This is a genomic window from Burkholderia sp. Bmkn7 (genome assembly GCF_041103175.1).
In the GTDB taxonomy this organism is placed as follows: Bacteria; Pseudomonadota; Gammaproteobacteria; order Burkholderiales; family Burkholderiaceae; genus Burkholderia; species Burkholderia cepacia.
Window position 1 is genome coordinate 1,587,590 of the sequence record NZ_JBGCUH010000002.1, and the last position, 114,293, is coordinate 1,701,882.

General features: G+C 68.5%; 100 protein-coding genes (1 of these 100 cut by a window edge). 57 read left to right on the forward strand and 43 right to left on the reverse strand.

Going from position 1 to position 114,293, the window contains the following annotated elements:
• On the reverse strand, positions 1–810 hold the 5' portion of the coding sequence (locus AB3K92_RS13110; protein ID WP_059495066.1) for a LysR family transcriptional regulator. 186 nt of this gene lie to the left of the window's left edge; the window shows 810 of its 996 coding nt (coding positions 1–810); its start codon is at positions 808–810; its stop codon lies off the left edge, out of view.
• A 133-nt stretch (positions 811–943) separates the two neighbouring features.
• On the opposite strand from AB3K92_RS13110, the gene AB3K92_RS13115 reads away from it, so the two are divergent.
• The 3 genes from AB3K92_RS13115 (at position 944) to AB3K92_RS13125 (ending at position 3,377) form a co-directional block, all read left to right on the forward strand.
• Positions 944–1,660, forward strand: coding sequence for an SDR family oxidoreductase (locus tag AB3K92_RS13115; RefSeq protein WP_369465217.1), 717 nt, complete (start codon positions 944–946; stop codon positions 1,658–1,660).
• A 227-nt stretch (positions 1,661–1,887) separates the two neighbouring features.
• Positions 1,888–2,220 carry a putative quinol monooxygenase gene (locus tag AB3K92_RS13120; protein ID WP_021162884.1) on the forward strand — a complete coding sequence of 111 codons (333 nt, stop codon included), beginning with the start codon at positions 1,888–1,890 and terminating at the stop codon, positions 2,218–2,220.
• The gene (locus tag AB3K92_RS13125) at positions 2,220–3,377 is read left to right on the forward strand and encodes an iron-containing alcohol dehydrogenase (RefSeq protein WP_021162885.1); all 1,158 of its coding nucleotides are present in this window, start codon (positions 2,220–2,222) and stop codon (positions 3,375–3,377) included. The genes AB3K92_RS13120 and AB3K92_RS13125 overlap by 1 nt, the downstream gene beginning before the upstream one ends.
• A 96-nt stretch (positions 3,378–3,473) precedes the next feature.
• Here the strand turns inward: AB3K92_RS13125 and AB3K92_RS13130 are convergent, their stop codons facing one another.
• Complete coding sequence (locus tag AB3K92_RS13130; protein ID WP_369465218.1) at positions 3,474–5,654, reverse strand: ornithine decarboxylase; 2,181 nt, start codon at positions 5,652–5,654, stop codon at positions 3,474–3,476.
• Positions 5,655–6,170: 516 nt separating this feature from the next.
• On the opposite strand from AB3K92_RS13130, the gene AB3K92_RS13135 reads away from it, so the two are divergent.
• The gene (locus AB3K92_RS13135; protein ID WP_369465219.1) at positions 6,171–8,471 is read left to right on the forward strand and encodes an Orn/Lys/Arg decarboxylase N-terminal domain-containing protein; all 2,301 of its coding nucleotides are present in this window, start codon (positions 6,171–6,173) and stop codon (positions 8,469–8,471) included.
• Between the two features lie 94 nt (positions 8,472–8,565).
• Entirely contained in the window at positions 8,566–9,951 is a 1,386-nt protein-coding gene (gene potE, locus AB3K92_RS13140; RefSeq protein ID WP_021162888.1) for a putrescine-ornithine antiporter, read from the forward strand.
• Positions 9,952–9,966: 15 nt separating this feature from the next.
• Here the strand turns inward: potE and AB3K92_RS13145 are convergent, their stop codons facing one another.
• On the reverse strand, positions 9,967–10,875 hold the full coding sequence (locus tag AB3K92_RS13145) for a LysR family transcriptional regulator (protein ID WP_060309606.1): 909 nt from the start codon (positions 10,873–10,875) through the stop codon (positions 9,967–9,969).
• 174 nt (positions 10,876–11,049) lie between these two features.
• On the opposite strand from AB3K92_RS13145, the gene AB3K92_RS13150 reads away from it, so the two are divergent.
• Positions 11,050–11,634 (forward strand): putative glycolipid-binding domain-containing protein, encoded by a 585-nt coding sequence (locus tag AB3K92_RS13150; protein WP_021162890.1) that lies wholly within the window; start codon positions 11,050–11,052, stop codon positions 11,632–11,634.
• Positions 11,635–11,680: 46 nt separating this feature from the next.
• On the opposite strand, the gene AB3K92_RS13155 is transcribed toward AB3K92_RS13150, so the two are convergent.
• Positions 11,681–12,673, reverse strand: a complete 993-nt coding sequence (locus AB3K92_RS13155; RefSeq protein WP_021162891.1) for a sulfonate ABC transporter substrate-binding protein — start codon at positions 12,671–12,673, stop codon at positions 11,681–11,683.
• A 384-nt stretch (positions 12,674–13,057) separates the two neighbouring features.
• On the reverse strand, positions 13,058–13,465 hold the full coding sequence (locus tag AB3K92_RS13160; protein ID WP_369465220.1) for a DUF427 domain-containing protein: 408 nt from the start codon (positions 13,463–13,465) through the stop codon (positions 13,058–13,060).
• 265 nt (positions 13,466–13,730) lie between these two features.
• Here AB3K92_RS13160 and AB3K92_RS13165 point away from each other — a divergent pair, with 265 nt between their 5' ends.
• Complete coding sequence (locus tag AB3K92_RS13165; protein WP_059495054.1) at positions 13,731–15,392, forward strand: ABC transporter substrate-binding protein; 1,662 nt, start codon at positions 13,731–13,733, stop codon at positions 15,390–15,392.
• Positions 15,393–15,501: 109 nt separating this feature from the next.
• Here the strand turns inward: AB3K92_RS13165 and AB3K92_RS13170 are convergent, their stop codons facing one another.
• From AB3K92_RS13170 to AB3K92_RS13195, 6 genes are all read right to left on the reverse strand, one after another.
• Positions 15,502–16,449 (reverse strand): TauD/TfdA dioxygenase family protein, encoded by a 948-nt coding sequence (locus AB3K92_RS13170; RefSeq protein ID WP_369465221.1) that lies wholly within the window; start codon positions 16,447–16,449, stop codon positions 15,502–15,504.
• Positions 16,450–16,605: 156 nt separating this feature from the next.
• Positions 16,606–17,559, reverse strand: a complete 954-nt coding sequence (locus AB3K92_RS13175) for a TauD/TfdA family dioxygenase (protein WP_059649050.1) — start codon at positions 17,557–17,559, stop codon at positions 16,606–16,608.
• 148 nt (positions 17,560–17,707) lie between these two features.
• Positions 17,708–18,553 (reverse strand): ABC transporter ATP-binding protein, encoded by an 846-nt coding sequence (locus AB3K92_RS13180; protein WP_048026480.1) that lies wholly within the window; start codon positions 18,551–18,553, stop codon positions 17,708–17,710.
• Between the two features lie 33 nt (positions 18,554–18,586).
• On the reverse strand, positions 18,587–19,414 hold the full coding sequence (locus tag AB3K92_RS13185; protein ID WP_369465222.1) for an ABC transporter permease: 828 nt from the start codon (positions 19,412–19,414) through the stop codon (positions 18,587–18,589).
• A gap of 48 nt (positions 19,415–19,462) precedes the next feature.
• Positions 19,463–20,314, reverse strand: a complete 852-nt coding sequence (locus tag AB3K92_RS13190; protein ID WP_059552944.1) for an ABC transporter permease — start codon at positions 20,312–20,314, stop codon at positions 19,463–19,465.
• A 14-nt stretch (positions 20,315–20,328) separates the two neighbouring features.
• Complete coding sequence (locus AB3K92_RS13195) at positions 20,329–21,396, reverse strand: ABC transporter substrate-binding protein (protein WP_059484247.1); 1,068 nt, start codon at positions 21,394–21,396, stop codon at positions 20,329–20,331.
• 99 nt (positions 21,397–21,495) lie between these two features.
• Here AB3K92_RS13195 and AB3K92_RS13200 point away from each other — a divergent pair, with 99 nt between their 5' ends.
• The 13 genes from AB3K92_RS13200 to AB3K92_RS13260 all read left to right on the forward strand — a co-directional run bounded on the left by AB3K92_RS13200 (position 21,496) and on the right by AB3K92_RS13260 (position 32,779).
• Complete coding sequence (locus tag AB3K92_RS13200) at positions 21,496–21,915, forward strand: hypothetical protein (protein ID WP_369465223.1); 420 nt, start codon at positions 21,496–21,498, stop codon at positions 21,913–21,915.
• A 344-nt stretch (positions 21,916–22,259) separates the two neighbouring features.
• Complete coding sequence (locus tag AB3K92_RS13205) at positions 22,260–22,442, forward strand: Flp family type IVb pilin (protein ID WP_021162901.1); 183 nt, start codon at positions 22,260–22,262, stop codon at positions 22,440–22,442.
• Positions 22,443–22,532: 90 nt separating this feature from the next.
• The gene (locus AB3K92_RS13210) at positions 22,533–23,006 is read left to right on the forward strand and encodes a prepilin peptidase (protein WP_369465224.1); all 474 of its coding nucleotides are present in this window, start codon (positions 22,533–22,535) and stop codon (positions 23,004–23,006) included.
• A gap of 20 nt (positions 23,007–23,026) precedes the next feature.
• Positions 23,027–24,055, forward strand: a complete 1,029-nt coding sequence (cpaB, locus tag AB3K92_RS13215; RefSeq protein ID WP_369465225.1) for a Flp pilus assembly protein CpaB — start codon at positions 23,027–23,029, stop codon at positions 24,053–24,055.
• 46 nt (positions 24,056–24,101) lie between these two features.
• Positions 24,102–25,484 carry a type II and III secretion system protein family protein gene (locus tag AB3K92_RS13220; protein WP_369465226.1) on the forward strand — a complete coding sequence of 461 codons (1,383 nt, stop codon included), beginning with the start codon at positions 24,102–24,104 and terminating at the stop codon, positions 25,482–25,484.
• A gap of 15 nt (positions 25,485–25,499) precedes the next feature.
• Entirely contained in the window at positions 25,500–25,880 is a 381-nt protein-coding gene (locus tag AB3K92_RS13225) for a CpaD family pilus assembly lipoprotein (RefSeq protein WP_369465227.1), read from the forward strand.
• Between the two features lie 21 nt (positions 25,881–25,901).
• Entirely contained in the window at positions 25,902–27,125 is a 1,224-nt protein-coding gene (locus tag AB3K92_RS13230) for an AAA family ATPase (RefSeq protein ID WP_042978295.1), read from the forward strand.
• On the forward strand, positions 27,122–28,534 hold the full coding sequence (locus AB3K92_RS13235; protein ID WP_048026503.1) for a CpaF family protein: 1,413 nt from the start codon (positions 27,122–27,124) through the stop codon (positions 28,532–28,534). The genes AB3K92_RS13230 and AB3K92_RS13235 overlap by 4 nt, the downstream gene beginning before the upstream one ends.
• A complete protein-coding gene (locus AB3K92_RS13240; protein WP_059484242.1) occupies positions 28,531–29,508 on the forward strand; it encodes a type II secretion system F family protein in 978 nt (325 codons plus the stop codon). The genes AB3K92_RS13235 and AB3K92_RS13240 overlap by 4 nt, the downstream gene beginning before the upstream one ends.
• On the forward strand, positions 29,505–30,449 hold the full coding sequence (locus tag AB3K92_RS13245; RefSeq protein WP_369465228.1) for a type II secretion system F family protein: 945 nt from the start codon (positions 29,505–29,507) through the stop codon (positions 30,447–30,449). The genes AB3K92_RS13240 and AB3K92_RS13245 overlap by 4 nt, the downstream gene beginning before the upstream one ends.
• Positions 30,446–31,321 (forward strand): lipopolysaccharide assembly protein LapB, encoded by an 876-nt coding sequence (locus AB3K92_RS13250; protein ID WP_060127310.1) that lies wholly within the window; start codon positions 30,446–30,448, stop codon positions 31,319–31,321. The genes AB3K92_RS13245 and AB3K92_RS13250 overlap by 4 nt, the downstream gene beginning before the upstream one ends.
• Complete coding sequence (locus tag AB3K92_RS13255; RefSeq protein WP_059649041.1) at positions 31,318–31,746, forward strand: TadE/TadG family type IV pilus assembly protein; 429 nt, start codon at positions 31,318–31,320, stop codon at positions 31,744–31,746. Before AB3K92_RS13250 ends, AB3K92_RS13255 begins: the two co-directional genes overlap by 4 nt.
• The gene (locus AB3K92_RS13260; protein WP_369465229.1) at positions 31,739–32,779 is read left to right on the forward strand and encodes a TadG family pilus assembly protein; all 1,041 of its coding nucleotides are present in this window, start codon (positions 31,739–31,741) and stop codon (positions 32,777–32,779) included. The genes AB3K92_RS13255 and AB3K92_RS13260 overlap by 8 nt, the downstream gene beginning before the upstream one ends.
• On the opposite strand, the gene AB3K92_RS13265 is transcribed toward AB3K92_RS13260, so the two are convergent.
• From AB3K92_RS13265 to AB3K92_RS13280, 4 genes are all read right to left on the reverse strand, one after another.
• Positions 32,752–34,005: a glycosyltransferase family 87 protein gene (locus AB3K92_RS13265; protein ID WP_369465230.1), complete on the reverse strand. Its 1,254-nt coding sequence runs from the start codon at positions 34,003–34,005 to the stop codon at positions 32,752–32,754. The two genes, AB3K92_RS13260 and AB3K92_RS13265, sit on opposite strands and share 28 nt — an antisense overlap.
• A gap of 15 nt (positions 34,006–34,020) precedes the next feature.
• A complete protein-coding gene (locus AB3K92_RS13270; protein WP_369465231.1) occupies positions 34,021–35,100 on the reverse strand; it encodes a glycosyltransferase family 2 protein in 1,080 nt (359 codons plus the stop codon).
• Between the two features lie 259 nt (positions 35,101–35,359).
• On the reverse strand, positions 35,360–36,622 hold the full coding sequence (locus AB3K92_RS13275) for a glycosyltransferase family 87 protein (protein WP_060331960.1): 1,263 nt from the start codon (positions 36,620–36,622) through the stop codon (positions 35,360–35,362).
• A 6-nt stretch (positions 36,623–36,628) separates the two neighbouring features.
• Positions 36,629–37,726 (reverse strand): glycosyltransferase family 2 protein, encoded by a 1,098-nt coding sequence (locus tag AB3K92_RS13280; protein ID WP_059856835.1) that lies wholly within the window; start codon positions 37,724–37,726, stop codon positions 36,629–36,631.
• Between the two features lie 315 nt (positions 37,727–38,041).
• Here AB3K92_RS13280 and AB3K92_RS13285 point away from each other — a divergent pair, with 315 nt between their 5' ends.
• On the forward strand, positions 38,042–38,416 hold the full coding sequence (locus AB3K92_RS13285) for a phage protein NinX family protein (RefSeq protein ID WP_059484271.1): 375 nt from the start codon (positions 38,042–38,044) through the stop codon (positions 38,414–38,416).
• A 29-nt stretch (positions 38,417–38,445) separates the two neighbouring features.
• Here the strand turns inward: AB3K92_RS13285 and AB3K92_RS13290 are convergent, their stop codons facing one another.
• From AB3K92_RS13290 to AB3K92_RS13300, 3 genes are read right to left on the reverse strand one after another with little or no spacing between them, the layout of a single operon-like run.
• Positions 38,446–39,432 (reverse strand): ABC transporter substrate-binding protein, encoded by a 987-nt coding sequence (locus AB3K92_RS13290; RefSeq protein ID WP_027791218.1) that lies wholly within the window; start codon positions 39,430–39,432, stop codon positions 38,446–38,448.
• A gap of 17 nt (positions 39,433–39,449) precedes the next feature.
• Positions 39,450–39,647 carry a hypothetical protein gene (locus AB3K92_RS13295; protein ID WP_369465232.1) on the reverse strand — a complete coding sequence of 66 codons (198 nt, stop codon included), beginning with the start codon at positions 39,645–39,647 and terminating at the stop codon, positions 39,450–39,452.
• A complete protein-coding gene (locus AB3K92_RS13300) occupies positions 39,644–40,534 on the reverse strand; it encodes a LysR family transcriptional regulator (protein WP_059495034.1) in 891 nt (296 codons plus the stop codon). The genes AB3K92_RS13295 and AB3K92_RS13300 overlap by 4 nt, the downstream gene beginning before the upstream one ends.
• Before the next feature lie 100 nt (positions 40,535–40,634).
• Between AB3K92_RS13300 and AB3K92_RS13305 the strand changes: the two genes are divergently transcribed.
• A complete protein-coding gene (locus AB3K92_RS13305) occupies positions 40,635–42,206 on the forward strand; it encodes an MFS transporter (RefSeq protein ID WP_369465233.1) in 1,572 nt (523 codons plus the stop codon).
• 51 nt (positions 42,207–42,257) lie between these two features.
• Here AB3K92_RS13305 and AB3K92_RS13310 read toward each other — a convergent pair whose 3' ends face one another.
• From AB3K92_RS13310 to AB3K92_RS13325, 4 genes are all read right to left on the reverse strand, one after another.
• Entirely contained in the window at positions 42,258–43,526 is a 1,269-nt protein-coding gene (locus AB3K92_RS13310) for a LysR family transcriptional regulator (RefSeq protein ID WP_369465234.1), read from the reverse strand.
• A 61-nt stretch (positions 43,527–43,587) separates the two neighbouring features.
• Positions 43,588–44,316: an aspartate/glutamate racemase family protein gene (locus AB3K92_RS13315; protein WP_369465235.1), complete on the reverse strand. Its 729-nt coding sequence runs from the start codon at positions 44,314–44,316 to the stop codon at positions 43,588–43,590.
• Positions 44,317–44,338: 22 nt separating this feature from the next.
• Complete coding sequence (locus AB3K92_RS13320) at positions 44,339–45,889, reverse strand: NCS1 family nucleobase:cation symporter-1 (protein ID WP_369465236.1); 1,551 nt, start codon at positions 45,887–45,889, stop codon at positions 44,339–44,341.
• A 238-nt stretch (positions 45,890–46,127) separates the two neighbouring features.
• Complete coding sequence (locus tag AB3K92_RS13325; protein WP_225723311.1) at positions 46,128–46,400, reverse strand: hypothetical protein; 273 nt, start codon at positions 46,398–46,400, stop codon at positions 46,128–46,130.
• A gap of 175 nt (positions 46,401–46,575) precedes the next feature.
• On the opposite strand from AB3K92_RS13325, the gene AB3K92_RS13330 reads away from it, so the two are divergent.
• On the forward strand, positions 46,576–47,133 hold the full coding sequence (locus AB3K92_RS13330) for a DUF3005 domain-containing protein (RefSeq protein ID WP_021164411.1): 558 nt from the start codon (positions 46,576–46,578) through the stop codon (positions 47,131–47,133).
• A 106-nt stretch (positions 47,134–47,239) separates the two neighbouring features.
• On the opposite strand, the gene AB3K92_RS13335 is transcribed toward AB3K92_RS13330, so the two are convergent.
• On the reverse strand, positions 47,240–48,004 hold the full coding sequence (locus AB3K92_RS13335) for a DUF4397 domain-containing protein (RefSeq protein WP_048025767.1): 765 nt from the start codon (positions 48,002–48,004) through the stop codon (positions 47,240–47,242).
• Positions 48,005–48,512: 508 nt separating this feature from the next.
• Here AB3K92_RS13335 and AB3K92_RS13340 point away from each other — a divergent pair.
• Positions 48,513–48,845, forward strand: coding sequence for a hypothetical protein (locus AB3K92_RS13340; RefSeq protein WP_042978286.1), 333 nt, complete (start codon positions 48,513–48,515; stop codon positions 48,843–48,845).
• A 118-nt stretch (positions 48,846–48,963) separates the two neighbouring features.
• Here AB3K92_RS13340 and mmsB read toward each other — a convergent pair whose 3' ends face one another.
• The 3 genes from mmsB to AB3K92_RS13355 all read right to left on the reverse strand — a co-directional run bounded on the left by mmsB (position 48,964) and on the right by AB3K92_RS13355 (position 52,830).
• Positions 48,964–49,854, reverse strand: a complete 891-nt coding sequence (mmsB, locus tag AB3K92_RS13345) for a 3-hydroxyisobutyrate dehydrogenase (RefSeq protein WP_060127325.1) — start codon at positions 49,852–49,854, stop codon at positions 48,964–48,966.
• Between the two features lie 14 nt (positions 49,855–49,868).
• Positions 49,869–51,395 carry a CoA-acylating methylmalonate-semialdehyde dehydrogenase gene (locus tag AB3K92_RS13350; protein WP_059674896.1) on the reverse strand — a complete coding sequence of 509 codons (1,527 nt, stop codon included), beginning with the start codon at positions 51,393–51,395 and terminating at the stop codon, positions 49,869–49,871.
• A 115-nt stretch (positions 51,396–51,510) separates the two neighbouring features.
• Complete coding sequence (locus tag AB3K92_RS13355) at positions 51,511–52,830, reverse strand: MFS transporter (RefSeq protein WP_021163346.1); 1,320 nt, start codon at positions 52,828–52,830, stop codon at positions 51,511–51,513.
• 157 nt (positions 52,831–52,987) lie between these two features.
• On the opposite strand from AB3K92_RS13355, the gene AB3K92_RS13360 reads away from it, so the two are divergent.
• The 3 genes from AB3K92_RS13360 to AB3K92_RS13370 all read left to right on the forward strand — a co-directional run bounded on the left by AB3K92_RS13360 (position 52,988) and on the right by AB3K92_RS13370 (position 55,386).
• Positions 52,988–53,947, forward strand: a complete 960-nt coding sequence (locus AB3K92_RS13360; RefSeq protein WP_021163344.1) for a LysR family transcriptional regulator — start codon at positions 52,988–52,990, stop codon at positions 53,945–53,947.
• Positions 53,948–54,037: 90 nt separating this feature from the next.
• Positions 54,038–54,829 carry a uracil permease gene (locus AB3K92_RS13365; RefSeq protein ID WP_175895608.1) on the forward strand — a complete coding sequence of 264 codons (792 nt, stop codon included), beginning with the start codon at positions 54,038–54,040 and terminating at the stop codon, positions 54,827–54,829.
• Positions 54,830–54,888: 59 nt separating this feature from the next.
• Complete coding sequence (locus AB3K92_RS13370; protein ID WP_021163341.1) at positions 54,889–55,386, forward strand: SRPBCC family protein; 498 nt, start codon at positions 54,889–54,891, stop codon at positions 55,384–55,386.
• Here AB3K92_RS13370 and AB3K92_RS13375 read toward each other — a convergent pair.
• A complete protein-coding gene (locus AB3K92_RS13375) occupies positions 55,383–56,393 on the reverse strand; it encodes a hypothetical protein (protein ID WP_369465237.1) in 1,011 nt (336 codons plus the stop codon). The genes AB3K92_RS13370 and AB3K92_RS13375 overlap by 4 nt on opposite strands.
• 55 nt (positions 56,394–56,448) lie before the next feature.
• A complete protein-coding gene (locus AB3K92_RS13380; RefSeq protein ID WP_060331965.1) occupies positions 56,449–57,171 on the reverse strand; it encodes a haloacid dehalogenase type II in 723 nt (240 codons plus the stop codon).
• Positions 57,172–57,767: 596 nt separating this feature from the next.
• Between AB3K92_RS13380 and AB3K92_RS13385 the strand changes: the two genes are divergently transcribed.
• A complete protein-coding gene (locus AB3K92_RS13385) occupies positions 57,768–60,017 on the forward strand; it encodes a putative bifunctional diguanylate cyclase/phosphodiesterase (RefSeq protein WP_369465238.1) in 2,250 nt (749 codons plus the stop codon).
• A 62-nt stretch (positions 60,018–60,079) separates the two neighbouring features.
• On the opposite strand, the gene AB3K92_RS13390 is transcribed toward AB3K92_RS13385, so the two are convergent.
• Both AB3K92_RS13390 and AB3K92_RS13395 read right to left on the reverse strand, forming a co-directional pair.
• The gene (locus AB3K92_RS13390; protein WP_042977849.1) at positions 60,080–61,147 is read right to left on the reverse strand and encodes a PleD family two-component system response regulator; all 1,068 of its coding nucleotides are present in this window, start codon (positions 61,145–61,147) and stop codon (positions 60,080–60,082) included.
• Between the two features lie 55 nt (positions 61,148–61,202).
• On the reverse strand, positions 61,203–62,207 hold the full coding sequence (locus tag AB3K92_RS13395; RefSeq protein WP_369465239.1) for a chemotaxis response regulator protein-glutamate methylesterase: 1,005 nt from the start codon (positions 62,205–62,207) through the stop codon (positions 61,203–61,205).
• Positions 62,208–62,545: 338 nt separating this feature from the next.
• Here AB3K92_RS13395 and AB3K92_RS13400 point away from each other — a divergent pair, with 338 nt between their 5' ends.
• Entirely contained in the window at positions 62,546–62,974 is a 429-nt protein-coding gene (locus AB3K92_RS13400) for a hypothetical protein (protein WP_059484224.1), read from the forward strand.
• Between the two features lie 57 nt (positions 62,975–63,031).
• Here the strand turns inward: AB3K92_RS13400 and AB3K92_RS13405 are convergent, their stop codons facing one another.
• Positions 63,032–63,256 (reverse strand): hypothetical protein, encoded by a 225-nt coding sequence (locus tag AB3K92_RS13405; protein WP_021157619.1) that lies wholly within the window; start codon positions 63,254–63,256, stop codon positions 63,032–63,034.
• Between the two features lie 334 nt (positions 63,257–63,590).
• On the opposite strand from AB3K92_RS13405, the gene AB3K92_RS13410 reads away from it, so the two are divergent.
• The 4 genes from AB3K92_RS13410 to AB3K92_RS13425 all read left to right on the forward strand — a co-directional run bounded on the left by AB3K92_RS13410 (position 63,591) and on the right by AB3K92_RS13425 (position 66,709).
• Positions 63,591–64,280 carry a DUF969 domain-containing protein gene (locus tag AB3K92_RS13410; RefSeq protein WP_021157620.1) on the forward strand — a complete coding sequence of 230 codons (690 nt, stop codon included), beginning with the start codon at positions 63,591–63,593 and terminating at the stop codon, positions 64,278–64,280.
• A complete protein-coding gene (locus AB3K92_RS13415) occupies positions 64,277–65,227 on the forward strand; it encodes a DUF979 domain-containing protein (RefSeq protein WP_318827971.1) in 951 nt (316 codons plus the stop codon). Before AB3K92_RS13410 ends, AB3K92_RS13415 begins: the two co-directional genes overlap by 4 nt.
• Before the next feature lie 19 nt (positions 65,228–65,246).
• A complete protein-coding gene (locus AB3K92_RS13420; protein WP_369465240.1) occupies positions 65,247–66,269 on the forward strand; it encodes a DUF2891 domain-containing protein in 1,023 nt (340 codons plus the stop codon).
• Positions 66,270–66,385: 116 nt separating this feature from the next.
• Positions 66,386–66,709, forward strand: coding sequence for a hypothetical protein (locus AB3K92_RS13425; protein WP_124843977.1), 324 nt, complete (start codon positions 66,386–66,388; stop codon positions 66,707–66,709).
• Between the two features lie 127 nt (positions 66,710–66,836).
• Here the strand turns inward: AB3K92_RS13425 and AB3K92_RS13430 are convergent, their stop codons facing one another.
• Entirely contained in the window at positions 66,837–67,661 is an 825-nt protein-coding gene (locus tag AB3K92_RS13430) for an IclR family transcriptional regulator (RefSeq protein WP_059495011.1), read from the reverse strand.
• 189 nt (positions 67,662–67,850) lie between these two features.
• Here AB3K92_RS13430 and AB3K92_RS13435 point away from each other — a divergent pair, with 189 nt between their 5' ends.
• The 7 genes from AB3K92_RS13435 to AB3K92_RS13465 all read left to right on the forward strand — a co-directional run bounded on the left by AB3K92_RS13435 (position 67,851) and on the right by AB3K92_RS13465 (position 79,376).
• Positions 67,851–69,506 (forward strand): GMC family oxidoreductase, encoded by a 1,656-nt coding sequence (locus tag AB3K92_RS13435; RefSeq protein WP_059622039.1) that lies wholly within the window; start codon positions 67,851–67,853, stop codon positions 69,504–69,506.
• Positions 69,507–69,634: 128 nt separating this feature from the next.
• Complete coding sequence (locus tag AB3K92_RS13440) at positions 69,635–70,939, forward strand: MFS transporter (protein ID WP_059591864.1); 1,305 nt, start codon at positions 69,635–69,637, stop codon at positions 70,937–70,939.
• Positions 70,940–71,438: 499 nt separating this feature from the next.
• Entirely contained in the window at positions 71,439–72,854 is a 1,416-nt protein-coding gene (locus AB3K92_RS13445) for an FAD-binding oxidoreductase (RefSeq protein ID WP_021157628.1), read from the forward strand.
• 189 nt (positions 72,855–73,043) lie between these two features.
• A complete protein-coding gene (locus AB3K92_RS13450) occupies positions 73,044–74,468 on the forward strand; it encodes an amino acid permease (protein WP_059484219.1) in 1,425 nt (474 codons plus the stop codon).
• Between the two features lie 223 nt (positions 74,469–74,691).
• Entirely contained in the window at positions 74,692–77,628 is a 2,937-nt protein-coding gene (locus AB3K92_RS13455; protein ID WP_369465241.1) for a molybdopterin-dependent oxidoreductase, read from the forward strand.
• Between the two features lie 16 nt (positions 77,629–77,644).
• On the forward strand, positions 77,645–78,391 hold the full coding sequence (locus AB3K92_RS13460) for a 4Fe-4S dicluster domain-containing protein (RefSeq protein WP_369465242.1): 747 nt from the start codon (positions 77,645–77,647) through the stop codon (positions 78,389–78,391).
• A 37-nt stretch (positions 78,392–78,428) separates the two neighbouring features.
• Positions 78,429–79,376, forward strand: a complete 948-nt coding sequence (locus AB3K92_RS13465; protein WP_369465243.1) for a dimethyl sulfoxide reductase anchor subunit family protein — start codon at positions 78,429–78,431, stop codon at positions 79,374–79,376.
• 26 nt (positions 79,377–79,402) lie between these two features.
• On the opposite strand, the gene AB3K92_RS13470 is transcribed toward AB3K92_RS13465, so the two are convergent.
• Positions 79,403–80,155, reverse strand: a complete 753-nt coding sequence (locus AB3K92_RS13470) for an IclR family transcriptional regulator (RefSeq protein WP_059484216.1) — start codon at positions 80,153–80,155, stop codon at positions 79,403–79,405.
• A 211-nt stretch (positions 80,156–80,366) separates the two neighbouring features.
• Between AB3K92_RS13470 and AB3K92_RS13475 the strand changes: the two genes are divergently transcribed.
• On the forward strand, positions 80,367–81,359 hold the full coding sequence (locus AB3K92_RS13475) for an AAA family ATPase (RefSeq protein WP_059622049.1): 993 nt from the start codon (positions 80,367–80,369) through the stop codon (positions 81,357–81,359).
• Positions 81,356–83,077, forward strand: coding sequence for a cobalt chelatase (locus AB3K92_RS13480; protein WP_369465244.1), 1,722 nt, complete (start codon positions 81,356–81,358; stop codon positions 83,075–83,077). Before AB3K92_RS13475 ends, AB3K92_RS13480 begins: the two co-directional genes overlap by 4 nt.
• 76 nt (positions 83,078–83,153) lie before the next feature.
• Here the strand turns inward: AB3K92_RS13480 and AB3K92_RS13485 are convergent, their stop codons facing one another.
• The 6 genes from AB3K92_RS13485 to AB3K92_RS13510 all read right to left on the reverse strand — a co-directional run bounded on the left by AB3K92_RS13485 (position 83,154) and on the right by AB3K92_RS13510 (position 92,799).
• Positions 83,154–83,921, reverse strand: a complete 768-nt coding sequence (locus AB3K92_RS13485; RefSeq protein WP_059484213.1) for a sulfite exporter TauE/SafE family protein — start codon at positions 83,919–83,921, stop codon at positions 83,154–83,156.
• Positions 83,918–84,952, reverse strand: coding sequence for a phosphate acetyltransferase (gene pta, locus AB3K92_RS13490; RefSeq protein ID WP_104767526.1), 1,035 nt, complete (start codon positions 84,950–84,952; stop codon positions 83,918–83,920). The genes AB3K92_RS13485 and pta overlap by 4 nt, the downstream gene beginning before the upstream one ends.
• A gap of 137 nt (positions 84,953–85,089) precedes the next feature.
• Positions 85,090–86,907, reverse strand: coding sequence for a sulfoacetaldehyde acetyltransferase (xsc, locus tag AB3K92_RS13495; protein ID WP_059494990.1), 1,818 nt, complete (start codon positions 86,905–86,907; stop codon positions 85,090–85,092).
• A gap of 161 nt (positions 86,908–87,068) precedes the next feature.
• On the reverse strand, positions 87,069–87,467 hold the full coding sequence (locus AB3K92_RS13500; protein WP_021157640.1) for a nuclear transport factor 2 family protein: 399 nt from the start codon (positions 87,465–87,467) through the stop codon (positions 87,069–87,071).
• A 401-nt stretch (positions 87,468–87,868) separates the two neighbouring features.
• Positions 87,869–90,763, reverse strand: coding sequence for a GH92 family glycosyl hydrolase (locus AB3K92_RS13505; RefSeq protein ID WP_369465245.1), 2,895 nt, complete (start codon positions 90,761–90,763; stop codon positions 87,869–87,871).
• Between the two features lie 509 nt (positions 90,764–91,272).
• On the reverse strand, positions 91,273–92,799 hold the full coding sequence (locus tag AB3K92_RS13510) for a PLP-dependent aminotransferase family protein (protein WP_059649018.1): 1,527 nt from the start codon (positions 92,797–92,799) through the stop codon (positions 91,273–91,275).
• A 269-nt stretch (positions 92,800–93,068) separates the two neighbouring features.
• Here AB3K92_RS13510 and AB3K92_RS13515 point away from each other — a divergent pair, with 269 nt between their 5' ends.
• A complete protein-coding gene (locus AB3K92_RS13515; RefSeq protein ID WP_021157646.1) occupies positions 93,069–93,410 on the forward strand; it encodes a GNAT family N-acetyltransferase in 342 nt (113 codons plus the stop codon).
• A gap of 58 nt (positions 93,411–93,468) precedes the next feature.
• Complete coding sequence (phnY, locus tag AB3K92_RS13520) at positions 93,469–94,923, forward strand: phosphonoacetaldehyde dehydrogenase (RefSeq protein ID WP_226281446.1); 1,455 nt, start codon at positions 93,469–93,471, stop codon at positions 94,921–94,923.
• Positions 94,924–94,968: 45 nt separating this feature from the next.
• Here phnY and AB3K92_RS13525 read toward each other — a convergent pair whose 3' ends face one another.
• Positions 94,969–97,209, reverse strand: coding sequence for a TonB-dependent receptor (locus AB3K92_RS13525; RefSeq protein ID WP_369465246.1), 2,241 nt, complete (start codon positions 97,207–97,209; stop codon positions 94,969–94,971).
• A 322-nt stretch (positions 97,210–97,531) separates the two neighbouring features.
• Here AB3K92_RS13525 and AB3K92_RS13530 point away from each other — a divergent pair, with 322 nt between their 5' ends.
• Complete coding sequence (locus tag AB3K92_RS13530; RefSeq protein ID WP_369465247.1) at positions 97,532–98,596, forward strand: asparaginase; 1,065 nt, start codon at positions 97,532–97,534, stop codon at positions 98,594–98,596.
• A 101-nt stretch (positions 98,597–98,697) separates the two neighbouring features.
• Here the strand turns inward: AB3K92_RS13530 and AB3K92_RS13535 are convergent, their stop codons facing one another.
• Positions 98,698–99,672 (reverse strand): LysR family transcriptional regulator, encoded by a 975-nt coding sequence (locus AB3K92_RS13535; protein ID WP_027791264.1) that lies wholly within the window; start codon positions 99,670–99,672, stop codon positions 98,698–98,700.
• 141 nt (positions 99,673–99,813) lie between these two features.
• On the opposite strand from AB3K92_RS13535, the gene AB3K92_RS13540 reads away from it, so the two are divergent.
• Entirely contained in the window at positions 99,814–101,220 is a 1,407-nt protein-coding gene (locus AB3K92_RS13540; protein ID WP_021161379.1) for an aspartate ammonia-lyase, read from the forward strand.
• Positions 101,221–101,326: 106 nt separating this feature from the next.
• Positions 101,327–102,838, forward strand: a complete 1,512-nt coding sequence (locus tag AB3K92_RS13545) for an amino acid permease (protein ID WP_060230504.1) — start codon at positions 101,327–101,329, stop codon at positions 102,836–102,838.
• 50 nt (positions 102,839–102,888) lie between these two features.
• Here AB3K92_RS13545 and AB3K92_RS13550 read toward each other — a convergent pair whose 3' ends face one another.
• The gene (locus tag AB3K92_RS13550) at positions 102,889–103,572 is read right to left on the reverse strand and encodes an alpha/beta hydrolase (protein ID WP_060275106.1); all 684 of its coding nucleotides are present in this window, start codon (positions 103,570–103,572) and stop codon (positions 102,889–102,891) included.
• Positions 103,573–103,844: 272 nt separating this feature from the next.
• Between AB3K92_RS13550 and AB3K92_RS13555 the strand changes: the two genes are divergently transcribed.
• The 7 genes from AB3K92_RS13555 to AB3K92_RS13585 all read left to right on the forward strand — a co-directional run bounded on the left by AB3K92_RS13555 (position 103,845) and on the right by AB3K92_RS13585 (position 111,427).
• Positions 103,845–104,153, forward strand: a complete 309-nt coding sequence (locus AB3K92_RS13555; protein ID WP_059485128.1) for a DUF485 domain-containing protein — start codon at positions 103,845–103,847, stop codon at positions 104,151–104,153.
• Positions 104,150–105,880, forward strand: a complete 1,731-nt coding sequence (locus AB3K92_RS13560) for a cation acetate symporter (protein WP_069254391.1) — start codon at positions 104,150–104,152, stop codon at positions 105,878–105,880. Before AB3K92_RS13555 ends, AB3K92_RS13560 begins: the two co-directional genes overlap by 4 nt.
• A gap of 452 nt (positions 105,881–106,332) precedes the next feature.
• On the forward strand, positions 106,333–108,705 hold the full coding sequence (locus AB3K92_RS13565) for an MCP four helix bundle domain-containing protein (protein WP_369465248.1): 2,373 nt from the start codon (positions 106,333–106,335) through the stop codon (positions 108,703–108,705).
• Positions 108,706–108,727: 22 nt separating this feature from the next.
• Entirely contained in the window at positions 108,728–109,456 is a 729-nt protein-coding gene (locus AB3K92_RS13570; protein WP_369465790.1) for a methyl-accepting chemotaxis protein, read from the forward strand.
• A complete protein-coding gene (locus tag AB3K92_RS13575) occupies positions 109,453–110,034 on the forward strand; it encodes a hypothetical protein (protein ID WP_059591446.1) in 582 nt (193 codons plus the stop codon). The genes AB3K92_RS13570 and AB3K92_RS13575 overlap by 4 nt, the downstream gene beginning before the upstream one ends.
• Positions 110,035–110,066: 32 nt before the next feature.
• Positions 110,067–111,026, forward strand: coding sequence for a chemotaxis protein CheX (locus AB3K92_RS13580; RefSeq protein ID WP_059623307.1), 960 nt, complete (start codon positions 110,067–110,069; stop codon positions 111,024–111,026).
• A 35-nt stretch (positions 111,027–111,061) separates the two neighbouring features.
• Complete coding sequence (locus tag AB3K92_RS13585) at positions 111,062–111,427, forward strand: response regulator (protein ID WP_011355572.1); 366 nt, start codon at positions 111,062–111,064, stop codon at positions 111,425–111,427.
• Between the two features lie 40 nt (positions 111,428–111,467).
• On the opposite strand, the gene AB3K92_RS13590 is transcribed toward AB3K92_RS13585, so the two are convergent.
• Entirely contained in the window at positions 111,468–111,998 is a 531-nt protein-coding gene (locus AB3K92_RS13590) for a DMT family transporter (RefSeq protein ID WP_042976274.1), read from the reverse strand.
• Between the two features lie 90 nt (positions 111,999–112,088).
• Here AB3K92_RS13590 and AB3K92_RS13595 point away from each other — a divergent pair, with 90 nt between their 5' ends.
• The 3 genes from AB3K92_RS13595 (at position 112,089) to AB3K92_RS13605 (ending at position 114,178) form a co-directional block, all read left to right on the forward strand.
• A complete protein-coding gene (locus tag AB3K92_RS13595) occupies positions 112,089–112,994 on the forward strand; it encodes a LysR family transcriptional regulator (RefSeq protein WP_060052919.1) in 906 nt (301 codons plus the stop codon).
• 139 nt (positions 112,995–113,133) lie between these two features.
• Positions 113,134–113,721 carry a hypothetical protein gene (locus AB3K92_RS13600; protein WP_021161367.1) on the forward strand — a complete coding sequence of 196 codons (588 nt, stop codon included), beginning with the start codon at positions 113,134–113,136 and terminating at the stop codon, positions 113,719–113,721.
• A gap of 13 nt (positions 113,722–113,734) precedes the next feature.
• Positions 113,735–114,178 (forward strand): DUF3592 domain-containing protein, encoded by a 444-nt coding sequence (locus AB3K92_RS13605; protein WP_369465249.1) that lies wholly within the window; start codon positions 113,735–113,737, stop codon positions 114,176–114,178.
• Positions 114,179–114,293: the final 115 nt, after the last annotated feature.

The following is a 114,293-nucleotide window of genomic DNA, read 5'->3' on the forward strand; positions in this document are numbered from 1 at the left end:
CACCGGGATCTCGAAGCTGCGCAGCCCGAGGGCGTCCGTAAGCCCAGGCGAGAACGCGTTGCCGAGGCTCGAGCGCGGCACGAGCGCGATCAGGTCGGTACTGGCCGCGACACGCATCGCATCGGGGTAGCCCGGTACGACGACGCGCACGGTGTCGCCCTGGCCGGCCCCGCCGGCCGGGTCGTCGGCCGGCCCGCCGAAATCGCCGAGCTGCGACGCGATCACGTGACGGCAGGCCGCATAACGCGCGGGCGTGATCCTGCCCGATGCGAACAGCGGATGCCCGGCGCGTGCCACCGCGACGTGCCAGTCGTGAAACAGCATGCGTGTGTGCAGTTCGGGGGCATCGTCGCCGCGTTTGCCGATTTCCAGATCGACGGCGCCGTCACGCAGCGCTTGCGGATCGCGGTCGGGTTTCGGGACGAAGCGGATGCGCACCTGCGGCGCGATTTCGCCGAGTGCGGCGACCACCGGGCCGGACAGCATTTCCATGAACGATGCGGCCGCGCGGATGGTGAACGTGGACGCGTGCGTCGCCAGATCCACGTCGGCCGTCGCCGGCCGCAGCACCGCGCGCGCATCGGTTGCGATCGCGTGCACGCGGTCGCGCAACGCGGCTGCGTGCGGCGTCGGCACGAGCTTGCGCCCGGCGCGCACGAGCAGCTGATCGCCGGTGGACACCCGCAGCCGCGTGAGCGTGCGGCTCATCGCGGACGTGCTCAGGCCGAGCCGGCGCGCGGCGCCGGTCACGCTGCCTTCCGACAGCAGCACGTCGAGCGCGGTGACGAGGTTCAGGTCGATGTCTTCCATGGCGACAGGATACGCCACCGGACGATGTGACATGGCGTTCGGTGCAACTATGGTTTGAGTCGGGTGCGTCTGGTGCCTGTCGTGATGCGCACCTATAGTGGCTGCATGACGCAACCCGGCAAAGGCGGACACCATGCAATCGACTGTATCGAGTAAAAACGCACCGACGATCCTGCTCGTCGCGGCCTCGCGCGGCCTCGGGCTCGCGATGGCGAAGCAATTCCTGGGCAAGGGCTGGAGCGTCACGGGCACCGTGCGCGAAGGATCGGGGCGCACGCGGCTGCACGACCTCGCCGACCGGTTCGACGGCCGGCTCGACATCGAGACGCTCGACATCTGCGAGCCGGCGCAACTGGCTGCGCTGCGCGAGCGGCTGTCGGGCCGGCGCTTCGACATGCTGTTCGTGAATGCGGGAACGACGAACGAGCCGACCGAAACGATCGGCGAAGTGACGACCGACGAGTTCGTGCGCGTGATGGTCACGAATGCGCTGGCGCCGATGCGCGTGATCGAGACGCTGCAGGATTGCGTGACCGCGGACGGCCTGATCGGTGCGATGTCGTCGGGGCAGGGCAGCGTCGCGAACAACGTCAGCGGGATGCGCGAGGTCTATCGCGGCAGCAAGGCCGCGCTGAACCAGTTCATGCGCAGCTTCGCGGCGCGCCAGGCCGATACGCGGCGTGCGATGGTGCTGATGGCACCCGGCTGGGTCCGCACGGAGCTGGGCGGGCCGGATGCGCGCCTGACGATCGAGGAAAGCGTGCCGAGCCTCGTCGACGTGCTGGTCGCCAAGCGGGCGCGCCCGGGGCTCGAGTATCTCGACTATCTGGGGCGCACGGTGCCGTGGTAATCGTCGCGGCGGGCTCCCCGCTGCGATCCGCCGCGCCGTGAAAGGGGCACGGGTTTCGCCGGGCCTTTTGCGGCCCGATGCCGGCTCTGCGAAGACCGTGCGGATTCAATACAATGCGACGACAAGCCAGTGACACGGCGTTGCGCCGTCGCGTTCGAATCCCCCGGTTCGCCGCGCATCGTGTGCGTCCCCGTCGTGACGGCCCCCAGTCGAACACGGAGCGCAACATGAACGAACCCTACCTGCAGGTCATCGCGCATTTCTTCGCCAAACCCGGCAACGGCGACCGCGTGCTCGAACTGCTCGCGGAACTCGCGCCGGCGACGCGCACCGAGCCGCAGAACCTCGACTACGCGTATTTCCGGTCGGCGGAGGACCCCGACCACATCGTGATCCTCGAACGCTACCGCCACGCGGACGGCCTCGACGTGCATCGGGATACGCCGCATTTCCAGCGGATCGGTGTCGGCGCGATCTTTCCGTTGCTCGATCGCCGCGACGTGTTGCGCTTCATGGTGCAGCCGGACACCGGCACGGCGACGTCGCCGGGAGGCGCCTGATGAACCCGTTTCAATTCCGTACCGTGCCGACGCAGGTCGTCGAATTCGGCGCCGCGCGCCGGCTCGGCGCGTTGTTGCGTGAACGCTTTCCGGCGCTCGTGCGGCTGTGCGTCGTTACCGATGCGTTCCTGCATCGCAGCGGCGTGCTCGCGCCGGCGCTGGAGAGCCTCGCCGCGCACGGCTGGCAGGTCACCGTGATCGACGACGTGATCGCCGATCCGCCCGAGCACGTGGTGCTGGACGCGACCGAGCGGGCCGTCGCGGCCGATGCCGAGATCGTGCTCGGCCTGGGCGGCGGATCGTCGATGGACGTCGCGAAGCTGATCGCGGTGCTCGTGCCCGGGCAGCAGGCGCTGGCCGACATGTACGGTGTCGACAAGGTCACGAGCGCGCGGCTGCCGCTCGTGCAGATGCCGACGACGGCCGGCACGGGTTCCGAAGTGACGGCCGTGTCGATCGTCACGGTCGGCGAGGCGCGCAAGATGGGCGTCGTGTCGCCGCACCTGTTCGCCGATGTCGCGATCCTCGACGCCGAGCTGACGCTCGGCCTGCCGCGCGCGGCGACGGCCGCGACGGGCATCGACGCGATGGTGCATGCGATCGAGGCCTACACGTCCGCGCGGCTGAAGAACCCGGTGTCCGACATGCTGGCCGTGCACGCGCTGACGCTGCTGTCGCGCAACCTGCTCGCGGCGTGCGACGACGGCCACGACCGCCACGCGCGCGAGGCGATGCTGGTCGGCGCGATGTTCGCGGGGCAGGCGTTCGCGAATGCGCCGGTCGCGGCCGTGCATGCGCTGGCCTATCCGGTCGGCGGGATCTTCCACGTGCCGCACGGGCTGTCGAATGCGCTCGTGCTGCCGCACGTGCTGCGTTTCAACGCACCGGCCGCCGCACCGCTGTATGCGGAACTCGCGGCGATCGTCGCGCCGTCGGCGACGGGCAGCGACGAAGCGCGTACGCACGCGCTGATCGGCGAGATCGACCGGCTGATCGCCGCGACGGGCATTCCGCGCACGCTGCGCGAGGTCGGTATCGGCGAGGCAGACCTGCCGAGGATGGCGTCGGACGCGATGCTGCAGACGCGCCTGCTCGTGAACAACCCGCGCGAGGTGACGGAAGCAGACGCGCTGGAGATTTACCGGCAGGCGTGGTGACGGGGCGGGCGCGGCGCGCCGCCCGCCACGCATTCACGTCACGATGCCCGCGCCGTCCGGCAGTCCCGAAGCACAGCTGCCGCACTGCCCGCCGGGTTATGCACTCGACGCGTCGGCGCCGGCCGCCACCACATACGCCGACGCCTGTTTCGTGCCGTCCGGCTGCGTTTGCAGATAGACGCCCTGGATTTCCGGCTCGAAACCCGGCAGCGCGTTGATCCCGGCTTCGAGCGCGCGGAAGTAGTCGAGTGCCGGGCCGCCCCAGACTTCGCCGGGCACCACGCAGAAGATGCCGGGCGGATAGGGCAACGCGCCTTCCGTCGCGATCCGGCCTTCGATGCGATCGAGCGTGACGAGTTCGACGTTGTTGCGGATCAGCTCGGCGTTCGCGGCCTGCGGCAGCATCGCCTGCTTCGGAAATCGTGCGCGCCGGAACATCAGCTTCTGCAGACGCTTCATGTCGTGGCTGCGGTAGAAGTCGTGCATCCGCTGGCACAGCTGCCGCAGGCGCATGTTGCCGTACAGCTCCGGATACGCTTCGCACAGCGACGGAATCGCTTCGCGCAGCGGCGTGTCCTGGTCGAGATGCCGTTCGAACTGCGCGAGGTGCGCGACCAGGTGCTGCAGCTTGCCGAAGCTTTCCGACGGCGTGAGCAGGAACAGGATCGTGTACAGGTCGGCCTTCTCGGGCACGACGCCGTGCTCGCGCAGGTAGCGCGCGAGGATCGGCGCCGGCGCGCCGAACGGCGCGTACTCGTGCGTATCGCGATCGATGCCGGGTGTCGTCAGCAGCAGCTTGCACGGGTCGACGAAATACTGGTCGTCCGCATAACCCTCGAAGCCGTGCCAGGTGTCGGCCGGGTGGAAGCGGAAGAAGCGCAGGTCGTCGACGATCTGCTCGGTCGGGTAGTCGGCCCACGGGCGGCCGTCGACGTTCTGCGGCACGAACGGACGGATCTGGCGGCAGGTCTTGAGCAGCAGCTTGCGCGCGTCGACGCCGTGCGCGACGCAGTCGCGCCACAGGCGCTTGCCGGCCGGGCCCGCGTGCATCTGCGCGTTAACGTCGAGCGCCGCGAACATCGGGTAGAACGGGCTCGTCGACGCATGGATCATGTACGCGTTGTTGAAGCGCCGGTGATCGCAGAAGCGTTTCTGGCCTTCGATGTGGCTGTCCTTCTTGTGGATCTGCGACGTCTGCGAGAAGCCGGCCTGCTGCTTGTGCACCGACTGCGTGACGAAGATGCCGGGATCGTCGGGGCCGAGCGCGAGCATCAGCGGCGAGCAGTCCTGCATCATCGGGATGAACTGCTCGTAGCCGACCCACGCCGAATCGAACAGGATGTAGTCGCACAGATGCCCGATCCGGTCGACGATCTCGCGCGCGTTGTAGATCGTGCCGTCGTAGGTGCCGAGCTGGATCACCGCGAGTCGGAACGGGCGCGGGCGGTCGGCGCGCTCCGGCGCGACGTCGCGGATCGCGTCGCGAATGCGCGACTCGTCGAGCGCCGCGCGGTCGACGCCGCCGATGAGGCCCCACGCGTTGCGCGCGGTTTCGAGGTAGACCGGGCGCGCGCCCGACAGCACGAGCGCGCCGAGATGCACCGACTTGTGGTTGTTGCGGTCGAACAGCACGAGATCGTCGGGGGCGAGCAGCGCGCTCGTGACGACCTTGTTCGACGTCGACGTGCCGTTCAGCACGAAATACGTCTTGTCCGCGTTGTAGATCCGCGCGGCATTGCGCTGCGCTTCCAGCGCGGGGCCTTCGTGGATCAGCAGATCGCCGAGCCGGACATCCGCGTTGCAGAGGTCGGCGCGAAAGATCGCCTCGCCGAAGAAGTCGAAGAACATCCGGCCGAGCGGATGATTCGAGAAGAACTGGCCGCCCTGGTGGCCGGGGCAGTCGAACTCCACGTAGCCGCGCTGCACGTATTCGCGCATCACCTTGAAGAACGGCGGCAGCAGGTTCTCGCTGTAGATGTCGGCGGCGGCGGAGATCTGCCGGCCGTAGTAGTGACGGCCGCCATGACGGAGCTGGATCACGCCGCTCGCGCTCGGCAGGACCGACGGCGGCACTTCCTGGCCGGGCTCGACCGCGACGAAGAACGGAATCGCGAACCCGGTTCGTTCGACGGTTTTCAGCACCTGTTGCGCCGAATCGATTCCGACCACGATTGCCGCGATATTCGTGAAATCGGTCTGAAATACATCGACCTGTTCATGCGTGGTGAGGAAGGCGCCGATCAGCGCCGGCTCGACTGCGATTTTCAACAGGCTCACGCGAATTCTCCCGTAAATGTGCCGAAACGGGAGCCGCATTCGCACGGGCGCGTAATCCGCATAATCCGGCACGCGCCGCAGCCGATTGAAATGCTCCCGCGAATGCTGAATGCCGAATGACGCACGGCGCGCCGCGCGCAGAGGCCTTGCGCGGCGCCGTGCAGCCGCCGCCGGTCAACGCACGGCGCAGCCGATCGTAGCAACAAAACCCTGCGAATTCAATCGACCGGAATCACCGGTCCGGCTGCCGGGTGAAAGCACTCGAATAAACGGGAATGCGCGTGTTGCAATGCACATCAAAATGAACCGGGCGTGAAATGCGATTTGAAAACGGCTGACAGTTTCACCGAATCGTCTGCTTTTCATCAAAAGGCATCTATGGCATAGTCGGCTCCGAATTGGATGGCGAATCAAACCGGATTGGCGAGCGTCTCACGCCGCGGCCCGTGGCCTGCTGTCCGCGTGCTCGTGAGACGGATCACACTAACGAAGCATCGGAACAACGAGGGCAACAACATGAATACGTCCGTCGGTGGCATTCGTCGTCTCGGCATGCGCGCGCTTCTGGTCGATGACGAGATCACGCAGGAAACGGCGACCGGGCGCGCGGTCCGCACGCTGAGCGCGGAGCTCGCACAGCGCGACATCGACGTGCTCACGGCAACCTCGGCCGACGATGCGATCATGCTGATCCGCTCCGATCCGTCGATCCAGTGCGTGCTGCTCGACTGGGATCTCGGCGTGGACGGCCACGGGCCGTCCGAGGCCGTGCTCGACGCGGTCCGCCATCGCAACGGCAAGGTGCCGATCTTCCTGCTGGCCGACCGCAGTGTCGCATCGACGGTGCCGTCCGCGGTGATGGGCCAGGTCGACGATTTCGTGTGGCTGCTCGAAGATACCGCCGACTTCATCGGCGGGCGCATCCATGCGGCGATCGAACGCTATCGCGCCACCGTGCTGCCGCCGATGTTCGGCGCGCTCGCGAAATTCTCGCGCGTCTACGAATACTCATGGCATACACCCGGCCACACGGGCGGTACGGGTTTCCTGAAATCGCCGGTGGGCCGCGCGTTCTTCGAATACTTCGGCGAAGCGCTGTTCCGTTCCGACCTGTCGATCTCGGTCGGCGAACTCGGTTCGCTGCTCGACCACTCGGGGCCGATCGGCGAGAGCGAGCGCTACGCGGCACGCGTGTTCGGCGCGCATCGCACGTATCACGTGACGAACGGCTCGTCGACGTCGAACCGCATCATCCTGATGGCGAGCGTGAGCCGCGACCAGATCGCGCTGTGCGACCGCAACTGCCACAAGTCGGCCGAACACGCGATGACGATGTCGGGTGCGATCCCGACCTACCTCGTGCCGACGCGCAACCGCTACGGGATCATCGGGCCGATCGCGTCCGAGCGCCTCACGCAGACGGCGATCCGCGAGGCGATCGCGTCGAACCCGCTCACGGCCGGGCTCGCCGATCGTCAGCCGAAGCATGCGATCGTCACCAACTCGACGTACGACGGCCTGTGCTACAACGTCGCGCGCGTCGAGGAGCTGCTCGGCGCGAGCGTCGATCGATTGCATTTCGACGAGGCCTGGTATGGCTACGCGCGTTTCAATCCGCTCTACCGCGATCGCCACGCGATGCACGGCGACCCGCGCGACCACCATGCGGACCGCCCTACGGTGTTCGCGACGCAGTCGACGCACAAGCTGCTGACCGCGCTGTCGCAGGCGTCGTACATCCACGTGCGCGACGGCCGCAACCCGATCCCGCATGGCCAGTTCAACGAAACATTCATGATGCATGCGTCGACGTCGCCGAACTACGCGATCATCGCGTCGAACGACGTCGCGGCCGCGATGATGGATGGCCCCGGCGGCGCGGCGCTCACGCACGAGTCGATCGAGGAGGCCGTCGCGTTCCGGCAGATGATCGCGCGGATGAACAGCGAGTTCGGCGCCAAAGGCGACTGGTTCTTCGAATGCTGGCAACCGGACACCGTGCTCGAGACGCGCACGGGCCGCACGCTCCCGTTCCACGATGCGTCGCCCGAGCTGCTCGCGAGCGATCCGTCGTGCTGGGTGCTGCGCCCCGGCGCGCAATGGCACGGCTTCGGCAACATCGAGGACGGCTACTGCATGCTCGATCCGATCAAGGTGTCGATCGTCACGCCGGGTGTCGCGCCGGCCGGCGGCCTGATGCCGGTCGGCATTCCGGCGAGCGTTCTGACCGCGTATCTCGATGCGCGCGGGATCGTCGTCGAGAAGACGACCGACTTCACGATCCTGTTCCTGTTCTCGATCGGCATCACGAAAGGCAAGTGGGGCTCGCTCGTCAGCGCGCTGTGCGACTTCAAGCGCGACTACGACGCGAACCTGCCGCTCGACATGGCGATTCCGTCGCTCGCGAAGGCGCATGGTTCGCGCTATGCGGGCATGGGGCTGAAGGACCTGGCCGACACGATGTTCGCGGCGATGGAGCAGCTCGGCACGACGCGGCTGATGTCGGAAGCCTTCTCGATCCTGCCGAAGCCGGAGATGAGCCCGGTGCGCGCGTACGAGCATCTGGTGCAGGGCCGCGTCGAGCAGGTCACGCTCGAGGAGCTGGCCGGACGCACGGTCGCCACCGGCGTCGTGCCGTATCCGCCCGGCATTCCGCTGCTGATGCCCGGCGAGAACGCGGGGCCGGCCGGCGGCCCGGTGCTCGGTTACCTGAAGGCGCTCGAGGCGTATGACCGGCGCTTCCCGGGCTTCGCGCACGACACTCACGGCGTGGAAGTCGAGGACGGCACGTACCACGTGTACTGCCTGACGGCCTGAGCATCCGGCCGGGCGAACGGGGCAACCCGCGGACACGCGAGCAGGCGAGCAGGCGACCGGCCGCGCGGCGGCCTCACATCGAAGGATCGACATCATGGAAAACGCAGCGCGCATGTCCGACGCGGCCACGGCGGCCGCGCCGAAGAACCGGATGAACGTCTGGCAGCTGACCATTCTCACGGCGGTCAACATGATGGGCTCCGGCATCATCCTGCTGCCGTCGAAGCTCGCGCAGGTCGGCACGATCTCGCTGCTGTCGTGGATCGTCACGGCCGGCGGCTCGCTCGCGCTGGCCTATGCGTTTGCGCGCTGCGGCATGCTGAGCCGCAAGCCGGGCGGGATGGGCGGCTACGCGGAATACGCGTTCGGCAAGGCCGGCAACTACATGGCGAACTACACGTACGGGCTGTCGCTGGTGATCGCCAACGTCGCGATCGGCGTGACGGCAGTCGGCTACGGCACCGTGCTGTTCGACGCGACGCTGTCGCCGCTGCAAACCGGCCTGTGGACGATCTTCCTGCTCGTGCTGACGACGGTCGCGAACTTCGGCGGCTCGCGCATCACCGGCCGGATCGGCGCGGTGACGGTGTGGGGCGTGATCATTCCGGTCGTCGCCGTGTCGCTGATCGGCTGGTTCTGGTTCAGCGGCGCGACCTGGGGCGCCGCGTGGAATCCGAACAACCTGCCGTTCGGGCCGGCCGTCAGCAGCTCGATCGCGGTGACGCTGTGGGCGTTCCTCGGGCTCGAATCCGCGTGCGCGAACTCGGACGCGGTCGAGAATCCGGAGCGCAACGTGCCGATCGCCGTGCTCGGCGGCACGATCGCGTCGGCGATCTTCTACATCGTGTCGACCAACGTGATCGCGGGGATCGTGCCCAACGCGATCCTCGCGAAGTCGAACGCGCCGTTCGGCATCGCGTTCGCGACGATGTTCACGCCGACGGTCGGCACGATCGTCACCGCGCTGATGGTGATCGCGTGCATCGGCTCGCTGCTCGGCTGGCAGTTCACGGTCGCGCAGGTGTTCAAGAGTTCGGCGGACGTCGGTTATTTCCTGCCGGTGTTCGCGAAGGCGACCCGCACCGGCACGCCGATCGTCGGGATGGTGATCCTGCTCGTCGCGCAGGTCGCGCTCGCGCTGATGACGATCAGCCCGGAACTGAGCAGCCAGTTCCAGAAGATCGTCGATCTGGCCGTCGTCACGAACCTCGTGCCTTACGTGATGTCGATGGCCGCGCTGATCACGATCCAGAAGGTCGCGAAGGTGCCGCCGGCGAAGGCGCTGCTGACGAACGTGATCGCGATGGTGGCCACCGCGTACAGCTTCTATGCGCTGTTCAGCTCGGGCGAGCAGGCGCTGATGCTCGGCGGCCTGTGCGTGTTCCTGGGCTGGACGCTGTTCGGTTTCGTCAGCGCGCGCTTCTACCAGATGGAAGTCGACGCGCACGTGAAGGAGCCGGGGAAGTCGCTGCAGGCTTGACGGCGGCTGCCGTCGTCAGCGGGCGGCGCGGGCCAGCAGCGGCGGGATGTCCTGCTTCAGCAGGTCGACGACGGCCCGCACGCGCGGCGGCAGCGGCCGCTGCGCATGGACGAGCACGTTGAGCGCGAAGTCGGGAATCGCGTAGCGCGGCAGGAGCTCGACGAGCGTGCCGGCCGCGAGCGCGTCGGCGCAGGCCGGGTGCTGGACCACGCCGATGCCGCCGCCCGCCGCGATCGTGTCGAACATCGGCCGCCAGTGGCTCGTCGTCATGATCGTGCGGATGCGCGCGTATTCGAGCGGGCCGCCGTCGTGCTGCACGGGCAGCCGTTCGCTCGCGAAGACGCCTTTCACGCGGATGAACGGATGGTTGGCCAGATCGGCCGCCGTGTCGATCGGGCCGCACCGGTCGAGATACGACGGCGCGGCGACGAGCCGGCGGCCCACCGCGCCGACCGGGTGCGCGACGAACCCGCCGTCGCCGAGCTGTCCGACGCGGATCGAGATGTCGACGCCTTCCGTGACCGGGTCGACGATGTCGTCGTTCAGGACCAGATCGATGTGCAGGCCCGGATACGCGGTGCGGACATGCATCAGCACGCCCGGCAGCACGACCTCGCCGAAGCATTGCGGCGCCGCGAGCCGGATCGTGCCGTCGAGCGCGGTTTCCGTCTTCGAGACCGATGCGACCGCATCGTCGGCCGCTTCGAGCAGCGCCTTGCTGCGGTCGTAGAAGATCCGGCCTTCTTCCGTGCACACGAGGGTGCGCGCACTGCGCATCAGAAGCCGTGTGCCGAGATGCTTCTCGAGCCGTTCGATACGCTCGCTGACGGCCGGCTGGCCCATGTCGAGATCGCGCGCCGCGCCGGACATCGTGCCGCGCTCGACGACCCTGACGTAGATGCGCATCGTCGCCAGCAAATCCATGAAGTCGCGCCCCTTGTCCGGTTCCGGTTGATGCCGATCGACGGATGGTACCAAAGCACGGCTGAATGAAGGTGCGGAGCGACCCGATACTGACCATCGGTTGCGCAGGCCGCGTGTGTTCGCCGGTGCGATGGGCGACAATCGGCTTCCGTGCGATCGACTGGAGACGACGACATGACGCAACAGGATGAAGCGGTGCGCACGCGCTGCGTCGCATGGCAGATCGTGCAGACCTGGCAGGCGGCCGAATGGTGCAGGCTCGTCGAGTCGCGAACGGGTATCGGCTTGTCGGGGTCGGTGTCGGGCGCGATCGACGGCGCGCCGTTTCGTGTCGATTACGCGATCTCGTGCGGTGCCGACTGGCTCACGCGCGCGGCACGCATCACGCAGTGGGGCGGCACGCAGCCGCCACGGCAGCGGGATATCGCGTGCGACGCAGGGCGCTGGACGATCGACGGCGTCGACGTACCGGCGCTCGCGGGCGCGACCGATATCGACCTCGGTTTCAGCCCGTCGACGAACACGTTGCCGATCCGGCGGCTCGGGCTGGCCGTCGGCGAGGCGGCCGTGATCCATACCGCGTGGCTGCGCTTCCCCGAATTCGAGTTCGTGCGCGGCGAGCAGCGTTATACCCGCACGGCGGAACACGTGTACCGCTACGAAAGCGGCACGTATGCGGCCGATATCGCGGTCGACGAAGCGGGCCTCGTCACCGACTACGACGAATGGCGACGCATCGGCGCGGCCTCCGCGCGCTGACGCACGCGGGCCGCGTCGTGCCGTGCCGTGCGTCAGCGGCAGTGCATCAGCGTGCGCTGGCCACCGACAGCTTGCCGGGAATCAGCTTCAGCGCGCTGAACGCGTCGGCGATGTTCTGCTGATACGCGAGCGTCGCGTCGCTGATCGGCTGCACGCCATAACCGGCGCGCTTGAGCGCGACTTCGAGCGTCGGCGCGTCGAGGCCGACGAGCGGCGACAGTTGCGCGGCGACTTCCGTCACATGGTCGCGTGCCCAGCGGTCGACCGCGTCGACTTCGTCGAGCAGCGCGCGCAGCACCTGCGGATGAGCGGCCGCGTATTTTCGGGCGGCGAGGTAGTACTGCGTATTGCGCACGAGCCCTTCGCCGTTCGCGATCACGCGCGCGCCGATCTGCCGCTCGGCGGCGGCCAGGTACGGATCCCAGATCACCCACGCATCGACGTTGCGCTGCACGAACGCGGCGCGCGCGTCGGCGGGCGTCAGGTAGATCGGCTGGATGTCGGCATACGTCAGGCCCGCGTGTTCGAGTGCCTTCACGAGCAGGTAGTGGACGTTCGAACCTTTGTTGAACGCCACCTTCTTGCCGCGCAGCTGCGCGACGTTGCGGATCGGCGAATCGGGCAGCACGACGATCGCCTCGCCCTGCGGCGCGGGCGGCTCGTTGCCGATGTAGACGAAATCGACGCCGCCCGCCTGCGCGAAGATCGGTGGCGTCTCGCCGACCGTGCCGACGTCGATCGCGCCGGCGTTCAGGCCCTCGAGCAATTGCGGGCCGGCCGGAAATTCGAGCCATTGCACCGTGACGCCCTGGCTCGCGAGCCGCTTTTCCAGCGTGCCGCGTGCCTTGAGCACGACGAAGTTGCCGTATTTCTGGAAGCCGACGCGCAGCCGCGTGCCGCTGTCTTGCGCGTGCGCGGGCAGGCCGGCGAGCGGGCCGAGCGCGAGCCCGGCCAGCCCGGCGGCCGCGCCTTGCAGCCAGTGGCGGCGATGCGGGTTCGCCGGTGTCGGTTCAACGTCTGCGTGCGGTGTGTCGTTCATCGAGGCGTCCTGCGGGCGAAGGAGCGGGCCGCGCGCGAAAGGCGACGCGGTCGGCGCAGGGCGGGGCCGGATGCGGGCGCTGCACGCCACGGGCCGGCCCGCGCCGGACTCGTGACGATACGTCCGCCCGCACCGGCGGCCAACCAACGAATGCGCATATGCAAATCAGCGGTGGACGCGTTGCGGGCGTTTGCTCCGGCGATCGGTGCAAAAACCCGCCGGGACGAGCCGGAACCCGCAGCGACGAGCCGAAACGTGGTCAAACCGCGGCCAAAACGCGGCCGGAACGGTGCGGCATGGCAGGCCGCCCCGGAGAAATCGCCGCGTCACACGCGTGGCCGCCCGGCGTTCGACGAGCCGCTGCCTGAACCGCTGCCGCGACGCTCAATCGGAGCCGGTCGGGCTTTCCTCGATCGAATCGACGCGATCCGGATAGAACGCGAGATGCCCGCGGATCGCGTCGACGGCCGGATAGGGTGCCTCGTAGGTCCAGACGGCATTGACCGCGCGTTCGCCGCCGACCGGGATCGAGTAGTACGCGCAGTCGCCCTTGTACGTGCAGTAGGTCGCGTGATCGGTGCGCAGCAGCAGCGTCAGGTCGGCGTCCTCGCGCGGGATGTACAGCACGGCCGGGTAGGCGGCTTCGCGCAGCGCCAGCGCGCGGCGCGTGTCGGCGACGATCCGGCCGGCCGCCTTGACCACGACCCGCCGCGGGTGCGATTCGATCGTGATCGGGTGATCGGGGCCCGGCGTCTTCACCGGGCGAGCAGGCGTATCGGGGCTGACAGGCATGGTGTGTCCTCCTGGAATCGGCGGCGCGACGGGATACGCGCCGGCGTTGGCCAGCCGATACGATGCACCCATTTCGGCGAACCTGCACGGGGCCGGAAGAGACCGCGCGGGCCACGTGCCCGACGCTCGCACGGACATCCCCGTGCCGCGGCGGCGGGATGCCGATCCAGCGATAAGCAACGCGAAATTAATTGGTAAGCGATCGGCGGGCGACGCGCGAAGATCGGCCGTCGTCATCTGCATGACAGCCACCGATTCCGCCACCATGAAGACCTCTTTCGTTTCGCCCGCCGCGCGTCGCGTGCGGAAACCGCCGCGCGCCGCGACGGCCCTGCGCTGCATCGCGGCGTCGCTGCTGCTCGCCGGCGCGGCCACGCACGCGCTTGCCGCGCCCGCCGGCAAGACGCTCGTGTATTGCACCGAAGGCAGCCCGGCCGGCTTCGATCCGGGCCAGCACACGACGAGCACCGATTTCGACGCGAGCACGTTCACGATCTACAACGGGCTCGTGCAGTTCAAGCGCGGCACGCTCGATCTCGAACCGTCGCTCGCGACGAGCTGGGACGTGTCGCCCGACCAGCGCACGATCACGTTCCATTTGCGGCGCGGCGTGAAGTTCCAGACGACCGCTTGGTTCAAGCCGACGCGGCCGTTCCAGGCCGACGACGTCGTGTTCACGTTCCGCCGGATGCTCGATCGGGACGATCCGTTCCGCAAGGCCTATCCGGTCAGCTTCCCGTATTTCAGCGACCTCGGTTTCGACCGCAACATCGAACGCATCGACAAGGTCGACGACTACACGGTGCGCTTCGTGCTGAAGACGCCCGACGTCGTGTTCGTGCGCAATCTCGCGATGGCGTTCGCGTCGATCCTGTCGGCCGAGTACGCGTCGCAGCTCGCGGCGCGTCATCGAGAGGCCGACATCAACCAGTTCCCGGTCGGCACGGGGCCGTTCCTGCTGCGCACGTACCAGAAGGACGCGCTGATCCGCTACGACGCGAATCCGGACTACTGGAAGCCGGACGACGTGAAGCTCGCCCGTCTGGTGTTCGCGATCACGCCCGATCCGGCCGCGCGCCTGCAGAAGCTGGTGTCCGGCGAATGCCAGGTGTCGGTGTTCCCGCGGCCGGCCGACCTCGACACGGTGCGGCGCGACCCGAAGCTGTCGTTGTTCTCGGGGATGGGTTTCAACGTCGGCTTCGTCGCGTACAACACGCAGCATGCGCCGCTCGATCGCGTCGACGTGCGGCGCGCGCTCGACATCGCGATCGACAAGTCGGCGATCGTGAAGACCGTGTTCAACGGCGACGCGAAGATCGCGACAAACCCGATGCCGCCCGCGCAATGGTCGTACAACCCGCGCCTGAAGGATGCGCCGCGCGATCCGGCGGCCGCGAAGGCGCTGCTCGCGCAGGCCGGTTTCCCGAACGGCTTCGACCTCACGCTGTGGGCGATGCCCGTGCAGCGCCCGTACAACCCGAATGCGCAGCTGATGGCGCAGTTGATCCAGCAGGACTGGGCGAAGATCGGCGTGCGCGCGAAGATCGTCAGCTACGAATGGGGCGAATACAACCGCCGCGCGAAGCTCGAAGGGCAGCACGACGCGATCCTGTACGGCTGGTCGGGCGACAACGGCGATCCCGACAACTGGCTCGGCACGCTGCTCGGTTGCGACGCGGTGCACGGCAGCAATCTCGCGAAATGGTGCAACCAGGATTTCGAACGGCTGGTGGACGCCGCGCGTTCCAATGCGGACGTCGCGAAACGCACGGCGCTGTACGAACAGGCGCAGGTCGTGTTCAAGGACCAGGTGCCGTTCACGCCGATCGCGACGTCGATCGTGTCGCTGCCCGTGTCGAAGCGCGTGCACGGGCTGACGTTCTCGCCGCTCGGCGGGCACCGCTTCGACGGGGTCTGGCTGGATTGACGGACGGGCCGCGCACACGCGCGGCCCACGCATTCATCCGCATGACGTGACGGAAGCGAAGGAAGCGAAGGAAAGGCCGGCGCGCCGTGGTGCGCCGGCTGCCGCCGGTTCAGTTGAGCGCGGTCGCCGCCGCGGCCTCGACCGGCGAGCCTTCGAGCGCGACCGACGGCCGGCCGTCGGGGCCGACCGGCACGTCGCCGGTGAGCGTCGTGCGATAGAGCTGGCGGTCGAAGTCGAGATCGAAGATGTCGACCGGCGCGAGGTGGGCGGTCGCGCGGTTGTCCCAGAACGCGATGCTGCGCGGCTCCCACTTGAAGCGGATCGTGAATTCGGGCCGCGTCACGTGTTCCCACAGCAGTTCGAGCAGGGCCTGGCTCTCGCGCGGCGTCAGCCCGACGATCGATTTCAGGAAGCTCGGGCTCACGTACAGCGCGCGTTCGCCGGTCTCCGGGTGCACGCGCACGAGCGGATGCTCGCTCACGAGCGGGCGGCGTTCGACCGCGTCGTCGAACGCATCGGTTGCGCGCGCGCCGGCCGGCGGCGTGAAGCGATGAAGGCCGCGCAGGCCGTCGACGAAGCCGCGCAGCGGCGCGGACAGCGTTTCGTACGCGCGCACGAGGTTGGTCCAGTGCGTGTCGCCGCCGTAAGGCGGGATCGTCACGCCGCGCAGGATCGACGCCCACGGCGGGTTCACGGCGGCCGTCACGTCGGTGTGCCAGCCGGTCCACGGCCGGCGCACCGGTTCCCCTTCGAAGCGGGTGGCCTTGCGGTGTTTCGCGATCGAGTACACGGCGGGATGCCCGTCGACGTGCCCGAACACCGGGTGGCCGACCGTCGGCTCGCCGAACTGGGCGGAGAACGCGACGTGCTGCTCGTGCGTGAGGAACTGCTCGCGGAAGAAGATGACGCGCCATTTCAGCAGCGCGGCGCGAATCGCCGAGATCTGCGGCGTGGTCAGCGGTTGCGTGAGGTCGACGCCGCGTATTTCCGCACCGATATGGGCGGACAGCGGGATCACGTCGATCGGCTCGGCGGCGGGTTCGAGTAAGGCGCTCATGCGACGCTCCTGGCGGAAGTGAACGGGGTGCGGGGCCGACATCGTTGCGCGTGCGCGCGTCGGTCCGGTGGCGGGAAAGGCATGGTCGGGTGTCCGGTGGCGGGGGAGGCAGGTGCGGCGGCGCGCACGGAACGGCGCCGCCGCGGGACGCGGGCGTTATTGCAGCGTCGCGCCCGGCCCCTTCAGCACGACGCTCCGGCGGCCGTCGATGCCGACCGGCACGTCGCCGTGCACGGTCGCGCGGCGCACGACACGGCGCGCATCGCCGTAGTCGTTGATCGCGTAGTGCTGCGTCGCGCGGTTGTCCCAGATCGCGACGTCGCCTTCCTGCCAGTTCCAGCGCACGGTGTTCTCGAGACGCGTCACATGTTCGTGGAACACCTGCAGCAGGTGCGCGGAATCCTGCGCCGACAGCCCCTTGAGCCGCTGCACGAAATGCCCGAGCACGAGCGTGCGTTCGCCGGTTTCCGGATGGACGCGCACGACCGGGTGCTCGGTTTCGTAGACGGTCGACGTGAACACTTCGCGGTAGCGCTTCAGTTGCGCATCGTCGGCATGCACGTGCGTCGACGCGTAGTCGTATGCATTGGTATGCAGCGCCCACAGCGTGTCGGCGAGTGCGCGCAGCGGGTCGGGCAGGTTCGCATAGGCGGCGGCCGTGTTGGCCCACACGGTATCGCCGCCGAACGGCGGAATCACGACCGCGCGCAGGATCGAGACCTTCGGGTACGCATCGACGAACGTCACGTCGGTGTGCCACGAATTGGCGCGCGCGCCGTGTGCGGAATCGAGTTCGAGCAGGTGCGCGCTGCCGTCGACGGACGGCACGGTCGGGTGGGCGACGGTCTCGCCGAAGCGGCGTGCGAACGCTTCCTGCGCGGTGTCGTCGAGGTGATGCTGGCCACGGAAGAACAGCACCTTGTGGCGCAGCAGCGCGGCCTGGATCGCGTCGAACGTCGCGTCGTCGAGCGTGCCCGACAGCCGCACGCCGGCGATCTCGGCACCGATCCGGCCGGCGACCTGGCGAATCTGGAGCGGGGTGGCGGCCGTGCGCGGCGCGGCGTGCGAAGCATGCGAAGACGGGTGAGCGGCGTGCTGGACTTCGGACATCGGGAGTCTCCTGGAGTCGGGTCGGTCGAGTCTCCATTCAAGCAGGGACCGTGCGCAACCGGAACCGATGAATCGTCACAACCTTAGCGTGCGAGCGGCGACGATCGATATGCGTCGTCGTGCTGAGCAAATCGAAGCGCCATGCGTGCTACCACGCGAGCCGCCATTCGCCGATCCGGTGCGGGCGCGGCGGGTCGATACGCTTGCCGCGCGGGTGGTCGTCGCCCGGCGGTTCGCCGTCGTCGAAACCGGCGAGCACGGTGTCGCGCAGCCGTGCGAATTCCGGTGAATCGCGCCGGCGCGGGCGCGGCAGCGCGACATCGACGATACGCTCGATGCGGCCCGGGCGCGGCGCCATCGTCACGACACGGTCGCCGAGATACACGGCTTCGTCGACGTCGTGCGTGACGAGGATCATCGTGATGCGCTCCTGTTCCCAGATGCGCAGCAGCTCGTTCTGCATCCGCGCGCGCGTCTGCGCGTCGAGCGCGCCGAACGGCTCGTCGAGCAGCAGCACGCGCGGGCGGTTCACGAGGCCGCGTGCGATCGCGACGCGCTGCGCCATCCCGCCCGACAACTGGTTCGGATACGCGTGCTCGAAGCCGTTCAGCCCGACGAGCGCGATGTGATCGGCGACCGCGCGGCGCTTCGCGGCCGCATCGAGCGGCGCGTTGCGCAGCGCGGCCTCGATGTTCTGCGCGACGGTCAGCCACGGGAACAGCCGGTGATCCTGGAACACGATCCCGCGCTGCAGCGACGTGTCGCGGACGCGCTCGGCACCGGCACGGATCTCGCCCGCGTAATCGGTGTCGAGCCCGGCGATCAGGCGCAGCAGCGTCGACTTGCCGCAGCCGCTCGCGCCGACGATCGTGACGAACTCGCCGGCGCGCACGTGCAGCGACACGTCGTCGAGCACGGCGAGCGCGGCGCCGCGTTGCGCGTAGTGCTTGCTCACGTGGAGGATGTCGAGCGAATCGGAGGCGAGGGTCGTCATGGCGGTGCGAGGAAGGAGGTAAGGAAAGGGCGATCAGCGCGGCAGGTCGCCGCGCCGGGCCAGCACCTTGCGCTCGATCGCGCGCGCGATCGCGTTCAGGGCCCAGCCGGTCACGCCGACGACGATGATCCCGAACAGCACGAGATCCATCCGGAACTGCTCGCTGCCGTCGATCAGCGTATTGCCGATCCCGCTGCCGGCGACCAGCAGGTATTCGGCGCCGAGCGTCGCGAGCCACGAATAGATCAGGCCGAGATACAACCCGGTGAAGATCGACGGCAGCGCGGCCGGCAGGATCACGTGGCGCACGAGCTGGAACCGCGAGTAGCGCAGCGCGCGGGCGACGTCGACATACGCGCGCGGCACCGCATGAATGCCGTCGCAGGTGTGCGCGGCAACGGGCAGCAGCGCGGCGAGCGACAGGAACACGACCTTGGCGACGTCGCCGAGGCCGAACCATACGGAAATCAGCGGAATCCACGCGAACAGCGAGATCTGCTTGAACGTGTCGAAGCTCGGGCCGACCATTCGCGCGACGAGGCGCGACAACCCGAGCGTGGTGCCGAGCAGCAGCCCGCCGGCCGCGCCGATCGCGAAACCGCAGGCTTCGCGCGCGAGCGACGCGGACAGCGCGCGGCCGAGCGCGCCGCTCGTGGCTTGCACCCATGCGGTGCGCAACACGTCGGCCGGGCCGACCAGCAGGCCGCTGTTCACGACGTGCGCGGAGGCGATGGCCCACCACAGCGCGAACGCGACGAGCGGCAGGACGAAGCCGCGCCAGTCGGGCGCACGCAGGCGATGGGCGACCCTGGCGGCCGTGGCGGCCGGCGGTGCGGCGTCCGGCGAAGCGGAATGCGTCACGGGAGAATCTCCTTCGGTTGCGCGGGCGGGGCGGGCATCGTGTGCGGCTCAGCCCCGGAAGGCGGACGGCACGCCGCGGCGCAGGCGCGCCTCGAGCGCGTCGAGCAGCCGGTTGATCAGCAGGCCGACCGCCCCGACGACGATCACGGCGGCCATCACGAGATCGAGCTGGAACAGTTGCCGCCCGTACACGATCAGGTAGCCGAGCCCTTCGGACGACGCGACGAGCTCCACGACGACGAGCGCGAGCCACGACTTCGTGAACGCGAGCCGCACGCCGGTCGCGAGCGTCGGGATCGCGGCGGGCAGCACGACGTGCACGATGCGCTGGCGGCGCGTGTAGCCGAATACGCGCGCGACTTCGTCGAGCGCGGGCGGTGTCTGGCGAAACCCTTGCAGCGTGCTCAGCGTGACGGGAACGAGTGCCGCATGCGCGATCAGCAGGTACTTGAGCGGTTCGCCGACGCCGACGAGCAGCAGCAGGAACGGCAGCCAGCCGAGCACCGGAATCTGCACGAGCGCGTTGAAGCTCGGCAGCACGTAGGCTTCCAGCGTGCGCGACAGGCCGAGCGCGACGCCGGTCGCGAAGCCGAGCAGCGTGCCGGCGGCGAACCCGACCAGCACGCGCTGCAGGCTGATCAGCGTGTGGCGCACGAGATCGCCGCTCGTCGCGAGATCCGCGAGCGCGTCGAACACGCGTTCCGGCGGCGGCAGGATCTGCGGCGCGATCCAGCCGCGCGCGCTGCCGACGCTCCACAGCGCGAACAGCAGCGCGGGCAGCAGCCACGGCGCGAGCCGCCACGACCATCGTTTCACGTGCGCCGCCGGGTGCGGCTGCGCGGCGAGCGCGGCGGGCGTGCGAGTGTCGGACGACGGGACGGAAAACGCGGTGTCGCTCATCGGGAAAGTCCGGGTCAGGAAAGGGGCTTGCCGGCCGCGTCGTATCGTTGCCAGTAGTTTTCGAGCTTCAGCGTGCGCAGCGCGTTGTCGAGATACTTCGGCTCGAACCAGCCGTCGACGTCGACCGGCTGGCGAATCAGTTTCAACGCGAGCGCATCCTGCGCGACGGACTTGTAGCGCGCGACGAAGAACGGATCGATCAGCGGCGACAAGCGGTCCTTCAGGCGCTGGTTCGCATAGTCGGCCTGCCACGACGAAACCGGCACGCCGCTCTTCGCCCACAGCTTGAACAGCGCATCGCGGTTCGCCTCGTCGGACGACCATTGCGCGCTCTTGACGATCGCGGTCACGACACGCTGCACGATGTCCGGATGCGCGCGCTCGAAATCGTCGAGCACAAGCAGGTGGGTCTGGCGCGTGAACTGCGGGCCGTCGTTCTGCGATTCGTAGATGATCTTCGCGAGCCCCGCGTCGCGCAGCTTGTACAACTGGTAGTCGCCCACCGACGCGTCGATGCCTTTCGACGCGAGCGCGGCGAGCGAGCTCGCGGCATCGAGGTTGATCACGCGCAGGTCGCGTTCGCCGAGGCCGTTTTTCGCGAGTGCGTTGTCGGCGACGAGCTGCAGGTTGGTGCCGCGGAAGATCGACACGCGGCGGTCCTTCAGGTCCTTGATCGAGCGGATCGTGGAGTCGGGCGGCACCGCGATCTTGACGCCCGAGCGCACGCTCGCGGCGAGCAGCAGGCGCGTCTTGATCCCGTTCGCACGCGCGAGCACGGCGGGCAGGTCGCCCTGGTACGCGAAGTCGAGCGCCTTGTTGGCGATCGCCTCGTTGACGGCAGGCCCCGCGCCCTTGAAGAACAGCCATTCCACCTTGATGCCGTCTGCCGCGAACGCCTTTTCGACCTGTTGCTGCAACTGCGCGGTGGCGGGGCTCGATCCGCCGAACGTCGGCGGATCGCCGGCGCCTTGCTGGGCGACGCCGATGCGGATGGTGGCGGGCTTGTCGGCGTGCGCGGCGGCGGCCGGCAACGCAATGAGGGACGCAATGAGCAGCGATCGCAGCAGGCGCAGTGGAAGCATGAATCGACGGGTCCTGAACGTTGAGGAACAAGGCAGGGCCGCAGCCCGTCGGGGCATTCTCGATGACGTGCCGGGGCCGGACAAGAAACGATTTGAACTATGCTTATCGCCGCTTTACGGGTTGCCGCGCCGCGCGTTCCGTTCTTTGCGACGGAGAACCGCATTCACACGCATTGGAGATTCATTCAGGATTCCCATCATGTCGATTGCGGCCCGATGCGAAATCGGGAAATCGTCGATTTGAAAATCGAAATGGCGACGTGGATGGATTTGCGTAAGGATCGCTGGACGAATCCGGGCGGAAAGATGGAGGCAGGTAATCGGGGAAATGCGACGCGGGCCGGTCAATTTTGCCGGGAAGGCACGCTGGATAAGGAGAAACGAGCCACTGTCGATCGATCCGGCATGCCGACAAATCGAATGGAAACGGTTCGATGGCCGGTCGGAAAATCATGCGCCGCAACAGTGGCAATGCCTGTTCAGATAGGTGAACCATGCGAAATGCCGCGAGAAAAATGAAGGCAATTGAGCGATATGACTTTCATCGTTGCAGCATGAAATCCATAAATGCACTCCGACGCCAAATCATTTGAATTCGCCTGAAAAATTGTCTATACCCTAGACGAATCAGCGCGGTTGCATCGTGCGGGAAGACCGCACCGGGGATGCGGGCACGCAACGGTCGAAGTCATCGTTGCACGCCGCGTGTTGTCGGGATCGAGAGTATTCCGGGGGATGCGAACGACCCAGTGCCAGGGTCGCCCGCAGGCATCGCAATGGGCGAATGTCCTGCGCAACCGCCGGAGCAAGGGTGCGTCTTTGCGTTCAACGGTCGGTCACCGACCCGTTACACGGAGGTTGCCATGCTGCAATACGTCAAGTCCCTGCTGCGTGACGAACGCGGCGTCAGCTCGCTCGAATACGCAGTGCTGGCCGGCATCGTCGTGGTCGCGCTGGCGGCGGTCGGCGTAATCCTCAGCAGCACCAGCGGCGGCTTGCCGAGCATATTCACGACGCTGATCAACAAGGTGACGAGCCTGATCTGATCCGCTGAACCCGCGCGCCACCGACGAACACCAGGATCCGCAGCGGTAGAACGTATCCGCGGCCGGTGCGTGTCGACGGACGGCTCTCCCATGCTCACGCTCGTGCAGTCGGTGGCCACGGTCTTGCTGGCCTCGCTCGCCGCGCAGGATCTGCGCGACCGGCGGCTGTCCAATCGCGTGGTGCTCGCGTTCGCGGCGCTGTATTTCGTCGCGGCGGCGCTCGCGCGCGACGGCTTCGCGCCGCTGGCCGGGCATGTCGCGATCGGCGCGGCGACGCTGCTGCTGTTCGGCGCGATGCGTCACGCGGGCTGGATCGGCGGAGGCGACGTCAAGCTGGCGGCGGCGGTATGCCTGTGGGCCGGCCCGGCACTGGTGTTTCCGGTGCTGGCGAGTGTCGGCGCGGGCGGTGCGCTGTGCGGCGTCGCGTTGCTGGTATCGCGGTCGCGGCGTGCCACGCCGGTGCACGCGATCGACGCGCGCGGCGTGCCGTACGGCGTGGCGCTCGCGCTCGGCGGCGCGCTGGCCGTCTGGGCGTCGTTTCCACACACGGTTTCGCTTACCTAGCCCGGGGGACGCACGCCGTCATGCCCAAACCGCTGAGAATGGCCGTGCTCGTCGTTGCCGCCGGCATCGGTGCGTTCATCCTGCGCGAACTGTACGTCGCCGCGTCGACGCCGTCGGTGCCCGTAGAAACGGATCAGGCGCGTGTGCGGGTCGCCGCCGCCGACCTGCCGGAAGGGCTGCTGCTGCGCGACAACGATCTCGCGTGGAAACGGATGCCGCGCGCGCAGGTGCCGGCCGGCGCGTTCGTCGAGTCGCAGCCGGGCGCGGACCTGAAGGGCGCGCTGCTACGCAACCGCGTGGGCGCGGGCGCGCCGATTCGCGTCGAGAACGTGATTCCGGCCGGCGCGCCGGATTTTCTCGCGGCCGCGCTGCAACCCGGCATGCGCGCGATCTCGGTGCCGGTCGACGACGTGTCGGGCAACGCGGGGTTGATCCAGCCGGGCGACTTCGTCGACGTGTTGCTGACGCAGCAGATCGGCGGCTCGGCGACGTCGCCGGGCACGTTCGAAGCGGAGACGGTGGTGCGGCGCGCGCGTGTGCTCGCGGTCGGTTCCGAATTCCAGCGCGCGAAGGCACCCGCGAGCGCACCGGATGCGACGGCGCGTGCGCGCACGGTCACGCTCGAGGTCGCGCCGCGCACCGCGCAGGTCGTGCTGGTGGCGACCCGCCTCGGCTCGCTGTCGCTCGCGCTGCGCAGCTTCGCGACGAGCGACCGGCGGCAGCCGGCGGGCGGCGACGAGCAGGAGGCCGATACCCAGCCGGTGTGGGCCGGCGACGTGTCGCGCGCGGCGCGCGAGACTGCGCGCGAGCCGTCCGCCGGGCCGGATGCGGGCGCGCGGCCGGCGTGGCGGAACAACGCGGTCGTGATCTATCGCGGTTCGTCGGTCGACGACGGATCGCACGGCGGCGGAACCGGCACGCCGGGCCTGCCGCCGCTGCCGTCTGGGCTGCCGTCGTGGCCGGCGATGCCCGCGGTTCCGGGCGGTGCCAATGTCGCGGCGCAGGCGGGTGCGCCGCCGCCGGGGGGCGACGGTGCAGTGACGGATTGACGATTCGGGCCGTCCGTCTGGCGGCCGGCATTTGACGGGAACACGCATGGTGCGCATGGTTCGTTGGATCGCTTTCCTGGGCCTGGCCTGCGGCATCGCGTCCGGGGGCGCCACCGCGCAGGTCGCGCGGGCGCCGGACGCGGGCGCGGCGCTGTCGATCGCGACCGGCAAGGGGGAACTGCTGTCGCTGCCCGAGCCTGCAACCGCGATGTTCGTCGCCGATCCTGCCATCGCGGACATCCAGGTGCCGTCGCCGCGTACCGTATTCGTGTTCGGCAAGAAGGCGGGTACGACCACGCTGATCGCGCTCGGCGCGAACCATCGTCCGATCCTGCGCAAGACGGTGATCGTGCAGGTCGACACGGCGTCGCTGCAGGGCGTGCTCGACAGCCGCTTTCCGCAACTGAAGCTGTCGGTGTCCGGTGCGCCGGGCTCGCTGATGGTGTCGGGCAAGGTGCCGAGCGCGGCCGACGCCGACGCCGTGATGCAGTCGCTCACGCCGTACCTGCACGACAAGGAAAAGATCGTCAACCGGCTCACGCTGTCGCGCCCGATCCAGGTGAACCTGCGCGTGCGGGTGACGGAGGTGAGCCGCAACATCACGCAGCAACTCGGCATCAACTGGAGCTCGCTGGGCGGGGCCGGCAACTTCGTCGGCGGGCTGTTCAACGGGCGCACGCTGTTCGATCCGACGACCAGCCTGTTCAACCTGTCGCCGACGGGCGCGTTCTCCGTGCTCGGCGGGTTCCGCGCGGGGCGCTGGTCGATCGACGTGGTGCTCGACGCACTCGACCAGGAGGGCTTGATCACGATGCTCGCCGAGCCGAACCTCACCGCGATGTCCGGCGAGACCGCGAGCTTCCTCGCGGGCGGCGAGATTCCGATCCCGGTCGCACAGGCGGGCTCGTCGACCGGCGCGATCACGGTCGAGTTCAAGCCGTTCGGCGTGTCGCTCGATTTCACGCCGACCGTGCTCGCCGACAACCGGATCAGCCTGAAGGTGCGGCCGGAAGTGAGCGAGGTCGATGCGAACAACAGCGTGACGACCGGCGGCGTCAAGGTGCCGGGGCTCACGGTGCGGCGCGTCGAGACGACGGTCGAGCTGTCGAGCGGGCAGAGCTTCGCGATCGGGGGGCTGCTGCAGAGCCAGACGGCCGACACCGTGTCGCAGACCCCGGGGCTCGGCCGGCTGCCGATCATCGGCCGGCTGTTTTCGTCGAAGAACTTCCAGGACAACAAGACCGAGGTGGTCGTGATCGTCACGCCGTACATCGTGCAGCCGGCCGGGCCCGGCCAGCTCGAGCAGGCGATCGACACGGTCGCGCGGCCGAGCAGCGACCTGGAGTTCGCGGTGCAGCGCAACCTGGGGCTCGACCTGCTGTCGGGCGATACGCCGCGCCTCGTCGGCGCCGCGGGCTTCGTGTACTGAACCGGAGGCGCGCCCATGCGAACCCGATCGATCGTTGCCGCACTGCTGCCGCTGGGGCTCGCGGGCTGCCTGTCGGCGCCGCCGCCGCTCAACCTGCCCGATGCGCGGACGATCGGCTTCGACGGCGCGCGCGCGGTGCCGCCCGATTGCGCGACGCTGATGCAGCCGTCGCATCTCGTCGACGCGGGGTACGCGCGGCCCGGCGTGCCGTTCGGCTGCGCGACCTACTCGAACCTCGCGGCGATGCTCGCGCGGCCGGAGGATCTCGTCGCGCCCGTGCCTTACGGCGGCGCGGACGCGCAGGCCGCGGCCGACGCGGTGCGCCGCTACGTCGAGGATCGCGTGAAGCAGCCGACGCCCGGCAAGACGCTGACGACCGGCTCGCCCGGCCATTGAACCGACCCGGATGCCATCACGATGCCGCCCATGAACCTCCTCGATCGCCAGCACACCCGGCGCGCCGCGTCCGCGGGAGCGGCCGATCTCGTCGCGGTCGTCGCCGATCCGGGCAGCGAGGACGTGATACGCCGCGTCGCGCAGGAGCTGTCGATCACGCGCACCCATCTGCAGGCGGGCACCTGCGACGATGCGATCCGGCTGCTGCAGCAGTACGAGCGTTCGCCGCGCCAGCTCGTCATCGACGTGTCGGATTCGGTGCTGCCGGTGTCGGACCTGATGCGGCTCGCCGACGTGTGCGACCCGTCGGTGCGCGTCATCGCGATCGGAACGCAGAACGACGTCGGGCTGTTTCGCAACCTGCTCGGCATCGGCGTGCAGGACTACATCGTCAAGCCGCTGACCGTCGAGTTGATGCGGCGTGCGTTGACGGCCACGGAGTCGGTCGTCCAGGCGCGTACCGGCAAGGTCGTCAGCTTCGTCGGCGCGCGCGGCGGCGTCGGCGCGACCACGATCACGGTGAGCCTCGCGCGCTTCCTGGCGGGCGAGAAGCGCCGCCGCGTGGCCTATGTCGACCTGAACCTGCATGGCGGCGGCGCGAACTCGATGTTCGGGCTGTCCAGCAACAACGGGCTGATCGAACTGCTGAACATGGGCCAGCGCCCCGACGACGCGTTGTTCGAGCGCATGTTCGTCACGAAGGGCGACCGGCTGCACGTGCTGTCCGCCGAGCTGGCGTACGGTGCCGACGCCCCGGTGGGCGACGAGGCCGTCGCGCGCCTGGTCGACATGCTGAAGGACCGCTTCCACTATGTGCTGTTCGACGTCGGGAGCGGTGCCGGCAAGCTGCTCGAGGACGCGCTCGTCGCGTCCGATCTCGTCCATGTCGTGGTCGACCGCTCGGTGCATGCCGCATACGAGGCCGCGCGGCTCGTGCGTTTCGTGCGGGAACTGCCCGGCGAGCGGCTGTTGTCGATGGTGCTGAACAACCCGCTCGCGCCCGTCGCGGGCCGGGTCGAGCCGGTCGATTTCGAGGAGGCGTTCGGCGGCGCGCCGCTGCACGAACTGCCGCACGAGCCGCAGACGCTCGCCGTCGCCGAGAATCTCGGCGAGCCGATCGAAGGCGCGAAGCGGCATGGCTTCGTGGATCAGATCCGGCAGCTCGCGAACGGCATTACCGGCGAGCCGATGGCCGTCGCCGAGCCGTGGTATGCGCGGCTCGTCAAGTGGAGGAAGGGATCGTGACGTTCGGTACCCGCAACCGGCCGCCGGCGAACCCCGTGCCGGCCGCGACGCCCGCCGTGGCGCACGAGCCGGCACCGGCGCCGGCGGAAGCACCTGCGCCCGCGTCGGCATCGGCCCGTGCGCCCGTGGCGGCCGATACCCACGAGGCGCTGATCCGGTCGAGCAAGTTCGATGCGATCCGCCACGCGGTGTTCACGTCGATGAACATGTCGGCGGCGCTGATGAAGACGCGCGACGAGGTGCGCGCGGGCATCGAGCAGGTGGCCGCGCACACGGTCGAGCGCGAGCGCCTGAAGATCACGGCCGGCGAGCAGGTGCTGATCGTCGATGCGATCCTGAACGACATGTTCGGCGTCGGGCCGATCGAGCCGCTGCTGGCCGACGACACGGTCACCGACATCCTCGTCAACGGGCCCGACCAGGTGTACGTCGAGCGCGCGGGCCGGCTCGAGCTCACGTCGCTGAAGTTCCGCGACGACGCGCACGTGGCGAGCGTCGCGCAGCGGATCGCGGCGGCGGTGGGGCGGCGCGTCGACGAGAGCAGCCCGATGGTCGATGCGCGGCTCGCCGACGGCAGCCGCGTGAACGTCGTGCTGCCGCCGATCGCGATGCGCGGCCCGTCGATCTCGATCCGCAAGTTCGCGAAGCGCGACATCACGCTCGCGCGGATGGCGCAGCAGGGCAACATCTCGCATCCGATGCTGCAGGTGCTGAAGGTCGCGTGCGCGTGCCGGCTGAACATCGTGATCTCGGGCGGCACCGGCTCGGGCAAGACGACGCTGCTCAACGCGCTGTCGCAGCATATCGAGCAGCACGAACGGATCGTGACGATCGAGGATGCCGCCGAGCTGCAGTTGCTGCAGCCGCACGTCGTGAGCCTCGAGACCCGCCCGGAAAATACCGAGGGGCTCGGCGGGATCTCGCAGCGCGATCTCGTGCGCAACGCGCTGCGGATGCGGCCCGACCGCATCATCCTCGGCGAGATTCGCGGCCCCGAGGCGTTCGACGTGCTCCAGGCGATGAACACGGGGCACGACGGCTCGATGACGACGATTCACGCGAATTCGCCGCGCGACGCGATCAGCCGGCTCGAGAGCATGGTGATGATGGCGAACGCGAACCTGCAACTGCTGTCGATCCGCCGCCAGATCGCGAGCGCCGTGCACCTGTTCGTGCAGATCGAGCGGATGCGCGACGGGGTGCGGCGCGTGACGCGGATCACCGAGATCGTCGGGATGGAAGGCGAGGTGGTCATCACGCAGGACCTGTTCGTGTTCCGTCAGGAAGGTGACACGACGCGCGATGCGGTGAAGGGCGTGTTCGAGGCGTCGCCGTTGCGGCCGGGATTCGCGGCGCGTGCCGCGTATTACGGCGTCGAGGATGCGCTCGCCGAGGTCTTCCGGCAATGAGGGCCGCCGACCTGTTCGCGGTGGGCGGGTTCGTGACGATCCTCGCGATCGGGCTCGTGCTGTCGTCGCTGTTCGATCGCGCGAGCCATCACCCGGCGCAGCGCATCCGCGCACGGATGCGCAAGCTGTCGCCGTCGCTCGCCGGGCACGCCGGGCACGCATCCGCCGCGCCCGGCGTCGCGCTGTTCAATCTCGAGCGCCGGCAAGGCCGCCTGCGCGCATGGCTGCAACGTCGCGTGACGCGGGTGCGCGCGGTGGGCGGCAAGGGCGGGGTGAGGATCGTCGTCGCGAGCACGATCGCCGGTGCGATCGCGGCGATCGTCGCGGTGAAGCTGATCGGGCCGCCGGGTTTCCTGCGTCCGCTGATCTATGCCGGGTTGCCGCTGGTCGCGATGCGTGCCAGCTACCGTGCGCTGGTCGACCGCTTCCGGGTGCGCTTTCTCGAAGCGTTCCCTGACGCGATCGACGTGATCGTGCGGGCCGTGCGCGCGGGGATTCCGGTCACGCAGGCGATCAGCATGGTCGGCGACGGCGCGGCCGAGCCGGTGCGCGCGACGTTCCGTTCGATGGGCGACAGCCTGCGCGTCGGCGCGGATCTCAAGGACGTGCTGACGCAGGCCGCGGACCGGCTGATGATCGCGGACTTCTCGTTCTTCACCGTCTACCTGCTGCTGCAGCGCGAGACCGGCGGCAGCCTCGGCGAAACGCTCGACGAGCTGTCGAGCATCATCCGCACGCGCCGCGACATCCGCCTGAAGACCCGCGCGCTGACCGCCGAAGGGCGCATCACGACGAACATCATTTCAGCGGTGCCGTTCGTGATGATCGGCGCGCTGTTCCTCGTGAACCGCGACTACGTGATGCTGCTGTTCTCGACGCACGCGGGGCACACGATGCTGACGATCGCGGCCGGGTTGCTGACGGTCGGCCTGCTGGTGATCCGCAAGATCTCGAAACTGGATACCGCGCGATGACGATGTCGATACTGGCCGCCCGCGGCTTCGAATTGCTGCTGTTGCTCGCCTGTGTCGCGGCGGCGCTCGGCAGACCCGGCGGCGGCACCCGCCAGCGGATCGCCGCGCGCGTGCGGCAGGCTGCCGGGCAGCATCCGCCGGCACCCGTGACGGGGTGGCTGCAGCCGGGCGGCGTTCGCCAGGACCTGACTCGCAGGCTCGCGCAGCTGGGCGAACGGCTGCCGGTGCTCGACCCGATGCAGCGCGTGAAGCTCGGCCTGCAACTGACGCGCGCGGGCTTTCGCGAGCGCCGCGCGGTGTCGTCGATGATCGGGATCAAGCTGAGCTGCGGCGTGCTGTTCGCATGCGGCGCGATCGTGTTCAGCCCGCTGATTCCGCGCTTCGGCGAATACTTCGTGATCCGGGCGCTGGCGATGGTCGCCGCGTTCGTGATCGGCGTGATCGTGCCGGAATACGTGCTCGGCGCGATGATCCGGCGGCGGCGGCGGCTCATCGCCGCGTGCTTTCCGGACGCGCTCGACCTGCTGGTGATCTGCACGATGGCCGGCAACAGCCTCGCGTCGGGCATCCGGCGCGTCGCACACGAACTGTCGCGCATCTGCCCGCCGCTCGCCGACGAGCTGACGGTGTGCGCGGACGAGCTCACGCTGAGCGGCGACGTGTCCGCGACGCTCGCGCATTTCGCGTCGCGCGTCGATTTCACGTCGGCGCGGTCGCTCGCGACGACGCTCACGCAGTCGCAGCGCTTCGGCACGCCGATCACGCAGGCGCTGCGCACCCTGTCGCGCACCGAGCGCACCGAGCAGATCGTCGCGCTCGAGGAACGGGCCGCGAAGCTGGCGCCGAAGATCACGTTGCCGATGATGCTGTTCATCCTGCCGACGGTGTGCCTGATCGCGGCGGGCCCGGCGGCGATTCGCCTGCTCGAGGTATTCAGATGACACGATCCGTCATACGCGCGTTCGCGTTCGCGGCCGTGCTGCCGGTGCTGGCCGGCGGCTGCGCGCCGGGCATCCAGACGCGGCCGGTGCTGTCGCACAAGAGCGACGACCCGCAGGCCGAGCTGCGCATCGCGGACAGCGCGCTGGCCGGCGGCAACGTCGATCTCGCATCGACGCTGTACGAGAAGGTGCTCGCGAAGCATCCCGAATCGCTCGCGGCGCGCCTGGGGCTCGGCGACGTCAACTATCGCGCGGGCGACCTGGAGCGCGCGCGGATTCTCTACGACGACGCGCAGCGGCAGGCGCCCGCGGAGCTCGGCCCGCGGCTCGGGCTCGCGCGCGTCGCGTTGCGGCAGCGGCGTCTCGACGAAGCCGCGCAGCGCTATCGCGACCTGCTGGCCGCGCAGCCGAATCATCCGCTCGCGGCGGAAGGGCTCGGCACCGTGCTCGACCTGCAGGGGCGTCATGCGGATGCGCAGGTCGTGTATCGCGACGCGCTGCGCGCGCACCCGGACGCGCAGGGGCTGCGCGTCGACCTCGGGCTGTCGCTCGTGCTGAGCAACCGGCCGCGCGAGGGCGTGAACGTGCTGCTCGACGTCGCCGGGCTGCCGTCCGCGCCGTGGCAGGCGCGCCAGAACCTCGCGTTCGCGTACGGCGTGCTCGGCAATACCGATTCGGCGAAGAAGCTGCTGTCCGCGGATTTGCCCGCGTCGGCGGTGGCCGACAACCTGCGCTTCTACCAGGCGGTGCGCGCGCGGCTCGCGTCGCGCGGGGGCGGCGGCAGTGCAGGGGGTGCCGGTGCCGCGCCGCCGATGTCCGGCGCGGCGCTGGAGCCGGGCGTCGCGCCGCCGGGTGCGGGGGCCGCAAAATGACACGCGGGGCGGCCGGCGCCCGCCGCGCGCGCGGCGTCGTGTCTCTCGAATTCGTGCTGATGCTGCCGTTCCTGCTGATGGTGCTGATCGGCATCATCGACACGAGCCTGATCCTGTGCGACAAGGCCGTCATCACGAACGCGAGCCGCGAGGCCGCGCGGGCCGGTGTCGTGCTGCGCGTGCCGATGCTGACCACGACGCAGATCGCGGGCATCGCGCAGAACGCGATGCAGAACAGCCTGATCACCGGCGGCACCGCGACCACCCCGGCGGTGACCGTGACGCAGGCGAACGGCACGACGTCGGGCACCGCGCTGACGGTGACCGTGACCTACACGTATACGGGGCTCGTGCTGGGTTCGGCGTTCAGCGCGCTCACCGGCCCGGTGACGGTTTCGGCGACTTCGGTGATGCTCTATGAATGACGTGCGCGCAACGCAACCCGCCGGCCCCGCGCGGCAGCGCGGTTCGGTCGCGCTGTTCTTCCTGATGTTCCTGATTCCGCTGCTGTCGTTCGGCGCACTGGCGATCGACATCGCGTGGGTGGTCACGGTGAACAACCAGTTGCAGAACGCGGCCGATGCGGCCGCGCTCGCGGGGGCCGATGCGATGATGTCGCCGAGCGGCGGCGCGGTGAACTGGTCGCAGGCCGCGCCGGCGGCGAACGGCGTGATCGCGCGGAACTCGGCGGCCGGTGCGGCGCTGTCGACCGGCACGGTGACCACCGGATACTGGAACGTGACGCGCAATCCCGCGTCGATGCAGCCGACGACCATCACGCCCGACACCTACGACGTGCCGGCGGTGCAGGTCACCGTGTCGCGCGCGCCCGGCGTGAACGGCGGCTCGATTCCGCTGCTGCTCGGCGGGCTGCTGGGGATTCCCGGCGCCTCCGGCAGCGCGACCGCGGTGGCGGTGCTGGCGGCGCCGGGCGGGGTGGCGGCGGGCGCACTGTTTCCGGTTGCGATCGACCAGTGCGTGTACAACCTGTACTGGAACGCCGCGACCAACCAGCCGCTGATCAATCCGCTGACCGGCCAGCCGTACGAGTTCTCGATCACGAACGGCCAGGTCTACGGCCTGCTCTGCATGGGCGGGCAGTGGACCTCGTTCCAGTCGACCGCGACCGACACGACGACGATGGGCAACCTGATGGTGACCGGCAATCCGACGGCGCTCAACATCGGTGACAGCATCAATCTCGCGACCGGCGTGAAGGCGACGCTCTATACGTCGGTGCCGGTCGGCACGACAGTGGTGCTGCCGGTCGTCACGCAGACCGCGACCAGCACCACCGTGCCGATCGTCGCGTTCGCGCCGTTCCATATCGACGTGTCGCTCGGCGGCACGTACAAGTACATCCAGGGCCACTTCGTCGCCGGCGTGAAGATGTCGGGCTCAGGGACCGGCGTCGGGCCGTACTACGGCGTCTACGTGCCGCCGCGGCTCGCGTTGTGAATGCGCGGGCCGGCGCGGCGCAGCAGCACGAGGAGCGCGAACAGCGTCACGGCCGGGCCGATCTGCGGCCATTGCAGCCACGGGTTCAGGTATTCGACGAGCGGCAGCAGCCACATGAGCGCGATCGCGGCCTGCTCGCCGCGCAGCCAGCCGTCCTGCCAGCCGGTCGCCAGCATGCACGCGATCGCGATGCCTAGCCACGCGAGTTCGTAGTGCCACACGTACGGGTTCGCCGCGAGCGTCGCGACCGCCAGGACGGCGGCACGCAAGCGGAGGTCGCGCGAACGCGTCCACACGATGCAGGCGGCTGCGATCGCCAGCGCCGCGATGCACGCCTGCGCGGCATACGCGAGCCCGGGCGTCAGGCCCGCGAGCCGGAAGGCGGCGAACGGCGCCGGCGACGCGAGCCAGAACACGACACCTTGCTCGAGGAGGAGCGACCGCGCGAGCGCGGTGCCGGCGACGAACCGATGGAGCGACTCGACGCCGCAGACGAGGACGCTCGATGCGGCGAACGCGGTGGTGGCGAGCGCGGCCCACGCGATCGTGCGCCATGCGCGCGTGGCGACCAGCACGAACGGGAACAGCAGCGCCAGTTGCGGCTTGGCCGACAGCAGGCCGATGCAGAGGCCGGCCCACATCGGCCGGCGGTGCGCCCAGCAGACGGCCAGCGCCGCGCACGACGCGGTCAGGAGCGCGTTTTGCCCGAACATCCCGGTGACGAACACGCACGGGGCAGCGACCAGCGCGAACCCGCCGACGCGCGCAGCGCCAGGAATCGCGCCGAGGCCCGATACGCGCGATGCGGCGAAACCGAACACGGCGACACCGAACGCGACGAACAGCGGATAGCCGATCGCAAAAGGCAGCAGCGCGAGCGGCGTCACGAGCAGCAGGTTGGTGGGCGGGTACAGCCACGCGACGAGGTCTTCGCGGCGGAACTGCGGGAACAGGTCGGCGGCCAGCCACGTGAAGGTCGGCACATCGTACGCTTGCCATGGCGAGCCGTGCAGCATCACGTACGACGCCGTCCAGAACACCGCGTAGTCGGGGCCCGGGCGCGACAAGGCGGTGGCCGGCGCATGACGGACGACGGATACCCAGATCGCGACGAACAGCGCGTAGCACGCGAGCGCGACCGCGCTGTACGCGATGACGCGCCGCGGAGTCAGCCATGCGCGGACGGGATGGTCCGCCGATCGCGTCGTGTCCCGGGGGAGATCCATGCGGCGTGTACGAGGTTACTTGACGGAGATTTTCCGCGCACCGTGGCCGGCGGCAGTCGCGGGGAGCGGCGTCCGGCGGCGGGCCGCGTGCGTGCGCTTGAGCGGGAACTGCAGCAGTTTCGACGCAGGATGCGCGGCGGTGTCACGCTGCGCGCGATAACGGCGCCGGACGAGATAGACGGGGCGCTGCTTCGACTCGTGATAGATGCGGCCGAGGTATTCGCCGATCACGCCGATGCCGATCAGCTGGATGCCGCCGACGAACAGCATCACGGAGATGAGCGACGCGTAGCCGTGCACGGGATTGCCGAACAGCAGCGTGCGCATGACGATGAAGGCGCCGTAGATGAACGAGAGGGCGGCGAACGCGAGGCCGACGTAGGTCCAGACGCGCAGCGGCACGGTGCTGAAGCTCGTGATGCCTTCGAGCGCGAAGTTCCAGCGCCGCCATCCGGAGAATTTCGAGCGGCCGCCGCTGCGTGGCGCACGCGTGTATTCGATGATCTCGGTGCGATAGCCGACCCACGCGAACAGGCCTTTCATGAAACGCCGCCGCTCGCGCAGCGCGCGCAGCGCGTCGACGACCTGGCGGTCCATCAGCCGGAAATCGCCGACATTCTCGGGCATCTCGACTTCGGAGAGGCGGTTGTGCACGCGGTAGTAGAGCGCGGCGGCCACGCGCTGCATCAGCGGATCGCACATGCGGTCGGTGCGCTTCGCGGCGACGACCTCGGCGCCGGCGAGCCAGCGTTCGACCATCGCGGGGATCAGCGCGGGCGGGTCCTGCAGGTCGGCATCGATCAGGATCACGGCGGTGCCGGCGGCTTCGTCGATGCCGGCGGTGAGCGCGGCCTCCTTGCCGAAGCGCCGGGTGAGATCGACGATGTGCACGCGCGGGTCGCCGGCCGCGACGTCGATCAGCCTGTCGAGCGTGTCGTCGCGGCTGCCGTCGTTGATGCAGACGATCTCGAAACGGATCGTATCGACCGATTCGAGGATCGGCAGCGTTGCCGCAAAGAATGCGTCGATTGTTTCCGCCTCGTCGTGGAACGGTACGACGAGCGATACCAGCGGCCTTCTGGCGTGCGCGGACATACGTCCCCCGAGAGATCCGGCTCGTGCTGCGCCGTATGGATCAGGTCGTCGTCCGCTGCAGGCCGGACGACAGGCGTTCTAATCATTGTAGGCAGGAATCGGGGATTCGTAACACGAATCGATGCGGGTGTGGTGGGGCGGGGGGCAGCCTGATTTGCCGGATACCGATGTCGACGCTGCCCGAGCGCGACCCGGGGCGTGATTGCCAGGCGCAGCAGTCGGCATGGGCAGGGTGCCGGCGTGGTGCGCGGCTATCGGCTCACGGGGCGCGAACGTGCGCGGCGCGCGTACCGCGACTGGCAAACCGTCCGCGCCGCAGCAGCATGAGCAGCGCGATCGACGTCACGAGCGGCCCGATCTGCGGCAGATGCATCCACGGATTCAGAAACTCGTAAAGCGGCAGCGCCCACAGGATGGCCACGAAACCTTGCTCGCCGCGCAGCCAGCCGTCCTGCGAGCCGATGGCGATCATGCACGCGATCGGGACGCACAGCCAGGACAGTTCGTAGTGCCAGACATAGGGATTCACGGCGAGCGTCGCGATGAACAGTGTCGCGACGCGCAGCCGCGCATCCTGGTGGCGATGCCAGACGAAGCACGCGGCCGCGATCGCAACCGCGGCGATGCCGGCCTGCCCAACATAGGCGAGCGCCGGCGACAAGCCGGCGAGACGAAACGCCGCGAACGGCGTCGGCGACGCAAACCAGAACGGAACGCCATGCTCGATGATCAGCGAACGCAGCGCGCCCGCGTTCTGCATGAAGAGATGGAGCGATTCGATGCCGCCTGTCGCGATGCCCAGCGCGGTGAAGGCGGTCGCGAAGGCCGCGGCCCACGCGAATGCGCGCCACGCACGCGCCGCGATCAGCACGAACGGGAACAGCAACGCGAGTTGCGGCTTGACCGACAGGAGTCCCATAAAGAAGCCGGCGAGCACCGGCCGTCGATCGACGAAATGCACGGCGAGCGCGGCGCACGTCGCAGTCAGCATCGCGTTCTGTCCGTACGTCGCGGTGACGAGCACGCCCGGAGATGCGAGCAGCGCGAGCCAGCCGATACGTTTCGCGCCGGGCGTCGCCGCGAGCCCCGACACGCGCCAGGTCGACACGCCGAGCAGCACGATGCCGAGCGCGATGAACAGCGGATAGCCGATCGCATAGGGCAGCAGCGAGAACGGCGCCACCACGAGCAGATACGAAGGCGGGTACAGCCATGGCAGGAACGCATGGCCGGCCGTGATCGGGAACAGGTCGGCGAGCGCCCGGGAAAACGCGGGGACATCGTAGACCTGCCACGGCGAGCCATGGCGCATCAGATGGGACGCGGACCAGAACACCGTGAACCCCGAGCCGGGGCGGAACAAGCCCGGGTCGGTCGAGTGGAAGCCAACCCGGACCATGATCGACACGAACAGCACGCCGATCGTGAGCATGACCGCGCTGTAAAGCGCGATGCGTCCGGGCGTCAGCCAGACGCGGACAGGGCGTTCGTCAGCTTGTATCGATGAGCTGGGAATATCCATGCTGCGCTACTTCACCGACAGGTTGCGTGCTGCTGCCGCGGTCGCGGCGGCCGTCTGCCGTCGTCGGGCAGGGGCGACGCGCCGAACCGGAAACGGCAGCAGCTTCGACGCGTCCGGCTGCGCGACGTGCCGCGCCGGATGTTGGCCCATCAGGGCGGCGGCGCGATAACGGCGCCGGACGAGATAGACGGGGCGCTGCTTCGACTCGTGATAGATGCGGCCGAGGTATTCGCCGATCACGCCGATGCCGATCAGCTGGATGCCGCCGACGAACAGCATCACGGAGATGAGCGACGCGTAGCCGTGCACGGGATTGCCGAACAGCAGCGTGCGCATGACGATGAAGGCGCCGTAGATGAACGAGAGGGCGGCGAACGCGAGGCCGATGTAGGTCCAGACGCGCAGCGGCACGGTGCTGAAGCTTGTGATGCCTTCGAGCGCGAAGTTCCAGCGCCGCCATCCGGAGAATTTCGAGCGGCCGCCGCTGCGTGGCGCACGCGTGTATTCGATGATCTCGGTGCGATAGCCGACCCACGCGAACAGGCCCTTCATGAAACGCCGCCGCTCGGGTAGCGCGCGCAGCGCGTCGACGACCTGGCGGTCCATCAGCCGGAAATCGCCGACGTTCTCGGGCATCTCGACTTCGGAGAGGCGGTTGTGCACGCGGTAGTAGAGCGCGGCGGCCACGCGCTGCATCAGCGGATCGCACATGCGGTCGGTGCGCTTCGCGGCGACGACCTCGGCACCGGCGAGCCAGCGTTCGACCATCGCGGGGATCAGGGCGGGCGGATCCTGCAGGTCGGCATCGATCAGGATCACGGCGGTGCCGGCGGCTTCGTCGATGCCGGCGGTGAGCGCGGCCTCCTTGCCGAAGCGCCGGGTGAGATCGACGATGCGCACGCGCGGGTCGCCGGCTGCGACGTCGATCAGCCTGTCGAGCGTGTCGTCGCGGCTGCCGTCGTTCACGCAAACGATTTCGAAGCGCGTGGTGTCGATCGATTCGAGGATGGGAAGGGCGGTCGCGAAGAATGCCTCGATCGCTTCCGCCTCGTCGTGGAAGGGTACGACGAGCGATACCAACGGCTTTCGGGTGTGCCTGGACATATGTCCCCCCGTGAGATCCGGTCTGCGCCGCATTGTTTGGTCCTGATGTCGCCGAACTCCCGGAAACAGCTCCGGATCGGCGCAGTTTTGTGTGTTTTCTGTTTGTAATGTCCTGATTCGTTTGCCGTGAACGGCGGCGGCAAGCGGTCGGATCATTGTACGCACGAGTGACGCGGTCGTGACAACGTGCGCGGGTTTGCTCGGGGGAGGGATTTCAGCGATATGGCAGCGCGCTTCGGTGCCGTCGGGAACCGCAACCGCCGCAGATGCAACGGTTGGCATGTCGATTCGATAACGACGGTGACGGAGACGGGCATGCAAGTCCGGGGTCTGACAGGCGCGCCGCTGGACTACTGGGTCGCGGTCGCGCAGGGGCATGATGCCCCGCGCGCCGATGCGTCCGGGTGTACGTCGATTCGCGCGGCGGGCGCGGCGCTGGCTTCGTTCGTGCCGTCGACATCGTGGACGGACGGCGGCCCGATCGTCGAGCGGCTGCCGTTCGCCGCTTTCGAGCGCGAGGGCGGCCGTGGCGCATGGCGGGCCGTGCTGCACCGGGCCGTGCCGGCCGCGGGCGAGCGCTGCACGTTCAACCAGTCGGGGCCGACGCTGCGGGTCGCCGCGATGCGCACGCTCGTCGCCTCCACGGTCGGCGACGACGCGCCGGATCTCGACATGCCGCGGCCGCGCTGAACGCTGAACGCCGCCACGCGCGTCACCGTTCAGGCGGACACGTTGCGGATCGCGATCGAGGCGACGTCGACGCGGCGCGGCAGGATCGCGTCGGCCGCCGCGCGATCGGCGACACGCTGCAGCACGTCGATGTCGGCACCGCTGAGGCTGCGCTGTGCGAGCGCGGCCCGGCGCGCGATGTCGGTGGCTGCGTCGGGCGGCAGGCGCGTGAGCGACGCATAGACGGTCGCGTAGTCGGCGGGATGCGCGAGCGCCCACTGGCCCGCGCGGGCGAGCCGCGCCAGCACGTCCGCGAGCGCCGCGCGCTTCGCGCGATCGTCGAGCGTTTCGACCGGCGACGTGAGGAACGCCAGCCCGGAATTGATGCCGCTGCCGTCACGGACGACGCGCGCGCCGCGTCGTACCGCATGCCCGTAGTACGGGTCGAACGTCGCCCAGATGCCGATCCGCTTCGCCTCGAACGCGGCGAACGCGTCGACAGGCAGCACGAAGCGCACGTCGACGTCACGCGGCGCGAGGCCGTGTTCGCGCAGCGCGCCGTACAGCTGGTACTGCGAAATGCTGCCGCGCGCGGACGACACCACGACGGTCTGTCCTTTCAGGTCGGCGACGGTACGGACCGGCGAATCGGGCTGCACGACGATGCCGAGCGATGTCGCCGAGCCGACGCGCGTCGCGACGATCCGCAACGACGGATCGCCGAGCGCGGCCGTCAGCACGGGCAGGTCGCCGGCCGGCGCGAGATCGATCGCCCCCGCGCGCTGCGCCTCGAACAGCGGCGCGGCACCCTGGAAGTTGGCCCAGCGGAACCGGTAAGGCGTGCCGTCAAGCACGCGCGCGGCTTCGGCGAGCGCGCGCAGGCCGCCGGCCTGGTCGCCGAGCACGAGCGTGACGCCCGACGGGTCGGCACCCGCCGCATGGGCGGGCAGTGCGACGCCGCCGGCGAGCGGCGCGGCGGCGAGGGCGACAAGACGCTGCAGCACGCGGCGGCGTGCTGGGGCGGAGGTTGGGTTCATCGGCGGAGTGTCCTCGGTTACCCGCGCGCAGGTGGCGCGGTTGCCGGGCAGGTTACGGAATCGGTTTCCAGCCGACAAACATCGAATCGTGCAATGCATATTCGCGCCGCGGCGGCCGGCCCGGCCGCCGTCGCCGCTATCGCTGATATCGCCGCCATCGCCGCCATCGCCGCCACCGTCGCCACCGTCGCCATCGCCGCACGCAGGCGTTTCATGCAGCGTCTTGCGCGGCCGACGGAACCGTCCGCAGGAACGCGCGCACTGCCGGCGCCTTTTCGAAGCGCCGGTGCGCGAGCGCGAGTTCCGACGTGATCGGCTTGCCGGCGATCGGCCGGTACACGACACCCGGCAGCGACACGCAGCCGGCGAGCGCATCGGGAATCACCGCGACCCAGCCGTTCACGGACACGCATGCGAGTACCGCGAGCAAGCCGCCCGGGCGGGCGGCGACCAGCGGCGCGAAGCGGCCGCGGCGCGCGACTTCGAGCGTGCCGCGCTCCTGTTCGGGCACCGCGAAGCGCGCGTCGGCGAGGTCGGCCGCGCGAACGGCGGCCATCGATGCGTAGCGCGACCCGGCCGGCACGGCCGCGACGAACACGTCGCGCTGCAGCGTGACGATCCGCAGGCCGCCGGGCAGCGGCAGCGGCGGGCGGACGTACGCGAGGTCGAGGCGGCCCGTGTCGAGCTGGTTCGCGACGTCGTCCATCGGTACTTCGCGCAGGTTCAGCTCGATGCGCGGGTGCGCGTCGCGAAACGCGCCGACCGTGCGCTGCAGCGTGCCTGAATAGACGGCCGACGACACGTAGCCGATCTCGATCCTGCCGAGCTCGCCGCGCTCGGCCAGCGCCGCGAGTTCGCGGCCGCGCTGCAGGTGTTCGACCGCGGCGCGCGCTTCGGCGAGATAGGCCTCGCCGGCCGCGCTCAGCGTGACCGCGCGGCGCGACCGGTGAAAGAGGCGCACGCCGAGCACGCGTTCGGCCTCCTGGATCTGCCGCGTGAGCGCGGGCGGCGCCATGTCGAGCGCCTCGGCCGCGCGGGCGAAGTGCAGGTGCTGCGCGACGCTCAGGAACGCGCGCACGTGACGGAATTCGAGCCGATCCATGATTGCAGTTTTCGTCAATAAAAAAGCGTCTGAGTATCAATGACGGGCAATACCGGGCAAGCCTAGCATACGGTTCGTTCAACCTGTTCCGGAGTGTCCGATGTCCCAGTCTTCACCGGCGTCGCGCGCGGGCGCGGCGGCCGCCCCGCGCACGGGCGGCCGCATGCCCGCCGCCGCGACGCTCGCCGTCGCGTCCGCGACCTGCTCGCTGATCGTGCTCGACACGAACGTCGTCGCCGTGTCGCTGCCGAGCATCGCGCGCAGTTTCCACGCGAGCTTTGCCGATATCGAATGGGTCGTGAGCGCGTACATGACGGCGTTCGCCGCCTGCCTGCTGCCGGCCGGCGGGCTCGCCGACCGCTTCGGGCGCAAGCGGATGCTCGGCGCGGGGCTCGCGCTGTTCTTTCTCGCGTCGCTCGGCTGCGGCGTCGCGCCGTCGGCGGGCTGGCTGATCGCCGCGCGTGCGGTGAAGGGCGGCGGCGCCGCGCTGTTGCTGACGGCCGCGCTCGCCGTGATCGCGAACCGTTTTCCGGACGGGCGTGAACGGGCGCGTGCGTGGGCGATCTGGGGCATGTGCATGGGGATCGCGACGGCCGTCGCGCCGCTCGTCGGCGGCGCGATCACGCAATGGATCGGGTGGCGCTGGGTGTTCCTGCTGAACCTGCCCGTCTGCATGCTGCTCGCGGCCGGCGCGCGCGTCGCGATCGACGAGTCGCGCGATCCGCACGCGAAGCGCGTGGATGCGGCCGGCAGCCTGTTGTTCGGCGCGGCGCTCGCGTGCGCGATCGCGGCCCTGATCGGCGCACCGTCGCACGGCTGGCTGTCGGCCGCGACGCTCGGCCGGCTCGCGCTCGCCGCCGCGCTGTTCGCGGCGTTCGTCGGCGCGGAGCGCTGGCAGGCGCGGCCGATGATCGATCTCGCGCTGTTCCGCCAGCCGCGCTTCGTCGGCGCCGTGCTCGCGATGTTCGGTTATGCGGCGTGCGCGCAGGTGATGATGACGTTCCTGCCGCTGTACCTGCAGAACGCGTTCGGGATGTCGGCGATCGATGCGGGGCTCGGGATGCTGCCGTTCGCGTTCGCGATGATCGCCGGGCCGTCGCTCGGCGCGGCGCTGGCCGCGCGCGTGTCGTCCGGCGGCGTGCTGGCGGGCGGGCTCGCGCTGATCGGCGCGGGCAACCTCGCGACCGCGGCGCTGACGGCCGGCGGCGACTACCGGCTCGTCGCGATCGGCATGTTCGTGACGGGCTGCGGCGCGGGCATCATGAACGGCGACACGCAGAAGGCGATCATGGCGTGCGTGCCGTCGAATCGCACCGGCATGGCGTCGGGCATCAGCACGACGACGCGCTTCTCGGCGATCGTGACGGCCGTCGGCGTGCTCGGCGCGGTGCTGGCGGCGAGCACGCAGGCGCGGCTCGACCGGCTGCTGTCCGCCGCGCCCGGCCTGCGCGTGTTCGCCGATGCGCCGTTCATGTCGAGCCTGCTGGCCGGTGACCTGGCGCGGGCGCTCGAGCGTGTGCCGCCGTCGGCCGCCGGTGCGCTCGCGAAGGCGGCACCCGTCGCGTTCGCGAGCGGGTTTGCCGACGCGCTGACGGTAAGCGGCATGCTCGCGCTCGTCGTGGCCGTCGTTGCATGGAAGTTGCTTGCGCAACCGATGCGCGAGGGTGCGTGAAGGTGCGTGACGTATCGAGCGGTGCGTTGTCGCGCCTGTCGGTCGCGCCGGTCAATGCGACTTCGTCGCGTGACGGTGGATGCGTGCCGCATGGGCGACGCGCGGCGGGTGCGATGCACGGCAATGCGTCGCCTGCCTGCGGCGCGTGCGTCGAACCGGGTCGGGCGCAGCGGCCGTATCGGGTGCATCGGCCGTTGCGGGTGTATCGGCCGTTGCGGGTGTATCGGCTGTATCGGACATATCGGACATATCGGACATATCGGCCGCGGCCGCGGCCGGCACGCGGTTCCCGGCGTCCGCGACTGCGCCCGCGGGAACCGCGGCAACCGCCGGCAGCATCGCCTCGGCGTCGAGCCACGCCCGTGTCGCTTCCTCGATCAGCCCGCGCAGCCAGCGCACGCCGTCCACGCACGCGCCCGATTCGTTCCACGTCACCCGGTACACGATGTCCGGCGGCTCCACCGGCAGCGCGACGGCGGCGAGCGGCAGCAGCTTCGCATAATGCCGCGCGAGCCGGTACGTGGTGGTCAGGAGCATGTCGGTGCGCACGAGCGCATGCGCGGCAAGTTCGAAGTGCGGCAGCGTGACGACGATCCGCCGCTGCAGGCCCACGCGTTCGAGCTGCCGGTCGATCGCACCGGACGCCTCGAGCCACGACGGTGTCGGGCACAGCTGCGGCGCGTCGGCAAAATCGGCGGCCGTCATCGCGCCGTGCCGCGCGAGCGGATGCGTCGCGCGCATCAGGCATACGACGCGATCGTCGAACAGGTCGTCCTGCCGGAACCGCGACGAGCGCGCAGGGCGATTGTCGATCACGACGTCGAGTTCGCCGTCGGCCAGCGCGCGCTCGTCGTCGAAGCCGTCGCCGAGCGGATGGAACACGAGCTGCGCGTTCGGTGCGCGTTCGCGGAACAGCGCGACGAGCTTCGGCACGAACAGCACGTTCAGGTAGTCGGGGCAGCCGATCCGGTAGGTGCGCACCGACGTGCGCGCGTCGAACGTCGGCTGCTGGATGCGGATGAAGTCGATCACGCGCAGCGCGTTGCGCAGCGGTTCGATCAGCCGCGCGCCGAACTCGGTCGGCACCATCCCGTAGCGGCTGCGCACCAGCAACGGATCGCCGAGCAGCGTGCGCAGGCGCTTGAGCGCGGCGCTCGTCGCCGGCTGCGACATGTTCAGCCGCACGGCCGCGCGCGACACGGTGCGCTCGGTGAGCAGCACGAGCAGGATGCGCATCAGCCGCGCATCGAGCACGTCGAGCGCGCCCGCGGCGTCGGATGCGCGGCGGGGCAGTGCGTCCGGTTCTAGCGTGTCCCGCATGCCGATACGCCTCCCGGCGGCACGATGCCCGAGCGCGACGCGGCAGCCGGCCGGCGGCGCATCATTTTGCGAAGGTGCCCGGCCAGCCGACGATCCGCTTCGGGCGCGGCGGTGCGTACGTGCGGACCTTCGACGTCTTCAGCTTCAGGCGCACCAGCGACTCGGCGAGTGCGACCGCGGCCGATACGCCGTCGACGACCGGCACGCCCGTGCATTCCTCGATCTGCCGGTCGAGGCCGGCCATCCCGCCGCAGCCGAGGCAGATCACTTCCGCGTGATCGTCCTTCACCGCGCGCTGCGCCTGGCCGACGATCGACTCGATCGCCCTCGCCGGGTTCTCCTCGAGTTCGAGCACCGCGAGGCCGCTTGCGCGCACCGACGCGCAGCGTGCGTCGAGCCCGGCGAGCTTCAGGCGATCCTCGATCAGCGGCACCGTGCGGTCGAGCGTCGTGACGACCGAGTAGCGATGGCCGAGCAGCATCGCGACGCTCGCGGCCGCTTCGGTGATGTCGACGACGGGCACCGTCAGCAGTTCCTGCAGGCCTTCGCGGCCGTGTTCGCCGTAGCCGGCCTGGATCACCGCGTCGTACGGCTCGTCGTAGCTCAGCACGCGATCCATCACGGCGATCGCCGCGAGGTAGCTCTCGAAGTTGCCTTCGACCGACTCCGCGCCGAAGTGCGGCGTCAGCCCGACGATCTCCGTGCCCGGCGACGCGGCGGCCTGCGCCTGCGCGGCGATCGCGTCGGTGATCGACTCGGTCGTGTTGACGTTGACTACCAGGATCCTCATTGCCGACTCCGTATGCGTGTGTTCAGTGTTGCGCGCAGGCGACCGCGATGGGTTCGCCCGAGCGCTCCTCGTATTGCCGTTTGCGATCGGCCAGCAGCCAGTACACGCTGCCCGCGATGGCCGCGCCGAGCAGCCACGAGAACGGCGTCATCGCGCTGAAGGCCGGCACGACGGCGAGCGTGATCGAGATCAGCGCGGACGGCAGGAGCGCCGCAAGTGCCTTGCGGTTCACACCGCGCGTGTAGAAGTAGGCGCCCGTCGGCGCTTCGGTATAGAGGTCGGGCACGTTCACGCGCTGCTTGCGCACGAGCCAGTAGTCGACCGTGATGATCCCGTACAGCGGGCCGAGCAGCGCGCCGAGGCCGGACAGGAAGTAGACGATCACGATCGGGCTGTTGTACAGGTTCCACGGCAGGATCAGCACGGCGACCGTCGCGCTGATCAGGCCCGCGCGGCGGAACGACAGGCGATGCGGCGCAAGGCTCGTCAGAACGAAGGCCGGCGCGACGAAGTTCGCCATGATGTTCACCGCGACCGTGACGATCAGGAACGCGAGGCAGCCGAGCACGAGGAACAGCTTGTTCGGCACCGTCGCGATGATTTCCGTCGGGCTGTGGATGATGTGGCCGTTCAGCTTGAACTGCGCGCCGGCGAGCACGAAGCTGATCGTCGCGAACACGAGGATGTTGACCGGCAGGCCCCAGAAGTTGCCGACCCGCACCGTCTTCGCGCTCGGCGACGAGCGCGCGAAATCGCAGAAGTTGAGCACCAGCGTGCCGTAGATCGCGAGCCACAGCGAGCCGCCCGCGAAGATCTCCGTCCACATCTTCAGGCCGGTCAGCGGCTTGCCGATCGACATCGCGAGATGGCCGCCCGTGCGGCTGAACATCCACGCGGCGAGCGACAGCGTCGTGACGAGGATCACCGGGCCGGCGAGCCCCTCGTACTTGCGGACCATTTCCATCCCGTACGTGAGGATGCCGATCTGCACGAGCCAGATCGCGACGAACGTGACCCAGCCGAGCGTCGACAGCCCGAAGATCGCATCCTGATCGAACGCGGCGAGGCTCGGCAAGATCGCGGTGAGCAGCACGCGCAGCACGACGGACGCGAGATAGGTCTGGATGCCGAACCATGCGATTGCGATCACCGCGCGGATCATCGCGGGCAGCAGCGCGCCGTAGATGCCGAAGCTCATCCGGCTGATCACCGGGAACGGCACGCCGGTCTTCTGGCCCATGTAGCCGGTGAGGTTCATGAAGCAGTAGACGAGCACCGCGCCGATCGCGAGCGACGTGAGCATCTGCCAGCCCGACAGGCCGAGCGCGAACAGCCCGATCGCAAATGAGTAGTTCGCGATGTTGTGCACGTCGTTGGTCCACAGCGCAAAGATGCTGTAGCGGCCCCACGTCCGCCCCTCGGCCTTGGTGGGCGCGAGGTCGGGGTTGTGCAGCCGCGGGCTCAGCGCGGGGGCGCGCGCGGCCGAATCGGTTCGATGCGATGCGTCGACCGCGCCGGGCACGATGCCCGGGCGGTGGGTGGCTTCCAGTTGCACGCCGTTGTCTCCTTCCATGTGCGGGGCGCGAAACCGGCAGCGCGTATACGCTGCGACGGCCCGGCCGCCGTGGACGTTATGTCTCGGATTTGTTCGCGAGTATGGGTGGCCGGCACGGTGATGGGAAATTAAATATTCGGCTGGGCGTCATTTGAAAAATGAATGCGAGGGATCGATGGCGAGGCACGGGGATTGCGCACCGAAGGGTTCCATCCACCGACATCAGCGGAGGTGTCATGCAGCGATATTCCCTTCGTCACGTATCGCGAGCCGTCTTCGCCGGCATCCTGATCGCCGGCCTGGCGGCGGGTGCGGGTTGCCAGAAAAAGAGCGACACCGGTACCGGTGCGAGTTCGGACACCAGCGCCACCGGCGGCATGTCGCCGGCGCCGTCCACCGCGCCGTCGGGCACGCCGGGCAGCGGTGCGGCCGACAGCGGCACCACGGGCGGCGCGGCAAGCATGCCGGGCGCGGCTTCCGCGCCGGCGGGCGCAAGCGGCGGCTGACCGGCATCGGCCGGGCGGCGCACGGGGCGTACTCGGCTTGCGCCGGTTCGTCACCCGTGCGCTGCCGTGCCGCACGGGCATCGCAGGCCGCGCGTGCGTGCCGTACCTGCGCGTGAAAGATTTGCAAGGACCGTTGTAGCGATTCCCGGACCGGCGCCGGCATCACGCCGGCGCACGCCGTCCGGAACAGGAGGTGCGATGCAGAACGCGGAATCGAATCCAACCCCGCAACAGCAGCGGGAACAGATCGCGAAGAGTCCGGTGAAGACCCCGGCAGCCGGCGACATGCCCGACGCGGCGACCCAGGCCGCCGAGGTCGCCGAGGCGGGGAAGCGGCCGCTGACGCCGGAGGCGGTCGCGGCGAAAACGCCGACCGGCCTGCCGCCGATCGACGTCGGCGCGCATGCGGTCGACAGCGGCGATCCCGTGCGTCGCGCGGCCGGCCGGATCGTCACGCTCGACAACGCGAACATGGCGATGACCGACAACACGGTCGACGTCGACGGCAAGGGCATGGAGGCGCGCACCGGCGCGTCGGAACTGCAGGACAACGTGATCTACTCGAACGCGTCGCTCGACGATGCGGTCGAAACGCCCGATGAGGGGCTCGGCGGGATCGAGAGCCGGCCGGGCGGCAACATGCCGCAGATCGCGACGCGGCCGGGCTGGCGCGTGCGGCATGTCGGCGATGTCGACGTCGAGCACGGCGACGGTACGCGCGCCGAGCACGTGATCTGCCTCGAGCGGATCGACTGATACCGCCGCTGACACTGCCGCTGGTACCGCCGGATACAGGTTCCCGGCGCGTGGCGGCTGGTGCACGCGCACCGGCCGCCACGATCGCCGCCGCCGTGTTCGGCCGTTACTGCGGCCCGAGTTCCTGCGCGGACGAATCGGCGTCGTTGCCTTGCGCAACCAGCACGTGGATATCGTTCGGCGTCACGTCGCCGACCCCGCCCGACGGAATCGTCAGCAGCAGCCAGTCGGCGTTGTTGTTGATGGTGACCGGCGCGGTCTTGAGGATCGGCGTCTTGCTGCCGGCCGTCGTGACGATCACCTGGTAGCTGCCGCCGTTCAGGTAGATCGAATCCTGCGTCGTGGCCGGCACCGCGTTCTGGTAGGCCGCGCCCGCGAGCGTCGGGCTTTGCGTCGTGATGTCGGTGCCGGGCGGGACGACGTACATGTCGATGTTCTGCGCGTTCGGCGACGCATTGAAGGTGCGCACGCGCGCCTTGTCCGACAGCAGGCCCTTGTCGTAAGGATCGTCGATCACGGAGATCAGCGACGTCGTGCTCGGCAGCGCGATCGTCGTGTAGTGATGGCCGTTCGCCGCGCTGAACGATTGCGACGCGATGGTCGAGGTCGTGCCCGAGATGTCGTAGCTCGCGGTCTGCGTGCCCGAGTCGACGTCGTGATAGCGCGTCACGCCCTTGTACGCGACACCCGACTGATCGACCTTGGCGTTCAGGTAGTAGTCGAGGTTCGGGCCGGCCGGCACCGCGTTGATGAAGCGCGCCTGCGGCTTCGAGATGCCGAGCTCGGTGCCGACGTCGTTGCCGTCGCCGCCACATGCCGCGAGCACGGAAATGATGGAGCACAGGGCCGCTATCGTTCGTATTGATTTCATGTTGTCCTCTCGTTCAGGGGAACCTGTTTGCGATGCGGGATCGCCACGCGAAGGTCGCGTGGTGAGCAACGCCGGTTGCGGGAAGGATGCTGTCCGCCGGATCGGCGGGCGTGTGGATGGCGCAAGCGACGTGCCTGTCTGGCGACGGAGCGCCGGACGGCTGGGTGCGGGCGGGGCCGGTCAGGCGTGATTGAGGGCGCGCGCGCAGGTTGTAAAAAGGGCGACGTCGCAAGGGCCGGGCGCGGGGACGCGTCGGTGCCGACCCGGTCGGCGGGCTCGCCCCGGCCGTTGCGCCGCCCAGCGCCCCCGCAACGGCGTGCGGGCAGGGCGAAACTACCTGCCGGCCGAAGCCGGACGCCGGCGAGGGCTGTAAATCTTGCCTGCACCCGTCATCGTTTAACCATTCGAAACAATGTGTTCACCGAAAGGGGCATGATCTCCGGCGATCGGGCAGGCATACTGTCGCCTATGTTGCTCAATGCACGTCGAAGTACGTGCGCTTGCCCCCATGCCCACTCCAGTTTCCTTTCGAACCCTGCGATGGTTGACCGTCGCGGCTGTTGCATGCTTGCTCGCCGCGTGTTCGACCGCTTCCGACGTGACCGCGACGTCGAACCCGAACGTATTTACCGTGACGACGCGCACGGTCGGCGTATCGACGACGTGGGCCGACGCCCATACGAAGGCCGTCGATGAAGCCACCAACTACTGCACGCAGCGCGGCATGCGCGCCAGCCTGAAGCAGGAGGCGCTGACCAGCGGCAGCCGTGTCGGCGCGCGCTCCGAACTCGCGTTCGAGTGCCATCCGACCTTCGAGACGGCGTCGAATCCGCGCGGTTGAGCGACCGGCGGCGGCGTACGCCGCCGTCTGCGTTTTCCTTCCTTTTCCCCGATGCAAACCGACCCGCGAGGCCGTACAGGCACATCGCGGGTCGGCGCACGTCCGGCGTCGGCGGCGGTTACGCCGGCTGCGCCTCGTACAGCTTCACGCACGCGGAGAAGTCGAGCGTGCCGAGCCCCTGCTGGTTCATCGACTGATAGAGCTGCTGCGCGAGTGCGCCCATCCACACCGGCTGGTGCGCGCTCCGTGCCGCTTCGGTCGCGAGCCCGAGATCCTTCAGCATCAGGTTCGCCGCGAATCCGCCCGCGTAGCCGCGCGCGGCCGGCGCGGTGTCGCTCACGCCCGGATACGGGTTGTACGTGTCCGAGCTCCAGCAGCGGCCGGTCGACGTATTGATGATGCCGGCCAGCACGGACGGATCGATGCCGAGCGCGGCGCCGAGCGCCATCGCTTCCGAGACGCCCATCATCGAGATCCCGAGCAGCAGGTTGTTGCAGATCTTCGCGATCTGCCCGGTGCCCGTGCCGCCGCAATGCACGACGTTCTTGCCCATGTCGAGCAGCACGGGGCGGATGCGCTCGAACAGCGCGGCGTCCGCGCCGACCATGAAAGTCAGCGTGCCGGCCTGCGCGCCGCCGGTGCCGCCCGACACGGGGGCGTCGGCGAGCGGGAAGCCGCGCTGCGCGGCGGCGTCGGCCACTGCGCGCACGGTGCCGGGATCGATCGTGCTGCAGTCGATCAGCGTTGCGCCGGGGCGCGCGCCGGCCAGTACGCCGTCGTCGCCGAGATAGACCGCGCGCACGTGTTGCGCGGCTGGCAGCATCGTGATCACGACCGCGCCGCGCGCGGCCGCTTCGCGCGGCGAGCCGGCGGCGCTTGCGCCGGCGCGCACCGCGACGTCGACCGCGTGCGCGTCGAGGTCGAACACCGTCAGCGCGTGGCCGGCTTTCAGCAGGTTGGCGGCCATGGGGCCGCCCATGTTGCCGAGTCCGATGAATGCAATGTCCATGTGCGGGCCCTCGCTCAACGCAGCGCGATCGTCGTGTTCACGCCGCCGACCGTCGCGTCGTCGTCGAACCAGCGCGCGGTGACCGTCTTCGTCTGCGTGTAGAACTGCACGACCTGCTTGCCGTACGGGCCGAGGTCGCCGAGCTTCGAGCCGCGCGAACCCGTGAAGCTGAAGTAGGGCACCGGCACCGGAATCGGGATGTTGATGCCGACCTGGCCGATGTCGATCTCGCTCTGGAACTTGCGTGCCGCCGCGCCGCTCTGCGTGAACAGCCCCACGCCGTTGCCCATCGGGTTGCGGTTGACGAGCGCGATCGCGTCGTCGAGCGTGTCGGCTTCGAGCACGACCACCACCGGCCCGAAGATTTCTTCCGTATAGATCGACATGTCGGTCGTCACACCCGAGAAGATCGTCGGGCCGACGAAGTTGCCCTGCTCGTAGCCGGGCACCTTCACGTTGCGGCCGTCGAGTTCGAGCTTCGCGCCGGCCTTCACGCCCTCGTCGATCAGCGCGGTGATGCGCGCATGCGCGGCCTTCGACACGACCGGCCCGACATCGGTACCCGGTTCGTGGCCCGCGTTGACCTTCAGCGCCTTCGCTTTCTCGACGAGCTCGGGCAGCCAGTCGCGCGCCGTGCCGACCAGCACGACGACCGACGTCGCCATGCAGCGCTGGCCGGCCGCGCCGAAGCCCGCGCCGACGAGCGCATTTATCGTCTGCTCGCGGTGCGCGTCGGGCAATACGACCGCGTGGTTCTTCGCGCCCATCATCGACTGCACGCGCTTGCCGTGCTGGCTGCCGAGGTTGTACACGTGCGTGCCGACGCGCGTCGAGCCGACGAACGAGATCGCCTTGATGTCCGGGTGCGTGCAGAGGCGGTCGACCACCGTCTTGCCGCCGTGCACGACGTTCAGCACGCCCTGCGGCACGCCGGCCTCGATCGCGAGCTCGACGAGCTGCATCGTCGACAGCGGGTCCTGCTCCGACGGCTTCAGCACGAACGTGTTGCCGCAGACGATCGCCATCGGGAACATCCACAACGGGATCATCCCGGGGAAGTTGAACGGCGTGATGCCCGCGCACACGCCGATCGGCTGGCGCAGCGTGTAGGTATCGACGCCGCCGGCCACGTTCTCCGCGAATTCACCTTGCTGCAGCGTGCCGATCGAGCACGCGTGCTCGACGACTTCGAGGCCGCGGAAGATGTCGCCCTGCGCATCGGGCAGCGTCTTGCCCTGCTCGGCCGTCAGCGTGTGCGCGATCCGTTCGAGATTGCGGCGCACGAGATCCTGGAACTTCAGCATGATGCGCAGGCGCGCGCCGATCGGCGTCGTCTTCCACGTCTGGAACGCGCGCTGCGCGGACGCGATCGCGGCGTCGACCTCGTCGAGCGTCGCATACGGCACGCGGCCGATCACTTCCTGCGTCGCGGGGTTGACGATGTCGCCCCATTCGGCGCTTTGCGATTCGACGAACGTGCCGTCGATCAGCAGCTTGGCGGTGGGCAGGGCGAGGGTGGTCTGGGGAACTGCGGCGTTCATGGGACTCTCCGGGAAACGGGGTAATGACAAACAAGGCGGCCCGTATCCGCCGCCGCGCATGCGCGCACGGCGGACGGCAGGACGAACTGGAATCGATCGGATGCCGGCGGCGTGCTCACGCGCGCGCCGGCCGCATCAACGCGGTACACACGAGCGCGAACACGCCGAAGCCGACGAGGTAGGCGATCACGTAATGCGGCTGGCCGCCGCCGGCCTTCAGCAGCGACGTCGCGATCATCGGCGCGAAGCCGCCGCCGATCACGCCGGCCAGCTGCACCGACAGCGAGATGCCGCTGTAGCGGATCTCTGCCGGGAACTGCTGCGCGAACAGCAGCGATTCCGGCGCATAGAGAATCGGGAACACGACGCCGAGGCCGAGCACGATCGCCCACCACGCGGTCGACGTCTGCTGCGTGCCGAGCATCAGGAAGAACGGCGCGGCGAACGCGCACATCAGCACGAGGCCGATCGCGAACATCCGGCGCTGGCCGATGCGGTCGCTGAGATGGCCGCACAGCGGCATCGTGACGAGCGACAGCGCGGCGCCGGCCGTGATCGCGTGCAGCATCTCGGCCTTCGGCAGATGCAGCTGCTGCGTCGCGTAGGCGAGCGCGAACGTGACGACCATGTAGAACCAGGTGTTCTCGGCGGCGCGTGCGCCGACGATCGTCAGCACCTCGCGCGGATGGCGGCGCAGCGCGGCCGTCACCGGCGATTTCTCGGCCTTGCCCTGGCGCTGCATCTTCTCGAAGTCGGGCGACTCGGGCACCTTCGCGCGGATGAACCAGCCGAGGCCGACGAGCGCGATGCTCGCGAGGAACGGCACGCGCCAGCCCCACGACAGCATGTCGGCTTCCGGCAGCGCGGCCACCGCGGCCATCGCGACCGACGACAGGATCAGGCCGAGCCCGACGCCCGTCTGCGGCAGGCTGCCGAACAGCCCCTTGCGGCCCTTCGGCGCGTGTTCGACGGCCATCAGCACCGCGCCGCCCCATTCGCCGCCCACTGCCATCCCCTGCAGGAACCGCATCCCGATCAGCAGCGCGGCGGCCCAGTAGCCGATGCTGTCGTACGACGGGATCAGCCCGATGATCATGCTCGGCACGCCCATCAGCAGCAGCGTGATCATCAGCATCGACTTGCGGCCGATGCGGTCGCCGAAGTGGCCGAACACGATGCCGCCCATCGGCCGCCCGATGAAGCCGACCGCGAACGTGCCGAACGCGGCGAGCGTGCCGACGACGGGGTCCAGCGACGGGAAGAAGATGCGGTTGAACACGAGCGCGGCCGCCGTGCCGTAGAGGAAGAAGTCGTACCACTCGATCGTGGTGCCGGCCATGCTGGCCCAGCCGGCCAGCAGGTGGTGCTTCGCGGTGCGCTCGGGCGCAGGTGCCGCGACTGTCGCATGCTCATCGAGGGTGGATCGCGTCTGCATGGTGTCTCCGTGGTGGTGCCGCGGCTCGTGGTCCGCAGGTCACGGTCGAGTATAGTTATGCGCAGATTCATCATGTACCGATAAAGAAACCGGTTGGATGTGCATTTATGCATATCGACGGCCGGCCCGGAGACGCCAGCCCCTTTTTCCCTCGCCGATGCGACATGCCACCGAGCCGGTTTCCGGCAACCTGAACTGGGACGACCTGCGCTTTTTCCTCGAAGTCGCGCGCACGCAGCGGGCGAGCGGCGCCGCGAAGCGGCTGGGCGTCGACTACACGACCGTCGCGCGGCGCATCCGTGCGCTCGAGGCGGCGATGGGCACGCTGCTGTTCGACAAGTCGCGTTCCGGCGGCTTCACGCTGACGGCCGAAGGCCAGCGGCTCGTCGCGTATGCGGATGCGATGGAGACGACCGTGCAGTCCGCATGCGACCAGGTCGCGAATACGGGCGAGGCGCTGTCGGGCCATGTGCGGATCGGGTCGACCGAGGGGTTCGGGTGCTTTTTCCTCGCGCCGCAGCTCGCGCAGTTTCGCGCCGAGCATCCGCACGTGACGGTCGACCTGCTGCCGGTGCCGCATTTCGTCAACCTGCCCAAGCGCGAGGCGGACCTCGCGATCACGCTCGAGCGGCCCGAGCGCGGGCCTTACGTGGTCACGAAGCTGTGCGATTACCAGTTGCGGCTCTACGCGACGCGCGACTATCTCGCGAACCATCCACCGATCACCTGTACCGACGATCTCGCGGAGCACGCGTTCATCAGCTACGTCGACGATCTCGCGTTCAGCAACGAACTGCTGTACCTGGACCGGGCGGTGCCGGGCGCGACGGCCGGGCTGCGCACGACGAGCGTGATCGCGCAGTATTTCGCGGCGCTGCAGGGCGGCGGGCTCGCGATCCTGCCGTGCTTCATGGCGGCCACGCAGCCGGCGCTGGTGCCCGTGCTGCCGGACGACGTGGTCGTCACGCGGTGCTTCTGGCTGACGTGCCGCGAGGATCTGCGCAAGCTGCGGCGCGTGACCGCGCTGTGGGATTACCTGCGCGCGGCGGCGGACGCGAATCGCGCGCTGCTGTCGGGCGAATCGGGGGCGCTGAGATTCGTCGGCGAGCCGGCCTGACGGGATGGCGGGCGGGGCGGTGACGAACGAGTTGATCTGAATTGAAAGAATGGCCGACGAAGATCCGGCCGCTTATCGGGGGAAATGCAGATGGCGTTGACGCAGGCGGGCAAGGTGTTCGTGGTCTGTGTGGCGGTATTCGGCGTGGCCGCATACTGGCTCGCGTCGCGCGTGGTGCGCCGACAGACCGGCGGCAAGCGCGGGGCGGGCGGCGCGGTCGCCTTCTGGTGGCTCGTGTGCTTTTGCCTGGTGTCGCTGCTTTTCCCGTTCGCGTACTGGATCGGCGACGAACTCTACACACTGGCGGTGTTGCCGAAATACGAGGCGACCGTCGTGTCCTACCAGTCCGAGTGGGACACCTGCGAGCGACGCGACAGCAGCGGGCGCACCGACCGATATCGGTGCATCAAGTACACGTCGATCCTGGAAGCCGTGATGCCGGATGGCGAGCGGGTCGTGCTGCCGGGCAACATCCGATCCGGCGGCGTGCCGGAGATCGGCGAGAAGATCGATGTCGTGTTGCCGGCCGGGGCCACCCAGTTGCATGAACGCAGTGTGCGCAGTGTCGGCTTGCTGGCCGGCGGCGCGCTGATGGTCGCGATCATCGGGTATTTCGTGTACCTGATCGCGGCGTACGGCGCGGGGAAGAACATCGACGGTGCGGCCCGATTCGGCGTGGCCGCGGTGATGAACGCGCTCGTGCCGCTCGGCGCGCTGCTGATGGAAATCGGGTTCCTGAGCGTGCCGTACCGCTACTGGGTGCAGGGGAATCCCGAACAGTGGCCGGTGTGGGTGCTGGCGCTTGGCCTGCTGTTCGCGCTGGCGCTGCTGCCGTTGCTGCTCGTCTACGCGCGAACCGCGTGGCGGGCGGTCGTGAAGTGACGAATGCGGCGGGGCGGTTGTGTCATCATGCCCGCACCGGCAACCGCCAGGAGACGGTCGTGGAAATTCATTCGCAGTGGACGTTCGATTGCCGGCCCGAGCATGTCTGGCCGCATTTCCTCCATGCCCGGATGGACGACACGCGGCCGTTGCTGTTCCGCCTCGGCGTGCCGAAGCCGGTCAGCTGCCGCGTGCTCGAAGGCGTGCCGGCCGTCGGCAACACGCGGCAGTGCACGACCGATCGCGGCACCATCGATCAGCGCATCCTGGTCCTCGACGAGCATCGCCGGCTGCGTTACCGGATGGTGGCGTCGACGGTGTGGTGTCGCGACTGGGTCGGCCTGCTTGAGGACGAATTCACGCTGACACCGGTGGAAGGCGGCAGGACGCGCGTCGAACGGCGCACCGTGTTCAGCGCGCGTGGCCTCTTCAGGCCGGTTCGGCAGATCGGGTTGTGGCTCGCGTTGCAGCAGGCGCACCGGTATGCGGCCCGCAACTGGCGGCGTCTCGCGATGGCGGCGCAGGGGCGGGCGGGTGCGATGGAGACGGTGCGCTAGGGCTTGGGCGCGGGCGCGTAATAGATTTGCCCGACATCCGTGTCGCGTACCTGGCCGTTGCGTTCGGCCTCGGTGCGTGTATCCAGGAAATCGACCGTGCACAGATCCGGGCGGCCCAGCGCCTTCAGGATGCCCGACGTGCGCCACGCCGGCAGCCAGTCGGCCCACGACAACCGCACGCCCAGGAGCAGCGCGAGCATGACGCCGATCGCGGCCGGCCCGCCCAGCAGCATGGCCAGGTCGACACCCAGGTTGGAAAAGCCGTCGTCGCCGGTCCAGAGCAGCAGGATCATGATCGGGACGACAAAGCAGTTCATGCCGATGAACATCCATTTCCACGCCAGCCAGAGGTCGTGCGTCAGGCCGGCCAGCCCTGTGTCGCTGCACGTGTGATCCATGACCGTGCGGCGCCGGTCCGGCGACGACAGCGCGAACAGGCGGCCACGGCGATCGACCACGGCAACCACGTCGTCGCCGACGTCGAAGCATTGCCCGCCGAGGAACCCGCGGTACGACTCGCCGCCGATTTCGATTTCGACCGGTAGCTTCGCGAACAGGATCTTGCCGTTCTTCCCCACGGTCACGAACGCGTTTGCCGACGCGAAGGTCCTGGTTTCGCGCAGGTTCGCGTACGACCACGTCGCCGGATGCTCGACCTTGTCGGCCGCGGCGTTCAACTCGGCCAGGACGAGATCCTCGTCGGCTTGCTGGAACACCAGGGCATTGGCCGCGGCCCCGTTGCCGGTGAGTGCCGCGAGGATCGGCACCACGGTGTGCGTGAACCAGTAGCCGAGCGACTTCTTGCGGGCTTCGGGGTCGACGGGCGGCACCTGACGGCTTCCGGCACTGCCCTGGTCGGGGCGCTCGAGAAAGCGCATCGCGGTCAGTTTGCCTTCGACAAGACGCAGGGGTGACGACATGAGGGCAGGCGGCTGCAATGGGACAAGGTTTGCGGAGTCTACCAGTCGTCTGTCGGCGCGTTTGTCCTGCTTGACGCGCCGTTCCACCGGCGCCGCATCGCGGCCGCCAGTGCCACGCTCGCGCGCCCCGACCCGGAGGCCTTCAACCCGGGCAGCCCAGTCGGTCCGCGAGTTCGTTCAGGTCCTTGACGTCGAAATCCCACTGATCGGCGGCTCGCAGGTCGGTCGTCTGGCCGGGCCCGTGTTCGGTCGGCCGCAGCACGAACGCGGTCGACAGCCCCTGCCGGCGTGCGGCCGCGAGATCGCCGTTGTGCGCGGCGACCAGGCACAGCTCCGCCGGCTCGATGCCGAGAATCTCGACGGTATCGCTGTACACCTGCGGCGACGGCTTGTACGCGCGCACGACTTCCGCGCCGAGGATCGCATCCCACGGCAGCCCCGCGCGTTTCGCGACGTCGACCATCAGCCGGATGTTGCCGTTCGACAGCGGCGCGATGATGAAGCGTCGCTTCAGCCGCTGCAGCGCCGCGACGGCGTCGGGCCACGGGTCGAGGCTGTGCCACGCGAGGTTGAGTGCGTCGATGTCGGCGTCGGGCACGTCGACGATTCCGTAGCGGTCGAGCGTGCGCACGAGGTTCTCGCGGTGCAGGACGTCGAGCCGCACGTAGCGGCGGCGCCCGCTGCGGATTTCTTCCATCGACGGCGAATATTCGGCCCGCCACGCATCGGCGAATTCGAGCGGGTCGAGGGCGGGTGCGTAGCGGTCGAGGAACGCGGCGGCGCCGCGTGCGACGCCGCTTCTCCAGTCGACGATCGTTCCGAAGACATCGAAAACGAGCGCCTTGATATCGGCAGGGTTCGTCATGGTGATCCTGTGAAGGTCAATCGATGAGGGTGCACATCGCCGTGCCGCGCGCGATGCGCGGCGCCGGAGCCATCGACATTGAATCACGGATGCGAAAACGCGGCCTGCCGGGCCCGATGCAGTCCGGCCGCGCCGGAACGGAGAAGCAGGGCAGCGGCGCGCGCCGACGGCCGAGCGCGGCACCCGGAGCATGGCGGTCACGGCCGCGACCAACGCATCAAGGGCGATCACGCGCACGGATCCCGGCGCGGACGATCGAACGCGAACGGAGCCGGGGCGCCGCCGCAAGCTGACGAATCGCTTTCGAACACGGCCCGCATGGCGCGCGGCCTTGCCCGGAGCGGTCGCGCCGCGCGCAGGTCTTCCGGCGGACCGACTGCCGGCCGCACATGCCGCATCGACCGCGTGTAACCCCTGATGCGCATGGACGCCCGGGTTGCCACGGATTGGTGTTAAATGTATTTCGGCGCGCGTTGGCACCGCGTGCAATACGGGGCGCACCGGGCATCGGCGTATACCCGGAGCGAAAAACGGCACGAAGGATCGAAAACGAATCGGGCGCATCAGACCCGATCGGACAGACGGCAGGATTCATCTTGAATACCGAACCGCAAAGTTCTCGTTACAGTCTCGGGCTCGCGGCGGAAGTGCTCGCGTCCGAGCAAAGCGTGCTGAGGCTGATCACGCGCAACACACCGCTGCCGGAGCTGCTCGTCGAAGTCTGCCGGCGCGCCGAGGCTTTGCTCGGCGACGGCGCGTCGTGCACGATCCTGCTGCTCGACATCGACGGCGTGCACGTGCACGTCGGCGCCGCGCCGTCGCTGCCCCGGCAGTACAGCGCGGCGATCGAAGGCGCGACGATCGGGCCGGTGGCCGGCTCGTGCGGCACGGCGATGTACCTGCGCCGGATGGTCGTCGTCGAGGATATCGAAACCGATCCCCTGTGGGCTGACTATCGTGCGGTTGCGCTGCCGCTGGGCCTGCGCGCGTGCTGGTCGGTGCCGTTCCTCGACGACGCGGGCGCCGTGCTGGGCGCGTTCGCCGTCTATCACCGCATGCCGCGCCGGCCGGGCGATGAGGAAACCGAACTGCTGCGCGACATCGGCAACAGCGTCGGCCTCGCGGTGCACCAGGACCGGATCGCGCGACAGCTCGCGCGCAGCGAGGAACATCACCGGCTCGTGGTGAACAGCCTGAACGAAGGGATCCTCGTCGTGTCGCGCGATGGCGTGGTGGTCGCGAGCAACCCGAGTGCGAACCGGATGATGCGCGTGAAGGGCGACCTCGTCGGCCGCAGTCTGTCGACGGTGATCCTGCGCAAGCTGCGCGAGGACGGCACGCCGATCGCGCCCGACGACTGGCCGAGCCGGCGCGCGCTCGAAACGGCCACGCCGATGCTCGACTACACGGTCGGTTTCGGCCTGGCGGACGGCGACACCATCTGGGTGCGCGGCAACGCGGTGCCGATCGTGAAGCCGGGCGAAACGCAGGCCGACTCGGTGCTCGTCTCATTCAACGACATCGGCCCCGTGCGCGAAGCGCAGGAGCAGCTGCGCTACCTGGCGACGCGCGATGCGCTGACGGGCCTCTACAACCGCCGCTGGCTCGGCGACCGCATGCGCGAGCTGTTCGGCGGCCACGATGCGGCGGGCGGGCCCGCGCGCGTCGCGATCCTGTTCATCGATCTCGTCGGCTTCAAGAAGGTCAACGACACGGCCGGCCACGACGCGGGCGACGCGCTGCTGCGCAGCGTCGCGGCGCGGCTCGCGGCATGCGGAGGCGGGCAGCATGCGCTCACGCGCGTCGGCGGCGACGAGTTCGTGATCCTCGTCGACGACTGCGACGATCCCGACCGGCTCGCGGTGCTCGCGCGCGAGGTGATCGACGCGATAGCGAAGCCGTTCGCGATCGCGAACAACGAATACTGGCTCGGCGTGTCGATCGGGATCAGCGTCGCGCCGCGCGACGGCGACGATGCCGTCACGTTGATGCGCAACGCCGATTCCGCGATGTACGACGCGAAGCAGCGCGGCCGCAACCACTTCACGTTCTTCACCGCGCAGCTCAACCTGCGGCTGCAGCGCCGCTTCGCGATCGAGCAGTCGCTGCGGCGTGCGCTCGCGTCGGACATGCTGCGGCTCGCGTATCAGCCCGTCGTCGACGCGCGCAGCGGCCGCACCGTCGGCGCCGAGGCGCTGCTGCGCTGGACGAGCCCCGAGCTCGGGCCGATGTCGCCGGCGGAGTTCATTCCGGTCGCGGAAGATACGGGGCAGATCGTCGCGATCGGCCAGTGGGTGCTCGAAACCGCGTGCCGTCAGGCGGCCGAATGGCGTCGCACGATCGCGCCCGACCTGGTGCTGGCCGTCAACCTGTCGCCGCGGCAGTTTCACGAAGGCCTCGTCGAGTCGGTCGGTCGCTGCCTCGCGCAGACGCGGCTCGATCCGTCCGCGCTCGAGCTCGAGATTACAGAAGGACTGCTGATGAACGACACGGACACCGTGCTGCCGATGCTCGAGGCGCTCACGGACATGAACGTGCGCATCTCGGTCGACGATTTCGGCACCGGCTATTCGTCGCTCGCGTACCTGAAGCGCTTTCCGCTGCACAACCTGAAGGTCGACCGCTCGTTCGTGTCGGGCGTGCCCGATCATCACGATTCGGTGGCGATCACGCAGGCCGTCGTCGCGATGGCGCATTCGCTCGGGATGAAGGTCACGGCCGAAGGGGTCGAGACGCAGGCGCAGTCGCGGTTCCTGCAGCAGATCGGCTGCGACATGCAGCAGGGCTACCTGTTCAGCCGCCCGCTCGACCCGAGCGACTACGCACGCCGGTTCGGCGCCGCGTGAGCGAGGCGCCGAGCCGGCGTTCAGTGTTCAGCGTTCGGCGTTCAGCGTTCAGCGTTCAGCGTTCAGTCGGCGCGCGGCGCACCGAAGCCGCCGGGGACGGGCGGGGTCGGCGTCGCGTCGATCTCGACGCGGTTCTTGCCCTCGTGCTTCGCGCGATAGAGCGCGCGGTCGGCCGCTTCGATCAGCACGGTCGTCGGCAGGCCGGGCGTCGGCACGATGGTCGCGCCGCCGATGCTGATCGTCACGGTATTGCCCGTCGACGAATGCGCATGCCGTAGCCGCAGCGCCTCGATCGCGAGGCGGATCTTCTCGCCGAGCAGCCGCGCGGCACCCGGCGACGTGGCCGGCATCACGACCGCGAATTCCTCGCCGCCGAAACGCGCGGCGAGATCCCCCGACTGGCCGAGACAGCGCTCGATGGTCGACGCGATCTGCTTGAGCACGCTGTCGCCCGACACGTGGCCGTACGTGTCGTTGTACAGCTTGAAATTGTCGACGTCGATCATCAGCAGCGACAGCTCGCTGCGCTCGCGCGTGCCGCGCCGCCATTCGGCGGCGAGGTATTCGTCGAGATAGCGCCGGTTCGACAGCCCGGTGAGGCCGTCCGAATGCGTGAGGCGCCGCAGCTCGAGATTGGCTTCGAGCAACTGCTGCTGCGATTGCCGCAGCGCGCGATAGGCCTCGTCGCGCTGCAGCAGGTTCATGTACGAGCGCGAGTGGTAGCGCACGCGCGCGACGAGCTCGATGCGGTCGGGCAGCTTCACGAGGTAGTCGTTCGCGCCGGCCGCGAAGGCGGCGCTCTTGATCACGGGCTCTTCCTGCGTCGACAGCACGATGATCGGCACGTCGCGCGTCGCCGGATTCGTCCGGTACGCCTTCACGAGGCTCAGCCCGTCGGTGCCGGGCATCACGAGGTCCTGCAGGATCACGGTCGGCCGCGTCTCGATCGCGGTGGCCATCGCGTCGTCCGAACGCGGGCAATAGTGGAAATCGATGCCTTCCTCGTCGACGAGCGCGCGCCGCACGGCTTCCGCGACGATCGTCTGGTCGTCGACCAGCAGCACCATCGCCGGCACGTCGGCGGGCGGCACGTAGGGGCCGCCTGGCGGGCGAGTCGGGTCAATGGTCATGGTCGATGCGGGTTGTTGCGAAAGCAGGCATGGGTGTTGCGCGGGTTCATCGGGCTCAGATCCGCGCGAGCGCCGCCAGCTCGCCCGCGATGCGTCCGAGCGGCAGGATCGCGCGCGCCGCGCCGAGCGTCGCGGCCGCCTTCGGCATGCCGTAGACGGCGCTCGTCGCCTCGTCCTGCGCGATCGTATGGTAGCCCTTCATCCGCAGCGCCTTCAGGCCGATCGCGCCGTCGCGGCCCATCCCCGTGAGCAGCACGCCGATCACGCGGCCGGGCCAGTGCTCGGTCAGGCTGTTGAAGAACACGTCGACCGACGGGCGATACGGCGTGGCGGCCGGCTCGCGCGTGTATTCGAGCGTGCCGGCGCGCGTGATGCGCAGGTGGTCGTCGGTCGCGGCGAGCAGCGCGACGCCCGGCTGCGGGCGGTCGCCTTCGCGCGCGACGCGCACGGCGAGCGACGTCTGGCCGTCGAGCCATTGCGCCATGCCTTCGGCGAACGCGCGGTCGACGTGCTGCACGATCACGATCGGTGCGTTGAAATCGGCCGGCAGGCCGCCGAGGACCGACGCGAGCGCGCCGGGGCCGCCGGCCGATGCGCCGATCGCGATCAGCGGTCCGCCGCCGGTGCGCGCGGGCGTGCCGGCGAGGCGCGAGCCGCCGGGCGCGTCGAGCAGGCGGCCGATCTGGTCGATCTTCGCGAGCAGCAGCCGGGTCGTGTCGCCGGCCGAGCCGTCGCCGAGCCGCGGCGTATCGACCGCGTCGAGCGCGCCGGCGCCCATCGCCTCGAACACGCGCCACGCATTCGCGCCGATGCAGCTCGTCACGATCAGGATCGCGCACGGTCGTTCGGATCGCATGATCCGCCGCGTCGCTTCGATCCCGTCGAATTTCGGCATGATCAGGTCCATCAGCACGACGTCGGGCGGCTGCGTGGCGCATAGTTCGACGGCTTGCGCGCCGTCGGTCGCGACCCACAGCACGCGGTGCTCGGGCCGTCGCGCGATCGCGCGGCGCATCGCCTCGACGGCAAGCGGGAGGTCGTTGACGATGCCGATGTTCACAAGCGGAATTCTCCGGTCGGTTCGTGATGCTGGAGGTGGGCCGGGTTCATGGAAGGAGGGGGCCTGTTCGGCGCCGCCGGACGGCATCGGCGGCCGGACGGCACGGCATTCTTTTCGGTTGGCGACGCCCCGAATGCTGTCATGCGGCGCGGGCGGCGGCAATCGAAAAATTTGCGCATTGCGCCGATTCAGTGCGTTTCCTCTATGGCTGTGCGGCGGGCGGCGGAATCGGGCCAGCCCGCGCGCGCGTGCACGGTCGTGCGGTTTCGGCACGGCAGGCCGCGGAAGCCGGCATGTTACCGTGGCGGCTTCGAAGAAAAAGACGGGGAGAACTCAGGATGGCCGTGCCCGACACCGTACTCGTCAGCCGCGACCCGGGGGCGCCGATCGTGACCGAGCATGACGGCCGGTTGCTGTACCGGATCTACATCGAGAGCGGACACGCGTCGTTCCACCGCGATTTCCCGGTCGAACCCGACGCGGTGCGCGTGCTGCGCGACGACGCCGAGCGCTACTACTTCCTGTTCGCGGCGCTTCATCATCCCTGCCAGCTGAGCGCGACGAACCTGTCCGATGCGGAACGCGAACGCTACTTCCGCACGATCCTGTTTGCCGGCCGCGACGAAGTCGAAGCCTTCATGACGGCACTCGACCGCGCCAGCAACGGCGCGGTCGCGAACCTGCTGAGGATCTTCACGCAGGCCGACTACCGGCAACTGCGCGCGGGCCGGTGGTTCGACATGGGCGCCGGGACGCCGGCCGCATAGCGCCTGCGCGGGCCCGTGGTCCGCTTCGGCGGGCGCCGGAGGAAACCGGCCGCGCCGTCAATGGCTGCGCGCGTACCCCTGGATCAGCGCGCGCATCATGCCTTCGACCGTCGCGTCGAGCAGGTCGTCTTCCTGCTCGGTTTCCTCGACGAGCGCGGCATACGCGGTCGCGAGCGTCACGCGATCGACCTCATGGCGTTGCTCCATCAGCGTCACCATCCCGTCCTTCGCCAGATGAGCGGAGAACGCGCGGCTGCCGATGGTCTGGAATACGTCAATCATGGCGGCTCTCCCGTCCGTTGCCGATGCTTTCCAGTTTAGTCGGCGCACCGGGGCTCCGCCACGCGCGGCGGCCCGTCGCACGCCGCCCTCCGGGGCGGCCACGCGCGTGCCGCGACCGGTGCGTCCGTGCCGGCCAGCCGCCGATTCCTCGGATGAAACATCGCCGACGCATGGCCCGGGCACGGTGTCCGCACACTTCAACGTTTACCCGCAGCAGCAAATTGTCGACTTTTTATCGATAAAGTCTCGTGCTAGATTGCGCCGTCAGAGCCCGGTCCAAACCGGGCAGGCGGCGCGTTGCCAAGGCGCCGCGCGTCCGATACAAGGAGGAGCAATGCTGGTGCTGATTGGGGTGCCGATCGTCGTGATCGGTTTTGCGCTGCGCTTCAATGCGCTGCTGGTGGTCACGATCGCGGGGCTCGCGACGGGGCTGGCTGGCGGGCTGAATCTCGTCGACATCGTCAGCGCGTTCGGCAAGGCGTTCACCGAAAACCGCTACATGGGGCTGATCTGGCTGACGCTGCCGGTGATCGCGCTGCTCGAGCGCAACGGGCTCAAGGAGCAGGCGAAGCGGATGATCTCGCGTGTGCAGGCAGCCACCACCGGCCGCGTGCTGATGCTGTACTTCGTGCTGCGCCAGGCGACGGCCGCGCTCGGCCTCACGTCGCTCGGCGGCCATGCGCAGATGGTGCGGCCGCTGATCGCGCCGATGGCCGAGGCCGCCGCGGTCAACCGGCACGGCGAGCTGCCCGAAGCGGTGCGCCAGCAGATCCGCGCGCATGCGTCGGGCGTCGACAACGTCGCCGTGTTCTTCGGCGAGGACATCTTCATCGCGATCCAGTCGATCCTGCTGATCAAGGGCTTTCTCGAACAGAACGGGATTTCCATCGAACCGCTGCACCTGTCGGTGTGGGCGATCCCGACCGCGATCGCCGCGCTGCTGATCCACTGCACGCGCCTCGCGCTGCTCGACCGCCGGCTCACGCGCGGCTTCGGCCTGGTGAAGCAGGAGGGCGCGCGATGATCGGCCTCGAATCGCTGTACACGCTCGCGGGGTTGATGTTCGCCGCGTTCGCGTGCTTCAACCTGACGGATCGCACGAACCCGCGCCGCGTCGTCAATTTCGCGTTCTGGGCGATCTACGCGGTCACGTTCCTGTTCGGCGCGCTGCTGCCGCACTTCGTGACGGGCTGCCTCGCGATCGCGCTCGCGGTGATCGCGGGCTCCGGCAAGCTCGGGCGCGGCAGGTCCGACGAAGCCGGCGAAGCGGCGGCCGTGCGCCGCGAGACACTCGCGCAGCGCTTCGGCAACCGGCTGTTCCTGCCCGCGCTGCTGATTCCGGTCGTCACGCTGATCGGCACGTTCGCGCTCAAGCTCGTGCCGTTCGTCGACCAGAAGAGCGTGACGCTGATCTCGCTCGTGCTCGGCACGCTCGTCGCGTTCGTCGTCGCGCTCGCGATGCTGCGCGATTCGCCGGTGCATGCGGTGAGGGAGGCACGCCATACGATGGATGCGGTCGGCTGGGCCGCGATCCTGCCGCAGATGCTCGCGGCGCTCGGCGCGCTGTTCGCGGTCGCCGGTGTCGGCGGCGTGGTGTCGGGGCTCGTGAAGGCGTGGGTGCCGATCGATTCGCCGTTCGCGGTGGTCGCGGCCTATACGGTCGGCATGGCGCTGTTCACGATGATCATGGGCAACGGCTTCGCCGCGTTCCCCGTGATGACGGCCGGCATCGGCCTGCCGCTGATCGTCCACCAGTTCCACGGCAATCCGGCGATCGTCGGCGCGATCGGGATGCTGAGCGGCTTCTGCGGTACGCTGATGACGCCGATGGCCGCGAACTTCAACATCGTGCCGGCGGCGCTGCTCGAACTGAAGGACAAGAACGGCGTGATCAAGGCGCAGTGGCCGACCGCCGTGCTGCTGCTCGCCGTGAACACGCTGCTGATGTATGCGTTCGCATTCCGCTTCTGACTCGATGGACGAGATCCTCATGACCGACCGACTCACTCCCGAACTCGCGTCGAAGTTCGCGTCGCTCGCGCTCGCGCACCTGACCCGCGAATATCCGAACAAGCTCACGCATTCGCTCGCCGGCCCGCAAGATGTGCAGGGGCCGCGCGCGCTGCACCCGATCTTCTACGGCAGCTACGACTGGCACTCGTGCGTGCACGGTTACTGGCTCGTGCTGCGCGTGCTCGAACGCTACCCGGCGTTGCCGGAGGCCGAACGCATCGTCGCGATCGTCGATGCGCACTTCACCGATGCGAACGTCGCCGGCGAGCGGGCGTACCTCGCGCTGCCGCACAACAGCGGCTTCGAGCGGCCTTACGGCTGGGCGTGGCTGCTCGCGCTCGCCGCGCAGCTCGAGCGGCTCGCGCTGAGGGGCGCGCTGCCGCAGGCCGCGCGCTGGGCGAAGACGATGGCACCGCTCACCGACCTGTTCGTGTCGCGCTTCGAGACCTTCCTGCCGAAAGCGACCTATCCGCTGCGCGTCGGCACGCACTTCAACACCGCGTTCGCGCTGGCGCTCACGCTCGACTTCGCGCGCGACACGCAGCGCGACGGGCTCGCGGCGCTGATCGTCGATACCGCGAAGCGCTGGCACCTGAACGACGTCGGGTGCCAGGCGTGGGAGCCGTCGGGCGACGAATTCCTGTCGCCCGCGCTGATGGAGGCCGAGCTGATGCGGCGCGTGCTGCCGGCCGCCGAATTCGACGGCTGGTTCGCGCGCTTCCTGCCCGATCTCGCGCGCGGCGAGCCGGCGACGCTGTTCGAGCCGGCGACGGTCAGCGATCGCAGCGACGGCAAGATCGCTCACCTCGACGGGCTGAACCTGAGCCGCGCGTGGTGCCAGCGCGCGCTCGCCGGCGCGCTGCCGGAAGGCGACGCGCGGCGCGCGAAGCTGCTCGATGCGGCCGGCCGGCACCTCGCGAGCGCGCTCGCGCACGTGGCCGGCGACTACATGGGCGAGCACTGGCTCGCGACGTTCGCGTTGCTCGCGCTGGAGGCGTAGCGCGCGAAACCCCACGGGCGGCAAGGTCATCGGTGCGCGGCTATACTCGCCGCTCGGGCACGCCTCGTGCCATCGATGTTGCGCGAGGCGGCCATCCTTCCGTTCGCCGCCTCGCCATGGACAAGCTCATTTCCTACGTCGCCGCGATCCACGGGCTCGCGGGCCCGGTGTCGATCGTGTCGCATGTCACGTCGCATGACCGCTGGACCGACGACGACGTCGAGGTCACGCGCGACGAAACCGAATACCGCTTCGACAACGGCGCGATCGTGCGCCGCTCGGTCGAGCAGGACCGCGCGCCGTCCGACCTGCTGTGCGCCGAGTGCTGGATCGACTACGACGTGCTTCGCCATCCCGATGCGCAATCGATCGGCCCGACGCGGATCACGTTCGACAACGCGTGCCGCGAAACTTTCTGGCTGCGTTATCACCTCGCTTGAATACTTGGCGGCGTGACGGCGTGACGGCGTGACCGAGTGACCGAGTGACCGCACGACCGCATGACCGCATGACCGCATGACCGCATGACCGCATGACCGCATGACCGCATGACCGCGCGCGGCCGCTTCAACCCGCCGATGCGCCATCGGCCGCCTGCAGCAGCGGGGCGAGCCTCGTTGCCGCGTCGCGCATTTTCGGCACGTTCTCCAGCAAATCGTTGAGCGTCGCGCGCGCGGTCGGCGCATGCACGGCGAGCGCCGCAAGCACGCGGCCGCTCGCCGCATCCTTCACCGGCACCGCGACGGCCACCATCCCGCGCACGAATTCCTCGTTGTCGATGCCGACGCCGCGCGCGGCGAGCCGGTCGAGCTCGGCCGCGAGCAGCTGCGCATCGGTCAGCGTCCGGTAGGTCATCTTCTTCAGCGTGAGCCGCGCGAGCATCGCGTTGCGCTCCAGCGCATTCATCTGCGACAAAAACAGCTTGCCGCTCGCCGTGCAGTGCAGCGGCACGCGCATGCCGGGCCGCATCTCGAGCCGCAGCGGCTCGGTCGTCTCGACGCGTTCGACGTACAGCACCGTGTCGCCGTCGAGCGCGGTGAGGTTGCAGGTTTCGCCGAGCACGTCGACGAGCGCGCGCAGCACCGAGCGGCAGCCGCGCGTGAAGGTGTTGTTCGACAGCGCCGCGAGCGCGAACTGCGCGGCGCGCGGCCCGAGCGCGATGCCGCGGTCGTGGCCGCGCGAGTCGGGCATGTGGATCACGTAGCCGCGCGCCTCCAGCGACTCGATCAGCCGCAGCAGCGTCGCCTTCGGGATATGCAGCCGCGCGGCGAGCTGCGACAGCGTGTACGGCTGGCCGGCCGACGCGAGCGCTTCGAGCACGGCGAGGGCGCGCAGCACGCGCGCGTCGTCGGCGGGCGCGCCATCGGGCGGCGCGGGGGCAGGTTCGCGCATGTGTCTCCTCCATCGGGATCGGCGTGCGTCCCGGGATGGTGTGTGTGCGATGGAAATGAAACGAATTGAACGGTTTTTGTACCACATTCGCCGCGTGGACAATAAATCGGCTTGTACGTGTTCCGTGTGCTCAATAAATTTGGACGAAACATACCGGATTTTTTAAAAACCCCGGAACGGAGACACGGAATGACACGCAGCTTCGACTATGTCGTGGTCGGCGCGGGATCGGCCGGTTGCGTCCTCGCCAACCGCCTGTCCGACGGCGGCCGCCATACGGTGTGCCTGCTGGAAGCCGGCCCCGCCGACCGCTATATGTGGATCCACGTGCCGATCGGCTACGGCAAGACGATGTTCCACCCCGTGTACAACTGGGGCTTCCACACCGATCCCGATCCGAACATGCACAACCGCCGCCTGTACTGGCCGCGCGGCCGCACGCTCGGCGGCTGCAGCTCGATCAACGGGCTGATCTACGTGCGCGGGCAGCAGCAGGACTACGATCACTGGGCGGCGCTCGGCAATCGCGGCTGGAGCTGGCGCGAGTGCCTGCCGTATTTCCGCAAGCTCGAACACAACACGCTCGGCGAAGGGCCGACGCGCGGCACCGGCGGCCCGCTGTGGGCTTCCGCGATCCGGCAGCGGCACGAACTCGTCGATGCGTTCGTCGCCGCGTCGAACCGGCTCGGCGTGCGCACCGTCGACGATTTCAACACGGGCGACCAGGAAGGCGTGGGCTACTACCAGCTCACCACGCGCAACGGGCTGCGCTGCTCGACCGCGGTGGCCTACCTGAAGCCCGCGCGCGGGCGGCCGAACCTGCATGTCGAAACCGATGCGCAGGCGCTGAAGGTGCTGTTCGACGGCACGCAGGCGTCCGGCGTGCGGTACGTCCGGCACGGCAAGGTTCACGACGTGCGTGCGCGGCGCGAGGTGATCCTCGCGGCCGGCGCGCTGCAGTCGCCGCAACTGCTGCAGGTGTCGGGCGTCGGGCCGGCCGCGCTGCTGGGCCGGCACGGGATTCCGGTCGTCGCCGATCGGGCGGGCGTCGGCGAGAACCTGCAGGATCATCTGCAGATTCGTCTGATCCATGAAGTGACGAAGCCGATCACGACCAACGACGAACTGCATTCGTGGGTCGGCCGCGCGAAGATGGGGCTGCAATGGGCGCTGTTCCGCGGCGGCCCGCTCGCGATCGGCATCAACCAGGGCGGGATGTTCTGCCGTGCGCTGCCGGACGAATCGGCGACGCCCGACATCCAGTTCCATTTCTCGACGCTGTCGGCGGATTCGGCGGGCGGCAGCGTGCATCCGTTTCCCGGCTGCACGTATTCGATCTGCCAGCTGCGGCCCGAATCGCGCGGCACCGTGCGAATCCGCACCGACGATGCGCGCGACGCGCCGTCGATCCAGCCGAACTATCTCGACACAGAGCGCGACCGCCGCACGACGGTGGCCGGCGTGCGCTTCGCGCGACGCGTCGCGGCCACCGAGCCGATGGCGTCGCTGATGAAGCGCGAGGTGCGGCCGGGCGCGGACGCGCAGACGGACGACGAGCTGCTCGAGTTCTGCCGGGAATACGGGCAGACGATCTTTCATCCGTCCGGTACGGCGAAAATGGGCGTCGCGAGCGATCCGCTCGCGGTCGTCGACGAGCGGCTGCGCGTGTACGGCACGCGCGGGCTGCGCGTGGTCGACTGCTCGATCATGCCGACCCTCGTATCGGGCAATACCAACGTGCCGATCGTGATGGTCGCCGAGAAGGCGTCCGACATGATCCTCGAGGACGCGCGCGCCGCCGATCGCGGCCGCAGCGTCGCGCCGGCCGCCGAGGCCGTCGCGTAGGGCCTCGCCACGCATCTCCCCGCGTGGCCCGTGTGCCTGCGCCCGGACGGCCGCCGCGCGTTCATCGATGCCCCCGCCGGTACGGCGCCGGGGCAGGTTGCGGCGCATCCTTACCTGGAGAAGCTCGCATGGCAATCGATTCCCGGGTCGTCCGACGCGTGGCCGCGGCCAGCGTGATCGGCGCGACCGTCGAGTGGTACGACTTTTTCCTGTACGGCGTCGTCGCCGGCATCGTGTTCGACAAGCAGTACTTTCCGGCGGGCGACGCGTTCGTGTCGACGATGCTCGCGTATGCGACGTTCGCGGTCGGCTTCGTCACGCGGCCGCTCGGCGGCTTGCTGTTCGGCCATCTCGGCGACCGCGTCGGGCGCAAGTCCGCGCTGATCCTGACGATGCTGATCATGGGCGTGTCGACGGCCGGCGTCGCGTTCCTGCCGACCTACGCGCAGATCGGCATGTGGGCGCCGGTGCTGCTGCTGACGCTGCGCGTGCTGCAGGGCATCGGCCTCGGCGGCGAGTGGGGCGGCGCGGTGCTGATGGCGTACGAATATGCGCCGCCGCACCGGCGCGGTCTGTACGCGAGCCTGCCGCAGATCGGGCTCGCGATCGGGCTGTGCCTCGCGGCCGGCGTGGTCGCGGCGCTGTCACGCGTGTTGCCGGACGCCGCGTTCCTCGCGTGGGGCTGGCGCGTGGCGTTCGCGGCGTCGCTGCTGCTCGTCGCGGTCGGCTTCTACATCCGCACGCGGGTGGCCGATACGCCCGAATTCGTCGCGCTCAAGCGCCAGCGGCGCGAGACGAAGCTGCCGGTGGTCGAACTGCTCGGCAACTACCGGCAGGCGATCCTGCTCGGGATGGGCGCGCGCTATATCGACGGCGTGTTCTTCAACGTGTTCGCGGTGTTCTCGATCGGCTACATGACGCGCAACCTGTCGATCTCGCGCGGCGACGCGCTGCTCGGCGTGATGAGCGCGGCGGTCGTGATGTGCGGGTTCATCCCCGTGTTCGGCAGCCTGTCCGACCGGCTCGGCCGCGCACGCGTGTACCGGTGGGGCGCGACGCTGTGCGGGCTGTCGGTGCTGCCCGCGTTCTGGCTGCTGCAGACGCAATCGTCGAACCTGCTCGCCGTATGGCTCGCTCTGGTGATTCCGTTCGGGATCTTCTACGCGATGGCATACGGGCCGGAGGCCGCGCTGTTCGCGGAGCTGTTCGACGCGAACGTGCGGTACACGGGCATTTCGTTCGTCTACCAGGTGTCGGGCATCTTCGCGAGCGGCCTGACCCCGATCGTCGCGACCGCGTTGCTGCGCGTGAACGGCGGTGCGCCGTGGCTCGTCGGGGTGTACGTGATGTTGTCTGCACTCCTGTCGATCGTGTCCGCGCGGGCGATCGAGAAGCGCGGAAGCGTGGCCGAGGTCGCGGTGCGCGCGATGTGACGGCGGGCAGGGCGCGGGGCCGTTTCGACGGGGCGGTCGTCGGTCGTCGATCATCGGTCGGCGTCGTGCGCGCGCCGGTGTCCGCGCCCGTACCCGCGCCGCTTGTCGTTGCCGCCAGCCGCTCGTCCGATGCTGCGTGCCGTTCGGGCTCCAGATTGTCCCGGGGAGAGCCCGCGCCGCGACTGCCGCCGCCCGCCAGCGATCGCCGCCATTCCTCGCCATTCCCCGCCGTTCGACACCCTCACACGCTGGTCCAAGCGAATCCGGCCCACTGGCCCTACCTGCCAAAAAACGGCCTGCCTACACTTTCCTCGACAGATCGCCGCATTGAAGCATCTGCACACGATCGACCCGAAGAGAACGATCAGGAGACAGGCATGACCAACAGGCAGTCGGCAGCATTCGCCCGCCCGGCGAGCGTACGCCCCGCATCAGTCAGTCGAATCGCCTCGCGCGCCCGTTGCGGCGCGGCAGGCAAGCCCGCATCGGAGGTCTGACCATGTCGACCCCTTCCATCGAACGCACCGCGAGCGGCTTCGCCGGCGGCCGGTCGAACGATACGCGTTACGACCCGACCTACGATCCGCTCGTGTCGCCGGGGCCAGGTTGCGGCAAGCAGTACGCGCCGACCTACTGGGTCGCGACGGCCGGCAACCCGCCGCCCGACGACGGCCCCGTCACGCGCGACCTCGACGTCGACGTCGCGATCATCGGCGCCGGCTACACGGGCCTCGCGACCGCGCTGTGCCTCGCGCGGGACCATGGCATCAAGGCCGTCGTGCTCGAAGCCAACCGCACCAGCTGGGGCTGCAGCAGCCGCAACGGCGGGCAGGGGCAGAACGCGTCGGGCCGGCTGTCGCGCTCGCAGTGGATCGAGCGCTGGGGCAAGGACGTCGCGCTGAAGATGCACGACGAGATCCTCGAAGGCTTCGAACACTTCAAGTCGCTCGTGTCGGAAATCGACTGCGATCCGCAGCCGGGCGGCCATTTCCTGATCGCGCACCGTCCGCGCATCATGGCGAAGCTCGCGGCCGAGGCGAAGGTGTGGAAGGACGTGTTCGGCTACCCGTCCGAACTGCTGAGCGCGGAAACCTTCCGCCGTGAATTCATCAACGACCACGAGGCGGCCGGCGCGCTGCACGAGCCGGAAGGCATCGGCATCCATGCGCTGAAGCTCGCGTTCGGCTACCTGCGCCTCGCGCGCGCAGCCGGCGCGAAGGTGCATACGAGCAGCCCGGTGCTCGGCTTCGAGACGATCGACGGCGTGCACCACCTGCGCACGCCCGGCGGCGTCGTGCGGGCCCGCGCGGTCGGCATCGCGACCGGTGCGTACACGGCGCAGACGCTGCATCCGTCGCTGCGCAGCAAGGTGATGCCGATCCTGTCGAATTCGATGGTCACGCGCCCGCTCACCGACGCGGAAATCGACGCGTGCAATTTCCGCACGACGCAGGTGCTGACCGATACGCGTACGCTACGCTTCTACTACCGTTTCCTGCCCGATCGCCGTCTGCAGATCGGCAGCCGCAGCGCGATCACCGGCGACGATGCACCGAACCCGCGCCATGTCGAATTGCTGAAGGAAGGGATGGCGCGCAAGTTTCCCGCGCTGCGCGGCGTGCAGATCGATTATTCGTGGTGGGGCTGGGTCGACGTGAGCCACGACATGATGCCGCGCGTGTGCCAGCCCGATCCGCGCCAGTCGGTGTACTACGCGCTCGGCTACGGCGGCAACGGCGTGTCGTATTCGCAGCAGGCCGGCCGCCGGCTCGCCGAGCAGATCGCGGGGAAGGGCGCACGCCAGACGCTGCCGATCTTCACGTCGCCGCTGCCCGGCCACCCGTTCGCGCCGTTCCGGCGCATCGGGCAGCGGATGCTCTACCTGTCGTACTTCAGGAACGACGAAAAGCCCTGAAAAAGCTCTGAATGCAGTGCGCATCGCCCGGTGTGACGCAACGCGCGCCGGGCCGTCCAACACAAGAAAAGCAACGGAAATCCGTGCGGCCGGGGCTGCAGGCGCCCCTGCACGCGCCGTCGCCGGCGGCGCCCGTGTTCACCCGACGGTGGCGCGGGCGGCGTCCGGACAACTGGATATGGAGAAGACATGCAACCCTCGATGAACCAGAGTGACCTGAAGTGTGGGCTCAAGCAGCGCCACATGACGATGATCGCGCTTGGCGGCGTGATCGGTGCCGGGCTGTTCGTCGGCAGCGGCGTGGTGATTCAGCAGACCGGGCCGGCGGCGATCCTGTCGTTCCTGATCACGGGCGGGCTGGTCGTGCTCGTGATGCGGATGCTCGGCGAGATGGCCTGCGCGATGCCGGCCGTCGGATCGTTCTACGAATACGCGCGCCTCGCGTTCGGCAACTGGCGCGGGCCCGGCAAGATGGCGGGTTTCCTCACCGGCTGGATGTACTGGTATTTCTGGGTGATCGTCGTCGCGCTCGAAGCGGTCGCCGGCGCCAAGCTGATCCAGTTCTGGCTGCCCGACACACCGGCGTGGATCATCAGCCTCGCGCTGCTGGTCGTGCTGACGCTCACGAACCTGATCTCGGTCGGCAGCTACGGCGAGTTCGAGTTCTGGTTCTCGTCGATCAAGGTCGGCGCGATCATCGTGTTCCTGTTCCTCGGCGGCCTCTACGTGCTCGGCCTGTGGCCCGCGTCGATGCACACGACTTCCGTGCTGCCGACGCTGCTCGGCCACGGCGGTTTCATGCCGCTCGGCATCGGGCCGGTGATGAGCGGGGCGGTCGCGGCCACCGGCTTCTACTTCGGCGCCGAGATCGTCACGATCGCGGCGGCCGAAGCGAAGGAGCCGGCCAAGGCGGTTGCGAAGGCCACCAATTCGGTGATCACCCGCGTGCTGGTGTTCTATGTCGGCTCGGTCGCGCTCGTCGTCGCGCTGGTGCCGTGGAATTCGCATCAGATGGCCACGCCGTACGTCAGCGCGCTCGAAGTGATGGGCCTGCCGGCCGCCGCCAACGTGATGAACGCGATCGTGCTGACGGCCGTGCTGTCGGCGCTCAACTCGGGCCTCTATGCGGCGTCGCGGATGCTGTTTGCACTGACCCGCCACGGCGACGCGCCGGCCGCACTCGCGAAGGTCAACAAGCGCGGCGTGCCGGTGCGCGCGATCCTGCTCGGCACGGTGTTCGGCTACGTGTCGGTCGTGATGTCGTACGTGTCGCCCGATACCGTGTTCGCGTTCCTCGTCAACTCGTACGGCACCGTCGCGCTGTTCGTGTACGTGCTGATCGCGTTCTCGCAACTGCGCCTGCGCAAGCGTCTCGACCCGGTGGCCGCGAGCAAGCTGCGCGTCAAGATGTGGGCGTATCCGTACCTCACCTGGGTCGCGATCGTCGGCATGGTCGGCATCCTCGTCGCGATGGCGTTCATCCCGGACCAGCGCAAGCCGCTGTGGCTCGGCGTCGCAAGCCTCGCCGTGCTGGTCGTCGCTTACGGGCTCACGCGCCGCAGCCGCCGCGAGCATCTCGACGACAGCGAACTGCTCGCGTATCCGCCGCGCTAATGCCCGGTAACGCATGACGCTGAAGGCCCGGCACGCAAGCCGGGTCTTTGCGCATGCGGCGCCGGCGGTGGCCCGATGGATCTTGCGGCCAACTATCGGGCCGCGCGATAGAACCGATCAGCGGATGCGACTTTATGTCGGCGGCCGGCGCGACTAGCATGGACGAATCGATTCACGGGCGTGCCCTGCGGGGGGCGCCCTCATCCGCGAACGAGGACAGACGATGGAACATCGGGCACGCGAGCGCGACGAACAGGCCGATATCAAGACGACGACGTGCTACATGTGCGCGTGCCGCTGCGGCATCCGCGTGCACCTGCGCGACGGCGAGGTGCGTTACATCGACGGCAATCCGGAGCATCCGCTGAACCAGGGCGTCATCTGCGCGAAAGGTTCGTCGGGGATCATGAAGCAGTATTCGCCCGCGCGGCTCACGCAGCCGCTGATGCGCAAGCGGGGCGCCGAGCGCGGCGACGCGCAGTTCGAGCCGGTGTCGTGGGACGTCGCGTTCGACGTGCTCGAAAAGCGCCTCGCGCATCTGCGCGCGACCGACCCGAAGCGGTTCGCGCTGTTCACCGGCCGCGACCAGATGCAGGCACTGACCGGCCTGTTCGCGAAACAGTTCGGTACGCCGAACTATGCGGCGCATGGCGGCTTCTGTTCGGCGAACATGGCGGCCGGGATGATCTACACGATCGGCGGCTCGTTCTGGGAATTCGGCGGGCCCGATCTCGACCACGCGAAGCTGTTCTTCATGATCGGCACCGCGGAAGACCACCATTCGAATCCGCTGAAGATCGCGCTCGGCAAGTTCAAGCGCGCGGGCGGCCGCTTCATCGCGATCAATCCGGTGCGCACCGGCTACGCGGCGATCGCCGACGAATGGATTCCGATTCGCCCTGGCACCGACGGCGCGCTGTTCATGGCGCTGATGCACGAGCTGATCGCACGCGACGCGTTCGACCTCGAATTCGTGTCGCGCTTCACGAACGCGGCCGAGCTGGTCGACCAGCGCGACGGCGCCGACACGTTCGGCCTGTTCGTGCGGGACGCCGGCGCGCCGGAAGTCAACGCGCTGTATCCGCAGAACCGGATGTGGTGGGACACGAAGACGAACCGCGCGGTGCTGCATCACACGGAAGGCGCCGAACCGGCGCTCGACGGCCGCTACACGCTCGACGACGGCACGCCCGTCGCGCCGTCGTTCACGCTGCTGCGCGAGCAGGTGGCCGGTTGCACGCCCGAGTGGGCGGCCGACATCACCGGCATCGCGGCCGACACGATCCGCCGCCTCGCCCGCGAGATGGAGACGGTCGCGCGCGAGCACGCGATCGAGCTGCCGGTGCGCTGGACCGACTCGTGGGGCAAGGAACACGCGACGGTGAAGGGCGCGCCGATCGCGTTCCATGCGATGCGCGGGCTCGCCGCGCATTCGAACGGCTTCCAGACGATCCGCGCGCTCGCGGTGCTGATGTCGCTGCTCGGCACGATCGACCGGCCGGGCGGCTTCCGGCACAAGGCGCCGTATCCGCGCGCGGTGCCGCCGTCGGCGAAACCGCCGAACGACCCGGCGCAGATCAGGCCGAACACGCCGCTTGCGACCGGCCCGCTCGGCTGGCCGGCCGGCCCCGAAGACCTGTTCGTGCATCCGGACGGCACGCCCGCGCGGCTGGACAAGGCGTTCTCGTGGGAATACCCGCTCGCGGTGCACGGGCTCATGCATTCGGTGATCACCAACGCGTGGCGCGGCGATCCCTATCCGATCGATACGCTGCTGATCTTCATGGCCAACATGGCGTGGAATTCGTCGATGAACACGACGGAAGTGCGCAAGATGCTGGTCGACAAGCGCGACGACGGCGAATACCGGATCCCGTTCCTCGTCGTGTGCGATGCGTTCGCATCGGAGATGACGGCGTTCGCCGACCTGATCCTGCCCGACACCACCTACCTCGAACGGCATGACGTGATGTCGGTGCTCGACCGGCCGATCTCCGAATTCGACGGCCCGGTCGACTCGGTGCGCGTGCCCGTCGTGCCGCCGACCGGCGAGTGCAAGCCGTTCCAGGAAGTGCTGATCGAGCTCGCGAGCCGGCTGAAGTTTCCGGCCTTCACGACGGCGGACGGGCAGCGCAAGTACCGCGACTATCCGGATTTCGTCATCAACTTCCAGACCGCGCCGGATTCGGGCACCGGCTTCCTGATCGGCTGGCGCGGCAAGGACGGCGACAAGGCCGTCGTCGGCGAGCCGAACCCCGACCAGTGGAAGCGTTACGCGGAGAACAACTGCGTGTACCACCACCGGTTGCCGGAGCCGCTGCAGTACATGCGCAACTGCAACGGGCCTTACATGCAGTGGGCGGTCGACAACGGGATGCGCAAGTTCGGCGTGCCGATCGTGATCCAGCTCTACTCGGACGTGATGCAGAAATTCCGGCTCGCCGCGCAGGGGCGCACGTCGGGCCGCCAGCCGCCCGACCATCTGCGCGAACGCATCGCGCGTTATTTCGATCCGCTGCCATTCTGGCACCGGTCGCTCGAAAGCGGGTTGACCGACGCGGGCCGCTATCCGCTCGCGGCGATCACGCAGCGGCCGATGGCGATGTACCACTCGTGGGATTCGCAGAACGCGTGGCTGCGGCAGATCCACGGCGAGAACCATCTGTTCGTGAACCCCGTGACGGCCGCCGCGCAGCAGATCGACGACGGCGCGTGGATCTACGTCGAATCGCCGTGGGGCAAGGTGCGTTGCCGCGCACGCTACAGCGAGGCCGTGGAGCCCGGCACCGTGTGGACGTGGAACGCGATCGGCAAGGCGGCCGGCGCGTGGAACCTCGGGCCGCAAGCGGGGGAGTCGCAGCGCGGTTTCCTGCTGAACCACGTGATTACCGACGAGCTGCCGGATGCGGCGCGTGACGGCGCGCGGATCTCGAATTCCGATCCGATCACCGGGCAGGCCGGCTGGTACGACGTGCAGGTGCGGATCTATCCGGCCGAAGCGGATGCCGCGACCACGCTGCCGCAGTTCGCGCCGATGCCGGCGCTGCCCGGCACGCCGCGCGTGCTGCAGCGCGTGCAGGCGTATTTCGCGGGCACCGGCGCATTCGCCGCGCGGCTGCGGCGCGCGGCTTCCGCCGGCCCGAAACCTGACGACCGTTGATCGAAGGAGCACGACCATGACCCAGATGGCCCTCGTCATCGACCTGAACGTGTGCGTCGGCTGCCATGCCTGCGTGACGAGCTGCAAGGAATGGAACACGTCGGGCGAAGCCGGCAGTCTCGCCGATCTGCGCCCGTACGACGACGATCCGTCCGGCACGTTCTTCAACCGCGTGCAGACGTACGAAGCGGGCGTGTTCCCGATGACCGACACGATCCATTTCCCGAAGTCGTGCCTGCATTGCGAGGATCCGCCGTGCGTGCCCGTCTGTCCGACCGGCGCGAGCTACAAGCGCAAGTCGGACGGGATCGTGCTGGTCGACTACGACAAGTGCATCGGCTGCAAGTACTGCGCGTGGGCATGCCCGTACGGCGCACGCGAACTCGACGAAGGCCGCAAGGAGATGACGAAGTGCACGCTGTGCGCGGACCGCATCGACAACGACGCATTGCCCGAACGCGACCGGAAACCCGCGTGCGTGCTCGCGTGCCCGACGTCGGCGCGGCTGTTCGGCGACGTGCACGATCCGGAGTCGGACGTGTCGCGCGCGATCCGCGAACGCGGCGGTTATGCGTTGATGCCCGAATGGGGCACGCGGCCGTCGAACCATTACCTGCCGCGCGTGAAGACCGAAGCGTCGTGCGTGTGCGGCAGCAGCGGCGGATGCGGCAGCGGGTCGACCGGCCGCGACGAGAGCGACTCGTTCGAAGCCCGCGCGGCGCGTGGCGACGTCGATCTCGTGTCGCTCGCGACGCAGCGTTGAGCCCCGCGCATTTCATTCAGAACCAGACGGAGTTGCCATGCGTCCAGCGTTTTCGGTCGTTTTCCTCACCACGCTGTGCGGCGCCGCACAGGGTTTGCTGTTGACGCTCGTGAGCGTCGAGGCGCTCGCGCCCCTGGCCGGCGTCGACGTGGCCGCCGCGTTCTACGTGACGGGCGCCGCGCTGTCGGTCGCGCTCGGCGTGCTCGGCCTGTTCGCGTCGTTCTTCCATCTCGGCCACCCCGAACGCGCGTGGCGCGCGATCGCGATGTGGCGCACGTCGTGGCTGTCGCGCGAATGCATCGCGCTGCCGGTGTTTCTCGCGTGCGCGTTCGCGTATGGCGTGGCCCACCTGTTCGGCTGGCCCGGCACGTTGCTGATCGGCGCGGCCGGCGCGCTCGCGAGCGTCGCGCTGTTCGTGTGTACCGCGATGATCTACGCGTGCCTGCGTTTCCTGCAGGAATGGGCGAGCCCGTTGACGCTCGTAAACTTCGTGCTGCTCGGCTGCGCGTCGGGCTGCACGCTGGCGACGGCTTGCGCCGCGTGGCTCGCGCCGGCGCTGGTCGGCCGGCTCGCTGTGGCCGCGTGCGTGCTGACGCTCGCGGGCTGCGTCGCACGGCTCGCGTCGCTCGCGCGCAATGCGCGGCTGCGGCCGAAGTCGACCGTGCAGAGCGCGACCGGCATTCGCCACGAGAAGGTCGAACAGAAGTCGCGCGGTTTCACGGCCAGCGCGTTCAATACGCGGGAGTTCTTTCACGGCCAGGGCAACGGCACGCTGCGTGCGGTGAAGGCCGGCTTCCTGACCGGCGCATTCGCGGTGCCGTTCGTGCTGACCGGCGCGGGTGCGCTCGCGCCGACGTCGGTCGCGGCGGCCGTCGTGCTCGGCGCGGCATTCGTGATCCAGTATGCGGGGCTGGTCGCGGAACGCTGGTTCTTCTTCGCGGATGCGCGGCATCCGCAGAACATCTACTACCAGCGCGCGTCATGACGTTGCGCGCGTGCCGCCGCACGGCGCTAGAAGGTCGCCGCGAGCGCGCCGGCCGCTTCCTGCAGGCGCGGCACGCAGTCGAGCAGCCGCGACAGCGGTGCGCGCGACACGGGTGCATGCACGGCGACCGCGGCGATGCACGCACCGTCGTCGCCGACGACCGGTGCCGCGATGCACGCGATGCCCGCGACGAATTCCTCGTTGTCGATCGCGACGCCCTTGTGCGCGGTGCGGTCGAGTTCGGCTTCGAGCAGTTCGGGATCGGAGATCGTATTCGGCGTGTAGCGCGGCAGCGCCAGCGTGCGCACCAGCGCGGCGCGCTCGTCGCGCGGCAGCAGCGCGAGCAGCAGCTTGCCGCTGGCGCTGCAATGCGCGGGCACGCGCGAGCCGGGCTTCAGGTCGAGCCGCAGCGGCCAGTCGGCTTCGACGCGGTCGAGATAGACGACTTCCGTGTCGTGCAGCGCGGTGAGGTTGCAGGTTTCGCCGAGATCGGCGACGAGCCGTTCGAGGATCGCATGGCGCAGCCGGCGCGCGCCCGCATGCAGCATCACGCCGGTGCCGAGCCGGGCGAGGCGCGGGCCGATCGCATACGCGTTCTTGCGGCCCGGCTCGCGGATCACGAGGCCGCCGGCTTCGAGCGACGCGAGCATCCGGTGCAGCGACGCCTTCGGGATATCGACCTCGCGCACGAGATCGGCGAGCGACACGGCATCGCCGGCCTGGACGAGATGTTCGAGCAGCGCGAAGGCGCGCAGCGTGGGCGTATCCGCGGGCAGCATGGCAGGCGTTCCGGAAACTGGACTGCGGCCATTGTACCGAACGGCCCGACAGGCCGGCCGCGCGGCGCGGCGGGTGCGGCAAGCCGGCGCGGATAACCGGCGATGGAACGAATCGTTCCGTAAACCAAGGATCGACGCCCGCGCATCAGGGAACGACACGCCAACACCGACAAACACCGAGAACGACAGGCAACGACAGGAGCGCAACGCAATGGAAGGGGTGACGAACAAACCGGACTGCATGGTGTCGGTCCGCGAACGGTTCGGGTTCGATTCGGACCTGATGGTGCCCGCGTTCAGCGCGCGCGACGACCACGTGCCCGATATCGACGACGCATACCGTTTCAACCCGGACGTCACGCTCGCGATCCTCGCCGGCTTCGCGCGCAACCGCCGCGTGCTCGTGCAGGGGATGCACGGCACCGGCAAGTCGACGCATATCGAACAGGTCGCGGCGCGGCTGAACTGGCCGTGCGTGCGCGTGAACCTCGACGGCCACATCAGCCGGCTCGACCTCGTCGGCAAGGATGCGATCGTCGTGCGCGACGATGTGCAGGTGACCGAGTTCCAGGAAGGCATCGTGCCGTGGGCGCTGCAGCGGCCCGTCGCGCTGATCTTCGATGAATACGATGCGGGGCGGCCCGACGTGATGTTCGTGATCCAGCGGATTCTCGAACGCGACGGCAAGTTCACGCTGCTCGACCAGAACCGCGTGATCCATCCGCATCCGTCGTTCCGGCTGTTCGCGACCGCCAACACGGTCGGGCTCGGCAACCTGAACGGGCTGTATCACGGCACGCAGATGCTCAACCATGCGCAGATGGATCGCTGGAACGTGGTCGCCACGCTCGACTATCTGCCGCGCGACGAGGAGATCGGCATCGTGCGCGCGCGCGTGCCCGAACTCGCCGACGAAGCCGGCCGCCCGCTGCTCGAATCGATGGTGAGCCTCGCGGAACTGACGCGCAACGGCTTCGCGACCGGCGATCTGTCGACGCTGATGTCGCCGCGCACGGTGATCAACTGGGCCGAGAACTGCCAGATTTTCCGCGATCCGGCGCTCGCGTTCCGGCTCACGTTCCTGAACAAATGCGACGACGCCGAGCGGCCCGTCGTCGCCGAGTATTACCAGCGCTGTTTCGGCGAGGAACTGGCGGTTGCGTCGCGCGCCGGCGGCGGTGGCGAGCCGGGAGCCGGGCGGTGAGCGCCGATCGCGACGCCGCGCGCCGCGCGTCGGCGCGCGAAGCGCTGGGCGCGTCGACCGTGCGTGCGCTGACACGCGATGCGGCGCTGCATTACCGTGCGGGCCGCGTGTGCCGCGACCTGCGGCCGCTGCCGATCCACGCGCCGCACCTGCGCGCGCAGGCCGCCGACGACGATCTCGCGTCGTGGCGCGGCGCGGCCGACGGCGCCGCGTTGCGCATCCTGCATTCGGATGCCGGCCTGCATCGCGCGTTGTCCGGCGACGATCCGGTCGAACGCGTGCTGTTCGAAATGCTCGAGCAACTGCGCTGCGAGTCGCTCGCGCCACCCGCGATGCGCGGCGTCGTGCAGAACCTGCGCCATCGTTTCGAAACCTGGTCGCGCGCGTTTCACCGGTCGGGGCAGGCCGATACGCATGTCGGGATCCTCGTATATACGGTCGCGCAGATCGCATGGTCGCGGCTGACCGGCTGGCCCGTACTCGAAGAAACGGAAGACCTGATCGAAGCGTCGCGCGCGGCGATCGTGCCGGAAATCGGCGTGCCGCTCGCGGGGCTGAAGCGCTGCCGGCACGATCAGCGCGCATTCGCGGAACATGCGCTGACGCTCGCGCGCCGCATTGCGGCGATGATCCGCGACGCGCGCGCGGCCGTCGTCGAAACGGCATCGGAAGACGCACGCGAGCAGGACGACGCGCTGACGAATTTCTCGTTATGGGTCGATTTCGACGACACGGGCATCGACCTGCCGGCACTCGTCGAAACGGGCGACAGCGTCGTGCTGCATGGCGGCGATGCGGTCTACCGTGCGTACACGACGCGTTACGACCGCGAACTCCGGCCGGCCGCACAGATCCGCGCGGCACTGCTGCGCGAGTATCGCGACCGGCTCGACGGCCAGGTCGCCGCGCAGCGGATCAACGTCACGCGGCTCGCAAAGGTACTGCGCGCGGCGCTCGTCGTGCCGCGGGCCGACGGCTGGTCGTTCGGCGAAGAGCACGGCCGCCTCGACGGCCGCCGGCTCGCGCAGCTCGTCAGCTCGCCGGCCGAACGGCGGTTGTTCCGGCTCGAACGCGTGCGGCCGCACGCGGACTGCGCGCTCGCGTTCCTGATCGACTGCTCGGGATCGATGAAGACGTGGATCGACGGCGTCGCGCTGATGGTCGACACGCTGGCCCGCGCCGGCGATGCCGCCGGCCTCGCCACCGAAGTGCTGGGCTTCACGACGCTCGCCTGGAACGGCGGCCGCGCGCGGCAGGAGTGGCTTGCGCGCGGGAAGCCGCGCCATCCGGGCCGGCTCAACGAAACCGGCCACCTGGTGTTCAAGGACGCGGACACGCGCTGGCGGCATGCGCGCACGGGCATCGCCGCGCTGTTCAAGGTCGACCTGTTCCGCGAGGGCGTCGACGGCGAAGCGGTCGAATGGGCATGTGCACGGCTCGCGGCGCGGCCGGAGGCGCGCAAGATCCTCGTCGTGATCTCGGATGGCAGTCCGATGGACGGCGCGACGGCGCTCGCGAACGATCCGTTCTACCTCGACAATCACCTGAAGCAGGTGGTCGCGCGCCAGGAGGCTGCCGGCCGCGTCGACGTCCTCGGGCTCGGTGTCGGGCTCGATCTCGGCCCGTACTACCGGCACCGGCTCGCGATCGATCTTGCGTCGGCGCCGGACATGAAGCGGCTCGTCGAAATCGCGCGCTGGATCGGCGCGCGGCGGTGACGCGGGCACTGTGCGTGCGCATCGCGGCGCGAATGCCGCGCGTCGGAGGGTTCGGTGCGGCATGCGCCGCGCGGCGCTACACGCCGCGCAGCAGCGGCGGCAGCGACGTCGCGATCAGCCCGAGGCCGATCGCCATCAGCACGCCGAACGCGAGCCGGCGCAGCGCGACCGGCGACAGCGGCGGCGGGTAGTGTCGCGCGGCGACCGTCGTCAGCATCACGACCGGCGTCGCGATCGCGGCCAGCAGCCAGATGTCGCGATCGATCTGGCCTTCGCATGCGCTGTACAGCACCCGCGTGGCCGAGGTCGTCGTGAACAGCACGATCAGCGCGCAGCGGATCTGCACGAGCGTCAACGGCTGCCGGTAGAACTGGAAGATCAGCGGCGGCCCCGACACGCCGAACATGCCGCTCAGCAGCCCGCCGAACAGGCCGCTGACGAAGAAGCTGCGGTTGTCCGAGCGCGCCGTGAGCGGCGTCGGGCGCAGCGCCGCGCTCAGGCCGCCGTACAGCACGACCGCGCCGAGGATCAGTTGCAGCAGGTCGGCCGCCGAGCGGCTCAGGCATTCGAGCAGCAGCACGCCCGCGACCACCGACGGCAGGATGCCGAGCGTCGCCGCGCCGACCGCGCGCCAGTCGATGTGATGCAGCCGGCCGGGCAGCGCGGCCGCGCCGTTCGCGAGCGACACGACGCTCATCAGCGTGGCGACGGTGGCGAGTGGCGCCAGCCCGAAGCCGCTCGTCGCGCCCATCACGATCATCCCGAGCCCGAAGCCGGTGACGGTCTGGAAATAGCTGCCGGCGCCGATCACCGCGATCAGGATCGCCAGTTTGTCGGCCGTCATGCGTGCGCGGCCTCGCCGGTCGCGGCGCGTTGCGCGGCCGCCTGCGCCTGAACGGTGGTTGCCGCGATCACGTGATACACGTCGTCGGCGCCGCAGCCGCGAGACAGGTCGTTCGCGGGCCGGCGCAGCCCCTGCAGCAGCGGCCCGACGGCCTTCGCGCGGCCGATCCGCTCGGCGAGCTTGTAGCCGATGTTGCCGGCCTCGAGGCTCGGGAACACGAGCACGTTCGCATGGCCGCCCACCTGCGAATGCGCGATCTTGCGCTCGGCGATCTCCGCGACGATCGCGGCGTCGAGCTGCACGTCGCCGTCGATCGCGAGGGTGGGGCGCCGTTCGCGCACCTGCGCGGTCGCGGCCGTCACCTTGTCGACGGCCGCGTGATGCGCGCTGCCGCTCGTCGAGAACGACAGCATCGCGACGCGCGGTTCCTCGCCGAGCAGCGCTTGTGCGCTGTCGGCGGCGGCCATCGCGATTTCGGCGAGCTGGCCGGCATCCGGATCGACGACGAGCGCGCAGTCGGAGAAGATCAGCCCGCCCTTGATCGTGTGGAACGGCTCGCACAGCATCATCAGGAAGAAGCTCGACACGATCCGGAACGCCGGGTCCACGCCGATCAGCTGGATCGCCGCGCGTACGACGTCGGCCGTCGCATGCACGGCGCCCGCGACCGAGCCGTCCGCCTCGCCGAGCCGCACCATCAGGTTGGCGTACGTCAACGGATCGCGCACCGCGTCGCGCGCTGCGTCGGCGGTCATGCCTTTGTTGGCGCGCAGCGCATGCAGCGCGTCGGCATACGCATCGCGTTGCGGGGCGTCGGCCGGATCGACGAGCGTCGTGCCGTCGAGATCGATCGCGTCGCGCGCGGCCGCCGCGTGGATGGCCGCACGGTTGCCGACGAGCACGATGCGCGCGATGCCGTCGCGCGTCGCGCGCGCGGCGGCGTGCAGCACGCGCGGATCGTCCGCTTCGCACAGCGCGATGCGCATCGGCGCGCGGCGCGCGGATTCGAGGATGCGGTCGAGGGCTTTCATCGTTCGCTCGCTGAGGAATGGAAAACGGGAAGGAAAAACGGCCGGATGCGGCGGCCCGCACGGGGCACGGCGTCCGGCCGGGTTCAGGCCGCGCGGCGATGCGCGTGGCCTGAAGCGGTTGCGTCAGCGACGCGGGCTCACACGTAGTCCTTGTATTTGTCGAGCATGCGAACCGGCTTCGACAGCGCATCGCGGCGGAACGGATCGCCGAGTTCACGCGTGCACATGATCTCGATGATCGTGGTCTTGCCTTCGTTCATCTGCATGTCGATCGCGCGCTTGAGCGCGGGGCCGACGTCCTCGAGGCGGTCGACCGTGATCCCTTCGGCGCCCATCGCGCGCGCGATCGCCGCGAAGCTCTGGTTGTCGAGTTCGCCCGCGACGAAGCGGCGGTTGTAGAAGTCGACCTGGTTCTTCTTCTCCGCGCCCCACTGGCGGTTGTGGAACACGACGGCCGTGACCGGGATGTTGTGGCGCACGCAGGTCATCGTTTCCATCAGGCTCATGCCCCACGCTCCGTCGCCCGCATACGACACGGCCGGACGATGCGGTGCGGCGACCTTCGCGCCGATGATCGTCGGGAACGCATAACCGCAGTTGCCCCAGCTCATCGCCGCGAAGAAGCTGCGCGGCTTGTTGAAGCGCAGGTAGCTGTTCGCGACCGAGTTGATGTTGCCGATGTCGGTCGACACCATCACGTCCTCGGGCATCGCCTTCTCGAGCTCGCGCAGCACCTGGCGCGGATGCAGGTACTGGCCGCCGCTGAACGGCTTCTCGTGCTTCTGCTCCTCGATCATGTCGAGGCTGTACGCGTCGCGCTCGTGCGTCCAGTCGTCGAGTTCCTTTTCCCACGCGGCCTTTTCGGTCGCGATCTGGTCGGCGCGATCGCCGCGCGAGCCGTCACACGCGAGCGTGCGGCCTTCGAGGCGTTGCGTGAGCGCGATGGCCGCCGCCTTCGCATCGCCGCAGATGCCGACCGAGATCTTCTTCACGAGGCCGAGCATCTTGTGGTCCGCGTCGATCTGGATGATCTTCGCGTCCTTCGGCCAGTAGTCCATCCCGTGCTGCGGCAGCGTGCCGAACGGCCCGAGGCGCGAGCCGAGCGCGATCACGACGTCCGCGCGCGACAGCAGTTTCATCGCGGCCTTCGAGCCCTGGTAACCGAGCGGGCCGCACCACAGCGGATGGTTCGCCGGGAACGAGTCGTTGTGCAGGTAGCTGTTGACGACCGGTGCGCCGAGCCGTTCGGCGAGCGCCTTGCATTCGTCGATCGCATCGGCCATCACGACCCCGCCGCCGGAAATGATCACCGGGAACTTCGCCTGCGCGATCAGCGCGGCCGCATCGTCGAGGCTCTGTTCGCCGCCGGCGCCGCGATCGAGTCGGCGCGGTTGCGGAATCTCGACCTTGACCTTGCCGTAGAAGTAGTCGCGCGGGATGTTCAGTTGCGTCGGGCCCATCTCGGCCTGCGCGCGGTCGAAGCAGCGCGCGGTGAATTCGGCCATCCGCGCCGGGTGCGTGACGTGGCCCTGGTACTTCGTGAATTCCTGGAACATCGGCAACTGGTTCGCTTCCTGGAAACCGCCGAGGCCGATGCCCATCGTGCCGGCTTCCGGCGTGACGATCACGACCGGGCTGTGTGCCCAGTACGCGGCCGCGATCGCCGTCACGCAATTGCTGATGCCGGGGCCGTTCTGGCCGATCACGACGCCGTGGCGGCCCGACACGCGCGCATAACCGTCGGCCATGTGGCCCGCGCCCTGTTCGTGCACGACCGGGATCAGGCGGATGCCGGCGGGCGCGAAGATGTCCATCGCGTCCATGAACGCGGAGCCCATGATGCCGAACATGTCGGTCACGCCGTTGGCCGCGAGGGTTTCGACGAAGGCTTCGGACGGCGTCATGTCCTGCGGACCGCTGGCCGATGCACGCAGGGAAGTGGATTGTTCGCTCATGGGTTGTCTCCGATTGTTCAATTAACGGAACGTCTTGTTCCAGATGCTATTTGCCGGGAAAAACCGGTCAAGTCATTCCATCTGCTGCGGGGAAATGTGGAATGAAATGAAATGATTCGTTTCAAAATGCGCGCGGGAGCGGTGGCCCCCGAGTGGTGCGCTCAGGCCGGCTGCTTCGGCCGTTCCTTGCGGAACGCACGCTTGACGGCGATCAGCCCGTCGCGGAATTCGAACAGGTCGCAGCCTTCGGCCTCGATGCGCCAGCCTTCGGCGTGCGTGCCGGTGAACACCCACTCGGACACGCCGCGCTCGCCGGTCACGTAGTGGCGGCCGTGGCCCCAGTGCGCGTCGGGGAAGGTCTTGAACACGGCTTCGAACGCGGCGCGCACGGCATCGCGGCCGACGAAGCGCGTGCCGTGGATGTCGGGGCCGCCGGCCGCGTCGAATACGCAGTCCTCGGTCATGAAGCCCATCAGCGCATTCGCGTCATGCCGGTTGAATGCGTCGGAAAACGCCGCGAGCGTGGCGGCCGTGGCGGGGGCGGTGAGCGTATCGGACATAACGTGTCTCCTGTCGAATGGTGGGCGGTGCGCAAGGCGCTGGCGCGCATGCGGCACGCGGTATCGACACGTTAGTGAGCGCTCGTTTTTGGCGGTAGCGCCAGTTCGGGGGATTCGGTTGGGCCAGCGGCGGATGCAGGGAAGGGTCGCCCGTTCACGGGGTGTCCGATCCGGCGGGATGTGTGGCTTGATCCGGTTTCGTGCCGTGTCGCATGGCGCGAATGACGTTGTCGCGAATCAGGTCGGTGACGGGGCGTGCCGGGAAATGACGGAAGAAGGATTCGACCGGCATCGGGGCCGGGCCCGCGTCGCTCCGGCGGTTTTCAAACCGCGTCGCGGGCAGGCAGAAGGAGCCGGGGGTACATCGCTGCGTGCGACGTACCCCCGAGGTCATGCAGGCATCACGACGCCGTCATGCCGATACCGAACACGTGCATCTTGCCGGCGCTGACCTGCCGCGGCAGCACGATGCTCGTCACCACCTTGCCGGGCGGCACCGGAATCTTCTGCGCGAAGATGTAGGTCTTGACGTTGTCCTGCTGGCCGTTGCCGGCATTGCGATAGGCCATCGTGACGGCCACCGTCGAGCGTGGGCTCGCGCTGCCGCCGTTCAGGGTCCAGTCGTCGAAGGCCAAGGTGACGGCCTGGCTCGACCCGTCCGCGAAGTTCAGCTGCGCGATCCCGCTGCTCGGGCCGTTGTTGGACGAACCGAGCACCACGACGCCGGTGCCGGCCGATCCCGGCGGCAGCATCACGGTCTGGCCGACGGTCACGGTGTTGTCGAGCGAGAGCGGCGCGCCTGCCACCGTCACGGTGGCGCCGGCCACCGCGAACGGCTTGCCGGGCTGCACGCCCGCCGCGCCGAGCGCATTGACCGAGTAACTGAACAGGCTGCCGTCGAAGTCCGCGCCCTGGCCGTCGGTATTGGTCGCACCGTCCATGCTGAAGCCGCGGTTGTTGTAGCTGTCGGTCGCGTTGAGCGCCACCGGTACGCCGAACGACGGCGGCTGCGCCTGGGCACCCCATCGAGACGGTGCGCTGCCCATCGCGAAGTGCAGCGTCGCACCGTTGGCGATGTCGTCATAGGCGACCCATGCGGCAGGGTGGGCACGACCGTCGATCGACAGCGACTGCACGTAGCTCGAGGCCGGCGCGCCTGCAGCACGGATCCGCCAGGTGTGGCCGTTGCCGAGCCGCACGTCGATCTGCGGGAACTGCGGGCTGCCGATCGCCAGGCCCGCGACGCCGGGGATCTGCGGGTACAGGCCCAGCGCGCCCCACACGTACCAGCCCGACACGGCGCCGAGGTCGTCGTTGCCCGGCAGGCCGTCGGGGCCGGTGCCGAACGCGCTGGCCATGATCTGCTGCACCACGCGCTGCGTGCCCGACGGTTGCGCGGCCCAGTTGTAAAGCCACGGCACCTCGAAGGTCGGCTCGTTTCCCATGTAGAAATTCGGCAGGCTCAGGCCGGCATTGAGCACCGTGAAGAACTGGTCGAGCCGCGACGTCACGGCCGTATTGCCGCCGAGCTGCGCGAACAGACCCGCCGCGTTGTACGGCACCATCCACGTGTACTGTTCGGCATTGCCCTCCACGTAGTTGTCGCCGCTGCCCGGCGTTTCGGGTATCCACGCGCCGTTCGATTGCCGCGCCGCGATCAGCGGCGGCGTCAGCGCGGTGTTGAGCAGGTTTTGCCAGTAGGCCGAGCGGCTCAGCAGCATGCGCTGCGTGGCGGTATCGCCGAGTGCGCCGGCGAAGCGCGAGATCGCGAAGTCGCTGCTCGTGTATTCGAGCGTCGACGAAGCCTGCCCCCACTCGCCGCCGGTGATATAGCCGCCCTGCAGGTAGCTCGCGCGGCCGCCGTTGGTGGTCACGTTGTTGCAGGCGGTGCCGGGGATGTTCGCCATCTTCACCATGTGCTGCAGCGCGGCGCGCGTATCGAAGCGCCGCGCGCCGAATGCGTAGGCGCTCGACACGATCAGCGAACCGGCATCGCCCGGCATCACGCCGTCCTCGACGTTGTCGTTGACCCAGTGCGGAATCGCGCCGCACTGATCGGCGTCGTTGACCAGCGACTGGATCATGTCGCTGGTCTCGGACGGGTTGAGGATCGACTTGAGCTGGATCAGCGAACGGTAGATGTCCCAGCCCGAGAACGACGAATATTGCGCGTTCTGGCCTTTGGCGAGCTGGTGCACGGTATTGTCGAAGCCGATGTACTGGCCGTTCGCGTCGCTGAAGATGCTGGGCGCCCACAGCGCGTGATAGAGCGCCGTGTAGAACTTCTTCTTCGCGTCGAGCGTCCCGCCTGCCACGCGGATCGCGTTGAGGCGGTCGTTCCAGGTTCGGTCCGCCTGCGTGCGCACGCCTTCGAAATCCCAGCCGCGATTTTCCGCGTCGAGGTTGGCCTTTGCATTGGCGGCGCTGACGTACGAAATGCCGATCTTCATCCGGACCGCCTGGCCGGGACGGAAGCCGAGTTGCGCCACGCCGTGCGAGATCGACGCCGACGTGAACGCCTGGTCGAACGCGGCATAGAAGTAGACGGGTACCGGCACCGAGTTGCCGCAGAAGCCGCCGCCAATCGTGCTGCCCGAGAGGGCGCTGCCGGAAACCTGCGTAATCGCGCCGGTGGTCGAGGTCTTCGTATTGGTGCGCGTCGCGTCGAGTACCAGCAGCGCGGGTTTGCCGGCCGGGTAGGTGAACCTGCCGAAGCCGGTGCGCAGGGTGGCGGTCAGTTCCACCTTGATCTGCGAATCGAGCACGACCGAGTAGTAGCCGGGCCAGGCCGTTTCATTCGCATGACTGAAGGTCGGAACGAGCTGCGTTGCGTCGGTGGTCGGCATGACCGGGAATTCGCCGTTGTTGCCGCTGCAGCCGGCACCCGGCATGTGCGTGACGCTGAAACCCTGGATCGAATGGAGGTCGTAGTAATAACCGGCCGGCGAGTTCGGTTCCTTGCTGTCGTTCGGCGCCGGCGTGGTGTTGGTGTCGGGCGCCCATTGCACCATGCCCGACGGCAGCCCGGCGGCCGGCACGACGCTGCCGGCCTGTCCCGCCGGCACCGGGTTCGGCGAATTGCTCGCGAGCGTGCCGATCAGCGGGTCGACATACTGCGTCAACGACAGGCTGCGGTTGTCGTCGAGGTTGGTCATGTCGGCCGTACCGGCCGACGAATCCGCCGGATGGGCGGCCAGTATCGACGCCGCCGTTCCGTCGCTGCCGTCACCGCCTCCGCACCCGCTCAATGCGCACGCCGCGGCCAGCAACGCCGCGAGCGTCGTGAATCGACTCATGATCGTCCCCTCCAGTCGGAGATGCCTTTTTGCCTTGACGATCCCGACGATCGAATCCCGGGATCGCTGTGGGTTGTTGCTGTCGTGTTGCGTCGTAACACTAGGATTCGCATGAATTCGCTGTCAATCCGAATAACGGATTTGTAATGTTTTTATTAGATTTACTAAACGAGTGGAAACGATGCGCAGGCGGTGGCGCGGTATCGGAAGGTGCAACGGATGCAGCGAGCGCGTGGCGAATGCAGGGTTCTACGGCAAGGCGAGAAACAACGTGCCGATCGGTGCGGCGCACGTGAACGCGACCTCTACCCGAAAGGCAGCCTGCCGCCCGGCAGCGCAACCCGATCGATTGTTACGATCGGCACCTGCGCGTCGCACGGGAGCGACGCGCGCGACACCGGCGACATGCTTGCCGCGCAACGAAAGTCGCGATCGTTTCCGGATGCGTGATTGTGCACGAGGAGCGAGGGCGGTCATGCATCGGTGGCACGACGCCTCTCCGCATCCGGTCAGGCGCCCGGCTTCTGCGCCCGCACGCACTGCGCCAGCGCCCGCACGCCCGGCTCGATCCGTTCGAGCGGAATCGCGGAGAACCCCATCCGGAAGCAGCGTCGCGCGTCGCCCGTATCGTCCATGAAGAACACGTTCCCCGGCTCGATGAGGATGCCGGCCGCCTGCGCGTCGGTCGCGAGGCGCGTGGCATCGAGCCACGGCGGCCCCTCGACCCAGCACGACGCACCGCCCGTCACACGCACATGACGCGCTTCCGGCAGATGCGCGTCGAGCGCGGCCATCAGCGCCTGCGAGCGTTCGCTGTACGCATGCGCGAGCCGGCGCAGCAGCGCGTCGTGATGACCGAGCGCGAGAAAGGTCGCGAACGCACGCTGGATATACGCGACCGGATGGCGCACCATCAGCCGCCGCAGCGCGCGCAACTCGCGGATCAGCTCGCGCGGTCCGACCACGTAGCCGAGCCGCAGCCCCGGCGCGAACGTCTTCGACAGGCTGCCGACGTAGATCACGCGGTCGGCCGTGTCGAGGCTCTTCAAGGCCGGATGCGGCGTGCCGGAGAACGTGTTCTCGCTCTCGTAGTCGTCCTCGATGATCACGAAATCGTGCTGCCGCGCGCAGTCGAGCAGCGCGCGGCGGCGTTCGACCGGCATCGTCGCGGTGGTCGGGCACTGGTGGCTCGGCGTCACGTACACGTAGTCGCAGCGCGCCAGCGTATCGGCGAGCGCATCGGGCGCGATCCCGTGGCCGTCGACGGGCAGCGGCAGCAGCCGCGCGTTGCGGTTCTCGAAGATGTTGCGCGCGTCGGGATAACCGGGATTCTCGAAGCCGACCGTCGTGTGCTTGCCGCACAGCAGGTCCGCGATCAGGTACAGCGCCTGCTGGCACCCGTTCGTGACGACGATCTCGTCGGGCATCGCGAACACGCCGCGCCGCGGCAGCACGCGCGTGCGGATCTGCTGGATCAGCGATTCGTCGTCGCGCTCGATGAGGTCGGGCGCCCAGTTGCGGATCTCCATCACCGACAGCGCCTTCAGGCAGCATTCGCGCCAGTCGTTGGTCGGAAACAGCGACTGGTCGAATTGTCCGTAGATGAACGGGAATTCGTAGTGCTGCCAGTTCGCTGGCTTCACGATGTTGCGCTGCCTCGACGGCGGATGCGCGATACGCTTTTCCCATGCGGGGCGGCCCGGCGTGTCGTCGTTGCCGTCCGGTTTCTCGCCGGATTTGGCCGCCGCGAAGCCGGGCACGCCCTCGAGCATCTTCGGGTTCACGAAGTGCCCGCTGCGTTCGCGCGAGATCAGGTAGCCCTCCTCGACGAGCATCTGGTACGCGAGCACGACGGTGTTGCGCGCGACGCCGAGCTGGTCGGCGAGCTCGCGGCTCGACGGCAGCGCGGCATCGGGGGCGAGCTGGCCGTCGAGGATCGCGGCCACGAGCATCCGCCGGATCTGGTCCTGCAGGCTCGACGCCGACGACCGCCGGAACTGCTGGGCCCATAGGGCGGTCGGGGTACGACTCGGCATGCTTCCTCCTGTGATCGGTACGGGAAACGCGAGGCGGTGCGCGTGGGGTGCGCGCGGCCCGCGAGAGGCGCGGTTTCGCGAGAATACGCGCGTCGCGCCGCGGATGTGGACTCAATGAAAGGTGCCGTCTGGCACTACTGCGCGCCGACGTGGCAAGACGATACTCAACTCGTCGCCCCTGGACGATCCGGATAACTCCCCGGTACGCGGGCGCGGGAGGGCGTGCGCGCATCGCGTTCGCCCGCATCGTGATGCGAAGGGAGGAGGCCATGCACGTCGTCGTGTTCAGGGATCGCTGCGAGCGCGTGATCCGCATCGTGTTCGACGACACGCGCGCGACGGCGGTCGCGTATCGCGACGACGAGGCGATCGGCGAGCTCGGCATCGACGACGACGGCGGCGGTGCCGCGCGATCGCCATCGCTTGCGCGTCTGTACGTGGAACCCGCCTATCGACGCAGCGGCATCGCGCACACGCTGCTGGCGTGTGCATCGCGCGAATTCGGACGGCCGATCCGTATCGATACCGGCGCGCGTGAGTGGCCCGACTCGCCGGCATGGGCGACGTTGTGCCGCTGCCTCGAATACGAAGGGCTGGTCGTGGTGCGCTAGTGCGCGCCGGGCACCCGCTGGCGTGGCCACGATCACGCATCACGACAACGGAGACGACATGAGCACGGTTCTGAAGCCGATTCCCGCATCCGACGTGCGGCACGAAGCGTTGCGCATCGATGGGCAGCGCGTGTGGCGCGACGCGGTGATCGAAGTGCGCAACCCGTACGACGGCGCGCTGGTCGGCACCGTGCCGAAGGCGACACTCGACGACGTGCGGCGCGCGTTCGCGGCCGCGCGTGCCTACCGGCCGACGCTCACGCGCCACGATCGCGCGGCGATCCTGCGGCGCGCGGCCGACATCGTGCGTGCGCGCACGGCAGAGATCGCGGCGCTGATCACCGCCGAGGCCGGGTTGTGCATCAAGGATTCGACATACGAGGCGGGCCGCGTGGCCGACGTGCTGACGTTCGGCGCCGGTGAAGTGCTGAAGGACGACGGGCAGATCTTCTCGTGCGACCTGACCCCGCACGGCAAGAAGCGCCGCGTGTACACGCAGCGCGATCCGCTGCTCGGCGTGATTTCGGCGATCACGCCGTTCAACCACCCGATGAACCAGGTCGCGCACAAGATCGTGCCGTCGATCGCGACCAACAACCGGATCGTCGTGAAGCCGTCCGAGAAGGTGCCGCTGTCGTGCTACCTGTTCGCGGACATCCTGTACGAAGCCGGCCTGCCGCCGCAGATGCTGCAGGTACTCACCGGCGACCCGAAGGAGATCGCCGACGAGCTGATCACGAACCCGGCGATCGACCTCATCACGTTCACGGGCGGCGTGTCGATCGGCAAGTCGATCGCGGCGCGGATGGGCTACCGGCGCGCGGTGCTCGAACTCGGCGGCAACGATCCGATCATCGTGATGGAAGACGCCGATCTCGACGAAGCGAGCACGCTCGCGGTGTCGGGTTCGTACAAGAACTCGGGGCAGCGCTGCACCGCGATCAAGCGGATGCTCGTGCACGAGTCGGTGGCCGATCGCTTCACCGAGCTGGTCGTCGAAAAAACGCGCGCGTGGTCGTACGGCAATCCGGCCGATCCGTCGGTGGACATGGGCACGGTGATCGACGAAGCGGCCGCGAAGTTCTGCGAGCAACAGGTGAACGACGCGATCGCGCGCGGGGCGCGCCTGCTGGTCGGCAACGTGCGCGACGGCGCGCTGTATTCGCCGACGGTGATCGATCGCGTGACGCCCGACATGCCGCTCGTGAAATATGAAACCTTCGGGCCCGTGTCGCCGATCATGCGTTTCCGCGACATTGACGAAGCGATCAGGATGTCGAACAGCACCGACTATGCGCTGTCGTCTTCGGTGTGCACGAACCGCTTCGACCACATCACGCGTTTCATCACCGAGCTGGAAGTCGGCAGCGTGAACGTGCGCGAAGTGCCGGGCTACCGGCTCGAGCTGACGCCGTTCGGCGGCGTGAAGGATTCGGGGCTGGGGTACAAGGAAGGCGTGCAGGAAGCGATGAAGAGCTTCACGAACGTGAAGACGTATTCGCTGCCGTGGTGAGCGCGGCGAGGAGGGGCGTACCACGCCCTCCCGCCGCCAACCGCGTTACTGATAGAAGTTGAGCGTGACCATCGCCGAGCGGCCCGGCGCCCAGGTCGCGTAGATCGGGTACGCGCTCGCGTAATACTTCTTGTCGAACAGGTTCTGCACGTTCAGCTGGACGTCCATCGTCTTGTTCACGCGCCAGGTGGCGGCCGCGTCGAAGCGCGCGTAGCCGGGCGTCCATTTCTTCGTCGTCGCGGATACCGACGCATAGGTCTGGCTCATCACCGTCGCACCGGCGCCGAGCGTGAGCTTCGGCATCACGTCGTAGCTCGTCCACAGCGTGAAGTTGTGCTTCGGCACCATCACCATCGGCAGGCCCGATGCGCCCGGGCTGCCGGGGCCCGCGTCGGTCGTGATCGCGTTCAGGTATGAGTAGCCGCCGAACACATGCCACTTCGGCGTCATGTTGCCCGCGAAGCCGAATTCGAAACCGCGCACGCGCTGCTTGCCCGCGTTGACCGTGTGACCGAGGCCGTCGCTCACGCGCGCGTTGGTCTTCTCGGTCTGGAACAGCGCCGACGTCAGCGACAGTTGATCCCGCAGCACGTCCCACTTCGCGCCGATCTCGATGTTGCGCGAGCGCTCCGGCGCGAGGTCCTGGTTCGTCGCGGTGATCTGGTCGGTGCCGCCGCCGAGGCCGCCGTTCGACCCCGGCGGGTTCGACGACGTGCCGTACGACGCATACAGGCTCACGTTGCTCACCGGCTTGAACACGAGGCCGAACTGGTAGCTGAACAGGTTCGACGTGTTCGACAGGTCGGCGACGCCGGCCTGCTTGCCGGTCGTGTCGTAGCGGTCGAAGCGCAGCCCCGTGTTGAACTGCCAGCGCTCGGACAGCTTCACGGTATCGAAGATGTACGCCGACACGGTGTCGGTGCGCGTGTTCGTCGTCGCGCCGGGGAAGCCCTTGTCGCCGTTCAGCACGATGCTGCCGGTCCACGGCATGTTCGGGTTCCAGCCGCCCGCGAGCGGCGTGCAGTTGCCGGCCACCGAGCACGGGCCGCCCGAGCGGATGTTGTGGCCGGCCGCATCCGACACGAGGTAGCCTTCGTAGCGCGCCTGTTCATGGCTGAACTCGACGCCGGCCGTCATCGTGTGCTTCATGCCGAACAGGCTCGCGCTGCCGGTCACCTCGGTCTGGTTCGAGACGCCGTTGAGCGCGTACTTGCCGCTCTTTGCCTGCAGGCTCAGCATGTTCGGGTTCGACGCGAGGATCTGCGGGTTCGTCGCGACGTAATCGAGCGTCGAGCGGCCGAACATCGTCGTGTTCTTCAGCTTCCAGTCGTCGCTGAGCTTGTGCTCGACGCGCACTTCGGCGGTGTCGGTCTGCCCGTAGCGGTAGTCGCGCGTGTTCAACCCGAAGAACTGCCCGCGATCGGTCGGCACCGGCGTGCCGCCCGACGCGCGGAACGGCACGCTGAAGTCCGGCATGTCGTACGAGTTCATGTGGTAATAGCTGACCGTGACCGTGGTCGGCGTGTTCAGCCCGAACACGATCGACGGCGCGACACCCCAGCGCTTGTTGTACACGTCGTTGCGGCCGGCCTGGTTCGCGTCGTGACCCATCACGTTCAGGCGCACGGCCGTCGTGTCGTTGATCTTGCGGTTCGCGTCGACCGTCGCGCGCTTGTAGCCGTCGGTGCCGAAGCCGATGCTGCTGTTGATGAAGTCGTCGTTCTTGGGTGTCTTCGTGACGATGTCGATGCTACCGCCCACCGAGCCGCGGCCCGCGTAGACCGAATCGGGGCCCTTGATCACGCTGATCTGCTCGACCGCGAACGTTTCGCGGTTCTGCAGCCCCGAGTCGCGCATCCCGTCGACGAAGATCGAGTTGCGCGATTCGAAGCCGCGGATCACCGGGCGGTCGGCCGACGGGTTCGCGGCCGCATCGCCGCCGAGGAACGTGATGCCCGGTACCGAGCGCAGCGCGTCCGCGAACGACGTGACGTTCTTTTCCTTGATCAGTTGCTCGGGGATCACCGTGACCGAGCGCGGCGTATCGAGCAGCGGCGCGGTGAACTTGTACGACGGCGATTGCTTCACCTGCATGTCCGACGGCGCGGACGACTGGATCGTGATCGTCGGCAGCGTCGCCTGCACGTCGGCGGACGGGGCCGGCTGGTCGGCGGCGGGCGCGGGAGAGGGTGCCGTTTCGGCGGAAGCGAGCAGCGGGGTCAGGAAAACGGAGCAGGTCAGCGCCGACACGAGGGCGCGAGGCCTCGTCTTGAACTGGGCGGGCATATCGAGAGGCAGCAGAAGGTTCGGTGAGCGGGCGCGTCTTCTCGATGCAGGCCGGGCAGTGCGGAACATCGGAAAACGTCAATGTAAATGCGTATGATTCGCGTTTGCGATCGCAATTGTACGGATTGGTACCAATTCTGTAAACGATTGAATGGTTTTTGTACTAATTCGGTCAGGTCTTCGTGGGGGCGCGATCGCCTTTGCGTCATATGCAACACCGCTTTCCATGGCCGGGCCGGCGCGTGGCGCGGCGACTCGCTACACTGCCGTACCGGTTGGATGGGCCCCGGCAAGCAGGCCCCGAGCATGGAGACAACATACGATGGACACCCAACGCGCAGCAGTCGTCACGTACCGCGGCAAGGCGATCGAGAACACGCATGTCGCCGATGTGGCGGTGGTCGATGCACGCGGCAGGCTGCTGGCCCGGTTCGGCAATCCGTTCCGGATGACGCTCGCGCGTTCGGCGGCGAAGCCGGCCCAGGCGCTGTCGGTGATCGAGACGGGTGCGCCCGAGCGCTTCGGCTTCGACGATGCGGACATCGCGCTGATGTGCGCGTCGCACAGCAGCGAGGACCGGCATATCGAACGCACGCGCGCGATGCTCGCAAAAGTCGCCGCGCAGGAATCGGACTTGCGTTGCGGCGGCCATCCGCCGTTGTCCGACGCGGTGTACCGTGCGTGGATCAAGCGCGACTACACGCCGACCGGCGTATGCAGCAACTGTTCGGGCAAGCATGTCGGGATGCTGGCCGGCGCGCAGGCGATCGGCGCCGCGATCGCCGATTACCATCTGCCCGAGCATCCGATGCAGGTGCGCGTGAAACAGGTGATGGCCGATGCGTGCGGGCTGCGCGACGACGAAGTGGGCTGGGCGATCGACGGGTGCAACCTGCCGACGCCGGCGTTTCCGCTGGACCGGCTGGCGCGCCTGTACGCATCGCTGGCCGACGGGGCGGATACGGTGGAGGCGGGCGGTGACGCAATCAGCGATCGCGTGCGCGCGCTGGCGCGCATTCATCGTGCGATGACCGCGTATCCGGAACTGGTGGCCGGCGACGGGCGCTATTGCACGGTGCTGATGAAAGCGTTCGACGGGCAGGTGGTCGGCAAGCTCGGCGCCGATGCGTGCTACGGGATCGGCGTGCGTGCGTCGGCGCGCACGCGGCAGCTGGGCGCCGATGGCGCGCTCGGCATCTCGGTGAAGATCGAGGACGGCAATCTCGACGTGCTCTACATGGTCGTCAGCGAACTCCTCGAGCGGCTGCAGATCGGCACGGCCGCGCAGCGCGCGCAACTGGCCGCTTTCCATCGGCCGCCGATGCGCAACACGCAGGGCGTCGAGATCGGGCACGCCACGTTCCCGTTCGAATTGCAGCCGGCCTGACCGGCGCGGATGCGCCACTGCCGCCGGCCCGCACCCCGGGCCGGGCGCGGCGGCGGGCACATGCCTGCCGGCCGGCGCGGGCATGAACGCGGGCGCAGGTGCTACGTGCGCGCGCCGCGAATCTTCCCCAGCTCCAGCGCCGACAGCTCGCCGATGTGCGCGAGGTGTTCCGCGAGAAAGTCCTTCAGGACGCGCAGCTTCGCCGAGCTGCGCCGGTTCGCCAGATACGCGATGTAGATGTATTCGCCCGTCAGCCGGTTCAGCAGCCGGTAGCGCGGCAGCACGGCTTCGAGCCGCCCGCTCGCGAGCAGGTCGCGCACCAGCCAGATCTCGAACTCCGCGATGCCGAGCCCCGCGCAGGTCGCTTCGAGCAGCAGCTCCGAATGGTCGGTGACGAGGTTGCCGGCCGGCAGCAGGCTGTGATGCGCGTCGCCGTTCACGAGCTCCCAGCGCGGATCGCCTTCGGGGTGCACGTAGCGCAGGCAGTTGTGTTGCTTGAGATCGTCCGGCGTGGACGGGCGCCCGCAGCGGTCGAGATAGCCGGGCGTCGCGCACAGGATGCTGTCGTTGCGCGACAGGCGGTGGACGACGAGGTTGTCCAGGTAGTTCTCGCCTTCGTGAATGTCGAGGTCGAAGCCGCCGGCCACGAGGTCGTTGTGGTTGTCGGTGAGCCGCACGTCGAGCTGGATCGTCGGGTAGCGCGCGAGAAACGGCGCGACCAGCGGGGCGAGATGGCGGCGGCCGAACGCAACCGGCGCGGTGAGCTTCAGCGGGCCGCTCGGCTGCGCATTCAGCTCGGCGACGACACGCAGCGTGTCGTCGAGATCGGCGATCAGCGTGACGGCGCGTTCCAGGTAGATATGGCCGGCCTCGGTCAGCGTGACGCTGTGCGTCGAGCGGTGCAGCAGCGCGACGCCGAGTGCCTCCTCGATCGCCGTGACCTTGCGCGCGACCGTCGACGTCGACACGTGCATCTCCTTCGCGACCGCCGAAAAACTCCCTGTTTCGACCACTCTCACGAACGCGCGCATCGCGCCCATGTGATCGATGCCGGTTTCTCTCGCGCCTTTTTTCATTCGATTCTCGCTGTTGCGTCCCACGCAAAACCGCTTTCGATAATACATAAGCGAGCTTGTTTTTGCAAAGGCATAGAATGCGAACCCGTCGCGTCGGGAAGCGGCGAACGGCGAGCGGTACGAGACATCCAGGAGGGCACGATGACAGAAAACGGCTTCCGCGTCGAAGCGGATCTTTTAGGCAAACGAAGTATTCCGGACGACGCGTATTACGGCGTCCATACGCTGCGCGCGAAAGAGAACTTCGACATTTCGGGCCGCACCATCGCGTCGCTGCCGTACCTCGTGATGGCGCTCGCCGCCGTGAAGGAGGCCGCGGCCGACGCGAACTGCGAGCTCGGGCTGCTGCCGCGGCCGTACCGCGATGCGATCGCCGCCGCGTGCGTCGAGATTCGCGAAGGGCGACTGCACGACCAGTTCGTCGTCGACGTGATCCAGGGCGGGGCCGGCACGTCGACCAACATGAACGCGAACGAGGTGATCTGCAACCGCGCGCTCGAACTCATGGGGCACGCGCGCGGGCAGTACGAATACCTGCATCCGAACGAACACGTCAATCTCGCGCAGAGCACCAACGACGTCTATCCGACCGCGATCCGCGTCGCGACCTGCTTCGCGCTCGAGCACCTGCTCGAAGCGATGGCGCGCCTGCGCGATGCGTTCGCGGAGCGGGCCGACGCGTTCGCCGGCCTGCTGAAGCTCGGCCGCACGCAATTGCAGGACGCGGTGCCGATGACGCTCGGCCAGGAATTCTCGACCTACGCGGTGATGCTGACGGAAGACATTGCACGCCTGCAGGAAGCCGGCTGGCTGATTCGCGAGATCAACCTCGGCGCGACCGCGATCGGCACGGGCATCACCGCGCATCCGCAATACGCGGAGAAGGCGCTGGCGGCGCTGCGGCGCATTACCGGGCTCGACCTGAGCACCGCGCCGAACCTGATCGAGGCGACCCAGGATTGCGGCGCGTTCGTGCAGGTCTCGGGCGTGCTCAAGCGGATCGCCGTGAAGCTGTCGAAGATCTGCAACGACCTGCGGCTGCTGTCGAGCGGCCCGCGCGCGGGGTTCGGCGAGATCAACCTGCCGCCGGTGCAGGCCGGCTCGTCGATCATGCCCGGCAAGGTGAATCCGGTGATCCCGGAAGTCGTCAACCAGGTTGCGTTCGAGGTGTTCGGCAACGACCTGACCGTGACCTTCGCCGCCGAGGCCGGGCAGCTTCAGCTCAACGCGTTCGAGCCGGTGATCGCCAGCGCGCTGTTCCGCAGCTTCAGCCACCTGACGGCTGCCTGCACGACGCTGGCGCAGCGCTGCGTGAGCGGGATCACCGCGAACCCCGAGCGGCTGCGCGAAACGATGGAGCGCTCGGTCGCACTCGCGACCGCGCTGAATCCGTACATCGGCTACAAGCGCGCGACCGCCGTCGCAGCCGAAGCGCACGCAACCGGCAAGTCGATTCGCGAGGTCGTACTCGAGCGCGAGTGGATGACCGATGCACAGGTAGACGAAGCGCTTCGGCCCGAAGCGCTGATCCGGCCGCGCGTGCTTTGACGCCGGCTGAAGGCCGCCGGCTCGCGCATCGAGCGCCCGGCGGGCCGCCATTTCATCAGCGCCCCCGAGCGGGGCGCGACACATCAAGAAACTACGGAGACTCACGATGAACCACAGCAGCGAGCGCCCGGCCGGTCCGGCCGGCGGCGCGGATTCCCGTCATGCCGATCCCGACGCGATGTTCGCGTCGCACGAGGCCGGTTACGCGAAGCAGTTGAAGCCGCGGCACGTGCAGATGATCGCGATGGGCGGTGCGATCGGCACCGGCCTCTTTCTCGGTGCGGGTGGACGCCTGCAGAGCGCGGGGCCCGCGCTCGCGCTCGTGTATCTCGTCTGCGGCGTGTTCGCCTTCCTGATCATGCGCGCGCTCGGCGAGCTCGTGATGCACCGGCCGACCAGCGGCAGCTTCGTGTCGTACGCGCGGGAGTTCATGGGCGAGCGCGCATCGTTCGTCGCGGGCTGGATGTACTACCTGAACTGGGCGACGACCGGCATCGTCGACATCACGGCGGTCGCGATCTACATGAAGTACTGGGCCGTGTTCACGGACGTGCCGCAGTGGGTGTTCGCGCTCGGTGCGCTCGGGATCGTGTCGGTGATGAACATGATCGGCGTGAAGGTGTTCGGCGAGATGGAGTTCTGGTTCTCGCTCGTCAAGGTGGGGACGCTCGCGGTGTTCCTCGCGGTCGGCGCGGTGTTTCTCGCGAGCGGCCATCCGGTTGCCGGGCAGATGCCGGGGCTTCACCTGGTCGCGGATCACGGCGGGATCTTTCCGCATGGCCTCCTGCCGGCGGTGCTGATCGTGCAGGGCGTCGTGTTCGCGTACGCGAGCATCGAGCTCGTCGGCGTCGCGGCGGGCGAGACCGCCGATGCGCGCAAGGTGCTGCCGAAGGCGATCAACAGCGTGATGTGGCGCATTGCGCTGTTCTATGTCGGCTCCGTCGTGCTGTTGACGATGCTGCTGCCGTGGACGGCATACAGCTCGCACGAAAGCCCGTTCGTGACGTTCTTCAGCAAGCTCGGCGTGCCGTACGTCGGCACCGTGATGAACGTCGTGGTGCTGACCGCCGCGCTGTCGAGCCTGAACTCCGGCCTCTATTCGACCGGGCGCGTGCTGCGCTCGCTGGCGATGGGCGGATCGGCGCCGCGCTTCGTGTCGCGGATGAACGCACGGGGCGTGCCGTACGGCGGGATCCTGATAACGGTCGCGATCAATGCGATCGGTGTGCCGTTGAACTACATCGTGCCGGCGCAGGCGTTCGAGATCGTGCTGAACATGGCGTCGCTCGGGATCATCACGACCTGGGGCTTCATCGTCATGTGCCAGATCCTGTTCCGCCGCGCGGTCGATCGCGGCGAGTTGAAGGCGGTGTCGTTCCGGATGCCCGGCGCGCCGTTCACGTCGTGGCTCACGCTGGCCTTCCTCGTCGGCGTGCTGGTGCTGATGGCGTTCGACTATCCGGGCGGCACGTGGACCATCGCGATGATTCCGGTCGTCGTGCTCGCACTCGTGGTGGGCTGGAAGCTGGCGAAGCGCGGTGCGGCGCGAGAGCAGGCGGCGAATGCGCGTACGTCCGTGGCCACGAGCGCCGTCGCCGATCCGGTACAGGGTGCCTGACGGTACTCGCCGCGCGCGCCGGTCCGTTCGCGGCCGGTGTACCGGCGCAGTCAGTTCAAGCCGGCGCGTTCACCGACCCATCGGCTGAAGTCGCCGGCCATTTCCTCGGTCAGTTCGTGACCGGCGTCGTACAGCCGCGTATCGTGCGCGACACCGAGCGACGTGAGTTTCGCGTCGGCGGTGTCGGCCCACGCGACGGGCAGCTTGTCGTCGAAGCGGCCGTGCACGATCAGCGCATGGAGCGGGCGAAGCGCATCGCGCGGCGCGATCAGCGGATCGATTTCGGGCAGGATGCGCCCGCACAGCACCGCGAAGGCGGCGACATCGTCCGGCGACGTGAGGCCGACGCCCGCGCTCATGATGCCGCCCTGGCTGAAGCCGGCGATCACGGTCGGCAATGCGGAATTCGCGCCGTCGCGGGCGCGGAAGGCACGCAGCAGCGTGATCAGCTGAATGCGGCTTTCATTCGCGCGGGCCGCGTCGATTTCGGGGCCGTTCGGGCCGAAGCGCACCGGAAACCATGCATGCTGGCCGGGCCCGAACGTGAGCGGGGCGCGCAGGAACGCGATCTCGATCCGAGGATCGATGATGCCGGCCAGGTTCAGCAGGTTGGTTTCGTTGCCGCCGACGCCATGCAGCAGCAACAGGCGGGCAACGGGGCGGCCGGCGGCCGGGCGCAGTCGGTATTGGAGGCCCGACTCGGGATCGGTGGTCAGCGGCAGGACGTCGGTCATTGCGTGAATCCGGAAGGGGAACGATGCGACAGTCTAGAGCGTACGGGCGGGCGGGTGAATCGTCGGCGAGCGATTGATTGTTTCCTGATGGGAATGAATTCGGTGCATCGAGCCTGTCGCTCACGCGCAGGCGATGCCGCCACCACGCCCGAACCCGCTAGGGAAAACGATAGTGCCCGGAATGCCGCGTGCGCACGATCGAGTAAGCACGCAGTCAGCTTCGCTATTCAGAATCGCCGAACTCATTCAAAAAGCAAACCAGGAGACAGGCGATGCATGATGGGTTGGTGAAAAAAATCGAAGCGCATCCGAAGTATGCGCAGCTCAAGCGACGGCGCAATACGCTCGGCATCTTCCTGACCGTGCTGATGCTGATCGTCTACTACGGCTACATCGCACTGATCGCATTCGACAAGTCGTTTCTCGCGAAGCCCGTGAGCACCGGCGTGACGAGTGTCGGCGTGCCGATCGGCATGGCGGTGATCGTATTCACCGTCGTCATCACCGGCATCTACGTGCGCCGCGCCAACAACGAATACGACCAACTGACGCAGGACATCCTGCAGGATGTCGCCCGATGAACAAGACACTTTCGATGATGCTGGTCGCGCTGCTGGCCGCGGGCGCGTGCGGCGTGGCCGTCGCGGGCGGCGGCGATGTCGGGCAGACCGCCAAGCAGGCGACCAACACCACGGCCATCGTCCTGTTCGCGCTGTTCGTGGCAGGGACGCTGTGGATCACCAAGTGGGCGGCTTCCCGCACGCGTTCCGCCGCGGATTTCTATACGGCCGGCGGCGGCATTACCGGGTTCCAGAACGGGCTGGCCATTTCGGGCGACTACATGTCGGCCGCTTCCTTCCTCGGCATTTCCGCCGCGGTGATGACGTCGGGTTACGACGGCCTGATCTATTCGATCGGCTTTCTGGTGGGCTGGCCGGTCATCACGTTCCTGATGGCCGAGCGGCTGCGCAACCTCGGCAAGTTCACCTTCGCCGACGTCGCGGGCTACCGCTTCGAGCAGGGGCCGATCCGCAGTTTCGCCGCGGTCGGCACGCTGGTGGTGGTGGCGTTCTACCTGATCGCGCAGATGGTGGGCGCGGGGCAGCTCATCAAGCTGCTGTTCGGTCTCGACTACTGGGTGGCCGTCGTGATCGTCGGCGCGCTGATGATGGTCTACGTGCTGTTCGGCGGCATGACCGCGACCACCTGGGTGCAGATCATCAAGGCATGCATGCTGCTCGCGGGCGTGACGTTCATGGCGATCATGGTGCTCGCGCAGTACGGCTTCAGCCCGGAGGCGCTGTTCGCCCATGCCGTGGAGGTCAAGACCGCGATTGCGGCGAACGCGGGCAAGTCGCCGGACGACGCGACCCGTATCGGGCTGTCGGTCATGTCGCCGGGCGGGTTCATCAAGGATCCGGTCTCGGCCATCTCGTTCGGCATGGCGCTGATGTTCGGCACCGCCGGCCTGCCGCACATCCTGATGCGCTTCTTCACGGTGCCGGATGCGAAGGAAGCGCGCAAGTCGGTGTTCTGGGCCACCACCTGGATCGGCTATTTCTACGTGCTGATCTTCATCATCGGTTTCGGCGCGATCACGCTGGTGCTGACCAATCCGGAACTGTCCGACGTGGCCAAGGGCGTGATCAAGGGCGGCGCGGGCACGGCCAACATGGCCGCGGTGCTGGTGGCCAAGACGGTGGGCGGCGACGTGTTCTACGGCTTCATCTCGGCCGTGGCCTTCGCGACGATCCTGGCGGTGGTCGCCGGGCTCACGCTGTCCGGCGCGTCCGCGGTGTCGCACGATCTCTACGCGACCGTCTTCAAGAACGGCAAGGCCGACAGTGCCGACGAACTGAAGGTGTCGCGCATCACGACGCTGGTGCTCGGCGTGATCGCCGTGCTGCTGGGCATCGCGTTCGAGAAGCAGAACGTCGCGTTCATGGTGTCGCTGGCCTTTGCCGTGGCGGCGTCGGCCAACTTCCCGGTGCTGTTCCTGTCGATGATGTGGAAGGGCTGCACCACGCGCGGCGCGGTCATCGGCGGGTTCCTGGGGCTGGCCTCGTCGGTGGGGCTGACCATCGTGTCGCCGTCGGTGTGGGAGGCAACGCTCGGTTATCCGAAGGGATCGGCGTGGTTCCCGTACACGTCGCCCGCGCTGTTCTCGATGACCATCGGCTTCGTGGGCGTGTGGCTGTTCTCGGTGCTTGACTCGAGCGCGCGCGCACGGTCGGAGAAGGGCGCGTTCGCCGCGCAGCAGGTGCGCTCGGAAACGGGCCTGGGGGCGACCCGCGCCAGCAGCCACTGACCGGCCGCCGGTCACGCCCGCCCGGGGGCCGACGATGCCGTTCGTCGCATCGTCGGCCCCCGTGCGGGCGGTATCGTTTTCACCCGTCCGTCCAATGATTCACCGGCAATAAAAAATCGCGCGTTCAGCTGGATTCGCCGATAATTCGCAAACGTTTTACGAAATCCATTTAGCGGTCAATTCGCGGATCGAATAAATAAAAACAAAATATCCGAATCCCGGATTTACGATCGCGCAGGCGCGCCGGCACAAGCCTTGAGGCACAAGGTTAACGGCAGATCCCGGCAATACTTTAGGGTTCTTTCGCCACAATTATTCATTGCATTTTTATCAATGAACGATTGATTTCCGGTCATCGGAGCGTCATACACCATCCCCGATAATTCGGCGCTCACATTCTTTCAATAGACCAAACGGCGATCGAAGCCGGATCGCCGCGGGGAGCTGGACTCATGACCATCCGTCATCGCATTACGCTGCTAGTCGTCCTGACGTTCTTCGCGCTGTCCGCGATCGGCATCTATGCCGTGTACCAGACGCGCAAGAGCGCGTCGGAGGTGCGTCAGGTCACCCAGGGCATCGTGCCGAGCGCGCTCGCGTCGGCCGATCTCGTCGCCGATGTGAAGAACATCCAGATCGCGACGATGACGCTCGTCTACGCGCCCGACGCGAATACCGCCGCCCAGGCGCGCGACGAGCTGAAGGCGAAGCAGGCCGCGCTGCGCGCCGCACTCGACGTGCAGGCGAAGTCGGCGGTCGGCCAGGCGCAGGTCGGGCTCGTGTCGCAGGCGAAGGACAGCGCCGCGAACTATTTCGCGGCGATCGACGACACCGTGAAGATGAAGGCCGACGGCAAGCCCGAGATGGCGCAGGCGTACCTGTTCGCGAACGTCGCGCAGTATCGCGACGAACTCGAAAGCATCGTCGACACGCTGCGCGTCGAGAAGAACCGCCAGAAGGACGTCGCGATCAGCGCGCTGAACGGGATGCTCTCGACGACGGCGACCGCGATCGCGGGCGTCGCCGGCACGGTGATCGTGCTGCTGACCGCGCTCGGCTTGCTGCTGTATCGCCAGATCACGCGCCCGCTGATCGGGATGCAGACGGCGATGAGCGAGATCGCGGCGAGCCAGGATTTCACGCGCCGCGTGCCGGTGGGCCGGATGGACGAAATCGGCCATTCGATCGTCGCGTTCAACGGGATGATCGAGAAGATCCAGGAGAACGCCGCGCAGCTCAAGCAGAAGACGGCCGACATCCAGGCGATGCTGCAGAACATGCAGCAGGGGATCCTGACCGTCGTCGAAGGCGGCGTCGTGCATGCCGAGTATTCCGCGTACCTCGAGACCATCTTCGAGACGAACGACATCGCCGGCCGCGACCTGATGGCGCTCGTGTTCGACGATTCGGCGATCGGCGCCGACGCGCGTTCGCAGGTCGACGCGGCCGTGCATGCGTGCCTCGGCGAAGACAGCATGAACTTCGAGTTCAACGAGCACCTGCTGGTGAATGAAGTCGCGAAGCGGATGCCGGACGGCCGCGAGAAGTGGCTCGACCTGAGCTGGTCGGCGATCACCGACGAGACCGACACGGTGGTGCGCCTGATGCTGTGCGTGCGCGACGTGACCGAGATCCGCGAGCTGACCGCGCAGGCCGGCGAGCAGCAGCGCCGCCTCGAGATGATCGGCGAGATCCTGTCGATCAGCCAGGACAAGTTCCACGACTTCGTGCACAGCGCGAAGGGTTTCCTCAGCGAGAACGAGCGGATGATCCGCCAGCACGAGCGTGCCGATCACTCGATCGTCGCGGCGCTGTTCCGCAACATGCACACGATCAAGGGCAATGCACGCACGTACAGCCTCCAGCACCTGACGAACATCGTCCACGAAGCGGAGCAGGCGTACGACTCGCTGCGCCGCGCGGACGGCGGCCCCGAGTGGAACCGCGACGCGCTGATGGACGACCTGGCGCGCGTGCGCGAGGCCGTCGAGCACTACGCGACGATCAACGCGGTCACGTTGGGCCGCAGCGGTGACGCGGTGCAGGGCGGCACCGACTTCCTGATGGTCGAGCGCGCGCACATCAGCGAGAGCCTGCGTGTGCTCGACGGCGCCGATCCGGCGAACGCGGCCGACTGGCACGCGGCACGCGATGCCGTACGCCGCATGCTGAGCCAGCTCGGCACGCAGGGGATCGGCGATGCGCTCGGCGGCGTGATCGAGTCGCTGCCGTCGCTCGCGGCCGAACTCGGCAAGCCGGCGCCCGTCGTGCATATCGACAGCCACGGCCAGCGCGTGCGCAGCGAAATCGTCGCGACGCTGAAGAACGTGTTCATGCACCTGCTGCGCAACGCGATCGACCACGGGATCGAATCGTCCGACGAACGCCGCGCGGCCGGCAAGGCGGCATCCGGCACGATCGACATCGCGGTCGGCGTGGGCGGCGGCGAGCTGTGGTTCGTGCTGAGCGACGACGGCCGCGGCCTCGCGCTCGACCGGATTCGCGGCATCGCGCGCGAGCGCGGCTGGATCGATGCCGACCACGACGCGGCGCTGTCCGACGACGCGGTGGCCGAGCTGATCTTCCGCCCGGGTTTCTCGACCGCGAGTGCCGTGACCGAAGTGTCGGGGCGCGGCGTCGGCATGGACGCGGTGCGCAACTTCCTGAAGCGCGACGGTGGCGATATCGCGCTGCGCTTCACCGACGATCGTGTCGGCGCGCCGTATCGTGCGTTCGAAACGATCGTGTCGTTGCCGGCCCGCTTCGCGGCGGACGGTGCCGCTCACGAGCGCGCGCGCAGCGCGGACGTCGGCGCGGTGGAGTGACGAAGTGATCGTGCAGGCGTGGATGATCCAGATGGCCGCCGCGCTGGCGGGCGGCGCAGTCGTCGCAGTCGTGGCGGCGATCGGTTTTCGCGTGATGCGCAAGCGGCTCGTTGCGGCGCTGGAGCGCGATGCGCATGCGTTGCGCGGTGCGCTCGACGCGGCCGGCGAGCGTGCCGAACAGGCGGCGGCCGCGCACGCGGAGGCGGCCGACGCATGGGCGCACCGCGAGGCGCAGCTCGAGGATGCGCTGGCACGCGAGACTTCCGCGGCCGGCACGCAGCGTGACGCGCTGCAGGCCATGTCGGCCGATCGTGCCGCGCTGGCGCAGCACGCGCAGAAGATCGCCGACGAAGCCGCGCGCCTGCGCGGGCTCGCCGGCACCTTCGAGCGCTGGCACGAGCAGATGATCTCGCTGACCACGCAGAACCAGGACATGCGCGCGAAGAACCAGGAGCTGTCGGCGATCGTCGCGCACGTATCGATCGTGTCGCTGAACGCGTCGATCGAGGCGGCGCGCGCCGGCACGGCCGGGCGCGGCTTCTCGATCGTCGCGAGCGAGGTGCGCGGGCTGGCCGCGCGCTCGCAGCAGCTGTCGAACAGCTATCGCGACAGCCTGAACCGCAACGATCTCGTGACGGCCGCGACGTTCCAGGACATCCAGGCCGGCGGCAAGATGATCACGGCCGCGCTCGCGACCGTCGAGGCGCTGGCCGGGCAACTGCATGCGCGGATCGACGGAGGCGCGACGTGATCAGCGCGCAGGCGAAAGCCGGTTTCGAGCGGATCTTCTTCGATGCGGCGCGCACGCGGCTCGCATCCGGCGGTGCGTGCGACATCCGGCCGTCCGCCGGCGCGGCGCACGACGCGCACGATCACGCACACGTGAAGTCGCGCGCGAAGCCGACGGTGCCCGAGCACGTCGCGGCGCTGACGATCTCGGCGCTGCATTTCCGCCTGCTGCTCGCGCTGCGCTTCAGCGACGACGACGCGACGCGCCGCTATTTCGCCGGCGCGACCGCGGGCACCGGCAGCCAGCGGCCGCTGCCCGAAGCGTTCATGGAGGTCGCGAACCTGTGCTGCGGCGCGATCAACCAGGCACTGACCGCCCCGTTTCCCGACCTGGGGATGTCGACGCCTTATCTGCTGAGCGGATCGAGCATCGATTACCTGGGCGCGCTGTCGCCCGATCACGTGGCCGCTTACGACCTGACGCTTGACGGCGACGTGCGGGTCGGCGCGACGCTGTGCGTATGCGCGAACGCGCCGGTCGATTTCCATGTGCCGGAAACGGCCGTGATGGAAACCGGCGGCGAGCTCGAACTGTTCTGACCGACCCTGACCGACCATTAGGAAACCTTGAGATGACCGTAGACCAACCCGTCAGCAAGGTGCTCGTGCTGGACGACAGTCGCGCGCACGCCGACGCGATCAAGCGTTTCTGCGACGAGCACAACCTGGTCGGCCTGACCGTGCGGCGCAACCGGCTGCTGAAGGTGCTGCGCTCGAACATCGACCTCGGCGCGATCCTGCTGGCCGAGGATTACGGCGGCTCGCCGGCCGAGAGCGCGATCATCGCGACGCAGATCGATGCGCTGCGCCCCGAGCTGCCGATCATCCTGCGCCGCGACTCGCATGCGTCGCGCGACGGGTTGCCGGAGGCGCTCGCGCGTGTTGCGTGCGCGGCCTACGTCGCGGACGACATGACGCCGCTCAAGCGCGCGATCGACGAATACCTGTTCGGCCGCGATTACCCGAACGCGCTCGTGCGCGGCATCTCGGAGATCACCGAGGCGCGCATCGACAGCCTGTTCCCGGGCATGACGATCGAGCACGAAACGCCGTGCATCGTGCGCGACCAGATCATCTTCGGCGAGGTGTTCAGCCTGATCGCGCTCGAAAGTGCGTGGTGCCGCGGTTACATGCTGCTGCAGACGAGCGAGCAGCCGCTGCTCGACATGCTCGGCGGCACGCGCGAGGCCGGCCGCGCGCCGGATTTCCGCGACGTGAACAGCGTGCTCGGCGAACTCACCAATCTCGTGTGGGGCGCGTTCAAGAACCGCTATCTCGGCGACGCCGAGGCACTGGCGCGCCATCCGGTGCAGGTGCCGCTCGTCGTCAATCACAAACAGAAGTTCATCTCGTTCGGCGGCGACTGCCCGCAGCTCTGCTTCAAGTACCGGATGACCGACCCGGCATCGGGGCGCGCTGTCTGCATCGACCAGCGCTTCGTGTTCAGCCTGAGCTGGTCGCCGGAGGATTTCCGCGAATCGGTGCAGGACGTGGGGCCGATGGTCGAATCGGGTGAACTCGAACTGTTTTGAATGTTGAAGTCGCAACAAGGAAAGGGGAATACAGCATGGCAAAGATTCTGGTGGTCGACGATTCGGGCACGGTGCGCGACGAGGTCGCGGGTTTCCTGCGCAATCACGGGCTCGACGTCGCGACGGCCGTCGACGGCAAGGACGGGCTCGCGAAGCTCAAGGCGACGCCCGGCGTGCGCCTCGTGATCAGCGACGTGAACATGCCGAACATGGACGGCCTGACGATGGTCGAGAAGATCCGCGGCGAACTGGCGAATTCGACGGTCAACGTCGTGATGCTGACGACCGAAAGCAGCCCGGCGATGAAGGAGCGCGGCAAGGCCGCCGGCGTGAAGGGCTGGATCGTGAAGCCGTTCAAGGGCGACGCGGTGCTCGACGCGCTGAAGAAACTCGCGGGCTGACGCACCGGGCGCCGGGGCTCGTCCGCGACCGGTCGCGCATTCAGCGCTGCGGTTCGGGTTGCGCGGTCGCCGTTTCGCCGGTTGCGGCCGGCACGCGTGGCGCGGGCGTCTGCCATTGCACGACGATCATCCCCGCGAAGATCAGCGCGACGCCCGCGACGCGGCCGGGTGTCGCGAGCCGCTGCGCGAGCCCCATCAGCCCGTAGTGGTCGATCAGCAGCGACGCGAGCGTCTGCCCGGCGACGACGCACACGATGAAGGTCGTCGCGCCGAGCCGCGGCGTCAGGATCAGCGCGAGCGTGATGTAGATCACGCCCGCGAGGCCGCCGAGCCACATCCACAGCGGGCGCTGCAGCGCGTCGCCGACGAGCGGCGCGTTCGCGCGGGTGGCCAGCAGCACGGGCAGCACCGCGAGCAGGCTGACCGTCAGCGACGCGACGCTCGCCCACAGCGGGTGGCCGAGCGCGCGCCCGAGCGCGGCGTTGCTGCCGCCTTGCAGCGGCACGAGCGCGCCGGCGGCGAAAGCCGCGGCGGCGAGCGGAAGGGTGGCGAAGGAAAGGGACGTCGTCATCGTGGTCGGTCGCGAAAGGATATTGAAATGAGTGTCGTCCATTAAGATGGCGAATGGAAATTCGTTCTTCGGATGCTTCATATTCCTTTCATGAATAACCTGGCCCGCATCGACCTGAACCTGCTCGTGACGCTGCATGCGCTGCTGAGCGAAAGGCACATCTCGCGCACCGCCGTCCGGCTGCACCGCAGCCAGCCGGCCGTGAGCCACGCGCTCGCGCGGCTGCGCGAGATCTTCGGCGATCCGCTGCTCGTGCGGCGCGCGGGCCGGCTCGAGCTGACCGCGCGCGCGAACGAACTCGTCGAACCGCTGAACGACGTGCTCGCCCGGCTCGGTGCGCTGATCGAGCCGCCCGCGTTCGACCCGTCCGCGGCCACGCGCGTGTTTCGCATCGCGATGTCCGACTACGGCGCGCGGATCGTGCTGCCGGCGCTCGTGAAGACGCTGCGTGCCGATGCGCCGGGCATCGAGCTGATCGTGTCGCAGGCCACGCGCGAGGCGATGCGGATGCAGTTGATGGACGGCGAGATCGACCTCGCGCTCGGCGTGCTGCCCGCGTTGCAGCATGACCTGCATGCGCAGCCGCTGTTCGTCGAATCGTTCGCGTGCGTGGCCGATGCGGGCCGCCTGCCGCGCCGCGGCGAACTCGCGCTCGACGCGTGGCTCGCGCGGCCGCATGCGCTGGTCGCGATGCGCGACGGGATGGACAACGAAGTCGATCGCGCGCTCGCGCGGCTGCGCCGCGAGCGGCACATCGCGGTGATCCTGCCGTTCTGGGGCGTCGCGAACGACCTGATCGCCGGCACCGACCTCGTGCTGACCGTCGCGCGACGCAATCTCGACCGCGTGCGAGACGATGCGCGCCTGCGCGTGTTCGAGCCGCCGTTCCCGATCGATTCGTTCGAGTTCGCGCAGCACTGGCACGCGCGCCGGCACGGCGACGCCGCACACATCTGGCTGCGTCAGACGATCGCGCGCGTCGCGAGCGGCGGGTAGGCGCGCGGCGCGGCCGGCCGCGTGCGCGATTTACAGCGTGCCGCGATGTCCGTATCCTGCGGGTGCCGAGGGCGGCGTGCCTGCGCGACATGCGCGGCACGCCCGGCATCCACAACAATCAGGAACGGGACACTTTCCCATGAAACACAAAATCGCTCGGGCCGCGCTCGTGCGCGGCGCATGCGTGACGCTGGCGGCTGCGCTGGCAGGCGGGTGCGCCGGTACCGCGCAGCAGAATGCACAACAGGCCGCCGCCGTCGGCAGCGGTTCGTCGTATACGTGCTACCCCACGCAGTCCGATGGACAGGTGACGGCCGGCAAGGGCGCGAACGGGTGTTATTTCGTGCTGCACGATCCCGCGACGAAACAGCCGCTGCCGAACACGCATTATGCGTTTGCGCTGTACACGAGCGCGGCCCAGGACAACCAGGAACTCGAAGTCGAAGGCACCACCGACGCGCAGGGGCGCACGGCCTACGTGCGTTCCGCCGCGCCGATCGACGCGGCGCGCATGGTGCTCGTCCGCACGATCGGCGACGGCCCGATGGGGCGCATCCCGGTGCTGGTCCGCCCGACGGACGGCAAGCGCGTTCCGTTCGCGAAGTACAAGGTCATCGGCTGCAACGGGCCGTACGAAGGCACGACCGACGAAACGGGGCGCGGCGTGATGTACCGCTGCAAGACGCAGTCGAAGATCGACGTGTCGTTCTACTCGTCGCGCCCGTAAGGTGAGCGGCCGGGTGTCCGGCGCCGCCGCCGCGCCGCAGACGGAGACGCTGATCGCGAAGGGCGTCGTGTTTACCGTCGTGGGCACGTGCATGCTGATCGCCGTCGCGCTGTACGCGCAGTCGACGCGTGAATTCCTGCGGACCTCGGTCGTCGTGCCGGGGCGCGTCATCAGGCTGAACGCGGGTCCGCATCATCCGGAGATCGCGTTCACGACGCTCGCGGGCGAGAAGGTCGAATACGCGCAGGGCGGCGGTGTCAGCGTGCAGGACGGTGAGGCGGTCGAGGTGCGCTACGCGCCCGACGCGCCCAGGATGACCGCGCAGATGAATACGTTCGGTGCGATCTGGGGCGCCGTACTGGCCCTCGGCGGGATGGGCATGGTCTTTTTCGTCGTCGGCGTCGTTCAACTGCGCTCGGGCGTGCGCGCGTGGCGCAGCGGGCGCAAGCGCGCGTGACAGCTGGCGTCGTGCTGAATCCTGCCGAACCCCATCGAGCAAAACATCATGAAACCCATCACGAGACTGCCGGCCCGATTTCGTTGCCGCGCGGGCGATCGCATGCGCGACGTCG

Coding starts and splice junctions, on each gene's coding strand:
- AB3K92_RS13115 (WP_369465217.1), top strand. CDS start 944: ATGCAATCGACTGTATCGAGTAAAAACGCACCGACGATCCTGCTCGTC.
- AB3K92_RS13120 (WP_021162884.1), top strand. CDS start 1,888: ATGAACGAACCCTACCTGCAGGTCATCGCGCATTTCTTCGCCAAACCC.
- AB3K92_RS13125 (WP_021162885.1), top strand. CDS start 2,220: ATGAACCCGTTTCAATTCCGTACCGTGCCGACGCAGGTCGTCGAATTC.
- AB3K92_RS13135 (WP_369465219.1), top strand. CDS start 6,171: ATGAATACGTCCGTCGGTGGCATTCGTCGTCTCGGCATGCGCGCGCTT.
- potE (WP_021162888.1), top strand. CDS start 8,566: ATGGAAAACGCAGCGCGCATGTCCGACGCGGCCACGGCGGCCGCGCCG.
- AB3K92_RS13145 (WP_060309606.1), bottom strand. CDS start 10,875: ATGGATTTGCTGGCGACGATGCGCATCTACGTCAGGGTCGTCGAGCGC.
- AB3K92_RS13150 (WP_021162890.1), top strand. CDS start 11,050: ATGACGCAACAGGATGAAGCGGTGCGCACGCGCTGCGTCGCATGGCAG.
- AB3K92_RS13155 (WP_021162891.1), bottom strand. CDS start 12,673: ATGAACGACACACCGCACGCAGACGTTGAACCGACACCGGCGAACCCG.
- AB3K92_RS13160 (WP_369465220.1), bottom strand. CDS start 13,465: ATGCCTGTCAGCCCCGATACGCCTGCTCGCCCGGTGAAGACGCCGGGC.
- AB3K92_RS13165 (WP_059495054.1), top strand. CDS start 13,731: ATGAAGACCTCTTTCGTTTCGCCCGCCGCGCGTCGCGTGCGGAAACCG.
- AB3K92_RS13170 (WP_369465221.1), bottom strand. CDS start 16,449: ATGAGCGCCTTACTCGAACCCGCCGCCGAGCCGATCGACGTGATCCCG.
- AB3K92_RS13175 (WP_059649050.1), bottom strand. CDS start 17,559: ATGTCCGAAGTCCAGCACGCCGCTCACCCGTCTTCGCATGCTTCGCAC.
- AB3K92_RS13180 (WP_048026480.1), bottom strand. CDS start 18,553: ATGACGACCCTCGCCTCCGATTCGCTCGACATCCTCCACGTGAGCAAG.
- AB3K92_RS13190 (WP_059552944.1), bottom strand. CDS start 20,314: ATGAGCGACACCGCGTTTTCCGTCCCGTCGTCCGACACTCGCACGCCC.
- AB3K92_RS13195 (WP_059484247.1), bottom strand. CDS start 21,396: ATGCTTCCACTGCGCCTGCTGCGATCGCTGCTCATTGCGTCCCTCATT.
- AB3K92_RS13200 (WP_369465223.1), top strand. CDS start 21,496: ATGCTTATCGCCGCTTTACGGGTTGCCGCGCCGCGCGTTCCGTTCTTT.
- AB3K92_RS13205 (WP_021162901.1), top strand. CDS start 22,260: ATGCTGCAATACGTCAAGTCCCTGCTGCGTGACGAACGCGGCGTCAGC.
- AB3K92_RS13210 (WP_369465224.1), top strand. CDS start 22,533: ATGCTCACGCTCGTGCAGTCGGTGGCCACGGTCTTGCTGGCCTCGCTC.
- cpaB (WP_369465225.1), top strand. CDS start 23,027: ATGCCCAAACCGCTGAGAATGGCCGTGCTCGTCGTTGCCGCCGGCATC.
- AB3K92_RS13220 (WP_369465226.1), top strand. CDS start 24,102: ATGGTGCGCATGGTTCGTTGGATCGCTTTCCTGGGCCTGGCCTGCGGC.
- AB3K92_RS13225 (WP_369465227.1), top strand. CDS start 25,500: ATGCGAACCCGATCGATCGTTGCCGCACTGCTGCCGCTGGGGCTCGCG.
- AB3K92_RS13230 (WP_042978295.1), top strand. CDS start 25,902: ATGCCGCCCATGAACCTCCTCGATCGCCAGCACACCCGGCGCGCCGCG.
- AB3K92_RS13240 (WP_059484242.1), top strand. CDS start 28,531: ATGAGGGCCGCCGACCTGTTCGCGGTGGGCGGGTTCGTGACGATCCTC.
- AB3K92_RS13245 (WP_369465228.1), top strand. CDS start 29,505: ATGACGATGTCGATACTGGCCGCCCGCGGCTTCGAATTGCTGCTGTTG.
- AB3K92_RS13250 (WP_060127310.1), top strand. CDS start 30,446: ATGACACGATCCGTCATACGCGCGTTCGCGTTCGCGGCCGTGCTGCCG.
- AB3K92_RS13255 (WP_059649041.1), top strand. CDS start 31,318: ATGACACGCGGGGCGGCCGGCGCCCGCCGCGCGCGCGGCGTCGTGTCT.
- AB3K92_RS13260 (WP_369465229.1), top strand. CDS start 31,739: ATGAATGACGTGCGCGCAACGCAACCCGCCGGCCCCGCGCGGCAGCGC.
- AB3K92_RS13265 (WP_369465230.1), bottom strand. CDS start 34,005: ATGGATCTCCCCCGGGACACGACGCGATCGGCGGACCATCCCGTCCGC.
- AB3K92_RS13270 (WP_369465231.1), bottom strand. CDS start 35,100: ATGTCCGCGCACGCCAGAAGGCCGCTGGTATCGCTCGTCGTACCGTTC.
- AB3K92_RS13275 (WP_060331960.1), bottom strand. CDS start 36,622: ATGGATATTCCCAGCTCATCGATACAAGCTGACGAACGCCCTGTCCGC.
- AB3K92_RS13280 (WP_059856835.1), bottom strand. CDS start 37,726: ATGTCCAGGCACACCCGAAAGCCGTTGGTATCGCTCGTCGTACCCTTC.
- AB3K92_RS13285 (WP_059484271.1), top strand. CDS start 38,042: ATGCAAGTCCGGGGTCTGACAGGCGCGCCGCTGGACTACTGGGTCGCG.
- AB3K92_RS13290 (WP_027791218.1), bottom strand. CDS start 39,432: ATGAACCCAACCTCCGCCCCAGCACGCCGCCGCGTGCTGCAGCGTCTT.
- AB3K92_RS13295 (WP_369465232.1), bottom strand. CDS start 39,647: ATGAAACGCCTGCGTGCGGCGATGGCGACGGTGGCGACGGTGGCGGCG.
- AB3K92_RS13300 (WP_059495034.1), bottom strand. CDS start 40,534: ATGGATCGGCTCGAATTCCGTCACGTGCGCGCGTTCCTGAGCGTCGCG.
- AB3K92_RS13305 (WP_369465233.1), top strand. CDS start 40,635: ATGTCCCAGTCTTCACCGGCGTCGCGCGCGGGCGCGGCGGCCGCCCCG.
- AB3K92_RS13310 (WP_369465234.1), bottom strand. CDS start 43,526: ATGCGGGACACGCTAGAACCGGACGCACTGCCCCGCCGCGCATCCGAC.
- AB3K92_RS13315 (WP_369465235.1), bottom strand. CDS start 44,316: ATGAGGATCCTGGTAGTCAACGTCAACACGACCGAGTCGATCACCGAC.
- AB3K92_RS13320 (WP_369465236.1), bottom strand. CDS start 45,889: ATGGAAGGAGACAACGGCGTGCAACTGGAAGCCACCCACCGCCCGGGC.
- AB3K92_RS13330 (WP_021164411.1), top strand. CDS start 46,576: ATGCAGAACGCGGAATCGAATCCAACCCCGCAACAGCAGCGGGAACAG.
- AB3K92_RS13335 (WP_048025767.1), bottom strand. CDS start 48,004: ATGAAATCAATACGAACGATAGCGGCCCTGTGCTCCATCATTTCCGTG.
- AB3K92_RS13340 (WP_042978286.1), top strand. CDS start 48,513: ATGCCCACTCCAGTTTCCTTTCGAACCCTGCGATGGTTGACCGTCGCG.
- mmsB (WP_060127325.1), bottom strand. CDS start 49,854: ATGGACATTGCATTCATCGGACTCGGCAACATGGGCGGCCCCATGGCC.
- AB3K92_RS13350 (WP_059674896.1), bottom strand. CDS start 51,395: ATGAACGCCGCAGTTCCCCAGACCACCCTCGCCCTGCCCACCGCCAAG.
- AB3K92_RS13355 (WP_021163346.1), bottom strand. CDS start 52,830: ATGCAGACGCGATCCACCCTCGATGAGCATGCGACAGTCGCGGCACCT.
- AB3K92_RS13360 (WP_021163344.1), top strand. CDS start 52,988: ATGCGACATGCCACCGAGCCGGTTTCCGGCAACCTGAACTGGGACGAC.
- AB3K92_RS13365 (WP_175895608.1), top strand. CDS start 54,038: ATGGCGTTGACGCAGGCGGGCAAGGTGTTCGTGGTCTGTGTGGCGGTA.
- AB3K92_RS13380 (WP_060331965.1), bottom strand. CDS start 57,171: ATGACGAACCCTGCCGATATCAAGGCGCTCGTTTTCGATGTCTTCGGA.
- AB3K92_RS13390 (WP_042977849.1), bottom strand. CDS start 61,147: ATGACCATTGACCCGACTCGCCCGCCAGGCGGCCCCTACGTGCCGCCC.
- AB3K92_RS13400 (WP_059484224.1), top strand. CDS start 62,546: ATGGCCGTGCCCGACACCGTACTCGTCAGCCGCGACCCGGGGGCGCCG.
- AB3K92_RS13405 (WP_021157619.1), bottom strand. CDS start 63,256: ATGATTGACGTATTCCAGACCATCGGCAGCCGCGCGTTCTCCGCTCAT.
- AB3K92_RS13410 (WP_021157620.1), top strand. CDS start 63,591: ATGCTGGTGCTGATTGGGGTGCCGATCGTCGTGATCGGTTTTGCGCTG.
- AB3K92_RS13415 (WP_318827971.1), top strand. CDS start 64,277: ATGATCGGCCTCGAATCGCTGTACACGCTCGCGGGGTTGATGTTCGCC.
- AB3K92_RS13420 (WP_369465240.1), top strand. CDS start 65,247: ATGACCGACCGACTCACTCCCGAACTCGCGTCGAAGTTCGCGTCGCTC.
- AB3K92_RS13425 (WP_124843977.1), top strand. CDS start 66,386: ATGGACAAGCTCATTTCCTACGTCGCCGCGATCCACGGGCTCGCGGGC.
- AB3K92_RS13430 (WP_059495011.1), bottom strand. CDS start 67,661: ATGCGCGAACCTGCCCCCGCGCCGCCCGATGGCGCGCCCGCCGACGAC.
- AB3K92_RS13435 (WP_059622039.1), top strand. CDS start 67,851: ATGACACGCAGCTTCGACTATGTCGTGGTCGGCGCGGGATCGGCCGGT.
- AB3K92_RS13440 (WP_059591864.1), top strand. CDS start 69,635: ATGGCAATCGATTCCCGGGTCGTCCGACGCGTGGCCGCGGCCAGCGTG.
- AB3K92_RS13445 (WP_021157628.1), top strand. CDS start 71,439: ATGTCGACCCCTTCCATCGAACGCACCGCGAGCGGCTTCGCCGGCGGC.
- AB3K92_RS13450 (WP_059484219.1), top strand. CDS start 73,044: ATGCAACCCTCGATGAACCAGAGTGACCTGAAGTGTGGGCTCAAGCAG.
- AB3K92_RS13455 (WP_369465241.1), top strand. CDS start 74,692: ATGGAACATCGGGCACGCGAGCGCGACGAACAGGCCGATATCAAGACG.
- AB3K92_RS13460 (WP_369465242.1), top strand. CDS start 77,645: ATGACCCAGATGGCCCTCGTCATCGACCTGAACGTGTGCGTCGGCTGC.
- AB3K92_RS13465 (WP_369465243.1), top strand. CDS start 78,429: ATGCGTCCAGCGTTTTCGGTCGTTTTCCTCACCACGCTGTGCGGCGCC.
- AB3K92_RS13470 (WP_059484216.1), bottom strand. CDS start 80,155: ATGCTGCCCGCGGATACGCCCACGCTGCGCGCCTTCGCGCTGCTCGAA.
- AB3K92_RS13475 (WP_059622049.1), top strand. CDS start 80,367: ATGGAAGGGGTGACGAACAAACCGGACTGCATGGTGTCGGTCCGCGAA.
- AB3K92_RS13485 (WP_059484213.1), bottom strand. CDS start 83,921: ATGACGGCCGACAAACTGGCGATCCTGATCGCGGTGATCGGCGCCGGC.
- pta (WP_104767526.1), bottom strand. CDS start 84,952: ATGAAAGCCCTCGACCGCATCCTCGAATCCGCGCGCCGCGCGCCGATG.
- xsc (WP_059494990.1), bottom strand. CDS start 86,907: ATGAGCGAACAATCCACTTCCCTGCGTGCATCGGCCAGCGGTCCGCAG.
- AB3K92_RS13500 (WP_021157640.1), bottom strand. CDS start 87,467: ATGTCCGATACGCTCACCGCCCCCGCCACGGCCGCCACGCTCGCGGCG.
- AB3K92_RS13505 (WP_369465245.1), bottom strand. CDS start 90,763: ATGAGTCGATTCACGACGCTCGCGGCGTTGCTGGCCGCGGCGTGCGCA.
- AB3K92_RS13510 (WP_059649018.1), bottom strand. CDS start 92,799: ATGCCGAGTCGTACCCCGACCGCCCTATGGGCCCAGCAGTTCCGGCGG.
- AB3K92_RS13515 (WP_021157646.1), top strand. CDS start 93,069: ATGCACGTCGTCGTGTTCAGGGATCGCTGCGAGCGCGTGATCCGCATC.
- phnY (WP_226281446.1), top strand. CDS start 93,469: ATGAGCACGGTTCTGAAGCCGATTCCCGCATCCGACGTGCGGCACGAA.
- AB3K92_RS13525 (WP_369465246.1), bottom strand. CDS start 97,209: ATGCCCGCCCAGTTCAAGACGAGGCCTCGCGCCCTCGTGTCGGCGCTG.
- AB3K92_RS13530 (WP_369465247.1), top strand. CDS start 97,532: ATGGACACCCAACGCGCAGCAGTCGTCACGTACCGCGGCAAGGCGATC.
- AB3K92_RS13535 (WP_027791264.1), bottom strand. CDS start 99,672: ATGAAAAAAGGCGCGAGAGAAACCGGCATCGATCACATGGGCGCGATG.
- AB3K92_RS13540 (WP_021161379.1), top strand. CDS start 99,814: ATGACAGAAAACGGCTTCCGCGTCGAAGCGGATCTTTTAGGCAAACGA.
- AB3K92_RS13545 (WP_060230504.1), top strand. CDS start 101,327: ATGAACCACAGCAGCGAGCGCCCGGCCGGTCCGGCCGGCGGCGCGGAT.
- AB3K92_RS13550 (WP_060275106.1), bottom strand. CDS start 103,572: ATGACCGACGTCCTGCCGCTGACCACCGATCCCGAGTCGGGCCTCCAA.
- AB3K92_RS13555 (WP_059485128.1), top strand. CDS start 103,845: ATGCATGATGGGTTGGTGAAAAAAATCGAAGCGCATCCGAAGTATGCG.
- AB3K92_RS13560 (WP_069254391.1), top strand. CDS start 104,150: ATGAACAAGACACTTTCGATGATGCTGGTCGCGCTGCTGGCCGCGGGC.
- AB3K92_RS13565 (WP_369465248.1), top strand. CDS start 106,333: ATGACCATCCGTCATCGCATTACGCTGCTAGTCGTCCTGACGTTCTTC.
- AB3K92_RS13570 (WP_369465790.1), top strand. CDS start 108,728: ATGATCCAGATGGCCGCCGCGCTGGCGGGCGGCGCAGTCGTCGCAGTC.
- AB3K92_RS13580 (WP_059623307.1), top strand. CDS start 110,067: ATGACCGTAGACCAACCCGTCAGCAAGGTGCTCGTGCTGGACGACAGT.
- AB3K92_RS13585 (WP_011355572.1), top strand. CDS start 111,062: ATGGCAAAGATTCTGGTGGTCGACGATTCGGGCACGGTGCGCGACGAG.
- AB3K92_RS13590 (WP_042976274.1), bottom strand. CDS start 111,998: ATGACGACGTCCCTTTCCTTCGCCACCCTTCCGCTCGCCGCCGCGGCT.
- AB3K92_RS13595 (WP_060052919.1), top strand. CDS start 112,089: ATGAATAACCTGGCCCGCATCGACCTGAACCTGCTCGTGACGCTGCAT.
- AB3K92_RS13600 (WP_021161367.1), top strand. CDS start 113,134: ATGAAACACAAAATCGCTCGGGCCGCGCTCGTGCGCGGCGCATGCGTG.